Below are 100,186 nucleotides of genomic sequence, written 5' to 3'. Positions count from 1 at the left end.
GTCTTTGGCACGGTTTCCTTTTCATCCCAAAGCTCCTTTGAGATGCTCCGCTTGCAACTGAACTGTGCCACCGTCCCGTTGATTGTAACCCGTCCCATGATGGGGACAATTCCGTTCTTCTTCTTGCTGTTGTTCGCATAGAACAGCACGCGAAATGTGCTCCTTGTCATACTCGTTCTTTTTTGGCCGCAAAACCATAATTCAACGAGTTGAACCCTGACAAGCAAACCTGCGCAGAATGATGATTGTTAAATCTGCACTTTCATCGGGTAATGAACAGGAACCCCATCTTCTGCTTCAATCCGCTTGGGAACGGTTTTCAGCCTTCAGTCCAACTTCCGTGATTTCCTCCTAACTGCTTAATCTTCAATTTCAAATTCGCATTTCTGCCGAAATCCGGCGGATATTCCACAGATTTTCCGTAAGTTTGTGCTTGTCAATGAAAAACAGTATTAAGGACAAATTTAGATAAGAGATTATGGTTATAAAGACAATTTTAGATACAGATCTGTATAAGTTCACCACCTCGTATGCGTACATCAAGCTTTTCCCTTATGCTATGGGAACCTTTTCTTTTAAGGACAGGGATGAAACCGAATATACCCTCGGGTTTCTGGAGGCCTTGAAGAATGAAATACAGAACCTGAGTCTGGTCGTGCTTCAGGAAAATGAGCTGGAATACATGTGCAAGCATTGCCGTTTCCTGCCGAGAGTATACTGGGAGTGGCTTTCATCATTTCGATTCGATCCGCAAAAGATAGAAGTTTATCTGGATGAAGAAAAACATTTGCATATTGAGGTGACCGATTTTCTTTATAAGGTTACTTTGTATGAAGTGCCGTTGCTGGCTATCGTTTCCGAAATCAAGAATCAGTTCATGAACCGCATACCTGATGATGCGGACTGGATGGTAAGGCTTGCCGAGAAGGTGAAGCTTTCAAACGAAAACAAGATGCTCTTTTCTGAATTTGGAACGAGGAGGCGGTTCTCTTTTGATGTGCAGGACAAGGTTGTTGCCTATCTGAAAAAGAATGCCCGGTATTGCACGGGAACCTCCAATTGTTATCTGGCGATGAAATACAGTATGCTGCCGATGGGTACCCATCCGCACGAATGGTTCATGTTTCATGGGGCCCAGTTCGGGTACAAGCACGCCAATTATATGGCGCTTGAGAATTGGGTGAACGTGTATGACGGCGATCTGGGAACCGCTTTGTCTGATACTTATACGTCTGATTCGTTCTTGAGCAATTTCAGCCGGAAGCAGGCCAAGCTGTTTGACGGGGTGAGATGTGACTCCGGGAATGAATATGAGTTCATCGACAGGCTGATAGCCCGCTATAAGGAACTGGGAATTGATCCTGCAACCAAGACCATAATCTTTAGCAACGCCCTTGACTTTGAAAAGGCTTTGCATATATTCAACTATTGTTCGGGGAAAATCAGATGTTCTTTTGGCATCGGTACCAATCTGACGAATGACACGGGCTATCGTCCGTCGAATATTGTGATGAAGCTTTCGCGCTGCAAGATGAATGTCAATCAGGAGTGGAGGGAATGCGTGAAGCTTTCTGATGATATGGGAAAACACATGGGAAGCATGACAGAAGTGGAAGCCTGCCTGCACGAGCTGCGCATTTCATAGCAAAAAAACGAAGGCACTGCAAATGGTTTGCAGTACCTTCGTCATATAGGAAAAAATGAATGTTTATTGTGCCGTGATGGATATCACATGGCTCCGGGTCTGTGCAAATCCGAATACGTCCAGACCCACTTTCATCAGATAATCACCCGAAAGCACCTTTCCATTGGCTTTCAGAGTTGATGCGGTATGCGGCATCAGATTGATTTCTTCTATCTTGTACATGGCGTCAGGATTGAGCCCCTGCAGTTTTACGGCCATCAGTTTCTCCTGGAAGCGCGGATGAATGTCGTAGGCAAAAAGAATGGCCTGACTTTTGTCCTGGCTTACATAGTTTACAGCCATGTGGTTGCTTTCGTAAGGAGATACAAGGCGGTATTGCGTTCCGTCCATGATGGCGGGCTGGAAGCGTTTCCAGTTGGCCACAGCCTCCTGGCAGTATGTCAGCTCGTCTTTGCTCAAATCTTTCAGTCCCAGGTCGAATCCCAGTTTGCACATTGACGCGACATCTGTGCGGAACTTTATGGATGTATTTCTGTTCCAGCTTGTTACATGCGCGCACATAGCCTTTGCCGGGAAGAACTGCGAGAATCCCCATTGGATGAATATTCTTTCAACCGGATCCGTATTGTCGCTGCACCAGAATTCGGTGAAATATTTGAGAGCCTCATAGTCGCAGCGCGCGCCGCCTCCCGAGCAGAGCATCATCGGGATGTCCGGATGGTTTTCCTTTACGCGTTTCATCACATTATATACACCGCGCACGTGGTCGATATACAGTTGCCCTTGTTTGTCTTTCAGATACGGCGAGTAGATGTTTGTAATCGGGCTGTTGCAGTCCCATTTGAAATAGGCCACTTCGGGGTTTTCTTTCAGAATGTTGTCGACTACGCTGTAAACGTAATCCTGCACTTTGGGGTTGCTCAGGTCAAGCACCAATTGGTTGCGATAGAAATACATTTCACGGTTTGGGTAGTGGATGGCCCAGTCGGGATGCTTCTCGAACAGCTCGCTCTTCGGGTTGACCATCTCAGGCTCGATCCAGATGCCGAACTTCACTCCGGCTTCCTTAGCTGCGTCTGTCAATGCTTTGATGCCTCCGGGAAGTTTGTCATGAGTCACTTCCCAGTCACCCAAGCCTGCATGGTCATTTTTGCGCGGATATTTGTTTCCGAACCATCCGTCATCAAGCAGGAACATGTCCACGCCCAAATGCTTTGCTTCTTTCATCAGTCCTGCAAGAATTTCCTGATTGAAGTTGAAAGCCGTATTTTCCCAGTTGTTCAGCAGGGTCATCCGGCTTTTCTTGCCGTCCTTCAGCTGATAGTTTCTTGCCCAAGCCTGGAGGTTGCGGCTTCCCGTACCGGTACCTTCGTGGCTTAATGTGAAGATGAATTCCGGAGTGGTGAACACTTCGTCGGCTTTCAGTTCATATCTTGAAGCATACGGATTGATGGCAGGGATTATGCGGAGGTTGCCTGCATTGTCTACTTCAAAAGTGAAGCGGAAGTTGCCGGTCCATCCGAGGGTGCCCATCAGCACATCTCCTTTCTGCTCGTCGGCCGGCTGGTCGAGTCCAACCTCAAAGAAAGGCTGCATGTGCATGGCGGCACGGCTTCCCAGCTTTGTGTCGAGGATTTTCTTTCCCGGCTGCAACTGCTGGGTGCTCATCTGCATTTCCTTTGCCCAGTCGCCGCTGAACTCTGTCAGATAATATGCCGTGCGGTTGAAATAAAGCATGGTTGAAGCGTATCTTGAGAGGTATACCGGCTTCTTTTCCTGATGCTTGATTTCGCTCCATGTCTTGATGACATTTTCTTTGGGATAGGCCACGTAGTGCAGTGTCACGTCCACCGGATATTTGTCGTCGCGCAGGTTGATGGTGATTTGTGTTCCGCCCTCCACCTGCTGCGTCGACGAAGATACATAGTAAAGATAAGTAGACGGATTCCCGTCGCTGTGTGTGACGGCTATTGCCGGTTCGAAATAGTCTTCGTTGCCCGAACCGCTGTACACTTCCCATCCTCTTGGGGTGACGCTGCCGTCAGAACCTGCATGAATGTTCCACGGAAGGTTTTTCAGGTCGTTCTCATGCAGCAACTTCTCTCCGAAATAAGATTGGTAGAGACGTCCGTTGGGAGCCACTTGCAGGACCAGATCCGTGTTGTCTGTAGAGATACGGATGATTTTTTGTTCGGCTGCGTCTACCTGCGTGAGGCTCATGCAGGCCAATGCTGTTGCCAATAATACTTTTTTCATGGTTTTGTTTATTAGTTGTTGTTTAATGTGAGAGTTTATCTCTCTGTTTCAAAATTTGATGCTTGCACTGAATTCAATCGTGAACGGGCGGAGGTAAGTCCCGCTCATATACGTGTTGTTGAACTGAGCCGCTTCCTCTTTCGATATAAGTTCCGAGCCGCTGATTGTACCGCTTGCGCCTTTTTGGTTCAGGAAGTTGATTACACCTACTCCCAGCGAGAGGTGTTTGTTCACGTTCCAGTTCACACCGCCGAAAGTTTCCCAGCGTCCGTTGAAATAGAGCGCATCGGTAAGATTCGCGTATGTCTTCCCAAAGTAACGAAAACTTAGCCAAACACGCAAGTCATCCGTAATATTGTAGCTTGGGTCGAGTTCCAGCAGGATTTGCGGAATTTCCTTTACGATGTTTCCGTTGGCGTTCAGTGTTTGGGTAGAGCCGTCGTTGAAGGTGACGGTCGCTTCGTAGTTGTTGTAGACCGGCTTCTGGTAGGTGAACAGCGCATGCAGATGGAATCCCTTGAAAGGGTCAATTTCAGCGGATGTAGTCCATCCCAAAGTTTGGATGTCGTAAATCAGCAGCGTAGTCTTCGATTCGGTCGTTCCTGGTTTGGTGATGTTCTGCTGGTCTATGTTGTTTGACTTGGCGATGTATGTGACCATCGAAGTCAGGTCAATCCAGTTGTTTTTGTAGAAGAGTCCGCCGCGTACCAGCGGAATGGTCACCCGGTTGTACTGATCTTCCGTTGGTCCTGTTCCGGCATATTCGTTGATGCGCGGGAATCGGGTTGCGATGGTTCCGTCGGCTGTGATGCCGAACTCTTTTTGTATGTAATGCGTGCTGTGGCTGCATAATTCAGTTTGTCTTTCACTACCTTGTGTGGAGCGATGGTTTCCGTATAAGTCGATCCGTCTGCATTGCTATAGGTATGTACATCTCCGATGTGGAAGCCGGGATAGCGTGTATAGGGAATCTGGTCGGCTGACATGCGGTAGTATTCCAGACGCCCTCCATAATACAGGTTCAGATTCGGAGCTATCTGCCAGTTGTCTGTCAGATAGAGTGCCAGCTTGTTTTCATACCCGACCGTGTATTCCGGACTCAGTTCGTTGAAGCCGCGAAATTTCTTTCCGTCAGGTCCTGTAAGTATCTCAGGGTATTCCTGTACGGAACCTATCCATTGGAATGAAGACGAGTGGTAGTCCAGATGGTAATACCATTCGTTCAGTCCCAGACGGAGTCCGTGACGGCCGAATTGCTTTTGAAGTTCGGAAGTGGCAAGGAAGTTCTGTACCTTTCCAGCGTGTAGCCATGTGCGTCTGCCTTCCACCAACCCTTCAAATGGATTTCCATCTCCGTCAATATATCCGTCTGTTGCTGTGATTCTGGAAATTGTACTTCCGCCGAAGTCCACGTAGTTCGCTTCCGGAGCGTTCATATATTTCATGTTCAGCGTCCATCTCATGCCGTTGTCGCAAGCATAGTCCGTGAGTAGTGCAACCTCGTGCGAGCGGTTATGCGTAAGATCTTTCAGGTTTGCTTTTTTCATTTGTCCGTCCATGATATCCATATATTCGATATCTCCGTTCTTGGGTCCGTATGAAGTGGTCCCTAGAGGAAATCCCGGAAGCTCCTTTACCGATCCATCTCCTGTATAGATGAACGGGGCCTGGTTGAAGAAGTTCCCTGGATTCCGGCTGTTCGCATATTTGTACATCAAGGTAATCTTGCCTTTGTTATTATTGAAGAGCCGTGTAAGTCCGGCATGGTAAAGCTGTGTCCGGTCGGAATATTCATCGATTTTCAAGTCGAAACTTCCCGGGTCGAAATTTTGGTATGCGCTTGCAGTATACAGCCACTTGTCACCGATTCCGCCCGATACATTTAGGTCGAACTGCTGCATCCCGAAATGGTTGGCACGGTAATTCAGTATTCCTTTAAATTCCTTTTGTCCGAGTTTGCTGAAGGAGTTGACTGAGTAGGCAATGTTTCCTGTCATGATAGCCGATTCAGAAGGAGTGAGCAGTCCCACCTCTCCCAAGCTTGCATCGCTTCTCCAATGGGCAGCCAGTCTGTGTACCGCAGAAGAATATACGGCAGGTAGTCCGTTTTCATATACATTGACATCTTCGCTAGGCAGTCCTATCTGGATTTCACGAGGCTTGTTTGCGTCCGAAGCATTCAGCATTACGTTCCGTTCGCTTCCTTCCGGCTTCTGTGAGGTTTCTGTCTTGAGTGAGTCTTGTTGCAAGTGGATGTGTTTTGCCAGCTTCGCATCTGCCTGTTGTGTTAGGGCAGGAAGGAAGGACGCCATTGCAAGGTAAAAGAATTTAGGTTTCATATCAATAATGGTTTAATAGGTTGTGTACAAATATGCTGCTTGTGTTTCCGGCTTCTATCTGCCAGTTTTGGATGATGCAAAAATAGTCTGCATATCGCTTTGTGTGGTATTCGGGTAGTTATCAGGTAGATTGGTATTAGTATGTTTAATTCTTAAAATGTTGTAATACAGTATATTGCTTGTTTTATGTATATAGGTTTAAGTAGATGGGAGCGCAGATTTTCCAGTGCATGTTTCGGGCTTTGGAGTTTCTTTTTGTTTTGTTTGTTGCGGATGTCTTTTTCCGGATATTGCGCAAAGTTTATGTCCCAAATGGCAGGAATATACGTTCCAGTATTTGGAATATAAACTTTACGGTTATGGGCATGAATCTCTGACAGGTTGTTCTGAATGTATACTTTTTTATCTCGTTTTCTTTCTTTATATTTGCAGAAACACATTAAGTGAAGATTATGGCGAAGAAGGTTGTGATTGCGGTAATGCTGTGGTTGGTCGGATTCTCTTTGCGTGCGGGCAATTTGGACACATTGTACCGGCGTTTGGAATATGCGCTGGAACACCGGGCGGATTATATGAGAGAGAAGGAGGAGAAAATCGGACGCTTGAAGCGGCTGGTGCATGAAGCTCGCTCTTCGGATGAGTCTTTCCGCCTGTATGATTCCATCTATCATGAGTATTATATCTATAAGTTTGATTCGGCCATGGTCTGTGTTGACAAGGCGGAAAGGCTGGCCATGAAGCGTGGCAACGCCTACTATCAGAATCTTTTTCGTGTTTACCGGGCTTATCTCCTTTCCACAACCGGCTATTTCAGCGAAGCCGTCGCTGCTCTTTCTGCGGTCGACCGTTCGGTCTTCGACCCGAAGCTGCGCAAAGAATACTATCAGGCCTGCCAATGGGCATATAATGTGTGGGCGGAATATTCGGACGACAACATCTATGCACCCCGTTACAGGGAGAAGTTCTTGGCTTATTCGGATTCCTTGCTTGCCGTGATCGAGCCAGACAGCAGGGAGTACTTTTACCGGAAAGCCGAAAGGGAAGGCCTTGGCGGGGACTTTGACTGGAAGAAGGCGGAAGTGGATTATTTGAAAGCCCTAGAGGGGCTTCACGTAAGCACCCGGCTTTATGCCTGTGCCACGTGCGGTCTTGCGCTCGTCTATAAGAAGATGGGCAGATATGAAGACTATGAGAAGTATTTGATATTGTCTGCCATATCCGACCAGATCTGTCCACTGAAGGAAAACCTTTCGATGCAGGAGCTTGCTTTACACATATTCAAGACCCGTGAAGCGGACGTGGCTTTGGCAAACCGCTATCTTGGCTATTCGCTGGAGGATGCGATATTCTACAACAATCGTCTTCGCCTGCTCGAAATAGCCAAGAAGTTTCCTTCCATTGTCATGGCCTATCAGCAGCAGAACAAGGAGAAGAGCCGGCGTTTGGCGCTTACCGTTTCTTTTGTCAGCATCCTTTCCGTCGGGCTGCTTCTGTCGTTGCTGTACATATGCAAGCAGATGCGCCAGTTGCGTCTCCGCAGGGAAGAGCTTGCTGCGGTCAATCGGGAGTTGAAGCAGCTGAACAGGAAGCTTGTCAACACCAACCATATTCGCGAAGAATATGTCAGTTTGTTCCTTGATCTGTGCGCGGCCTATATTGACAAGTTGGGCAAATACCAGGATTTGGTGAAGCGCAAGGTGAAAGCTCGTCAGATTGACGACCTGCTGAAGATCGTCAATTCTTCCAAAATGTCCGAACCGGACGCAAAGGAATTTTTCGTCAATTTCGACACGGCGTTTCTGGCCATTTATCCCCAGTTCATTGAAGAGTTCAATGCGCTTCTGCGCGAGGATGAGCGGATTATTCCCAAGAAAGGAGAAATTCTGAATACCGAACTCCGCATTTTCGCTCTGGTCCGGATAGGCATCAAGGACAGTTCCAAGATTGCGACTCTGCTGTTCTATTCTCCGCAGACTATTTATAATTACCGGAGTGCGGTGAAGAGCAAGGCGATTGTGCGCGATGATTTTGAAAAGCAGGTAGAAGCGTTATGCGCCCTCATCTGATAGCATTCTGTCAGTGATATGGGGATTATTTGAATAGAAAGTCTGTTAAGAACTTTCGCTTGTGATAAATTATAATTTTTGCCGACTAAAAAATTACTGTTTTATTTTGCCGTTTCAAAAAAAGATATACCTTTGCATCCGAAAATAAAAATAGAAACATGAGTACATTGTTTATCCATATTCTGCTATGCGGTCTGATTATTATTCTATTGGAAAAGCCAATGGGAAGTGGGTCGCGTGCGTAATATGGCGGACAAAATGATACAAAGCCTTTCTCACTTCCATGTGCGAAAGGCTTTTTGCTTGATATGAGGAACCTAACAATATTAAAAACAACAGACTTATGAGCGAAAGATTGTTTATTTTTGACACGACATTGCGCGACGGAGAACAGGTGCCCGGCTGTCAGTTGAATACGGTTGAGAAAATTCAGGTGGCCAAACAGCTGGAGGCTTTGGGAGTCGATGTGATAGAGGCTGGCTTCCCGGTTTCAAGTCCCGGTGACTTCAATTCTGTCATTGAAATTTCGAAGGCGGTGACATGGCCCACCATTTGTGCGCTGACACGTGCGGTTGAAAAGGATATCGATGTGGCGGCCGAAGCCTTGAAGTATGCCAAACATAAGCGTATCCATACGGGTATCGGCACTTCAGACCCGCACATCAAATACAAGTTCAATTCTACGCGTGAGGAGATTATCGAGCGGGCTGTTGCCGCGGTGAAGTATGCCCGCCGCTATGTGGATGATGTGGAGTTTTATGCTGAGGATGCCGGACGTACCGACAATGAATACCTGGCCCGTGTGGTTGAGGCGGTCATTAAGGCCGGAGCTACCGTGGTCAATATTCCCGACACCACCGGATATTGCTTGCCGGATGAATACGGAGCAAAAATAAAGTACCTTGTTGACCATGTGGACGGCATTGACAAGGCAATCCTGTCGACTCATTGCCACAACGATCTTGGCATGGCCACAGCAAACACCGTCAGCGGTGTATTGAACGGTGCGCGGCAGGTGGAGGTAACGATAAACGGCATCGGAGAGCGTGCCGGAAACACGGCTCTTGAAGAAGTGGCCATGATTCTGCGCTGCCATAAGCATCTGAATATCGACACGAACATCAATACGCAGAAAATCTATCCTACAAGCCGCATGGTTTCGAGCCTGATGAACATGCCGGTGCAGCCCAACAAGGCGATTGTGGGCCGTAATGCCTTTGCCCATTCTTCGGGCATCCACCAGGACGGCGTGCTGAAGAATGTGCAGACATACGAAATCATCAATCCGAAAGATGTGGGCATCGACGACAATGCGATCGTGCTGACTGCCCGAAGCGGACGTGCGGCGTTGAAGCACCGTTTGCATGTATTGGGCGTGGAGATGAGCCAGGAGAAGCTGGACAAGGTTTACGAGGACTTCTTGAAGCTGGCCGACAAGAAGAAAGACATTACGGACGACGACATCCTTGTTCTGGCAGGTGCCGACCGCAATGTGAACCATCATATCAAGCTGGAATATCTGCAGGTGACGAGCGGTGTGGGCGTGCGTTCGGTGGCCAGCCTGGGGCTCAACATCAGCGGCGAGCATTTTGAAGCGGCTGCCACAGGAAACGGTCCCGTTGACGCTGCCATCAAGGCGGTCAAGCAGATTATCCGCCGCCAGATGACTTTGAAGGAATTCACCATCCAGGCCATCAGCAAGGGAAGCGACGATGTAGGAAAGGTTCACATGCAGGTGGAATACGACGGGCAGATGTATTATGGCTTCGGAGCGAACACCGACATCATTGCCGCTTCGGTAGAGGCTTATATCGATTGTATCAATAAATTCAGAAAATAACAGTTTTAGATTCATGAATACCTTATTCGACAAAATATGGGATGCACATGTGGTGCAGAAGGTAGATGACGGACCTACTCAGTTGTATATCGACCGTCTTTATTGCCACGAAGTAACCAGTCCGCAGGCTTTTGCAGGGATGCGGGCGAGAGGCCTGAAATGTTTCCGTCCCGAACGCATCTATTGCATGCCGGACCACAATACGCCGACCCACGATCAGGACAAGCCCATTGAAGACCCGGTTTCAAAGGCGCAGGTGGATGCGCTGGAAAAGAACGCGGCGGACTTCGGACTGGCTCATTTCGGGATGATGGACAAGCGGAACGGAATCATTCATGTGGTAGGTCCGGAGAGAGGGCTTACGTTGCCGGGAATGACAATCGTCTGCGGCGACTCGCATACTTCCACACACGGTGCAATGGGAGCGGTGGCTTTCGGAATCGGCACCAGTGAGGTCGAGATGGTGATGGCTTCGCAATGCATTCTCCAGTCCCGCCCGAAAACGATGCGCATCACGATCGACGGCAAGCTGGGCAAAGGGGTTACGGCCAAGGATGTTGCGCTGTACATGATGTCGAAAATGACAACGAGCGGTGCCACAGGCTATTTCGTGGAGTATGCCGGTGAAGCGATCCGCAGCCTGACGATGGAAGGCCGCCTTACGTTATGCAACCTGTCGATCGAGATGGGGGCGCGCGGAGGCATGATTGCGCCTGACGAGGTGACTTTTGAGTACATCAAGGGACGTGAGTATGCTCCCAAAGGTGAAGACTGGGAGAAGGCGCTGGCTTATTGGAAGACGCTGAAGAGCGATGAGGATGCCGTATTCGACAAGGAGGTGCGCTATGATGCGGCCGACATACAGCCGATGATTACCTACGGAACAAATCCGGGAATGGGCATGGCGATAACCGACTGCATCCCGACGACGGAAGGAATGGCCGACGTTGAAAAGGCTTCTTTTGAGAAGTCGTTGAGCTATATGGGATTCGCTCCGGGAGAATCCTTGCTCGGGAAAAAGGTGGACTATGTTTTTCTCGGTGCCTGCACGAACGGGCGCATCGAGGATTTCCGTGCCTTCGCTTCGATAGTCAAAGGGCGGAAAAAGGCCGGCAACATCACTGCATGGCTGGTTCCCGGCTCGTGGATGGTTGACGGACAGATTCGCGAGGAGGGACTCGATAAGGTGCTGGAGGAGGCGGGCTTTGAAATCCGCCAGCCGGGATGTTCGGCTTGCCTGGCAATGAACGACGACAAGATTCCTGCCGGGAAATATGCCGTGTCTACCAGCAACCGCAATTTTGAAGGACGTCAGGGACCGGGGTCGCGGACGTTGCTTGCCAGTCCGCTGACGGCCGCCGCCGCTGCCGTGACCGGTGTGATTACTGACCCGAGAACATTAATGTAACAGCATATTAACCATGAAACAGAAATTCAATATAATAGTCAGCACGTGTGTTCCGTTGCCTTTGGAGAATGTGGACACTGACCAGATTATTCCTGCCCGCTTCCTGAAAGCGACAACCCGTGAAGAAAAATTTTTCGGCGACAATCTTTTTCGCGACTGGAGATACAATCCGGACGGTTCGCTGAACAAGGATTTTGTGCTGAACAATCCGGCTTACGGCGGTCAGATCCTGGTGGCCGGAAAGAACTTCGGAAGCGGATCCAGCCGTGAACATGCGGCATGGGCCATTGCCGGATATGGCTTCCGTGTGGTGGTGTCCAGCTTTTTCGCAGATATCCACAAGAACAACGAGCTGAATAATTTTGTGCTTCCGGTGGTGGTGAGCGAAGGCTTCTTGAAAGAGCTTTTCGATTCCATTTATGCAGACCCGAAGACGGAGGTGGAAGTCAATCTTCCGGCGCAGACCATTACAAACAGAGCTACAGGCAAGTCGGAAACTTTCGAAATCAACGCATATAAGAAACATTGCCTGCTGAACGGGCTTGACGACATTGATTTCCTGGTTGGAAACAAGGATAAGATCGAGGCTTTCGAACATGCGCGCGGCTGAGCAGGTTTAAAAACAAAACGAACGAGATTATGGAGAATCATCCGAAAATAGAAATCATGGATACAACCTTGCGCGACGGAGAGCAGACTTCGGGCGTTTCGTTTGTGCCTCATGAAAAGCTGATGATAGCCCGGCTGCTTCTTGAGGATCTGAAAGTGGACCGGATTGAAGTGGCTTCGGCCCGTGTGTCGGATGGAGAGTTCAATGCGGTCAGGATGATTTGCGATTGGGCCGCGCGCAGAGGAATGTTGCACAAGGTGGAAGTGCTGGGGTTTGTTGACGGGCACGTTTCGGTCGATTGGGTTCGCCAGGCCGGAGGAAAGGTCATCAACCTGCTTACGAAGGGTTCGGAGAAGCATTGCCGTTTTCAGCTGAAGAAGACGCTTGCCGAACATCTTGATGATATCCGTCAGGTGGTGGACTATGCACATGAGCAGGACATGGATGTGAACGTGTATCTGGAAGACTGGAGCAACGGGATAAAAGATTCGCCCGACTATGTGTTCGGACTGATGGACGGACTGATAGGGAGCAACATCAAACGCTTCATGCTTCCCGATACGTTGGGCATATTGAACCCGCTTCAGGTAATCGAGTTCATGCGGAAGATGAGAAAACGTTATCCTGACGTTCATCTGGATTTTCATGCGCACAACGACTACGATCTGGCGGTGAGCAATGTGCTGGCGGCTGTCCTGAGCGGAGTGAAGGGACTTCATACCACAATCAACGGCTTGGGCGAGCGTGCCGGAAACGCTCCTCTTGCCAGCGTGCAGGCGATTCTGAAAGACCATTTCCATGCCGTCACCAATATTGACGAAAGCCGCCTGAATGAGGTGAGCCGGGTAGTGGAGTCTTATTCGGGGGTGGTTATTCCTCCCAACAAGCCTATTGTGGGGGATAGCGTGTTTACGCAGGTGGCGGGCGTGCATGCCGACGGTGACAACAAGAACAACCTGTATTGCAACGATCTGCTTCCCGAACGTTTCGGGCGTGTCAGGGAATATGCTCTGGGCAAAAATTCCGGCAAGGCGAATATCCGCAAGAACCTGGAAAGCCTCGGTCTGGAGCTTGACGAAGAGTCCATGAAAAAGGTGACCCGGCGGATCATAGAGCTGGGCGACCGGAAAGAGGTGGTCACTCAAGAAGACTTGCCTTATATCATCAGCGATGTGCTGAAGCACGACAGCGACAAGAATAAGGTGCGCTTGCTGAGCTATTTTGTAACGTTGGCTCAGGGGCTGAAGCCGATGGCCACGTTGAGCATCGAGATAGACGGCAAAACTTATCAGGAAAGTTCTTCCGGCGACGGACAGTATGACGCCTTTGTCCGGGCCCTGAGAAAAATCTATAAGGGAACGTTGGGACGTAAATTCCCCATGCTTACCAACTATGCGGTGTCCATTCCTCCGGGCGGGCGTACGGATGCTTTCGTGCAGACGGTCATCACGTGGAATAGCGAAGGACGCGAGTTCCGCACGCGCGGACTTGATGCCGACCAGACAGAGGCGGCAATCAAGGCCACTATCAAGATGCTGAACATGATTGAAAATGATTTTGAATAACTTTTAAACGAAACTTGAACATGAATTTTAGAATTGCAGTATTGGCTGGCGACGGTATCGGCCCGGAAATATCGGTGCAGGGAGTGAATGTAATGACGGCCGTTTGTGAGAAATTCGGCCATACGGTAGTGTATAAAGATGCACTGTGCGGAGCGCATGCCATCGATGAGGTGGGCGATCCTTTCCCGGAGGAAACATACAGGATCTGCAGGGAGGCGGACGCTGTGCTGTTTTCTGCGGTGGGCGATCCGAGATTTGACAATGACCCTACGGCAAAAGTCCGTCCGGAGCAAGGGCTTCTGGCCATGCGCAAGAAACTGGGACTGTTTGCCAATATCCGTCCCGTGCAGACTTTCAAATGCCTGCTTCACAAGTCGCCTCTCCGCGCAGAACTGGTGGAAGGCGCTGATTTCCTTTGCATCCGCGAGCTGACCGGCGGAATGTATTTCGGCGAAAAGTATCAGGACAACGACAAGGCATACGATACGAACATGTATACCCGTCCGGAAATAGAGCGTATCCTGAAAGTGGGTTTTGAATATGCCATGAAGCGCCGCAAGCATCTCACGGTGGTCGACAAGGCGAATGTGCTGGCTTCGTCCCGCCTGTGGAGGCAGATAGCACAGGAAATGGCTCCCGGTTATCCGGAAGTGACAACCGACTATATGTATGTGGACAACGCGGCTATGCGCATGATTCAGGAGCCTACTTTCTTTGACGTGATGGTGACAGAAAATACATTCGGTGATATCCTGACAGACGAAGGTTCCTGCATCAGCGGTTCGATGGGACTTCTGCCGTCTGCGTCTACAGGTGAAAGCACACCGGTTTTTGAGCCGATCCACGGTTCGTGGCCGCAGGCGAAAGGGCTGAATATCGCCAATCCGCTTGCCCAGATTCTTTCTGTCGCTATGCTGTTCGAGCATTTCGACTTGAAGGAAGAGGGAGCGTTGATACGGAAAGCTGTCGACGCTTCGCTTGACGCCAATGTCCGCACTCCCGAGATACAGGTAGAAGGGGGAGCGAAGTACGGCACGAAGGAAGTGGGCGAATGGATCGTTGACTATATCAGGAGGGCGTAATTCCTTACGTCTTTTCGCGTCGGATAAGATACAGAATGGCATCCCCGTTTTTATTCTGAAAAAGGATAAAAAGCGGGTGCCGTTTTTTTGTTTTGTAATATAAAAAGTTATCAGAAGGACTTTTGTGCCCGCTTCATTTGTGCATTTCATGAAAGTTTGCTTATTTCGTGGAAAATTTTTTGAATATGAATCGGATAATCAGTTATGTGCGCTTTTGTATAATTCTCTTTTCCCTTTTTCTCTTTGACGGCCGTTTGTTTGCCCAGTCTTATAACGAAGTGGTTGAAGAAGCGATGGCGTGTGTAAAAAAAGACAGCCTGGCGCAGGCTGAGGCTCTTTTTCAGAAGGCATTGAAAATGGATCCGTCAAACGCGCGTAACGCTCTGCTGTTCTCTAACCTGGGGACTGTTCAGAAGCGGTTGGGAAAGGCGGATGAAGCCATCCAGTCGTATACGATGGCGTTGAACATCATACCCTATTCCACTTCCATGCTTTTGAACCGGGCTGCTCTGTATCTGGAAGAGAATCTTACCGATAAGGCATACGTGGACTATTGCAATGTCATCGATCTCCTGCCCGAAAATATCGAAGCGCGCCTGTTCCGTGCATACATCTATATGCAGAAGCGGCAGTATCAGGAAGCGCGCATTGATTATAATGTGGTCTTGGACAAGGACGCGAAGAACCGGACCGCACTTCTGGGAATGGTTGTGCTCGATGAAAAGGAGGGAAGGTATATTTCGGCCATCAACCGGCTGAACCTGCTTATACAGAATACTCCCGATGACGTGGCGCTTTATAAGATGCGTGCCAATCTGGAATGGGAGCAGCAGCATTGGGATATGGCCATGCTCGATCTGGAAAAGGCGATGAAGCTTGCTCCCCGTGATGTGGAGATCCGGCTGATGCGTGGTGACATTTATCTGGAAATGAACAGAAAAGAAAAGGCTAAAGAGGCTTATGAAGAGGCGGTTGCACTGGGGGCTTCGCAGGCGGAAGTGCATTTGCGCCTGGAAAAATGCAGATGATACAAATTTTAAAAAAACTTCATCTTAATTTGTGCTTTTTAAATTTTTTGTTATCTTTGCTGCATAAAGAAGTGTAAAGTATGAAACTACGTTTACTCGTGAAGTTGGGTGTAGCACTTTCCGTCATTTTATTCTGCATCGGAATCGGCTTTTACGGATTTGCCAGACTGAGTGTGGCTGACAAGAATCAGGGGGCTGATTTGCTTGAGTATGTTCCGGCTGATTGTTATGGCCTTTTTGAAATAGACAATATAGACTTTTTCTTACACGGATTTTCTGATATGGCCTATGCCGCCCAGCTGGATACGCTGCATCGGACGGGGCTTGTGGCTGATGTGCTGAACGATCTGAACAATTACTCTTCTTCTGCCGCGCATGGGCTGAGCAATCGGATGAACCATCTGCTCGTGAGTTTCCATACTCCCGGCAAACCGGACGTAGTGGCGTATTTTCATGCCGGGAAAGAAGAGAAAAGGCAGCTGGTCGAAGCTGTCCGCCGGAAATACAATGTGAACTTTGTGTCGAAGGAGGAAACTTACAGAGGAGAAAAGATTGAAGTTTTTCCGATGGATCCTGCGCGCTACCTGTCTGTGTATGAGGAGGGCGGAGTGCTGGCTGTCAGTTACCAGAAGAATCTGATCGAGCGGGTGATTGACGCGAAAAAAGACGGTGCCTCGCTGCGGAACGATGCGGTGTTTTCTTCCATTCATCAGCCGAAGTCAGTCAATCATCTGACAATTTATGGGCGCACGGCCTCCCTTCCTTTCTTTGTTGACGGACATCCATGCTGGAGCGAGTTTGATGTAAACATGAACAGCGAGGTCTTTTATCTGAGCGGGGCAATGTACATGCCCGATTCCTGTATGCAGACGATAGAGGAGCGGCTGGATAAGGTGCAGCCTGTGGTGGAGAAAGACAGCCTGCTGATTGTTTCCGGGCCGGAGAAAGTTGATTCTTGCATCTCTTCGGTGATAGCCTCGCCTTTCCATTCGTTGTTTGATGAGTGTACGGCAAACCTTTCGCGCGACGCTTCATACATAATGGTTGCCGACATGGACAAGATCGCGAAGCATCCCGAACAGTATGCTTCCTTTCTGCCAGGCTTTCTTTTGCGTCATCCCGACCTTTTCCGGTCATTTATTCTTTCCGTTCAGATAAAAAAGGTAAAGAGTCATTTCTCCCATATTTTTGTCTTTACCTATAAGGATTAGTCCGCTCCCGCTTATCTCAGCCTGTTCTTTTGGAAGTGCGGTCCGGCCTTGAAATGGAAGTAGAAGAGAGAAACCACTGTAAGGGCGGCACCGAAGAGGTAGGCTACCCGGAACGTGGAGATTTCTGCAATGTATCCTCCGGCAAGCATGCCGATTCCCAGGCCTACGTCCCATGATGTCAGGTAAGTGCTTGTGGCTGTTCCGCGCTGGCTGTTTGGAGCAAGGTTCACAAACAAGGTGTTGTAAGCCGGGAACATGGTTCCGAAACCTACTCCAAGCAGAAGCGCGACAAGAAAGAACAGGGCGGTTGCGATGCTGATGTTCCAGTCGACGAGCCATCCGCAAGCGGTCAGGATGAAGTAGCAGAAGCTAACCAGATAAAGTCCGGCTGCTATCACCTGCGTGATCATTCCTTTGTCGACCAGTCTTCCGCTGAACAGGCGGCTGATTGCCATCCCGACAGCCATCAGTGTGAAGAAGAATCCCGTTTCTGCGGTGATTCCAATCTGGCGTGCATACATGGCTACGTAGTTGGTTGTCATTCCGTAGGGAATGGAGAGGAGCAGAAGGCTGAATCCGGCCGGAATACCCTTGAGAAGAATAAAGCGGTCGAGCGAAACCGGAGCGCGCTTTACAGGAGCCTTGTAGGGAGTCTTTACCGCACATGCCGAAAAGAATCCGAGCAGGCATGAGCCGAGCGCATAGCTGAATATGGTGGTATAGGATGCCCCTCCGCTGTGCAGGAAGAGTCCGAACATCGGTCCGATGGACATGGCTATGTTGTTTGCCAGCCCGTAATAGCCCAGTCCTTCGCCTCGTCTGGAAGAAGGCATGATGTCAATCACCACCGTGTTTCCGCCTACGGTGACCATTCCGAACGAGAAGCCGTGGATGACGCGGAATATGATGAATAATGTCAGCATGCCGGCAATCATGTATCCTGCGAAAATCAGCGTAAACGTGAAGTAGGCGAGCAGGTAGAGGGGCTTGCGCGCAAAAGTGTCGAGCAGGTATCCCGAGAATGGGCGGATGCAGAGCGAGGAGATGGTGTAGCACGACAGTACGATTCCGATAGTGGTGTTGGATGCCTGAAAGATCTCCGAAAGATAGAACGGAAGCACCGGAACCAGCAGCCAGAATCCGAAGTAGAGCAGAAAATTGGCTGCCAGGATAAAGCAGTAGCTGGGAGTTGCGAGCCTGTCTTTTTTCATGGCCTGGGAGTTTTTGTTGCGCTATAGAGGCCACAGACACAAGGAGGATAAACTTATCCCGCACCTGTTTCTGTGGCCTCTGTTGTGCTGTATGTGGAAACCTTAGTTTGCCGATTCGAATTCTTCGAGGAAGCGGGTGTCGTTTTCCGAGAACATGCGCAAGTCCTTCACTTTGTATTTCAGGTTGGTGATGCGTTCCACACCCATGCCGAACGCATAGCCGGAATATACCTTGCTGTCTATTCCGCAGGCGTCAAGCACGGCCGGGTCTACCATGCCGCATCCCAGGATTTCCACCCATCCGGTATATTTGCAGAACGGGCATCCTTCGCCGCCGCAGATGTGGCAGCTGATATCCATCTCCGCGCTCGGTTCGGTGAACGGGAAGTAGGACGGACGGAGGCGTATTCTTGTCTGCGGGCCGAACATTTCCTGGGCGAATTGCAGGAGCACTTGCTTCAGGTCGGTGAACGATACGCTCTTGTCGACGTACAGCCCTTCAATCTGGTGGAAGAAGCAGTGGGCGCGGTAGCTGATCGCCTCGTTGCGGTATACACGTCCCGGGCAGATCACGCGGATAGGGGGCTGGGTCTTTTCCATCACGCGGGCCTGCACGCTGCTTGTGTGCGTGCGGAGAATGATGTTTTTGGTCACGTCGTCTGCGTTCGACTCAACGAAAAACGTGTCCTGCATGTCGCGTGCTGGATGGTCGGCCGCAAAGTTCAGCATCGTGAATACGTGCATGTCGTCTTCCACTTCCGGGCCTTCGGCGATGGTGAATCCCATCCGTCCGAATATGTCGATGATTTCATTCCTTACGATGGAAAGCGGGTGGCGCGTTCCCAGTCCGACGGGGTAGGCGGTGCGGCTCAAATCGATGCCTTCGGTGTCATTGTCCTGGTTGTCGAACATTTCTTTCAGGGCCGCGATGCGTTCCTGCGTGCGGTTCTTCAGTTCGTTCAGTTTCATGCCCACTTCTTTCTTCTGTTCGGCGGGCACGTTGCGGAAATCCGCCATCAGCGCATTGATCGCCCCTTTCTTGCTTAAGTATTTGATGCGGAGAGCTTCGAGTTCTTCAGCGTTGCTGGCAGTCATGCCTTCTACTTCATGAAGCAGTTCTTCTATTTTTGCTAACATAGTTCTTGCTATTATTATTTTGCTGAGTGCAAAGGTAGTAATAAAAAAGAAAAGTCCTATTTTATTTTACACCGAAACGAAAAAAAAGGTATTTTTGCACCCAACATTTGAGTATAGTAAATGAAAACATTGATTTTCGGGTGTTGTTTGGTGATACTGATGGCATCCTGCCAAGGTGGCAAGAAGAAAGCCGGTCCTTTTGAAACTTTGACTGAGCAGATTGATTCTTTGACTATGGTGCCTGATTCGGTTCAGGACACGCTTGCGGTTGCGGAGGAAGAAGTTCCGGCGTCGGCTGATGAGAGTTTCGCCGATTTTTTCTATAACTTCGCTTCGGAGCCTAAGTTCCAGAAGTCGCGTGTGGTTTTTCCTTTTTCGTTTTACAAGGGAGAAGAAGTGGTGCGTATCCAGCGCAAAGAATGGAAATACGATCCGCTCTTCAGCAAAGAGCAGGCCTATACCGTGCTTTTCGATTCGGAAGAAGACATGGAGGTGGAGAAGGACACGGGCTTGCGGAGCGTGCAGGTCGACTGGATTTATCTGCATGAAGGAAAGATCAAGCGCTATTATTTTGAGCGCAAGCGGAGTTCGTGGTTTCTTGAGGCGATAAATATTGAGCGGCTGACGCAAGAAGAAGACGGGAAGGAAGATTTCTTTGCTTTCTACAAGAAGTTCTCGTGCGATTCGGTGTTCCAGAGCGAACGCCTGTCCAGTCCGCTGGCTTTCGTTACGGTCGATCCGGAAGACGAGTTCCAGATTCTGGAAACCACGCTCGATGAGGGGCAGTGGTTCGCTTTCCGTCCGCCGATGATGAAAGAACGGTTGACCAATGTGCATTACGGCCAGCCCGAGCAGAAAAATGCAGACCGCAAGATAATGGAATTCAAGGGTTTCGGAAACGGATTCAACAACACGCTGCATTTTTCGCGGAGAAACGGGCTGTGGCGTCTGGTAAAGTTTGAAGATTTAAGCGATTGATTGTATGACTGAATATACAGACTATTCCCTGCTTGCTCACAACACGTTCGGAATGGACGTGAAGGCGGCGCGTTTCATTGAGTATAAGTCGGAAGAAGAGTTGTGCGCCTTCCTTTCTTCGGGAGGGCTTCGGCTTCCCTTTTTGCATATCGGAAGCGGAAGCAACCTGCTGTTCCTCTCAGACTATCCCGGATTGATCCTGCATTCGGCCGTGAGGGGGATCGAAACGGTGGCTGAAACCGGGGAATGGATCGAACTTCGCGCAGGCTCGGGCGTTGTGTGGGACGATTTTGTTGCCTATACGGTGGAGCGCGGATGGTATGGAGCCGAGAACCTGTCGCTGATACCCGGTGAGGTGGGAGCTTCGGCGGTGCAGAACATCGGCGCATACGGAGCGGAGGCGAAAGACCTGATCGTATCGGTAGACACGGTTGAGGCCGGAACAGGAAAGAAGCGCCGTTTCTCCAATGCGGAATGCCGCTACGCTTATCGCGAGAGCATCTTCAAGAAAGAGCTGAAAGGGCAGTATTTTGTGACGGGGGTGACTTATCGCCTGAGCAAGCGCCCCGTGTTTCGTCTTGATTACGGCAACGTGCGCGCCGAACTGGAGAAAGAAGGTGCCGTGCCGACTCTTGCCAACGTGCGCCGGGTGATCATTTCAATCCGGAAGAACAAGCTCCCCGATCCGGAGGTCATGGGAAACGCCGGAAGCTTTTTCATGAATCCGGTCATTCCGCGGAGCCAGTTTGAACGCTTGCGCGGGGAATATCCCGACATGCCTTCCTATCCTCTGGAGGGAGAGCGTGTGAAGGTGCCGGCCGGATGGCTGATAGACCGGTGCGGGTGGAAAGGCAAGTCTTTGGGACCTGCCGCCGTACACGACCGCCAGGCCTTGGTGCTTGTCAACCGGGGAGGGGCTACGGGGCGCGATGTGCTCCGGCTGGCCGGTGAAGTGGTCCGTTCGGTACAGGAAAAGTTCGGCATAGCGATTTCGCCCGAGGTGAATGTGATAGAATAAGATTCAGATTAACAGAACAGGATGGACATGAAGATTACGATATTGGGAAGCGGAACTTCTACGGGAGTTCCTCAAGTGGGATGCACGTGTGAGGTGTGCAGAAGCACGGACGCGAGGGACAACCGCCTGCGCTGTTCCGGCCTGGTAGAGGCGGACGGCGTGCGCATTCTCATCGACTGCGGTCCGGATTTCCGCCAGCAGATGCTCCGGCTGAACGATTACCGTCCGATCGACGGGGTGCTGATAACGCACGAGCATTACGATCATGTGGGCGGACTTGACGATCTGCGCCCTTTCTGCCATTTCCGTGACATTCCGGTTTATGCCGAGAGCGATACCGCCGAACGTCTGAAAAGGCGCATTCCTTACTGCTTTACGGAGCATCTCTATCCGGGCGTGCCGCACATTCCGCTGGAAAAGATCGCGGAGGGCGTTCCCTTCACGGTCAGCAACATGCAGGGCAACTCGGTGGAGGTGGTGCCTTTCCGCGTGATGCACGGCCCTTTGCCTATCATGGGATACCGTATCGGTCCGATGGCGTGGATTACGGACATGCTTTCCATGCCCGACACTTCGTATGCCTGTTTGCAGCATTTGGACTGTCTGGTGATGAACGCCCTGCGCATCGAGCCGCACTGGACGCACCAGTCGCTTTCGGAAGCCCTTGCGCAGGCCGCACGAATCGGGGCGGGCCGCACGTGGCTTATCCACATGAGCCATCAGATAGGCCTTCATGCGGAGGTTGAAAAGTCGCTTCCTGCCAATGTGCATCTTGCTTACGACGGACTGGAACTGCATTGCAATATGTAAGCAGAAAGCCTCTTTTGCTTTCCGCACCGCGACGCGTTTTTCGCTTTCTGGAGATGCTTTCTTAAAGAAATATAATCGGAACCCCGTTCATACGCCTTGTGAAGGGGGCGGTTCCGGACTGGCCGGGAGGATTGGGGCGTATAAGCGTGTGAAAATAACGGCTTGTTTTGATAAAAGTTTCCCGTCATCTTTGTCCGGATGACCTTATATGTGGCGGAAAATGTCCCGTCATCTTTTCAGACCCTGCTTTTTATCCTTCTTTTTTGTCCGGAATGTTTCAGAATGGCGAAGTTTTCGGATTGTCATAGTGTTGTGAGTTATTGTTTGTTTCTTATATGTGAGAATGTTTTTTTCTTATTCCTATTTTTTTTGTTAGCTTGTTTGGCTTTTGAAGATCATACTGTCTTTGTCTGGCTTCATCTCCATTCGGTTTTTCTCTTTCTTCTCGTTCGGGTCTGGAAAAAGGTGATTTTTGGGCTTTTGAATTGACAAAATGACAAATTGTAAAATGATATTTGTTGCCAAATGTCGAATCAGTTTTGTTTTTTCTATTGAACTATTGTTTTATTAAATAGAAAATATTAGCTTTGCAATGTTGATTAATTTTAATATATTACTATTTTAAACACACGTGTTCATGGGGGCTTTGTTCAATATCATAGTATATTCTATTGAAAATCTCATTTTAGGTGTGCTGTTGACTGTTGTGGGTGTGGCATTTATGTTTTTCATTATACGTTCGTGGTACTCCAATCGTGCTTTTACTTTTGTCAGCTATGCGGTGGGAGTGGTTCTGTTTTTCTTTTTGTCGTTTCAGGCTATTTTGTTGGGTGGTGCGGTCACTATATGCTCATATGCAGATAATGTGGAGATGGCTGTCAATGGCTGGGTGCAGGGTATGCCTGAAAGCATGATGTTGGGCGCAGATGACAGCCAGCAGATTTTAGAATCGATACAAAATGAGTGGCCGTTGGTTGGCTATTTTATTGGGGAAGCTGATTTTACCGGTCATACGCCGTTGGATATTGCTTCGGCCATGGCCGAAGAACTGCGTTCTTATATGAACCGTTTTATTTGGCGTCGTGTGGGATGGAGCGCACTGTTCGTGCTGGTGGCGGCTTTTGTTGTCATCAAGACGATGGAAAAGACCGGCCGGTTTCGGCGGACTGCTGCAATGCAGGGGGGCAGGACAGGGAGCGGCCATAGAGGAAAAGCGCGTTCCAGATATTACGATGATTTCTGAAGTAATGAAATATATAATATAATATTGATGAAGTAATGAAATATATAATATAATATTGATATGGCAAACCATTTAGTTATTGGATTAGGGGGTACGGGCGGTTCTGTCTTGTGCGCCTTGCGCAAGCGCATTTATGAAGAATTCCGTTCGAACGAACCGGCCGGAGGTGCTCATATAGAGTATTTGTATGTTGACTCCAGTCTGGCTGATTTGAACAACGAGGAGAATTGGCAAATATTGGGAACTTCAGTGCAGTTGTCACCTGCCCAGCGCCTTTCTATCAACGGTATCGGTACGGGTGTATTGGACAATCTGGACCAATATCCAGGCATTAATTCGTTTATAAACCGTCGGGACGAGGCTATGCTGAAGGAAGGTGTCGGTGCCATCATTAGCGAAGGTATCGGCGGACAACGTCGCCGTTTCGGGCGTATGCTGATCGCTAACAATATGTGCGGTCTCCCTCAAAATACGTTCATCGGTCAGGTGCATGCACGTGTGCGGGCACTAAAGGAACAGGAGAATGTGGATGACGTGACTTTTCATATTTGTGCCGGATTGGGCGGAGGTACGGGATCGGGCTCAATTGTCGATGTCGTGACACAGATCCGTAATGAGTTCCAGCGTACAGGAGATGACCGCAGCAAATTTAAGATTCAGCTATATCTCTATGTTCCCGAGAAGATTATTCAGATTCCCGGCGGGGAGGACAGCAACCGTTTCTATCAGCCCAACGGTTATGCAGCTCTGCTGGAACTGAACGCCATGTCTGTAGGGCGTTACCTGCCTACCGACGTGAAAGGAAATACTGACGAATATGGCAACGTGCGCCGTCTGCTCAAGGGGCAGGACGCATTCGATATGGCCTATCTTTATACTAACGTCAATGAGGCAGGAAAGGAAGTAAACCTGCATAAAGTCTTGCCGAATATCGTGGGCGACTTTCTGTTTCAGAAAATTGTAGTTTCATCCATGAGCGACGGAAGGATGGCACGGTTAGAAACAAACGAAAACAACGGTCTTCTGCCTGAAGCCAATGAGTCGGGCGAACCTGTTCACAGCCGTAAGTTCATGACCTTCGGCGTGAAGCGTATCGAGTATCCCGAAACGGAAGTCGTTGAGTATGGAGCTTACCACCTGGCTCGTCAGGCATCCATGCAGATGCTTTACGGATTGTGGGATGATGCCCGCGGGTACATCGAGTGTGCGGAGGATATGGTGGGGAAAGACTATGTGGAGTTAGTGGAGAAAAGCAGCGAGTTAGAGAGCAATCTCCTGAGTGAGGAATACTTGACTTTGAGCAAGCCGCTTCCTTCCATTGAGAAGCACGTTACCAACTGGAAGCCCATCGTGCAGGCTTGGGAAATGTATGTGGACCGTTACAAGCAGGATGTGCAGGCCGAGTGCGGCAAGAAGGAATGGTATGAAGAATTCAATCAGTTGTGCAATAATTTCTTTGACAGTATGTATAGAGGCTGCGGCGTGAAGAAATTCTATGTCAACTACGAGTCACAGCTTATGGGATTCGCCGAAGAGATTTGCCGCCGTATCGAGAACAACTTGTTCAGCCGTTGGAAATTGGGAGAGATGTCTGTCATTGAGGTACACAAGTACATTAAGGTTCTCTCGAGCAAATGTGAGGAACGCATCGAGCAATATAAGCAGAAGATTAACAAGCGCACAGCTTATCTTAACGAAGATTTGGCCGCTCAGTTGGAAGACATTCGTCGCGATTGGAACAATATCGGATGGTTGCGCGATGCCGTCACTAACGCTTCGACCAAAACGTTCGGACGTTTCGCTGATGCCAAGCGCGAACAGCTTACGTTGATGACCACGATCACCGCTTACGGATATGCCGCCAAACTGCTGGCAGAGGTTGTAAATATGCTGACGCTGCTGAATGCTAACAGTGTGGAGCCTTTGATGCGAGTGTTTGAGGAGTTTGCTGACAATATGAAGAAGCAGGCTGAAGATAAATGCAAGCTGAGCGATGCTGAGGAAAACGATATGAGGGGTGAGGTCGTTAAGGAATATGACCCGCGCCAGGTGCGCGACACTGTACAGGGATTCCTCAAGAATCAGGAAAGCCAGCGGAAGCATGCTGCCAGTCTCCGCACTGACATTGTGGAAGCTGTGGGAGCTACTAATGCCGCTTTCAGTATATTGGCCAAGAAGATGAATCTTAGCGCTCTGCAGGAAGTTACATTGAAGTCGTGCATAGAGAAGTCGCGTGCAGAACTGAACGAGTATTCCAAAAAGAACGCGAACATGCGTCTTGTAAATGTCAATATACTTGACAAGTTGCGGAATACTGACTGCAGCACTCCTGAAAAGCGCAAACGCTTTGTCAAGGAAATTTACAACGCAGCGCAGAGCTTCCTCACTTTCAACGGCTCGGAAGAAGGGAAAGGAAGTCCTGAAACAGCGGCCAACCACCAGAAAATCATCCAACTTTCGTTGCCGCTTTATGAGGACGATGACACTTTCCGCAATGACTTTATTCGCGACTTTGGCGAGAGCGGAACCATTCTGTTCAGCAGAGACAGTGACGTGTCGGTCAATTTTAAGAGCAACCAGATCGTTGTAATTACCGCTCATAGCGGTTTCCCTCTCCGATATGTTGATAATGTGCGTGTGTTGAAAGAAAAGTATGACATACTTACACGCAGTGAAGTCAACCGCATGGTGGTGCATACTGAAACTTTCTCCAAGCCCCTTCCCGGTTTGTTCAACCGCAGCAAGGAGGAGTCGGAAAAAGACCTCATGCCGATTGTTCTCTTGGCATATACTCTGGATGGCATTATCATTCCTCGGGAAGATCTTGAAACTGGTGAGAAAACCATGTGTTTTGCAGGCGAAAAGAATCGTATGGGGCGTGTTAGCCGTTGGATTCCAGTTGGAGAAGACATGATTGTCACGCTTAAAGAACTGAGCAAGATGAGCCGGGCTATGGATGCCGCCTCACTGAAGAAAGCTGTTGTGGAGGAAATGGATGCAAACTACAAGCATATCGAAAAGCGGAAACAACTGATGCTGAAACTGGGTGAAACATTGGACAACGTATTGCTTCCCTTGGTCAATGGCAATGAGAATAATCCGGTTTTCGCGGCCTTCAATAAGGCGGCGGAGAAACTTTGTGACGATGACTTGCGCATCGCGTGATGTCGCGGTTTCGTTACTTTTGTGTGCGGCATCTTTGCATACAAAAGTAGAGAAGCTGACAATCATTCTGTATGAATTTTCAGCGAAAGAAAAGCCTCGTTTAGGGGCGGAGCATAAATAATCACTTATTAAAAATAGCAGTTATGGCAAAAAAAGTTGGAACTTGTGTAAATATTGATTGTGAGAACTATAAACAGGAAATCGAAATAGAACCGGGCGGAGAGTTTGAATGTCCTCTTTGTCATCAGCCCTTACGTGAGAAAAACGGCGGTGGCGGTGGAAAACATAATGACGACGGAAATGGAAATGGGAACGGCAAGAAAATAGCCCTTATCATAGCTGCTGTGGCAGTATTGGGCGGTTTAATCTATGGCATCTTTTTCACAGGGGGAGGTGAGGAGCCGAAAAAAGAAGGTCTTGGTCTTCCGGAAAATACGGTGGAAGTGAAACCTGATTCTTTGAAAAAAGGGGGTGACACCATAACTATAAATGTCGATTCATCGGAAGAAAAAAACGATACAGAAATTGAACGGAATTCTAATCCCTCGGTTGTGAATGGCCGTGGAACGGTAGACCTTGGTTATGGTACTTATACAGGCGACTTGAAGAACGGCAAGCCTCATGGTTATGGTGTCATTACCTACAAGCAGGCACACAAGATTGTCAACTCGAAAGACTTCGTGGCTCAGCCCGGAGATACGTTTGAAGGAGAATTCCGCAACGGACGTATAAGTGGTTTGGGCTATTGGAAACACGATGGCAATGAAACGGCTGTGAAACCATGATGTTGCGGCGTTGCTGTACGGCTCTGTTGTTGGCGGCATTCGTCTTGTGTGCGGATGCTGTCCCTTCGTTTCAAGTGTCTGGACTGGAAGTATTGGCCCGGCGCATCGGACTGGCACTGCCTGATACGTTAGGTGTCAGAGTTGACAACGATTCTACGTGGAGTTATTGCGGACAGGCATTGCGTATCCGTACCAATGATTTTGGCGATGTTTCACACATTGGATATAAACTGTTCGATACTTCTTGGGCAGCTGTTTCTGAATCCCGTTATCTGCTTGATTTTGTGGAACGCTATGCGCTTGAAGAAGATGTGTTGCCAGAAAGTGATAAAACCGAAGCTACCAGCCGTAAGGCTGTTTCTTTTAAAAGTGGCAATGCTTCCTTGCTCAAGACTCTGACGCCTTCCACGCCTTTCCGCATCAGCGAAGAAGAGCGGCGAGGCTATCTGATAGAATGGGAGGCTGGAGGTGGAAAGGTAAGTTTGCAGGTGCAGGCAGACTGCCAGACTTTGTTGGGGGCTGATTTGGTAGAGTTGGAAGAGATGTTTGAGCGTGATGTGTGCCGTACATCCTCTGAATTGCCAGGCGATTCGCTGCCCGAAGCGTGGCGTGACTGTACGTTCTCCACATCAGAGAGTGTGTCTGTGGCTGACGGAGGAACTTTTCTCAATGAACAGATTCGGTCCCGTCTTTATCTGCATCGGGACAGTACTGTTGATGGTGCTTATCGTCTTCTGACAGACGAAGCGCATCCTTGGCAGGCGTTAAACAATCTTTTGCTGACTGGCTGCGCTCACCGGATTGTTCCCTTGTATCTGACACTAGACAAGTATGGCAATATTAAGAAAGATTTGACGCTCACGTTGCAGCAGTTTGTGCGTTATTGTACTCTTGCAGGCTGCAAACTCTATCTGGGAGTCAAAGAGCGTACCGAAAGTGAAGTGTTCGCTACCCTCTTTGCCGTCCATACGAAGTTGGCTTATTGTCATACAGTTAGTTTGCGTGTGCCTTTTGGAACGCTGAGCGGTGACGGAGTAGTTCGTGGAACGATTTATGCGTTTACTCCGCTTCAGAATGTTACAGAGAAATTTTTTATAACCAATTCATAATAAATGAATTATGTATCATATTAAGATGTTGCTGACGATTGCTTTCTGTTGCTTTTCTGTAATAGCTTTGGCAGAATCGGTAGATGACGTGAAAAAGCAAATAAACAAGGTGAAAAAAAGTTCACAATATATTTATGCTGAGTCAACAGCTTCTACGGAGGAAGATGCTCGTGCTTATGCCGAAGAGCGGTTGTATGATAATGTGAACAAGTGGGTGGCTACCCGGAAGAAAATGAGAGGTAGTGCGAATTTGGTGGTAAACAACCGTAAGGAATTGTGGACAACGCTTTCAATGCCACGCGGTTCCAATATGTTCCGTTATTTTGTTTATGTGAAGAAGGATGATATTATTCCTGCAGAAAACGCCATAGTCATTGCCAATGAGAGTCAGCCAGCAGTGGAAGAAAAGTTGCAGTCGGTGTTGCCCGAAGCCGTTAGTCTGCTGGCTGGTATCACAGACTATTATGCTATGACTGAAAAGATAAAGCAACTGAAGAGCGAAGGAAAAATTGAGGAGTATGGACGTTATGCCTCACTGGACGACCCTAATGAGTATTATCTCATTATCTATAATCAGCAGGCTAAGGTGGTGGGTATTCTGACACCAGGCCTTAATCGCCGCAATGTGAAAACAAATCAGCCTGATGGAGTGGCAAATTACCGTGGCTGTGGAGCTATTGGCATAAAAATAGAGGGAAATGAAAAATAATAACACTTTAATAGCGAACATGGATATTATGAGAAATATACTGATGCGTGTAGTGCTCTTGTTTGCCGTCATTCTGGCATGGGGAGCGAATGATTGCCAGGCGGTGGAAGTTACTCTCACCATTGATGAGGGTGTGAATCGTCCGGCAGGTCTTGAGAATGCCCAGCGTAATTTGGGGCTTGTGTTAACCGAAATAAACCGTGCCCAGCAGACCAAAACTGTCCTCACAACAAAAGACTTGCCTATGGATAATTTCTCGTTGCGTTCGCTGGTGCGTTTGTGGGCGGTTACACCGTTTTATTGCGATGATGATGAGGTCGTAGAACGTTGTTGGGTGTTTAAGGATGGTTCGATGATGGTGAGCCACATTCCTCTGATTATAACGCCGGAAGGAGAGGATTTCGGCGTGGGTACTTATCAGGAAGCAATTGTGGAGTTTGATGCACAAGGCCGTTTGACCGATTTTCGTCTGGCATTGGACGCTCAATTGTCTGAAAGTTTGGAACATTGTGGAAATGTGGTGGAGAAAGAGAAGCAAATGATTATCATGCAGTATATCGAGCGCTTCCGTACAGCTTATAATCAGAAAGATATTGATTTTATTAATCAGATTTTCAGTGATGATGCGCTGATTATCACCGGAAAGGTTGTTTCCGTTCGCCCTAATGCCGATAATGCTTTTATGACACAAAAGGTGGAATATACCAAACAAAGCAAGGAAGAATATATTCGCAACTTGAAGAAAGCTTTTCTGCGCAATAAATGGATTAACGTCAAATTTAGTGAAATTGGCGAAAATGGCGAGGAGGGCGGTTGTGCCGGCATTACCCGTTCGCTGGTCAATCCTAATATGTACGGTGTGCGCCTGCATCAGGAATGGAGCTCAAGTACTTACAGTGATAAGGGGTATCTCTTTTTGCTTTGGGAATTTCCGGAAAATGGCGGCAGTCCTCTGATACACGTGCGTACTTGGCAGCCTGAGTGGGTGGGCGGTGTGCGTCAGAAGCCTGACGATGATATCTCAACTTTGGGAGCTTTTGACCTTTGATTGTAATGTTTACTTTGATGCAAACGGATATGAAACGAATTTTTTGGGTGTTGTGTTTTTGTTGCTTGGCCTTGCCGCTTTGGTCGCAGGCTGGCGTTAACGAACTTAGTCCTTCTCCCGATGACGATTGTTTTGAGATGCTTGATGGCAATCGGGGAGTGCTGCTGCTGTCGAAGCACAAAGATTTGGTCATTGATGTGGTCAATAAGGCTTATCCCATTTCCGTACGTTTCAAGGGGACGGGGAGCGATGGTTGGTTTCGCTATTATGTCATTATTGATGCGCGCGATACGAAGCAGCCCAAGCTGGAGGTGAGTCGTATGGGAAGCCCGTACCGCTCCTCTCAATTGGTTAATTTGAAGAATCCCAATTTTTTGGTTGCCTATCGTTTGGATGAAGTGGAAAACCCTATTCGTTATGAAGAACAGACACAAGCAAACGATGTGCATTTCAATGCTACTGAGGCCGCTCTTGAGTTTACTACCACTCTGAAGAGCCTGCAAGTGAAGTGTTCGCCCAAACTTGGAGCGAAAATTACCAGCCATATCAGCGAAACTGATAATTCTTTGCTGGTGGTTGATGTGGTAATTCCTTTGGCCAAACTGGATGAGGCGCGTAAGGAGGTGCAACGTCTTGCCAAACGTCAGGCTGAGCTTGACGTACTTGTTGATAGCGGTGACTTGGCTTCGGATGCTTCGGAATGGGATGAAATGGATAGTTTGGCCGTGAAATTAGATTCGGCTCAGGTGCGTCTTGCTTCCATTTCCAGTGTAATGCTTTACGGTGAAGGCACTAACTATCTGTCGGTGAGTATTGATGACCTCACTCCCCGTATGAAACGTTGTTATGTCGTTCTGCCTATTGTTGTGGAAAAAGAGGTTTTCACCAGCCAATGCAGTGCTCTGATGGATGAAGGTGGCCGTTTGTTCGGTATGCGTAAATACAAGCCGGCTCGCGAGGCTTACGATAAGGCATTGCAGACGGGTGAAAGAGTTGTTGCAGAGATGAAACCTGTCATACAGTCGGCCATTGCTCTATGCGACTCGTGCTTGCTTTATGATGGAATGACTTCTAGATGTTACCGTGCGATTGAGCGGATGAAAAAAGAGGGTAATGTTACTCAAGCCGATGTGGCCAAATATGCATCTTATGCCATTCAGTATATTGAGCAGGTCTATAAGTTTAACCCGGATGATTATTATTTAAGGCGCATAGAGTTGATGGAAAAGCTGCTGAAGGGTATGAATCTGCAGATCAAGTTCACCTTTGTTGAGTGGAAGACATTCTCTGAGGGTAATCCGATTCCGGGGGTGGAGGTCTGGATTTATCGTGGTTTTACACCGTTGGCATCCAGCATGTTCTCCTCTGACAAACGGTTCCGCCGTTTCTTGAAAAAAGAGGGAATGAATTTTTTGCAAGTTGGTCAGTCGGGTGCAGACGGCATTTCTGAAATAGAACTGGACCGTACCGAATTGCCTGTCGGCATTCTTTTCCGTCCCAAGGAGGATGCTCCGCAGAAGATTGTTTACATGACGTTTGAAAATTTGATGAAACAAGCGCAAGGTACGTATATGAAAAAACAGTTTCGTGTGAAGATGTATACAAAATAGCGTTGTTCTGTTTAATCTGGAATATTGATAACCAAATATATTAATAACTTTAATCTGTTTTTAAGTTTATGAAGAACATTATCTTGAAAAGTTTTTGCACATTGATGTTATTTACTTTTTGTGCGGCGAGTGTTTCGGCTCAAGGTTTTTTGAATAAACTGAAGAAAGCAGCCGAAACGGTGCAGTCTGCCACTGGGAACAGTCAAGGTAGCGATACTGCCGATAATGCGGCAGACAGCATTTCGGCAAAGGAGCTTATAGCAACGATGCCCATGTATAGCGTGGTGGAAGTCGTGGAAATAGGAGAGAATGGCGATACAATCCGCAACGAAGATCAGACCATCCGCAAGACTTATCGTCTAGTGGATCAGAACGGTAAGATATGTGACCCGAATACGGCCCGCAAACATCTTAAGGCTGCGCTTAAGTCGGGAGGTGCTATTGTTGCTAAAGTGGGTATAGGTGCAGGAGTGGGTTTGCTGGGCGGACTTGCTTCGGGAGGATCGAAGAAAGATAAACTGATAGGTGCGGGAGTTGGTGCAGCTGCTGGATTGCTCGCTTCGACCGATGATATTAAGGAACTGAAAAAACAGTTGAAACTTCGAAAGGAATGTCTGCGTGTGATAGCTCAGTACCAGAAAGATTTTACTGATGAAGGTGTACCTGTTGATGCCAGCGCTGACTTGTCTGCTTATCAGGATTGTGAAATGATGACCTTGCCTGCCGCACAAATAAAGGATGAGTTGTTGGCTTCGCAGGAAGAGGGCGGTTCGATGGAAGACTTCTCAGATGAGGAACTGGAAAAATTATTGAGCAAATAGGAGAGCCTTGGCTTTTGTGTGAAGAGGGATGCTGCTTTTATTTTGTACTTGGGGCGTATGACTGGTATGCGATAAACTTTCAAAGTGAGAGGTATAAAAGAATTGCATTGGAAATAGAATCGTTTAGCGAACAAAATCGGAAAATCTTCCAATAGAATCTTTATTTTAACCTAAAGATGTGTATCTTTGAGTAAAGGATATGTGTCTTTAGGTTAAATAGTTTGGAGATAAAGGATTTCTACAAGAAGAGAAAATTTTTGTCGTTCCTTTTGCTTATCTTTGTTAAACGGATAAATTGCTGAATTTAAAGAAACAAAGCTATGAAAACAAACGTTCGTTTAGGGCTGGTTCTGCTGGTGCCAGTCTTTGCAATGGGCATGGCGGCATGCAAGGATGACGAAGGGGCATCCGAACCGCAATTCATTGAAAATGCAAGGCTGATGGAGGAGGGACAGACGCTTTCTCCGGGCGAAACCGTGCATCTTTTGGGTGATGGCTATCTGGATACCGATGATGTGATGCTGGAGTTTTATTGGGACCTGAACGAGCCGGGCTTTCCGGAAGGTTACATCAAGGGTTACAGGGCCGAAATTATGGAGTCGGCTTCGGACGGCATCTCTATCCGTCTGCCTTACCGGAAGCCCGAATCGCGGGTGGAGGTGCTGGTGATGCGCAGCGGAGAAATGATGCGTGTGGGGAAATTGTACGTGGAAGACGGTGCTACTCCTGAAGAAGCCCGGCTGTATGGCATTACCCGTGGTGGAGGCACGGCGGAATGCATGTGGAACGCAAAGCCGGAAACGCGGTGGACGCTTGACGGATGTCCGGACTTTCATTCCGCCGTGTCCTGCTGGGAGTGCTATGGCCTGTGCGGACTGAGCGAAATCGGAGGGATGCAGTGTCCCGTCTTTTTCGACTTCTGCACCTCGGAATGGAAAAGGTTGGGCGGATATCCTACGCTTGCCTTGTTTGCCTCTCCGTCAGGAGTAGGTGCGCTTCATGCCGTTGACGGGGAGGATTATACGCTTGAGATCATCTCTGACCATCTGGAGCGGAATGATTATGTTTCAACCTCTTCGCGCGATATTATGCCGGCACCGCTATATAAATATCCGTTGCCGGAAGGTTTGGAAGCGGAAATGTTCGGCGATTATCCCGGTGCCTATACGGGAACGGAAAGTCTGCTGTTTTCCGCAAATAATGGGAACGGAAAATGGACTCCTGTGGTATATGGCATCTATAGCGGATTCCATGCGCTTGGCGATGTGGAGGCTGAAGGACTGATACCTTTCTCCTTTATGGATAAGGACAATGAATGGCAGTGCGGATATATCGTGGTCCGTGCCGGTGTGAGCGGAATGTATCTGCTGGAAGAGAACGGCGAGCCTGCTTTCGACGAGCCGTGTTCCACGTTTGCCGGCCGTGCCCTGTCGGTGTCTGCCAATTACGACCGTCCGAGAACCTTGACCGTTCTTTTTGAAACCGGCGGCACCGGGCGCAAGATCATGGAGTTTTCATTGGATGGAAAGGTCTGGAAATCCGTGGACGAGGAAGGATGCGCTTATGATGAGATCGTATGGACGAACTGATCTGTCCGCTTGGTAAAGTCTGTCGTTTTTCTTCTGTTTTATTGCCTGCCGGGTGTGTATCATCCGGCTCTCATGCTTTCTGATTGTTTGAGTGGAATGCAGATGTAGGACATTTTGTTTAGTTTAGTTAATAAAAACAGACAATATAATCCTTTTTTTTGTCTGCTTAGCATTCGTAAACATCTGTTTGGTATATAATGCATAATTATGCTTTTTTTAATTAAACGAATGACGCTACATTTGCCATGAAACTTAAAAACATTATGTATGAGAACGAAAAATCTTTTTGTATGGATACTGCTTGTGCTAACGGCGGTGTCTTGTAAGAATGATGATGAACCTGGACTTCCCGGTGGAGGGGATAATCTGGCAAAGCTCGGTCAAATAGCAATGGTAACGGAAGATATCGGTGACTGGGATAAGGCTTATCTGACTCCCGACGGGTATTTTTTGTATCGTGACGGAATCTCTGCTCCGGCAGCGCGCGAAGGCGAAACAGACGATAAATATGATTGTCTGAGTTATATGTCGTTGGATAAAAAGACAAAAGTGAATATTCTTTTGTCAAAAGACGACAAACTTCCTGCGCAGATTGTATTTGAAGATAAGACTTCTCTGTATTTCAGTTATTTGGATGATGAGCCGGAAGAAGAAACCGTTCTGGAATTGGTTTATGACGGAGGCGGAAAGATGGAAAAGATCGGCAACTACAGATACAGTTATGCTGAATGGGAAACCATTAAGACTCAGTATGCGGGTGAAGATATCCTGATGCAGGCTCTGTCTTATTTTAATTTCCTGGTTAAGGAAAGCGGATGTACTTCATCTTCTATCGTTGGATTGACCGAAACATTCGACGACGTGCTCAGTCTGGAAATCAGCTTGGATGTGGATATAGACGTTTTGGCTCTTGAAAAGGACGATGAAGGTTTTGTCTTCGTCAGTGACATAAATGTTGTGTTTGATGTCGTGGTTGAGAAGGTCTTTTCAGAACTGGCTTTATGGACAGGTGAGGCCAGCTTTAAGGTCGGCGGATCTTCATGTACGTTGAAAGGGTCTATCTGGTGTGCATCGCAGACATTTGGAGATTATGGAGTATATGGTATTGTGTGTGATACGGACAAGTCAAAACTGAAGATTGATGCAAATCCTGAATTCTCAGGTACAGGCATCCAGACGGATAAGGAATTTGAAGTTGATTTCAGAGGACTGCAGCCGCGCACCACTTATTATTATCGGGCTTATTATAAGTTCAACAGCTCCGATCACGGTAATTTGAAATTCGTGGACAATGTTGAGGTTTCTTCAGACGGACAGGTCGGATACGATACGGTCATCAAAGAATTTACTACAGGCGATAATATCTTGAATGTGGATGTAGTGATGTGTATGGATGTGACCGGCAGTATGAGCGGACTGATTAATACGGTAAAGAAAAATGCCCTGAATTTTTATGACATATTTGAGAAAGCTTGCGTTGAATCAAACATCATATTGTCTTCGTTGAATACCCAGGTTATTGCTTTCCGTGACAAGAATGAGGATAAAGACTGGCTGTTGAAATCGGATGTGTATGCCATGCCTGATGACAGGGAGCTGTTCAGCGGATTTGTCAATGGACTGAGAGCTACAGGTGGAGGTGATATCCCGGAAAGTGGTCTGGAAGCACTGGATACTGCTTTTTCAAGGGACGATTGGGGCAAAGACGACGGCTATCATCGTCAGGTGGTCATTTTGTGGACAGATGCGTCTTATTTGACTGGTTCCAGCTATACGGACTTGACCTTGGAAAATGTGCAGCTCAAATGGGACAGCATGCCTTCCGGACGCCGCTTGGTATTGTTCGCTCCAAACGGGACTCAGTCCAATGGAGGCAGCTGGAGTGATCTGGACAGTTGGATCAATGTGATGCATCTGACAGATACGTCTACCGGATTTGAAAATATCGATTACGTAATTGACAACATTATCGGTGAATTGACCGGTAAAGGTAAAACAGAACTGAGCCGGGTACAGCCTTCTTCGGTAACCACCGTATTCACTCCGAACTATTAAAAACAAATGCCTTGTTCCGGAACAGCCGACATGCTTGGCGTTTGATGGCAAAAGTATGGTGGGCTGTTCTGTGGCAATGGACATAAATTCAAAAAGCTCTATCATTCTCCGGAAAGGGGAAGGTAGAGCTTTTTGATATTAACGTGAGTCCGACGGATTCAGAGCGTTTAAATTTTGCTCTGCCTCGGTTTGAGAATTGTATTCGAGGATGTTTATCCATTTTTACGGGGATGACAGCAGGGAAACCGACCGGAAACAAACTCAAAAGGAGCGGATAAAAATACTTAGAAACTGTTTTGAATTTCTCCAAAAAGTTTTTCTTGGCTTGATGTGTTCGTTTTCGTGTGTGCTTTGGGCTATTTTTGGGTCTTTTCCGCTTCTGTTCTTCGTCAGATAGCCCGCTATCTTCCTCATCACACAAACGGAAATGCCTCAAAAACTCATCCCAAATCAGCACACGATAAATTCAAAACAGTTTCTTAACCGGAAAATTTAAACGACAGGCTCTTCATTTTGCGCACCTGCTTAAATGGAAATCCTATGGTGTCGCTGTCAGGCGCTCTGCTCTTTTTCCAATTCCAGTGCTTTGGGGAAAATGATGTTGTTTTCCAAATGGATGTGTTCGTGCAATGCCTCCTCAAATTGCTTCAATTGCTGCAATGCCAGCCGGAAGCTGGCACATGCGTCTTCAGGAGCGGTGAATCCGTTGGTTAGGGAAGAGATTCTTTCAAAACGTTCTCCTTCGTGGCTATGTTCATCCTCCATGACTTTGATGGGGTACAGGATGGTGCCGCAATGAAATTTGGCTACTTTCACGCCTTCTTCTTTGGCCTGGAACATCTCGTAAATGTAAGGGAACAGAACATTCTCTTCTTTTGACAAATGATTTTCCAAATCACGGAGCGAGTCGCGGAACAGTGTCTGGACTTGCAGCAACTCCGGATGATTCTTCGCATGCACTTCGGTTACTTTGGCCAATAAGGCTTCTGTTTGCGGGCCTTTGGCACGGATTCCCCGGTGGTGAATCTTCAATACGTAGTCTATTAATAAGTCGATGGGCCATCCGGGAAAGTCGGGAGCATTGCCGTTCGCATTCTCCTGCAATTCGTTTAGTTCACGCGCCACAGCTTCGGGATCAAGGTTGCGGTTCCGGCAGGCTTCCGCAAACGGAATATGGCCATGGCAGCAAAAATCAATGCGGTAGCGGGAAAACACTTTGGCAGCATCAAAGTTGCCGGCTACAATTTGTCCGACAGTGTATGAATTGTAATTTTTCTGTTTCATAATCTTTTGTTTATTCGTTTATTAATCCAAATTTTTTCATGTCACGTTCTGCAGTGCCGATGCCCCTTATTCCAAAGTTGTCGGCCAGTATCTTCGTTACATTGGGCGAGAGGAATGCAGGCAAGGTGGGACCGAGATGAATCTCTTTTATTCCCAAACTGAGCAACGCCAGCAATACGATCACCGCTTTCTGTTCATACCATGCGATATTGTAAACAATGGGCAGTTCATTGATGTCATGCAGCCCGAACACTTCTTTCAGCTTGAGGGCGATGACTGCCAATGAATAGCTGTCGTTGCACTGTCCTGCATCCAAAACGCGCGGAATGCCATTAATGTCACCTAACGCCAGTTTGTTATAACGGTATTTAGCGCATCCCGCAGTCAAAATGACCGTGTCTTTGGGGAGCATTTCGGCAAAAGCGGTGTAGTAGTCACGGCCGCGCATACGTCCGTCACAGCCTGCCATGACGATGAACTTACGGATGGCTCCGCTCTTTACGGCTTCTGCCACCTTGTCTGCCAGTTGCAGCACTTGATTGTGGGCAAAGCCGCCGATGATTTCTCCGTGTTCTATTTCCGTCGGTGCGGCGCATCGTTTGGCTGTTTCTATAATTTCAGTATAATCCTTATGTCCTTTCTCGTCTGCTGCAATATGCTTGCAGCCGGGATATCCGGTAGAATTGGTGGTAAACATGCGTTCTTTGTAAGTGGCGTTGGGCAGAGGAGGAACGATGCAGTTGGTTGTGAATAGGATGGGACCATTGAATGAGGTGAACTCTTCGCGTTGTTTCCACCATGCATTTCCGTAGTTTCCGGCAAAGTGTGTATATTTCTTGAATGCCGGATAGTAATGTGCAGGAAGCATTTCACCGTGAGTATATACGTCTACACCGCTGTTTTTGGTCTGTTCCAGCAGTTCCTCCAGGTCATGCAGGTCATGTCCGCTTATCAGAATGCCGGGCCGGGTACCTGCTCCGATGTTTACGCGGGTAATTTCCGGATTGCCGTAGCTGGAAGTATTTGCCTTGTCGAGCAAAGCCATTGTTTGCACGCCTGTTTCACCTGTTTTCAAAGCTAATGCAGTCAGCTCATCCGCCGATAAAGATTTTGTGGTGAGCTGTGCGATGGTATGCTGCATGAAACGATGGATGCTTTCGTCATTGTGTCCTAACCTCATGGCATGTTCCAGATAAGCAGCCATTCCTTTTAGGCCATACATAATCAGTTCCTTTAACGAGCGCAGGTCTTCGTTTGTCTCGCGCAACACTCCGACGGTTGCAGCTTTTGTATCGTATTCATCGCGGTCACCTTTCCAGTTCAATTCGTCAGCTTCCGGCAGAGGAATGTTTTTGGACGAAGCCCGATGTTTGAGTTCATCACGTATTGCCAGGCCTTTGCCGATGCGTTTCACGATGCTTTCGTCATCGAAATTGGCATTGGTAATGGTGCAGAACAAGGCATCTGCAATGAAATTGTCTACATTTTCTTCAACGGGAAGAGCATATTGGCGCAGTTGGTCCGCCACAACAGAAATTCCCCGCACAACAAAGAGTAATAAATCCATATTGCGTGCTGTAGTTGCATTCTTCCCGCAAACGCCTTTTAAGGTGCAACCGAAACCTTTGGCTGTTTCCTGGCACTGGAAACAAAACATGTTATTCTCCATATCTTTCTCTTTTTAATGATTTCTATTATTTTTGTGCAAAAGTAGACGGTTTCCGTCTTTTAAACTGTACCATATGTTACAGCGCGTACAAACAACAGTTAAAAGAAAGCAGGATGGAACTGACGGGATTATTGCAGGTTGCCCCTTTTCAGGGAATGAAAGAAGAAGAACTGATTGCTTTTCTATTCGGCGTTCCGAATAGCTTGAAGCACTTTGAGCCGGGTGATATCATCGCCCGGCAAGATAGCTTATGCAAAGGGCTGTACATTCTTGCCTCGGGAAGTGTGCGGGCGGGGATGATAAATGATGAAGGAAAAGAACTGACGGTAGAAGAAATTGACGCTCCCAACTTGCTGGCCTCAGGCTTTATTTTTGCTACAGAAAATCGCTTTCCTGTCAATGTAGAGGCTGTAGAGCCTTGTGAGGTTTTTATAATAGGAAAAGAACGTTTCCTGGAATTTATGCACTTGCATCCGTTGATGATGCAGAATTTTTTGAAGGATATTTCGGACCGGAGTGTTTTTCTAAGCAGGAAACTGAATGAGTTTGCATTGTTGAATCTAAAGGCTCGTCTGTTGAAATACCTGGAAACGCATCCTGCGATCCATAATCAGCAGGAAGTGGCTCAGAAGCTGGGAGTTACCCGTCCGTCGTTGGCCAGGGCATTGTCTGAACTGGCAAATGAGGGAAGGATAAAGAGATAATAGGGATTACGGATTGCCTTTGCTCGGCTTAATATAGATGGGACGCAAAGACATGAAGTTCATCTCCTTGCATCCCTATGCTTCTATTTCCCGCTTGCTCCTTTCAGCGATTCCCTGCAGATTCCGTTCAGTCCGCATTCGGCGCATTTGGGATTGCGTGCCGTGCAGACATAGCGTCCGTGGAGTATCAGCCAGTGGTGGGCGGTGGGTACAATCGCTTCGGGCAGGTATTTCATCAGGTATTTTTCGGTGGCGAGCGGTGTCGTGCAGCTTTTGGGCACCAGGCCGATGCGGTGGCTCACGCGGAACACATGGGTGTCTACCGCCATGGCTGCCTTGTGGAACACCACGCTCTGAATGACATTAGCCGTTTTCCGTCCCACTCCGGGCAGCTTCACCAGTTCTTCGAGCGTGTCGGGAACCTGGCTCCGGAAGTCTTTCACCAGCATCTGAGCCATGCCTACCAGATGCTTCGCCTTGTTGTTGGGGTAGCTTACGCTTTTGATGTATTCAAACACTACTTCCGGTGTTGTGGCAGCAAGCGCTTCCGGAGTAGGGAAGTCGCGGAAGAGCGGAGGGGTGATCATGTTCACCCGCTTGTCGGTGCATTGTGCGCTCAGAATAACGGCGATGAGCAGTTGGAACGGGTCTTCGTAATGCAGTTCCGTTTCTGCCACGGGCATCGCCGCGTTGAAGTATTCGATAACTTTCTGATACAGGTCTTTCTTTGTCATATCTCAATACCATTTTTTGCGTCGGAAATAAAAATAAAGTCCTGTGCCCAGCAGAAGCATCAGCAGCCAGGCAAACAGGTAGCCGAACTTCCAGTCGAGTTCGGGCATGAAGCTGAAGTTCATCCCCCATATTCCGGCGAGGAAAGTCAGCGGAATGAAGATGGTGGAAACGATGGTGAGCTGCTTCATGATATTGTTCATCTGCTGGTCGTTGTTCGACATGTAGAGGTCGAGCAGGGAAGAAATCATGTCGCGGCATCCTTCGAGTGTCTGTAACACGAATTGCAGATGATCGTTCACGTCGCTGTAGAACGGGCGGCTTGCCTTGTGGATCAGGTTGTTTTCTGTATGGAAAAGTTTGCTGAACTGCTCTTTCAGCGGGAGGATGCTTCGCTTGACGAGGCGGAAATTGCGCCGGTACTGCTGGATTTCGTCGATGCCGGGACTGGTGTCGGTCGGCGACAGCAGGCGTTCCTCCAGATCCTCCAGTTCGTCTTCCATTTTGGAGATGATCGACATGAAGCTTGCCATCACGCTGTTCAGCATTACGCTCATCAGGAAGTCCGATTGCCGGTTGCGGATTCTCAGCACATTGTTGTTGATGGCCGTATTGATTTCATTGAAAAAGTCCGTATCCTTTTCGAGAAATGTCAGCACAAAGTTTTCGCCTTGTATGATGCAGAACTGTTGCGGTGTGTATTCGTTTTCTTCGTTGGGCGAGAGCTGCTTCAGGAGCACCACATTGTAGGTGTCATGTTCTTCGATCTTTGTGAGGTGTCTTGAGTTCAGTATGTCCTGTACGGTGAGAAAATCCACATGGAAGTGGTTGCACACATCGCGGACGATACCGGTGTTTTCCAGACCGTGTATCTGAATCCAGTTGATGGCTTCGTCACGCATGTGGGGCAGGATGTCTGCCAGCTCTTTTCCTGTGACGGTCTGGATATCCTTCGCACTGTAGCTGCACAGGTGCAGATGTGTGGGAGTGCGGCTTTCGCCGATATAGTTCAGTTCTTCGCTCAGCAAATTGTTCTTTGCCATAATCTGTCCGTGTTTGGTATGCCTGCAAAGATAATATAAAAAAGCGAGATGCTGAGCAATTCGCCGAAATATGATTGAGGGCTAATGATTTAGAGGATTCTCTTTAAACTTGCTCCTAATCCGGTATCCGGTATTCATTGGGCGTACATCCGACCGCTTTCTTGAATGCCCGGCTGAATATGAACAAGGCTAGTTTATTTTTATCCGTTGCCGTGTCGTTGGCAGTCGTTTTCACCGTCTATGCTTATGCCAGTCGCACCTGTACGGCAGAATCCGTAACGAACGACAGAATTTCGGCTGAGGCGGCACAACCTGCAGCCGTACCGGTAAAAGGAAAAGTGCTCGTAGTGTATTTTACCTCGCCCGAAACGGATGGTGTGGACACTTCGTCGGGAGCAAGCCGGATTGTCGCCGACGGCAAGCTGTATGGCAACACCGAGTATGTGGCGGCTCTCATCAGCCAAAAGACCGGCGGCGACCTGTTTCAGATTAAGATGGCGAATGCTTATCCCGGCACGCACAAGGAACTGCTAGATGCCTCAAAGAGAGAAATTGACGCAAAAGCCCGTCCGAAGCTGACTTCGCATATTCAACGCTTGAAGGATTATGACGTGATATTCGTCGGCTTCCCTAATTGGTGGTACGACATGCCGATGCCGCTTTACTCCTTCTTTGACGCATACGATTTTACAGGCAAGACGCTGATACCGTTTTGCACACATGCCGGAAGCCGTTTTTCACAGGCAGAGAAGACCATAGCGGCATTGGAGAAAGGGGCGAAGATGCAGAAAGGACTTGCCATTTCGCGCAAGAACCTGGGTGAGGCGGAAACGGCAATACAGAATTGGCTGCAACGGATGGGGTTCGGCAAATAATCGGCCCGCATGTAAAATAGGTTCATCTATCTGTTATTTGTGTAGCAAAGGTATTATATGCATCGTCTAATTTTGCGGCAGATGAATCACATTAAAAATAGATCGGTATGAAAAAGCTTTATGTATTAGTGTTCGCGGCATTGGCCGCATTCCTTGCAACATCTTGTAAAGAGGACTTTGACCCGAATTATCCGGCAGACAATATCGAGTATGACGGAAGCCGCCGGATATTGGTCGCTTATTTTTCGCAGACAGGAAATACAGAACGCCTTGCCAACCAGATTGTAGCGGTGACAGGTGCAGACGTATACCGTATCCAGCCTTCCGAGCCGTATGCCAGCAATCCTTATGATGACAGTGGCCGTATCCAAAACGAATCGTATGATGACCTTCGTCCGGGAGTAGCCAATTTGCCCGACAATGTAGAAGATTATGATGTCATTCTGGTCGGTTCGCCCATCTGGTGGCATAATCCGGCCATGGTGGTCTGTACTTTCCTGGAAAGTTATGACCTGAGCGGGAAGATTATTGTCCCGTTCTTTACATACGGTTCGACAGAATATTTGCAGCAGTCTATCGACAAGATACATGAGGTAACGCCCTCGTCTGTTCATTTGCGCACTTACTCCGGTGGCAGTGTGGAAGAATGGCTGCGTGGGATACATATCATACAGTAGCATCCGAATGTGGCGTTAGCGCAGAAGACCGGATCCGTTCGTTGCAAACGGTTTGGATAAAGATGCGTGATTTTTTGTAATCCGGCAAATTCTTCGTACCTTTGCGCCCGATAGAAAAGCGAACATTCACTTGTGATGAGAGTGCGGAAAACAGATTGAAGCCTCTCCGTGTATTCTAGAACACCACGTAAAAAACAGGAGCGATGAAAAAAGAAAATACCGTGTCAGTGCCTTTTATGGTTTTGGGCATTGTCTTTTGTGTCTGCCTCGTGGCAGCGAATCTTTTGGAAACCAAAGTCGTGCAGCTGGGTCCGGTTGCCGTGACCGCCGGATTGCTGGTCTTTCCCATTTCCTATATTATCAATGACTGCATAGCCGAAGTGTGGGGCTTCCGCAAGGCACGTCTGATCATCTGGATGGGTTTTCTGATGAACTTTCTGGTGGTCGCATTGGGCCAGATTGCCGTGGCTCTTCCTGCCGCTCCGTTCTGGGAGGGCGAAGAAGGCTTCAACTTTGTGTTCGGCATGGCTCCCCGCATTGCCGCAGCCAGTCTGCTGGCTTTCCTTGTCGGCTCGTTCATGAACGCATACGTGATGAGCCGTATGAAAGTGGCTTCGCATGGCAAACATTTTTCTCTGCGTGCTGTCCTGTCTACTTTGGCTGGAGAAAGCGCCGACTCGCTGATCTTTTTTCCGCTGGCGTTCGGCGGACTGATGCCGCTCGAGGAGCTGGGCCGCATGATGCTGGTTCAGGTGGTGCTGAAAACGCTTTATGAAGTCATTATCCTGCCCGTGACTGTCCGTGTGGTCAACTATGTGAAGCGGGTGGACGGAAGCGATGTCTACGACGAACATATCTCTTACAACATATTGAAGATTAAAGAAATTTGACGCTTATGAATCATGATGCAGCATTGGTGGTGTTCAGCGGCGGGCAGGACTCCACTACCTGCCTGTTTTGGGCGAAAAAACACTTCAGAAAAGTATATGCCTTGAGCTTCATTTACGGCCAGAAACACGAAAAGGAGGTGGAACTGGCGCGTGCGATAGCGGAAAAGGCGGGTGTGGACTTTCATGCGATGGACGTTTCCTTTATCGGCCGTCTTGGGAAGAACTCGCTGACGGATACTTCCATCAGGATGGATGAGGAAAAGCCGCAGGACTCGTATCCGAACACTTTCGTGCCCGGACGCAACCTGTTTTTCCTGAGCATAGCGGCTGTATATGCCCGCGAACTGGGAGTCTGCCATCTGGTGACCGGTGTGTCCCAGACTGATTTCAGCGGTTATCCCGACTGCCGGGACTCATTCATCAAGTCGCTCAACGTCACGCTCAATCTTGCGATGGACGAGCAGTTCGTTATCCATACGCCGCTGATGTGGATTGACAAGGAGCAGACGTGGGCGCTGGCTGATGAACTGGGGGTGCTGGATATCGTGCGCAACGAAACGCTTACCTGCTACAACGGCATTCCAGGCGACGGCTGCGGGCATTGTCCGGCTTGCAGGCTGCGCCGGGAAGGGCTGGAGAAGTATTTGGCCTCTAAGAAATAGGGCGCGGGATGCGTATCTGAAACGTGTGTCCGTGCGGATAAAATCTCTGTCTTCAGACTGAAGAAAGGGATGGTACATATTTAAAAGTTTATGATTGTATGGAAAGAAAAGACGAACTGACCCTTTTGGGAAACAAAAATACGGTTTATAAGCAGGACTATGCGCCGGAGGTGCTTGAGGCGTTTGTCAACAAGCATCCCGGCAACGACTACTGGGTGCGTTTCAACTGTCCGGAATTTACGAGCCTCTGTCCGATCACGGGACAGCCGGATTTTGCGGAAATCCGCATCAGTTATCTGCCCGACGTGAAGATGGTGGAGAGCAAGAGCCTGAAGCTTTATCTGTTCAGCTTCCGCAACCATGGAGATTTTCATGAAGATTGCGTGAACATCATCATGAAGGATCTGATTAAGCTTATGGATCCGAAATACATTGAAGTGACGGGCATCTTTACCCCGCGTGGAGGCATCTCCATTTATCCGTATTGCAACTACGGACGTCCCGGCACGAAATACGAAGAGCTGGCCGAATACAGGATGAAGAACCACGACCTGTAACGGCTGCGGCCTTGCATCCGGCAGAGGGCTGCCGGCGGCGGTCAGGAAAGTTCCAGTCCGAACTCTTTCTGCAGTTTCAGCAGGCTTGGGTTTTTTTCGCTCATTATCTTGAACTTTTCCGGCTGGCTGTAGGCGCGGACGGTTTCGCCGGCTTCGCTGACACGTACCGTCATTTTGATTTTCCGGTTATGCAGCTGGCCTTGCAGGTAGTTCTCTATCTGCGGGGCAAGCCTCTGCATGTTTTTCTGCACCATTTCGTTGTCTACCACCACTTCAAACGTGCTTTGGTCTTTCAGCAGTTTGGGGTGCATGTTTTTCATGCGGCCGGCATTGGCAGCTTCTTCTTGCGGCAGCTTGTTCGTGAAATCCTTCCAGTAATAGTTCAAGTCTTTTTCATTGAAGATATAGTCTTCCCACGTATCCGCAACCGGTGCGCTGCTGGCGGTTTGCGCGGGGCGCGTTTCGCCGGATGCCTGCTGTGCCTGCGCTGTACGCTTGATTGAGGTGCTCAGGCTTTCCGCTTTCATCAGCGGTATCTTTTTCCCCGGCTGAGGCTTCGGAATGGGATTGGGGCGGGCGGCTGCTGTTGCCGGAGCTGCCTGCACCTCCTGCGCTTTCGGCTGGTATACGGGAGTCGGCTGTTGCAGGGTTGCGGCATATTCCGATTGTTGGGCGGCTGCCGGCTGGGGTTTTGCTGTTTCTGCCTGGCTGTTGTTGAATACGGGAGAAATCTTCTTGGGGACACTTTGTTCGGTTTCCGCAGAATTGCTCGCCGGTGCAGTGAGCTGGGCAAGCTGTATCAGTGCCAGTTCTACGAGCAGTCGCTTGTTCTTGCTCTGGCGGTAGTTCAGGTCGCAGTCGTTGCTGATTTTCATGGCCTTGTACAGAAACTGCGGAGAGCATTTCTGAGCCTGCGTCTGGTATCGCTCGCGTATGGATGCCCCCACCTCCAGCAACTTCAGCGTAGAGGCGTCCCGGCTCACCAGCAGGTCGCGGAAGTGCGAGCTTAATCCCGTGATGAAGTGGTTTCCGTCGAAGCCTTTTTGCAGGATGTCGTTGAATATCAGCAGACAGTCGGTCACCTTGTTTTCAAGCAGGCAGTCTGTCAGGCGGAAATAATATTCGTAGTCCAGCACATTCAGGTTTTCTATGACGCTGTTGTATGTGATATGCCCGTTTGTAAAGCTGACCACCTGGTCGAAGATAGACAGCGCGTCGCGCATGCCTCCGTCGGCTTTTTGCGCGATGACGTTCAGTGCTTCCGGCTCAGCGTCGATGTGCTCTTTTCTGGCCACATCCTCCAGGTGCTCGGCAATGTCTGCAACATTGATGCGGTTGAAGTCGTATATCTGGCATCGGCTCAAGATCGTGGGCAGAATCTTGTGCTTTTCCGTTGTGGCGAGGATGAATATCGCATGCTGCGGCGGCTCTTCCAGTGTTTTCAGGAAAGCGTTGAAGGCCGCTGTCGAAAGCATGTGCACCTCGTCGATGATGTACACTTTATACCTTCCGATCTGCGGCGGTATGCGCACCTGTTCAATCAGGCTTCTGATGTCCTCAACCGAGTTGTTTGAGGCAGCATCCAGCTCGTGGATGTTGTACGAGCGCTGTTCGTTGAATGCGAGGCACGATTCGCATTCGTTGCATGCCTCTCCGTCTTCAGTCGGATGGAGGCAGTTGATGGTTTTTGCAAAGATGCGTGCGCAGGTGGTTTTCCCCACTCCTCTCGGTCCGCAGAAAAGGTAGGCGTGTGCCAGCTTCTGTGTTGCTATGGCATTTTTCAGAGTGGTGGTCAATGCGCGCTGACCTACTACGGTGTCGAATGTTGCGGGGCGGTATTTTCGTGCTGATACGATATAGTTTTCCATCTGCTGCATTTTTGTTTGTTCATGCAAATGTACGCAAAATCTTTTTCTTTTGCATGGGGTTGCTTTGAAATAATGCGTATCTTTGTCTTTGTTAATTCAATTGAGTTTATGAACAAGCTTTCTGTGATATGGTCGTTTATCGGGCGGCATAAGTATTGGGTGGTTACCGTCATTTTCCTTTTGATTATCGGTGTGTTCGACGAGAACAGCCTGATCCGGCGTTTCGAGCACCGGCGGGAGATTCATGCGCTGAAGACAGAAATAGAACGCTACCGCCAGCGGTATGAGGAGGACAGCAAGATGCTGAAAGAGATTACGGGCAATAAAGACGCTTTGGAAAAAGTGGCCCGCGAGCGTTATCTGATGAAGCAGGAGAACGAAGACATATTTGTTTTTCAAAAAGATACAGAAAAGGAATGAGTGCGAAAGTAGCAGATATAGTGGCGTTTTGCGGAACGCTGGTTTTGTTTGCGGGACTGGCGTTGCAGTTCTTCAAGTTTGAGTGTGCTCCGTATGTCTATTTGCTGGGAGCCGTGCTGTTTGCCTATGTGCAGGTGGTGGTTTCGGGCTATTCGGGCACCAACGTAATGATAAAGCGTTTGCGCCGCCAGCAGATTCTGGGTGCGATGCTGCTGATATTGACAGGTGTGGTGATGCTGCTGTGGCATCGCAACGAGTGGATTGTGTGTCTGGCCGTTTCCGCTGTACTGGAGCTGTATACGGCTTTCCGCATACCCCAGGAAGAGGCAAAAGAAAAAAAGAACAGCCGATGAAAGAAAAATACTGGAAATACTCGCTGATCATCTTCATCATCGGACTGGGCTATATCCTTTTCCGGCAGGCTGAGCCTTTCATGAATGGAATTCTGGGAGGCTTCACTTTGTATCTGCTGCTCCGGAACTTTACGTTCTGGCTTCAGAAGAAGATGAACCATACGCTGGCTGTGTGGCTGGTGACCATCGGCGTGTCGCTTTTTATCCTGATTCCCCTGTCGTTGTTCATCTGGATACTTGTCGGTCAGATTTCCAAGATGCACTTTGACACGGAAGCCATAATCCGGCCGGCCATGAAGGTGATCGACTTCATCAAGATCAATACGGGCTTCGATCTGCTTTCAGAAAAGTCCCTTTCGTTCATCGTTTCCCAGGCATCCTCCATCGGACAGTCCGTCATGTCGGGCGTGAGCGATTTGTTTGTGAATCTGGGCGTTGCCATCATGCTTCTGTTCTTCATGCTTTTGGAGGGGAGGCAGATGGAGCATTATGTGTCGTCGCTGCTGCCTTTCGAAGAGCAGAACAAGCGTGAGGTGTTGGGAAAGGTGGAGCTGATGGTGCGTTCAAACGCCATAGGCATCCCTTTGCTGGCAGTCATTCAGGGCGTCATTTCATTCGGCGGCTATCTTCTCAGCGGTGCGCCCAATCCGGTTCTGAGCGCGATGCTGACGGCTTTCGCTTCAATCATTCCGATTGTGGGCACGGCTTTGGTCTGGATTCCCATCACGGTCTATTTCCTGGTGGTGAGCGACTGGGTCAGCGCAGTGGTTATGCTGGCGTATGGCGGCATCGTCATTTCTCAGTGCGACAACCTGATCCGCTTCATTCTGCAGAAAAAGATGGCAAACGTGCATCCGCTGATCACGATTTTCGGAGTGGTGGCAGGCTTGCCGCTGTTCGGTTTCATGGGAGTGATTTTCGGGCCTTTGCTCGTTTCCCTGTTCCTGCTGTTCCTCGACATGTTCCGCAAGGAGTATCTTATGGATGAGTAGAGGGGGAGGGGCGTGCCTTGTCCGGCTATCCGTTTGTCAGGCTCTCATCGAGGAACTGCAAGATTTGCGCATGGCTGTCGGGATGAAACCAGCGGATGTCGGGATCACGCTTGAACCATGTCATCTGCTTGCGTGAATAGATTCGCGAGTTCTGCTTTATCTTCTCCACCGCAAAGTCAAGGGTCCATTCCCCGTCGAGATACTTGAAGAGTTCTTTGTAGCCTACCGTGTTCAGCGAATTCAGGTGTCTGTAGGGGTAGACCCGTTTGGCTTCTTCCAGCAGGCCCTCCTCCATCATCAGGTCTACGCGGCGGTTGATCCGCTCGTAAAGTTCTTCACGCTCGCGCTTGAGCCCGATCTTTATGATGTTGAACGGGCGTTCCTTCTGCGTCTGCGTGCGGAATGAGGTATAGGTCTTTCCTGTCATGTAGCAGATTTCCAGCGCATGGATTACCCGCTTCGGGTTTTTCAGGTCTGCAATCCTGTAGTATTCCGGGTCCAGCAGCTTCAGTTCGCTGCACAGCCTTTCAAGCCCTTCCGTTTCATAGCGTCGGAGCATCAGTTCGCGTGTTTCCTTGTCTACGGTTGGGATGTCGTCTATGCCTTTGCAAACAGCGTCGACATACATCATTGACCCGCCCGTCATCAGTTGTACCGGGTTTTGCTTGAAAAGCGATTCCAGCTCTTTCATCACCTCGGCTTCATATCGGGCTGCGCTGTAGTAGTCTGTCAGTTGCAGGATTCCTACAAAATAATGCCTGGCCCTTTGCAGTTGTTCGGGCGTAGGAGCTGCCGTTCCGATTTTCAGGTCGGCATATAGCTGGCGTGAGTCGGAAGAGATGACTGATGTATGGTATCTTTCCGCAATCGATAGGCTCAGTTCTGTTTTTCCTACTCCGGTCGGACCGACCAGCACGATTAATGTAGATTGTTTGTCCATTGGCTCTAAACGACACAAGGGTGTGTCATTGATGTACATTACATCCTTTGACGCACCCTTGTGTTTCTGTGAATGATTTTGATTAATATTTGTCGTCGTATGGATTTTCGTTGTCCATTCCGTATCCTTCCTGATCAAAGTCTTCCATGTCGTATTCTTCATCTCCATAAAAGTTCTCGTCAAGGTCGAGTGCGCTGTTCGTGTTCATCTGTTCGTCAAAGTCGATAATCTGTTGGGGCGCTTCGCCGGACTTGCGCGAGCATACGGCTTTGTCCAGATCCTTTCCGGTGATTATTTCAGAGAGCTCGATGAAGAACACACGTTCCGACAGCGGGTCGAACACATAGAGCATTTTCTGCTTTTCGTCTTCGAGCAGTTCGCTCAGTCTGGTATCCTTCATGACGTAGGTGTCTTCTTCTGAAGAGCTTTGTCCCATGTCTTCCAGTGTGATTTCCGTTTCCTTTTCCCAGTCGTCGTCGCAGATAAAGAAAGAAGTCATCTGGTCATCTTTATAGCCCGTGCATTTCAATATCGCTTCGTGCAAGTCGTAAAATGTGGCTTCAGAGTCGATTTTGATTTCTCTCAGAAAATCATCGGCTTCATCGGATATGATTCTAAATTTATATACCATTGTCTTGTCCTTTCGTTTTTAGTCAATTGTGTAAGATAATATGCTGTTATCGGATGATTCCACGTTGCGAACCCTCGACAAAAGAAATGATGTATTCGATTTCCTTGCTCATCGGGACTTCTTTGCGTACCTGTTCCAGGGCTTCCGAAACGATTTTTCCGCTGTTGTAGATGATTCGGTAAGTGTTATGGATGTTTTCGATCAGCTCGTTCGAAAAGTTCCGCCGGCGCAGTCCCACAATGTTTATTCCGCAATAGGCGATGGGGTCGCGTCCTGCGATGATGAAAGGAGGTATGTCCTTGCTGAACCGGCATCCGCCCTGAATCATCACATATCCTCCCACACGGCAGAACTGGTGCATGAGCACACCTCCGCTCACGATAGCGTTGTCGTCGATGATGACTTCTCCCGCCATTTTTGTGGAGTTTCCCACGATGCATCCGCTTCCTACCCACACGTCGTGCGCCACGTGTACCCCTTCCATAAGCAGGTTGTTGTTGCCCACGATTGTCTTTCCTTTAGCGGCAGTTCCCCGGTTGATTGTTACATTTTCTCTGATTGTATTGTTGTCACCTATTTCGGCCGTGGTTTCTTCCCCATGAAACTTCAAGTCCTGAGGAATGGCGCCAATGACGGCTCCCGGGAAAATCCGGTTTCCGTTGCCAATGCGTGAACCGTAGAGTATGTTTGCATTAGGCATGATTACATTATTGTCGCCTATCACTACGTTCTTGTCAATAAACACGAATGGTCCGATTTCTACGTTTTCTCCGATTTGTGCATCCGGGTCTATATATGCAAGTGGACTTATCATATCTTTATTTGTTTTTTACGATTTGTGCCATAAACTCAGCTTCGCAGACGATTCTTTCGCCTACGAAAACATATCCTTTCATTGTGGAGATTCCGCGGCGGATAGGTGCCATCAGCTCCACGCGGAAAATCAGCGTATCGCCGGGAACTACTTTCTGCCGGAACTTCACGTTGTCTATTTTGAGGAAGTAAGTTGAATATTTTTCAGGCTCGTCTACGGAGTTGAGCACCAGCAGTCCTCCCACTTGCGCCATTGCTTCGATCTGCAAGACACCCGGCATGACCGGTTCCTGCGGGAAATGTCCCTGGAAGAACGGTTCGTTGGAAGTTACGTTCTTTACTCCGATGATGTAGTTGGCTCCTATTCCGATCACCTTGTCTACCAGCTGGAACGGGTAGCGGTGCGGAAGAAGTTCCCGGATGCGGTTCACATCCATCAGCGGGGCTTCGTTGCAGTTGTAGACCGGAGCCTGTATCTCGTGCTGGCGGATTTCCTTCCGCATCTGGCGGGCAAACTTGTTGTTGATGGTATGTCCCGGGCGGGTTGCGATGATGCGTCCTTTGATAGGCTTCCCGATCAGCGCCATGTCGCCGATGATGTCAAGCAGTTTGTGGCGCGCCGGTTCGTTGGGCCATACCAGAGGCACGTGGTTGATATATCCCAGATGGCTGGCATCCATGTGGGGCACTCCCATGACATCTGCCAGCTTGTCGAAGTTCTCCTGCGTCATCTGCTTTTCGTAGATTACGATGGCGTTGTCCAGATCCCCTCCCTTGATGAGTCCCGCGTTGAGCAGCGGCTCGATTTCGCGGACGAACACGAATGTGCGCGCCGAAGCGATTTCGGCGGGAAATTCTTCCATGTTCTCCAATGTGGCATACTGGTTTGTCAGAATCTTCGAATCATACGAGATGAGCGTGTCTACGCTGAACTTGTCGTCAGGCAGCACGATGATTGACGAACCGTTTTGTTCGTCCCTGAACTCTATCTTGGATTTGATGATATAATAGTCTTTGGGAGCTGTCTGCTCTTCGATTCCCACCCGTTTGATACATTCAACATAGGCTTTGGCACTTCCGTCCAGAATCGGTATTTCCGGGCCGTCCACCTGTATCAGACAGTTGTCAATGCCGGCTGCATAGAGTGCGGCCAGCGCGTGTTCTACCGTGCTGACTTTTATCCCATTCTTGGCCAAAACCGTTCCTCGGGTGGTGTCCACTACATTTTCGGCAACTGCGTCAATGATCGGTTGGTCATCAAGGTCGATGCGTTGAATCTTATACCCGTGGTGTTCGGGAGCAGGATTAAACGTAACGGTAAGTTTCACTCCCGTGTGAAGCCCTTTGCCGTTCAGTGAGAAGCTGCCTTTTAATGTTTGTTGTTTCAACATGGGTCTTATTTATTTAGTTGTTTTTTCAATTCTTCGATTTCTTTCTGAAGGCGTCCCAGCTCTACGTACATGTCAGGAAGTTTCTTGTAGATGGCGGCAGAGCGTGCGAAAAGTTTCGGGTCGATGGCAGGGTATCCCATCAGTGTCTGCCCCGGTTTTGTATTTCCCGGTATGCCGGACTGTGCCCCCACCGTTACATGGTCGCCCACTTTGATGTGTCCTGCGATTCCCACCTGGCCGGCAAACACACACCATTCTCCTATTTTTGCCGAGCCTGCGATGCCAGTCTGTGAAGCGATAGCCGTATGGCTTCCTATTTCCACGTTGTGTGCGATCTGTATAAGATTGTCCAGCTTTACGCCCGAGTGTACGATGGTGGCGCCCATGGTGGCACGGTCGACGCATGTGTTGGCTCCGATTTCCACATTGTCTTCAATGACAGTGATTCCGATCTGGGGGATCTTTTCATAGCCTTCCGGTGTGGGAGCGAATCCGAAGCCGTCTGCTCCTACGACCGCTCCGGCGTGCAGGATACAGTTGTTTCCGATGCGGCAGTCGTGATAGATTGTCACATTGGGATATAATATGGTGTTTGCTCCCACTTTTGCGTGACAGCCTACGGTTACATGCGGGTGGATATAGGAGTTGTCGCCGATTTCCGCGCCTTCTTCGATGCAGGCGAAAGGTCCGATATATACATTGCTGCCGATTTTTGTGTTTTCGGCGATGGAGGCCAGCGGGCTGATGCCGCTTTTCTTGGGCATGCTCTGTTCGTATAGAGTCATCAGCTTGGCCAGGCTGTCATAGGCGTTTGCTGTCTTTATGAGCGTGGCCTTGATTTCGTGCTCTGCGCAGAAATCGTTGTTCACCAGTACGATTGACGACTGTGTACTATATATATAATGTGTATATTTCGGATTGGAAAGGAACGACAAGGCCCCCGGCACACCCTCTTCTATCTTTGCGAAGGTATGCACTTTGGCATTTTCATCTCCTACGATTGTTCCTCCGATGTATTCCGCAATCTGTTTCGCTGAGAACTCCATAATTATCGTCTTTTGTTCCTTGGTTTTCTTATTTCGGTTGCCTGTAATGTTGCAGTACAAAGCATACTTACTACTTAATTATGCAAATTAAATATTTTTTTTTTACATAGCCGTCGAAAAAGTCAGTTATTTGCAGATGCCCCCCCTTAATTTCTTGCGACTGGCTGCCCGGAGATTCTGAGTGACAACGTGTACTGCTATCCTCACGTATCAAAAAGAAGGATTCCGGGCAGGCCCGTTTCAGCATATGTTTTTGAGCTGTTCTTCCATCTGCATCTGCACTTTGTGTGCCTCTTTGCCGGCGGTTTCCGCAAAGCTTTCCGTCTTGTCGGCATAGATGATGGCACGGCTGGAGTTCACGATCAGCCCGCATTCGGATGTCATGCCGTATTTGCATACTTCCTCAAGCGAGCCGCCTTGCGCGCCGATTCCCGGAACCAGCAGGAAGTGGCTGGGAACGATCTTGCGGATGTCTTCGAACATGCGTCCCTGTGTGGCTCCCACCACGTACATCATGTTCTCGTCGTTCGCCCATTCCTGCGATTTGCGGAGCACTTTCTCAAACAGGCGTTCGCCGTCCTTGTCTTCCGTGAGCTGGAAGTCGTGCGAGCCTTTGTTGGATGTCAGGGCCAGCAGGATAACCCATTTGCCTTTGTAGGTGAGGAACGGGGTTACGCTGTCTTCGCCCATGTAGGGGGCAACGGTTACGGAGTCGATGTCGAGTTCCTCGAAGAAGGTGCGTGCATACATGGCGGACGTATTTCCGATGTCACCCCGCTTTGCGTCGGCGATGATGAACTGGTCGGGATAGTTTGATTTGATGTACTGCACCGTTTTTTCGAATGCGATCCAGCCCTTTACGCCCATGCTTTCGTAGAAGGCGAGGTTCGGCTTGTAGGCGATGCAGTAGGGTGCGGTTGCATCTATGATGGCTTTGTTGAAGGCGAAGATGGGATCTTCCTCTTTCAGCAGGTGTTCCGGAATTTTCTTGATGTCGGTGTCCAGTCCCACACAGAGGAATGATTTCTTGCGCTTGATGTTTTCAAAGAGTTGTTGTTTGTTCATATCGGTTTGTTTTGATGGTTATTTCATGAATAGGTAGCCGCTCAGTCGGAGGGAAGGCCCGCTGCCCTGTTCCGGATTATAGCAGAAATAAGTTATATAGAACACATGGTTCCCCGACTTGCTGTTGATTCGGGCCGGAGGAATGTTTCCGGACTCTTCTTTCTTGTCCCATTCTTCCAGCGTCTTGATGTTTATGGATATGGAGTCTTCGGAGTTTTCGATCCATCTGTTTAGAGGGACGGCCAATGTTCCTGTCCGGCATTCCTCTGCGGAGAAGAAGAATGTATCCTGGCTGTCCCCGATGAACCGTGTATATCCTTCGGGTATTTCCATCGGTTTCGTTTCATCGAACGAACAGACGAGCAGGTGCGATCTTTCGGATGCGGTTTCTACCTTGTCGTAGAAGTACACATCCTCTGCCACAATGTCGCGGATACTTTCCCGTCCGAAGGTGTGCCGCATGTAGGCGAGCTTGTCGTTTACATCCGTTGCGGTTTCTCTGGGAAGCGTGTTCAGCCACTCCTCGTACTGGCGGTTTGAAAATGGCAGCTTGTCTTTGTCCACTTGTGCCGTCAGCTGTTCGATGTCGTGCCGCAAAGTCCGGCGAGTTATGCTGGCAAAGTTCACCGGCAAAGCGGAAGTCAGCAGAAAGGTGGCTGCGAAGGAAATCGGAATCCAGTTGATGCGTCTGGCCCGGGTGACGAACAGTCCGATGCACACCGCATAGCACCACGCGTTGAAGGTGGCGAGATACAGGCGGTTGACGGTAATTCCGTAGTCATTGAGCCGGCGTACGATGCCCACGCTCATGAGGACGAGCAGAGGCAGGACAAGCACCGGAAGCCAGCGGGCGATGCGTTCGTCCCATCTGCCGGACAATGCCATGCGGGTAGGGTAGATGCTGAATTCGATTGCGATGCATCCCGTCATGAGGGCCGTGACCAGCCACGACACCCACCCGTCGGGCAGTTCCCAGCTGATCAGTATCTTTGCGGCATATACATACAGCACCAGCAGGTAGGCTCCGGTGAGCGGCAGAAAAAGATAGTGCGCCGCCGTGTTCAGGAAACTCCGGACAAGCGGCTTGCGGTCGTGCTTGGCCTCTCCTTTCGGCAGGAGTCCCAAAAACAGCATCATGGCGAGCAGTACGTTGCAGAGAATGAGGATATAGCCGTATCCTTTGGGCTTAATATCCAGGTTGAAGAGCTGGTGCAGGGAGAACAGCAGCAGGCAGAGTCCTCCGCTCATGATGCTTCCCATGACGTTGGCCGTGACGAACGAGCCGAGGCTTGACAGGGCGAAGTTCCAGCTCGGCACGTCATTCTTCTCCCGGAAGAACGAAAGGAAGAACACCGAAAGCCCCAGAGCCAGTATGGCGGCAGCGTGGGCGATGATGATTTCCGTCCACGACTGTTCCGGCGACAGCGTGTAAAGAAAGAACGTGTCGGCCAGCAGAAGCAGGTGTCCGGTCAGGTGCGTGACGGCCTTGGCCGCTTTCCGCTTTATCTCCTCGCTCCACAGATGGAGAGTGAGCGAAAGCAGGGTTCCTACGGAGAAGTAGTAGCTGATGGTGTAGAACAGCTTGTCGTCCGGCACCTTTCCGTCGGATGCGCACAGATAAATCAGGTGTCCGGTCAGGGCAAACACGAAGCATACTGTGACCGGGAAGCGTTTCAGGCAATTCTGAAACGCTTCCGCTATGGTGTAAACCGCTTTTTCGATAAAGTTACTTGCCATGTCTTCAGGTAATTAAAGAGCCTCTCCAGCCCCTCCCGGAAGAGAGGCTTGTCCGGATCAGACACTTGGGGTTATAGTTCGCTTTCCTTCAGCCTTTCGGCATTTTCGGCCACAATCAGATGGTCGATGCAGTCCTGTATGTCACCGTCCATGAAAGCGGCCAGGTTGTAGATGGTGTAGTTGATGCGGTGGTCGGTGATGCGTCCCTGCGGATAGTTGTAGGTGCGTATCTTTGCCGACCGGTCGCCCGTGCTCACCATTGTCTTGCGTTTCGATGCGATGTCGTCGATATATTTCTGGTGTTCCTTGTCGTAGATGAAAGTGCGCAGACGCGCCAGCGCGCGCTCCTTGTTTTTCGGCTGGTCGCGTGTTTCGGTACACTCGATCAGAATTTCTTCCGTTGCGCCCGTGTTCGGGTTCTTCCAGTTGTATCGCAGGCGGACACCCGATTCCACTTTGTTCACGTTCTGTCCTCCGGCTCCGCTGCTTCGGAACGTATCCCACTTGATTTCCCCCTCGTTGATTTCCACATCGAAAGGTTCCGCTTCGGGCAATACCGCTACCGATGCGGCCGACGTATGCACGCGTCCCTGCGTTTCGGTGGCCGGCACGCGCTGCACGCGGTGTACGCCCGACTCGTATTTCAGCGTTCCGTAAACTTTTTCGCCCGTCACCGAGCAGATGATTTCCTTGAATCCTCCGGACGCTCCTTCGCTTGCGCTCGACACCTCCAGTTTCCAGCCCTTCGATTCGCAGTATTTCGAGTACATGCGGAACAGGTCGCCGGCAAAGATGGCGGCTTCGTCCCCTCCCGTTCCTCCGCGGATTTCCAGGATGGCGTTGCGGTCATCCTGCGGGTCGGCAGGGATAAGGAGGAGCTTGATTTCTTCTTCCAGTTCCGGAAGGCGCGCTTCGCACCGGGCCGCTTCCTCGCGTGCCATTTCCTTCATTTCCGGATCGCTCTCGTTCATCATGGCCTTGGCTTCTTCCAGCCCGTTGAGGCATTGCACGTATTCCTTGCGTGCCTTCATGATGTCGTTCAGGTCCTTGTATTCCTTGGTCAGCTTCACGTACCGTTTCTGGTCGGAAATGACGGAAGGGTCGGTTATCAGGGTCGAAACCTCTTCGAAGCGGGAAACCAGTCCCTCCAGTTTTTCCAGTAATGTATTGTTTCCTGTCATTTTCTTCAATAAATATCAATGAGCCAAAAAGCTATCGTCACCAGCAGTATGATTGCGGCATAGAAGAGCCGCCCTGCAGTTGTCCGGAAAGGCTTTATGTCGAACATGTAGACGCTGACGGCATATCCCGCCAGACCGCACGGAAGCACGAGAGCCAGCGACTTCAGGAAGGGACTTCCCAGCCAGTCGGCAACGATGCTCAGTCCTACCCCCACCACGAGGATGGCCAATGCGACATATACTCCTGCCGGACGTTTCTTTCCTTCCATTTTACTCATACCTGAACTCCCCGAACTCGCTGCGGATAATCAGTTCCTTGCGTTCGCTTTCTTCGATGCGGCCCACGATCTGCGCGTCGATGTTGAACGATTTCGAGATGGCGATGACCTCTTCGGCGTGTTCCGGCGAGAGATAGACTTCCAGCCGGTGTCCCATATTGAACACCTTGTACATTTCGTCCCAGTCTGTTCCGCTCTGCTCCTTGATGGTGCGGAAGAGAGGAGGAACCGGGAAAAGATTGTCCTTCACCACGCGGCAGTTCTCGCCCACAAAGTGGAGCACCTTGGTCTGCGCGCCTCCCGAGCAATGCACCATTCCGTGAATCTGCGGGCGGAGCGCATCGAGCAGCTTCTTCACCACCGGCGCATAGGTGCGTGTGGGAGAGAGCACCAGCTTGCCTGCGTCGACGGGCGATCCTTCCACGGCGTCGGTCAGTTTCAGGCCTCCGCTGTACACCAGTTCTTCGGGCACGGCATGGTCGTAGCTTTCCGGATATTTCGCGGCCAGGTATTTGGCGAACACGTCGTGCCGTGCGCTGGTCAGTCCGTTGCTTCCCATTCCTCCGTTGTATTCCTTTTCGTAAGTGGCCTGTCCGTAAGAAGCCAGTCCCACGATTACGTCGCCCGGGCGGATGTTGGCGTTGTCGATCACGTCGGCGCGCTTCATGCGGCAGGTCACGGTAGAGTCAACGATGATGGTGCGCACCAGGTCGCCCACATCGGCTGTTTCTCCTCCCGTGGCATAGACTCCCACACCCATTTCGCGGAGTTCGGCAAGCAGTTCGTCGGTTCCGTTGATGATGGCCGAGATGACCTCTCCCGGCACCAGCAGCTTGTTGCGTCCGATGGTGGACGAAACCAGGATGTTGTCGACGGCTCCCACGCAGAGCAGGTCATCGATGTTCATGATCAGCGCGTCTTGCGCGATGCCTTTCCACACCGACAGGTCGCCTGTTTCTTTCCAGTACAGGTAGGCCAGCGAAGATTTCGTGCCGGCTCCGTCGGCGTGCATGATGTTGCAGTATTCGGGATCTCCTCCCAGTATGTCAGGGATGATTTTGCAGAATGCTTTCGGAAAAATGCCTTTGTCAATGTTCTTGATGGCGTTGTGCACATCCTCTTTCGATGCGGATACGCCGCGTTGCATGTATCGTTGGTTGCTCATGAGTATATGATATTATATTTATAATCATTTGAATGTGCAAATTTAGCGATAATTCCGCTTTTTCCCATAAATTATCGGATATAAGTAGATGTCGGGAATCAGTTTATACAAAATTTTGCACACTTGCTTATTGTTGTCTGGCGTATACGCCGACAAGCGTGACCGTGCCGTCAGGAGCAAGCAGGCTGAAGCGGAAGAGCCCGGGCTTCAGTCTGGCCGGAATGTCTTTTGCCGGATCTGTGGTCCGGAAAAGCTCGATGCCGGTTGCATCGCTCACGATCAGCGTATATCCTTCGGGCACGTCCGGAATGTTTTCGCCGAATATTTCCGGCGTGTTTTCGTCCTTCCGGTTGAAGGCAGACGGCGCGCTTTCGTTCCCGAAGCGGTCGACGGCCGTCACCGCCCAGTAGATCTTTTGCTGCCAGGGGAGAGAAGGGGTATAGGCGAACCGGCAACTGTCCGTGCGTGCGGATATCAGGTTTTCCGGGTTGTCCGTATCTACCGGGCAGGAGTTCGATGCGTAGATCCGGTAATAGATGCCGGCTTGCGTGTTGTCGGACGAAGGGTTCCATTGCATGCGGATGCTCTTTCCGCTGAGGGCGATTTGCGTTCCTGCGGGACTGCTTGGGGCGACTGAGTCTGCCCACGTCATCGGAGGCACTACGGCCGGGCAGGCATAGAAGTGCTGTTTCAGCAGGTCGAGCAGGCCCTTCGTGTTGTCGAGCAGGTATTTGTTGCGGAAGTAAGCCTGTCCGTCCAGTCCGATTCCCCGCGTGAAGAAAATCTGGCGCGTGATTTCGCCGATGCTCCAGTCCTGTTCTCCCGGATGGAGGAAGTAGATGCCCAGTCCGGGCACGATCCACCGCCCGTGCCTGTTCTCCTTCCAGTCGAGCGCGAACGGGTAGAACTGGTTCTTCCGGAAGTACATCATGGGGAACAGCGCGTCGTGGATGCCTTCTTCCAGCCAGCCTTGCGCATCCTGATATACCGTGCTGTATGCGTTCCATCCGTGCGACGAATACCGGCTTGTGTCGTCGTATTTTCCTATGGGCGAGCTGCTTACCTTTACCCAAGGCTTCAGCTTCTTGACCTCGGTGTATATGCTCCGCACGATGCGTGTGATGTTGTCGCGCCTCCATTGCCTGAGTTCCTTTCCGCGTCCGTATTTGCGGTAAGTGTCTTTGTCCGGAAACTTTTCGCCCTGTTCCGGATAGCGGATGTAGTCCAGATGGATGCCGTCCACATCGTATCTGGTCACGATTTCTTTGGCTATCCGTGTCAGATAGTCGGCTGTTCCCGGATTTCCGGGGTCGAGATACCAGCTTCCGTTGAAGAACTTGCAGAGTCCGGGCTGCTTTTTCACCACGCTGTTCTTGTGCAGGCTTACCTGGCGTTTGTTTCCTATCGGGATGCAGACAATCCAGGCGTGAAGTTCCAGCCCTCTTTTGTGGCATTCTTCAACGGCAAACCGGAGCGGGTCGTATCCCGGATTCTGTTCCGTATGTCCGGTCAGGCATTCGGCAAAAGGCTCTATCTGCGAGGGATAAACCACGTCCCCTCTCAGCCGCGTCTGGAAGAGCACGGTGTTGAAGTTCGCTTCCTTCAGCGCGTCCAGCCGGGCAGAAAGTTCCGCTTTCTGCGCAGCGGTTGCGGATGCGGACACGGCCTTCTGGCGCGGCCAGTCCATCCCTCCCAGGGTGGCCAGCCATACGGCTCTGATTTCGTGTTTGGGCTGAGGGGCGAAGGCTGCCGCATGCAGGCACACGAGTGCCGCCAGCAGGGTGAGCAGGCTTCTTCCCAATGCCGGGATTCCGGCATTCCGTCTGTTGTTGCTGTTTTTTCTTTTCATGTCCGTATCGTTTATGCGTTGGATCAGCAAAGATACAAAGTATTCTGTATTTTTATTGTTTCTGATTCATTTTGTGATTTTTCAGATAATTCATACTTTTGCTTCCGTTTAGTTGAGGAACTTTAAAAATGAAAAAGAAACTTGTCTTATGGGTAGCTTTTGCCGCCGTTGCGTTCGGGGCGCAGGCCCAGAAAAAGAATTTCAGTTATAAGTTTTACGGCCAGGTACGCACTGACCTGTTTTATAACAGCCGTTCCAATTCGGAAACCGTAGACGGACTGTTCTATATGTATCCGAAGGATGTGGCTCCCGATGCGCGCGGGGAGGACCTGAACGCCAAGCCCGACGGTAATTTCTATACGCTGTATTCGCGCCTCGGGGTAGACGTGGCCGGCCCGATGCTGGGCAAGGCGAAGACTTCCGCCAAGCTGGAAGTGGATTTCCGCGGTTCCGGAACTACTTATTCGCTTGTCCGTATCCGCCATGCCTACTTCAATTTCGACTGGGGCAAGTCGGCCCTCCGCGTGGGACAGTACTGGCATCCGCTTTACGGCGACGTGGCTCCGGAGATACTGAACCTGAACATGGGCGCGCCCTACCAGCCTTTCAGCCGCGCTCCGCAGGTGCGCTACCGCTATACATCGAAGCACTTCGTGTTTACCGCGGCCGCGGTATGGCAGATGCAGTATCTGTCGGTCGGACCAGCATCAAACAAGGCGGGAGAAACTTCTACGGCAAAGAGCCAGAATTATATCAAGAACAGTTGCGTGCCGGAGTTTTATGCGGGCATGGACTACAAGAATCCGAACTTGCTGCTCGGGGCAGGCGTGCATGTGTCGTCCGTCACTCCCCGTGTCCAGTCGGAAACGTCGGGCGGTGTCTATAAAGTGAGCGAGCGTGTGACGGGCGTGTCGGGCGAAGCTCATCTGAAGTATACGCGCGACCGGCTGATGATTGCTGCCAAGAGCGTGCTGAGCACCAATCTGACACAAACCAGCACCGTGGGCGGATATGGCGTGAAATCCGTCGACCCGCAGACGGGCGAGCAGGAGTATGCTCCGTTGCGCGTGTCGCATACGTGGGTGAACGTGATGTACGGAAAGACATTCCGCGGCGGCGTGTTTGCCGGTTATCTGAAGAACCTCGGGGCGTCGGATAAGGTGGCGAACCTTATCGGCACCGGGACCGATCTTGACCAGCTGAATACGTTGGGGGCAGAACTGACTTATAACCGTCCGAACTGGAAGTTCGGCGTAGAATATACGTGGACGGGAGCCTGGTATGGCGACAACAATGCCAAGGGGCGGGTTGTCGACACGCATCTGGTGAAGAACAACCGTGTCGTGTTTACGGCGCTGTTCCAGTTCTGAGCCTGTCCGGCGCTTCTCTGCACGGGTGAAAAAAGATGACGGGACATTTTTTTTATCTTTCCCGTCATTCTGATTGAAATGAGCCGTCAGGTCACTTGGGCTGACGGCTCATTTTGTTACACATCGCTTGTGATGTTATTTAATTAAATACGTGGTTTATTTAACTTAAAAATGGGTAGGGAACCACGAAAGTCACACTTAACTTTTTGTGAATCAAATATTTGTGAAGATAAGGGAACCACGAACGGGACCACGAAGGTCAAATTACACCTTATATATAAATAAAAATAAAGAAAGAAACCCTTACCCTTTATTTTTTGATTTGTTGGCGAACTTGATTTGCGGGATATGTTAAAGGGGGCATGTCGTTTATAGGGAAATCAGGATGGTCTGTGGCTTGATGCAAGCGCTATAAAAATACAAGTCCCCGGCTCCTTGCGGAATCGGGGACCTGTATGTGGAAAGTCGGTTTGCCGGGAGATTTATTCAGCCGCAGCAACCGGACGTTTTTCCTTGATTCTGGCTTTCTTTCCGGTAAGTTTGCGCAGGTAGTACAGTTTAGCGCGGCGAACTTTACCGATCTTGTTTACTGTAATGCTGTCGATAGCCGGAGATTCCAGCGGGAAAATACGTTCAACGCCGATTGTTCCCGACATTTTGCGAACTGTAAAGCGTTTCTTTTCGCCATGTCCGCAGATTTTGATAACAACGCCGCGATACATCTGTATACGTTCCTTGTTACCTTCAACGATACGGTATGCTACTGTAACCGTGTCACCTGCTTTGAATGAAGGATGCTGTTTGCCAGTAGCAAATGCTTCTTCTGCAATTTTAATTAAATCCATTTTTTCTTTTTAATAAATTGTTAGATCGTTACAACGCAACATATCAAGTAACTCTTCATGACAGCGATTGCGCGAAAGCGGTGCAAAGTAAGCGATTTTTTGCGATACAGCCAAAACTTTCGCTCATATTTTGAGTCCGGTGGAATGTTTTTTGCGGGAAGAGGTGAAAATGCTTTGTCCCGTGTGTTTTTTTGGCTACATTTGACGTGAAAAATAGTTTCATAAACTGATATGATTGTGAAAAATAGCATAAAGATTGTTCTGCTGGGAGGGACGCTGCTGCTTGGCGGCTGCGCTTCCGGCTATTTGGTGAAAGATATTGAAGGAGGAAGGGTGGCCATGACCGCCGAGTACGACAAGAATCCCGACCGGGATGCGGAAGCCATCCTGCAGCCTTACCGCCGGGTGGTAGACAGCATCATGTCGCCTGTTGTCGGACATTCGGCGAGAGCGTTGGAGGCATACCGTCCGGAATCGCCGCTTTCCAATCTGCTGGCCGACATCATACGCCGGGGAGCGGCGGGCATTTCCGGAAAGCCGGCGGACGTAGGCGTGATGAATATGGGCGGAATACGCAATTCGCTTCCTGAAGGAGAGGTCACTTACGGCATGGTGTATGAAATAACTCCTTTTGAAAATGCCGTGTGTGTGCTGACTTTGGACGGAAAGACGCTGATGGAGCTGTTCCGGCAGATTGCTGGAAGGGGAGGCGAAGGACTCAGCGGAGCAAGACTGGTTATCTCTCCCGACGGAAAGCTCCTTTCTGCGGAGGTAGGAGGGCGTCCGGTTGATGAGGGAAAAGACTATACGGTGGCTACCATCGACTATCTTGCGGAAGGGAACGACAGGATGGCGGCTTTCCGCGAAGCGAAATCGAAAACATTTCCTCCCGAGCCGCTGCTTCTGCGTACCGTCTTTCTCGACTATGTGAAGGAGTGTGAGCGGAAGGGCCGCTTTGTCGATGCGCCGGCCGGCGGAAGGATAACGGTGGCGAAATCTGAAAACAAGTAACTTAAAAACAGTGTGCTGATATGAACCGAAGAATTACAGGTGTGTTGCTGATGTGCTTTGCCGCAGGTCTGCTGGCGGCACAGAACGTCAAAGAACTGCTTATTTATCATACCAATGATATGCACAGCCGCATCGAACCTTTTGCGGCTTACTATCCCGATACGGCGTTGGCCGGAAAGGCCGGTGTCATTCGCCGCGCTGCATTTATACGTGATGAAAGAAAGAAGCACAAGGATCTGCTGCTTTTTGATTCGGGCGACTTTTCGCAGGGAAGCCCTTACTACAACCTTTTCAAGGGTGAGGTAGAGGTGAAGATGATGAACGAAATGAAGTATGATGCCGGAACTATCGGAAACCATGAATTTGATTTCGGGCTGGACAATATGGCAAGGCTGTTCCGGATGGCAAAGTTCCCCATTGTGTGTGCCAACTATGCGGTTGAGGGAACCGTGCTTGAAGGACTGGTGAAGGAGTATACGGTGATTGAGCGCGGCGGCATACGGATCGGCGTGTTCGGACTGGGCGCTCCGCTCGACGGGCTGGTGGCTCATGCCAATTACGGAAATGTGAAGTTTGAAGATCCGGTTTCAGAAGGGCAGCGCATTGCCGACTTGCTGCGCAATGAAGAAGGGTGTGACCTGGTGGTCTGCCTGTCGCATCTGGGATGGAACGGAGAGCCTTATTCGGATGTGGAACTGATTGAAAATACCCGCAACATCGATATCGTGCTGGGAGGACATTCGCATTCTTATTTTGAAGGTCCCCGGTATTACAAAAACTTGGACGGGAAGGAAATCCCTGTCCAGCAGATGGGCAAACATGCGGCTTTTGTTGGCCGGATGGTTGTCAGAATGCAGGAAGAATAATTTAAAGGAACAATCATGAAAAGGCAGTTATTGTGTTTGGTGCTCGGCCTGCTGGCAACGTTTTCATTGCACGCGCGGCAGCCTTCGGTGCTGGAGGCGGTTGGCGATACGGCGGCGTGCAGACGGTGGGTTGACGCACAGATGGAGAAAATGACATTGAAGCAGAAGATAGGGCAGCTTTTCATTTATACTGCTCCGCCCGAATATACCCAGTATAACAAGAACCGTCTGCGGAAAATCATTGGCGAGTACGGTGTGGGCGGATTTCTTTTTTCCGGAGGCGAGGCGGAGAAGCAGGCCAGTCTGACCAACTATCTCCAGCAGGTGTCGGAGGTTCCTCTGCTCATCGCATTCGACGGGGAGTGGGGGCTGGCGATGCGCCTGAAAGATGCTCCCGGATTTCCTTACAACCGGGTGCTGGGGTGCATAGCAAGCGATTCCCTGCTGTATGAATACGGGCGTGAAGTGGCCCGGCAGTGCCGTTCCATAGGGGTGCATGTGAATTTTGCTCCGGTGGCTGATGTAGACAGCAACCCGGATAATCCGGTTATCGGCTGGCGTTCGTTCGGGAGCAGTCCGAAACGTGTGGCTGAAAAGGTGGTTGCTTATGCCCGCGGACTGGAAGACGGAGGAGTGCTGGCCGTGTGCAAGCATTTCCCCGGTCACGGCGATACGGACGTTGACTCGCACCAGGCGCTGCCCGAACTGGCGTTCGACCGCCTGCGTCTGGACAGCGTGGAGCTGTATCCGTTCAGAAAGGCGGTAGAGGCTGGCATAGGCGGAGTGATGAGCGGTCACCTGCATGTGCCGGCATTGGGGAAAAAGCCCGCGTCGATTTCTTCGGACATTCTGCGCGTGCTGAGAGATGAACTGCATTTCGAGGGACTTGCGTTTACGGATGCGCTGGAGATGAAGGGAATTTCCGGCAATGAAAATGTCTGCGCGCAGGCGCTGGCGGCAGGAAATGACATGCTTCTTGCTCCCCGCAATCTGAAGAGGGAGCTGAAAGGCGTGATGCAGGCCATCAGGCACGGCGAACTTTCGGAGGAACTGATTGAAGCGAAATGCCGGAAGGTGCTTGCCTTCAAGTACGCGCTCGGACTGGCGGACTGCAAGCCGGTTTCGCTGGAAAATATAGAAAAGGAATTGCAGGACGCTTCTGTCGGAAATTTGCAGCAGAAGCTGGCTTGTGCAGCAGTGACCGTTGCCCGCGATTCAGACGGACTGGTTCCTCTGGATCTGGCCGTTTCAGGCACTGTCTTGCTGAGTGTGTCGCCTGCGCTTTCCGAGGCTTATCCTTTTTATAAGCGTTTGAATGCTGCGTTTCCCTTAAACTGGATACATGCAGATGCGGATTCCATTCCGGAAATCAGACGCAGGCTGCGTCCGGTGCAGCGTGTGATTGTGGCCGTTCATTCGGACGACCTGCTTCCGTATGATTCGCTGCTGACTTCTTTGGCTGAAGACAAGCCGCTTGTGCTGGTTTCGTTTGCCGATATGAAGGGACTGGAGAAGACTCCGGATCTGTTGCGGAAGGCATCGGCCGTGATTCTTGCGCACGACGGGCAAGAAGCGGTGCAGCAGTATGTGGCCGACTTGCTTTTGGGCAAGGCGTATGCCGACGGGCGCCTGTCTGTGCCTTTGGGCGATGTCTTTGCGGAGGGGACGGGTGTGACCGTTGATCCGGAACATCCGCGTACCTGTTCTCCCGAAGAGCTGGGCATGGACTCCTCCGTACTGGCGCGCATCGATGACATCGCGGAAGAAGGCATTCGTGAAGGAGCCTTTCCCGGATGCCATGTGCTTATCCTGAAAGATGGCATGCCGGTTTATGACAAGTGTTTTGGAAAGCATACGTATGAAGGAAACCGGAAAACGTTGGAAAGCGACATCTATGACCTGGCTTCGCTGACCAAGGTGACAGCTACCCTGCTGGCTGTTATGAAACTGTATGACGAAGGACGGATCGGACTTACTGACCGTGTGTCTGATTATCTCCCTTACCTGAAGCAGACCGACAAGTCGCGTATCACAGTTCAGGACCTGCTTTTCCACCAGTCGGGCCTTCCTGCCTATCTGCCTTTTTATCAGGAAGCGATCGACTTGAAGTCGTGCAAGGGCGGGCTGTTCAGGAAGAAGCGTGATTCGAACCATCCGTTCCGGGTGGGGGAGAACTTATATGCCTGTACAAGCTTTTCGTATAAGCCCGAGTGGGTGTCGTCCGTACCTTCGGAAGCGTATCCGCTTCAGGTGTCCGACAGCATTTTTATCAAGGAATCGTTCCGCGGAGAGATCATCAGGCAGATTGTTGATGCCCGGGTGAAAGGCAGTTCCTACCGATACAGTTGCCTGAATTTCATGCTGCTCAAGGAACTTGTGGAAACCTTGGCCGGAAAGCCGATGGATGTTTATCTCGACAGCGTGTTCTATAAGCCGATGGGGCTGATCCATACGGCTTTCAATCCGCTTGCACGTTTCGGCAAAGACCGGATTGTGCCTACAGTGGAGGAGGATTTTATCCGGAGAGGACCCTTGCAGGGCTTTGTGCAGGATGAAGCGGCTGCGTTTATGGGAGGCGTATCGGGAAATGCGGGACTGTTTTCTTCAGCGCACGACGTGGCGCGCATCTGCCAGATGCTGCTAGATAAGGGAGTGTGCGGTGACCGCCGCTACCTGTCGCGCGCTACTTGCGAGCTGTTCACAACCCTGAAGGCGAAACATAGCCGCCGCGGACTGGGATTTGACAAGCCCGATACGGAGCATCCTGAGGACGGACCGTGTGCGGCTGAAGCGCCGGCTTCGGTGTTCGGCCATACGGGTTTCACCGGTACGGCGGCCTGGGTGGATCCGGACAACGGGCTTGTGTTTGTGTTTTTGAGCAACCGCACTTATCCGCGCGCTTCTGACCGCACGAAGCTTGCGGAACTGAATATACGTCCGCGCATGCAACAGGCAATGTATCAGTCTTTAATGAAATGAATCTATTTAGACAGGGTACAAATTGCGCAGATTTTGCAATGTCGGTGTTATAACTTATGATAAAAACGTTACCTTTGTAGCATCATTTTAGGACTAATAATAATTAAACTTTTTACTACAATGGCTTACGTAATTAGTGACGATTGTATCGCTTGCGGTACTTGTATCGATGAATGCCCGGTTGGCGCAATCTCTGAAGGTGACAAATATTCAATCAATCCGGATGCTTGTACTGATTGCGGTACTTGCGCATCTGTTTGTCCTTCTGAAGCTATTCACCAGGAATAATCGGATCGTCGTATGACAAAACTTATGCAGGAGCATCTCTTTGGGATGCTCCTTTTTATTTTCTTTCAGCCAGATAAACTCCTCCGACAATACAGGCCGCTCCGAGCAGCGATGTCAGCGTGATCTTTTCTCCCAAAATGAGATGGGCGGTGATGATGGTGGCAAGCGGATTGATGTAGAGATAGTTTGACGCTTTTGACGCACCGATCATGCGCACGGTGGCATTCCATGAGATGTAGCAGAGCATCGAGGCTATCAGTCCCAGAAAAAGCAGGTTGGAATAGACTTCCGGCCGCAAAAGAAGCCCGATATGAAGCTCTTCCGGACGGAAGGCGAAATAAACCGGCAGCGACAGGATGCCATAGAAAAACACTTTCCGGGTGATGAAGAGTGTGGGATAAGCGCTTCCCAATCGCCGGAGCACCATGCAGTATAAGGCCCACGAAACGGCGGCGGCAAGTGTCAGCAGGTCGCCGGACAGGTTGAATTCGAACGTTTCGTTTCCGTTGCATACGATAAGTGCCACACCGGTCAGAGCGATGACCGTGCCGGGCAGAAAGAATCTTCTGAATTTCTCCTTGTAGAACAGCCGGGAAAGCAGCTGGGTGAATACGGGTGTCGTGCACACCAGCAGCGACACGTTTGAGGCCTGGGTGATTTCCAGCGCCGTGTTTTCGGTGATGAAATAAAGCGATCCTCCGAAAAGACCAGCCAGAAGCAGAAACAGTTCGTCGCGCAGGCTGTTGGCCATGAATTTCTTGTGCGAAATGGCCAGCAGGCATATGTACGCTATCAGAAAGCGGTAGAGGAATATTTCTGCGGGAGGAAGTCCTGAACTGATCAGAATTTTGGAAGATACGAATGTGGTACCCCAGATGCACACCGTCACGATGGCAAGGAGGTGGAATAAGTTTTCAGATTTCATGTGAAATTTGACGAAGGTATACACAAAAAACACCACAGAAAGCATAAAACATGCGTTCCGGCTTTCTGTGGTGAAAATAAAGTTATGGCATGTTTATTTCAAGCGTGCCAATGTTTCCTTGATGCGGCGCATCGCTTCAACGATGTTCTCGTCGGATGTGGCATAGCTCATGCGGATGCACTCGGGAGCTCCGAATGAAGTTCCTCCCACGCAGGCCACGTGGCCCACTTCGAGCAGATACATGGCCAGGTCTTCCGCATTGCTGACAACACGGTCGCCGTCTTTCTTTCCGAAGAAGGAGTCGCATTTCGGGAACAGGTAGAAAGCTCCCTGCGGCACGTTCACTTCAAATCCCGGAATTTCTTTTGCCAGCTTGACAATCAGGTCGCGGCGGCGTTCGAATGCCTTGCGCATTTCTTCTACGGGCTCCTGTGTGCCGGTATAGGCAGCTTCAGCGGCTTTCTGAGATACGGAGCACGGGCCGGAGGTGTACTGTCCCTGCAGCTTGTTTACTCCTTTCACGATCCATTCCGGAGCGGCGATGAATCCGATACGCCAGCCGGTCATGGCATAAGCCTTAGAAACGCCGTTTACGATGACCACCCGGTCTTTGATGGCCGGGAACTGCGCAATGCTTTCGTGCTTGCCGATGTAGTTGATATGCTCGTAGATTTCGTCAGCGATGACGATGACACGTTCGTGTTTGGCCAGCACCTCTGCCAGTCCTGCCAGTTCTTCTTTGCTGTATACCGATCCGGTAGGGTTCGACGGAGAGCAGAGAATCAGCGCGCGCGTTTTCGGCGTGATGGCCGCTTCGAGCTGTGCCGGAGTTATTTTAAAGTCCTGCTCGATACCGGCGCGCACAATGACAGGCGTTCCTTCGGCCAGTTTTACCATTTCCGGATAGCTAACCCAGAAAGGAGCGGGGACGATCACTTCATCTCCCTTGTTGACCAGTGCGAGGATGGTGTTGCATACGGACTGTTTTGCTCCGTTGGCGCAACTGATTTGTGCGGCTGTATATTCCAGACCGTTTTCCTTTTTCAGTTTTTCAACGATTGCGTTCCGCAGAGCCGGATATCCGGCAACGGGAGAATAGCGTGAATAGTTTTCATCAATAGCCTTCTTTGCGGCTTCCTTGATATGGTCCGGCGTGTTGAAGTCCGGTTCTCCTACGCTCAGGTTAATCACATCAACGCCCTGAGCTTTCAGTTCACTACTTTTTTGTGACATAGCCAGTGTAGCCGACGGCGACAGGCTGTTCAGACGATCTGAAAGTTGGTTCATTTTTCCTTATGATGTTTAAAGTTGGATTTCTTTGCAAAATAAGCTAATTTCTTGGATATATGAAAGAAATTAGCTTATGAAAGACGTTATTTCCTGTCGCCGAGTATTCTGAGCAGGTAGATGAACAGGTTGATGAAGTCCAGATACAGGGTGAGCGACCCCATCAGCGCTATTTTCTGTGTGGTTTCGTTCACTTCCACGTCATCTCCCGACAAAAGCTGCTTGATCTTCTGCGAGTCGTAGGCGGTCAGTCCGACGAAGAGCAGCACGCCGATATACGAGATGACAAGATCCATCATGGAGTTTTGCAGGAAAAGGTTGACCAGCGAAGCGATGATCAGTCCGATAACTCCCATGATGCACAGGCTTCCGATGCGGGTCAGGTCTTTTTTGGTGACATAGCCGTAAAGGGCTGTAGCTCCGAACGTGCCGGCCGTCACGAAGAAGGTCGTGGCAATCGAGCTCATGGTATAGACCATGAACAGAACCGACATGGTGACACCGTTCAGCACAGAATAGAGGATGAACAGGATGGTTGCCGTTGTGAAGCTGATGCGGTGGATGCGTGCCGAAAGAAACATGACCAGTCCCACTTCTGCGATGAGGAGAATCCAGAACATCATGGAGTTCTGTGCCATTGCGTTGATCAGTGTGTAGGATTTGGCTACATAAAGCGCCACAAAGCCGGTGATGGCCAGAGCCAGTGTCATCCATACGTATACGCTGCGGAACAGGGCGGTCTGGGCTGTCCTGTTCGCTATGCTTTTCACTAAATTGTTTGTTTCCATATTGAAAGTTGTTGGTTAGATGTTTTTTTATTTGTTGAAATGGAGCGTATGTCCCATCCGGTCTTTTTTGGTATGGAGGTACCGCTCGTTGAAAGGATTCGGCGTCACTTCGATCGGAACGTTCTCTATGATCTCCAGTCCGTAGGCCTCCAGCCCGACACGCTTCACCGGATTGTTGGTGAGCAGCCGCATTTTGTGGATTCCGATTTCGCGGAGAATCTGAGCGCCCACCCCGTAGTCACGCTCGTCGGCCTGATGTCCGAGGCAAATGTTGGCATCCACCGTGTCCATTCCTTCTTCCTGCAGCTTGTACGCTTTCATCTTTTCCATCAGTCCGATGCCCCTTCCTTCCTGGTTCAGGTAGATGACAGCTCCCTTGCCTTCTTTTTCGATCTGCTGCATGGCTTTGTGAAGCTGTTCTCCGCAGTCGCAGCGCATGGAACCGAAGATGTCGCCTGTGGCGCAGGAAGAGTGCACGCGCACCAGCACCGGTTCGTCGGGGCCGAATGTTCCCTTGATGAGAGCCACATGTTCCAGGCCGTTGCTCTTCTGCTTGAAAGGAATCAGGCGGAAATGTCCGTAGGCGGTTGGCATGTCCACTTCCACTCCCTTTTCTACCAGCGACTCCTGCTTCAGCCGGTAGGCGATCAGGTCGGCTATGGATATCAGCTTGAATCCGTATTCGTCTGCCATCTGCTTGAGTTCCGGCAGGCGTGCCATTGTTCCGTCCTCGTTCATCACTTCCATCAGTGCGGCGGCCGGATACAGTCCTGCCAGGCGTGCCATGTCTACACAGGCTTCGGTATGTCCGGCGCGGCGGAGTACACCCTTGTCTTGCGCATAGAGCGGATTGATGTGTCCCGGTCGTCCGAATGTTTCCGGGGTGGAGTCCGGATCAGCCAAAGCCTTGATTGTGGCTGCCCGGTCGGCTGCCGAAACCCCAGTGGTGCATCCGTCCAGCTTGTCGATGGTGATGGTGAACGGAGTTCCCAGCACGGAAGTGTTGTTCGTCACCTGATGAGGCAGGTCGAGCTCTTTGCAGCGTGATATGGTAATCGGAGCGCACAGCACCCCTCTGGCATGTTTCAGCATGAAGTTGATTTTTTCGGGAGTTACCTTTTCGGCGGCAATTACCAGATCGCCTTCGTTTTCGCGGTCTTCGTCATCAACGATGATGATGAATTCGCCCTTCCGGAAATCTTCTATTGCCTCTTCAATTGTGTTGAGTTTCACTTTTTCCATAATTGAACTGATATATGTTTTTATAATAGTTTCTGTCTGATTCTTTCCTGGATATCCTTGTTTGTCTTGATGATGACCTTCAGGTCTTTGTCGAGGCGCACCCTGTATCGCCAGATGTTCAGCCAGAGCAGCAGTCCGGCCGGAACGACCACTCCGCACAGCATGTTGAGCCAGCGGTTGTCGAACAGGCTCTTGTGGGCTTTAACAGAGAGGAACGGATAATTGTTCATCATGTTCAGCAGCACCGTGTCCGTTGAGTTTGAGAGTTCTTCCACCAGCTCCTCGATCTGCCTGCTGATGCCTGCTATGGCATCGTCGGGCGTGTTGTTGGTGAAAATCCGGTAGTAGTTCGGTGGTCCGAGCAGCTTGTGGGTTGCGGCATAGTCTGCACATTCTGCACTGACTTTTTCCAGTTTGCTGATGTCTTCTGCATAGTCGGGCGTCTGGATGATGACTTCTTTCTTGAAGATGTGCCGCGACACCCGGATGCCGAACACCTTGCGGAAGAATGCCGCGTATACGTCGATATTGAACACCACGGAGTCTTTGTTTGATTTGTAGGTGAGGAATCCGCCCAGCGGAGCCAGGACGACTGTGCTCATCCATGTTCCCAGCACGATGTTCATTTCGCCGCTCTTCGCCACGCGCGTGGCTCCTGAGTCGATGATGTAGTAGAGCACGAATATCAGCACGGAAATGACGACCGGCATTCCCAGTCCCCCCTTCCGTATGATGGCGCCCAGCGGCGCTCCGATAAAGAAGAAGATGATGCATGCCAGCGACAGGGTTATCTTTTTGTGCCAGTCAGAGCGGTGTCCTCTGATCCGTCCGTCCACATCCTGCGTGGTGAAGCTCTTCAGCGACCATTCGGAGGCGAGCGACGCCACGCGGCTTCTGGTTGAGTTCAGTGTCTTGTATTTCTGCGCTGCGGTCAGGCTGTTGAATATGCTGTCGGTGTTGATGTGCGTAATCTTCTGTTCGGCCAGCCTGGTCGAATCCCTTGCAGTCAGCGGAGGCTCTTTGTATGTGCGGTCCATGGCCTCCTTGTAGAGCGAACGTCCCACGCTGTCGGCATACATGCTGAGCGAGTCGATGGCCAGCGATATTTCCCTCATGTTCTTGATGTCCGAGCGCTGGTTCAGGAAGTTTCCGTCCACCATTTCAAAGTTCGTGTCGAAAGCGATGAGCGTATGCTTTTCCTTGAAGGTTTCTCTTCTGTACGGCACGTTTCTGGAGATGACCGACTGCGAGCGGAGGTTTTCAAATTGTTCTCCGTTGTAGAGATGCAGGAAGAGGTGCTTCTTGTCGGCCGTCAGTTCCAGCTTTCCCTCTTCCGCCCAGATGATGTGCGCGTTTTCGAATCCGTCGGAAAAGTTGTAGATGAGCACGTCTTTCAGCATTCCGGTTTTGCGGTCTTTGTGCTTCACGTAAATGTTGTAGCCTTCGATGTCGCTGTAGAAAACCCCTTCAGGAATGTCCACTTCGGGCGACTTCTGTTTCATGGATACCAGGAGCGTCCACAGTTCTTTCTGGGCTTTCGGCCCCACCACATTCTGGAAAAAGAAAGAAAGCACGCCCAGGAAGAGGCAGAAGAGCACCACGGGACGCATGATGCGCAGCAGCGGGATGCCCGCCGCCTTCATGGAAAGCAGTTCGTATCGTTCGCCGAAGTTTCCGAATGTCATCAGCGCCGCCAGCAGAATGGCCAGCGGAAGCGACAGAGGTATCAGCGTCAGCGCCGACAGAAAAAAGAATTGCGCAAGCACGTTCATTTCCAGTCCTTTCCCCACCAGTTCGTCAACGTATCTCCAGAGGAACTGCATCATGAAGATGAACAGGCAGATGAAGAATGTTCCGGCGAAGAGCAGCAGAAAGCTCTTGAGAACAAATATGTCGAGTTTCTTTATGCGTAGCATCCTAAGTTTCGTGTATTATCAAGGTGCAAAAGTAGCATAAAAAACAGACACGGAAACAATGTTTTGTGAAATTTTAGGTTTATAGTCCGAAAACTCTCCGCAGCGTTTCGATCTGCGAGTCCCATAGCTCGCGCGTGTCGTCTTCCTCTTCGGGGTCTGCAAAGTCGGTCACTTCGAGCACGTGGTCGGTGGTCAGTTCGTTGTAGTGTATCTTGAATTCAAAGTACGTCTTGGCTTTTTCTTCATCGAGCCAGTGGAAGCGGATGAAATATTCCGATCTGTAGTTCACCACCTCTGCCTCTCTTGTTTCTGTCTTTCCCCACTGGAAGGTGAATTTCTTGTCTGTGCGCGTCACCTTGTCGGCAAACCAGCGTTCAAGTCCTGCCGGTGTGCTGATGGCATTCCATATGATTGTTCCCGATGAAGGGTTTAGCGGATACTCGATATGTATTTTTCGTTTCATGGTGTTTTTCTTTGGTTTTATGTAATGGCGGCAAATTAAAGTATTTTTTTCCGTACCGCATAGCGAATCGCTTTATTTTTTTCTCGTTGCTGGCGGATGGAGTAAAGGCCGGGTTAAAGCGGCTTGTTTTTTGACCCGTAAAGTCGGTTGAGATAACGGCTCATTTTAATCAAGATGATGGGAAACGTTGGACAGGATGACGGCTTATTTTTCGGAAGGAGTAAAATGCGCCCTGCTTTTCCGTTTTTCATTCCGGCGGAATGCTCCGCTTTTGGCGTGCAAATGTATGCTAAATGTTTTGTTTTGCGGTATATTCGTTTGATTTTGTCGGTAAAATGCATTAGTTTTACAATTGCTATGCTTGCATTTAGAAATGCATGAAAGCAGCCTTGTTGCTTTTTGAAAGTAAATGATAATTGAAATACATAACAAGATGAAGAAGACGGCGTTATTATTGGCAGGACTCGGCTTTTGTCTGTTGGGCCATGCAGAAGAACCTGCAAGGAATTTTTACTTTGCCGGATACAAGGTCGTGCTTATTCCGTCGGACACGTTTCGCGTAGAGGTGGAAAATCCGGATCTGGGGATTCAGGAGATGAAAGACGGAACCTTGTCGTTCACCCTCAAAGACGCAAGCGGGCCGATGCCGAAAGATGTGGTGCACATCTATACGAATGACGTTCGCCGCATCAGCATGATATATTCTGAGCTGATTGCAGACCAGCCGTTTGCAGTGGATTCGTTAAGCCTTTCTCTGGCTTCAGGATCAAAGGGCAGGGTGAACGTAAAGACAAAGTACTTGCAAGTATCGGCAGGAGCCGGCAGCCGGTTGCGTGTGGAGGGAGAAACTGATGTGTTTGATTGCACGCAACAAGGCAATAGCAAGGTCAGTACGGCCAATTTGAAAGTTGAAAAACATTTCTGATAAGGGCGCTTGCTCTTTGAATCCAGCCGGAGCTTCGCAAAAGCATGCTTCAGGCTGGATGATTGTCCGTACACCCTTTTTCAGGGCGTCGGAACATTATGGCTTAATTCAATTTTCCGAATATGATCTTCGCCGTTTCCACGCAATCGCTCTCTTGGGCTGACGGGTAGGTGTTGTGTTGCAAGGTCCACGCTTCTTCCAGTCCATAATAGTCGATGGATGCGGCAGGGTCTTCATCAGGAAGCTGGCTCAGGCGGTCGAGCCAGGTTTTCCAGCGCAGATAATAAAAGTCTTTCAGCAGGCCGTTCCATTCCCGGTGGGCATAGTCGCGCAGCCCTCCTTCGTTTGCGGCATGGCGGTTGCCCCAGGTGGTAATCTGCACGCGCGCGTTCCATTCCAGCCAATCTTTTTCTGCGCCGGTGTGTCCTAAACTGCGCGCCTGTTCTATCCAGCTGCCTACCTTGAATTCGGGGCGGGTGGCGAGCAGGCGGTCCTGCGCCAGAAGGAGTTCGAGAAAACGGTCGGAAGCCTGTTTGAGCAGCTTCGGATCTCTTGCCTCATACGCGGCTCTTACCACTTTGTAAATCAGTCTGCCTTTTTCGGCGACGGCCTGGCGCACAACATCAATCAAGTCATACTCAAAGTTGTTGTTGCCTTTAAACCGGTCTGCCTCTTCCACAAACATGCTTGCCGCACGGATTACTTCAAGCGGATTGTAGTAGTCGGACATTTCTGACCACGAAGAAACTTGATATACCTTCAGCGAGGGGCGGGCACAGAAAACGGATTCGTGTGTGCCTTGCTGGGTGGAGCGGGCAGGGCAGTTGTAGATGGAGTTTCCGAGCAGCACCCAGGCCTCCCAGAGGCGCGGCGAGAACTTTCCGTAGCGGGCCGAAACATAGCCTTTCAGCCATTCGTCTTTCGAGAATCTGGCCGGGCGCCAAGGCAGTTCGCACAGCAGCTCGTACATCACCGGATTGTTTTCCGTGCCTTCCATGGTAATGCCTACTCCTTTCAGCGAATTTCCAAAAGGACTTTCCGCGGCTTTGTAGTACTCGTCGATGACATGCTGCATCTTGCCGTGGAGTCCCACATTTCCGCCATAGTTCAGCAGCATGCAGTAGAGCCATTGGTGCCCGTCGAAACCGTTTTTCCGGTACCAGGTGGATTCGGGATCACCCCATTGCGGGCGGCTTTCGGAGTAGAGGTCGAGCACGATGAGGTCACCCTTCGGTATGTTCTTTATCATTTGCGGCCGTGGATTTGCTCCCCATGCCTGTATTACCCAGGTAGCGTTGGGGTTGTTCTTCTTCATAGCCTTCCAGATGGCTTGTCCGGCAGCGTCCAGATCTACTCCTGCCACCTTTCCGCCTTCGTGAAAAGGATCCATGCTGTAGTAGTCTGCCTTGCCGAACAGGCGGTTCATTTCCTTGTAGTAGAGTTCTGCTATCTCCTGAAAACGTTCGTCGGTGGGTTGCAGGAATGCGGGACGGTTGTAACCGTTCCAAGTGCCGGGATCAGTCACGTTTACGCCCAGCTTCTCCCTGGCGTTATGGGGAAGCATGCCCGAATAGCCCGGCAGAATCGGCTGGATACCATATTCGTGCATGCGTTTCAGTATCTTCTTTTGCAAGGCTATGCGGCTTTCATACCAGGAGTCGGTGTTCGGTCCTCCCCATCCTTCGAGGTTATTCATCAGCCACCATGCCTGGAAGCCCGGGCCGGCAATGAACTCGTTTGCCTCTTCTTTCGAGTAGCCCAGCTTGAACAATACGTTGCGCCACACGGCGTCTGCACCCACCAGCGCCAGCGAAAGGTTGATGCCGTGGAGTGCCATCCAGTCTATCTCTTTCTCCCAACGTTTCCAGTCCCAAAATGCCATTGTGTATGAAAAAGTGCAATAATTGAAGTCGTAGCGAAACGTGTTGGCGGTTTCATGACGCTCTTTGTGCGGCACGGCCGGCAATACAGCGGGGAGCTGGGCGCTCATATTGTTCCACGACAAATGCACCCCTGCATGATATTTCAGATACCAGTTTATTCCCGTGGCGATGCTGACCGGGTTGTTGCCGCGTATGACCACTTTCTCACCCTTCTGGTCCAGCTCGAAGAAGTCGCTGGCAGAAGCCACCTGTTCAATGATGAATTTGCCGGAAGAACCCGGTGACACTCGTTCCAGCAGGCCCTTAACCGGTGACGCGGCCGAAACGGCTGTAAACAAGCAAAGCAATATGAAGTTAAAAGCATAAACCCGTTTCATTGTCATTCTTAAATTTAAAGTTGTTGGTTGTTTTAGTTCGTTTAAATTTTCCGATTCAGTATTTTTATCCTCCCCTTTTGCGTTTGTTTCCGGTCTGTTTCCCCGCTTTCACTCGTCAGACAGCCCGCTGTCATCCTCATCACACAAACGGAAATGCCTCAAAAACTCATCCCAAATCAGCACACGATAAATTCAAAATGCATGTCTTGGAGAAACGCTTTGGCAAGTTATCAAGAAAATCTTGAACGTGCAAGCGAAAATGGTTGTTGTAGTGTATATTTTTGGAATCGGAAAGCACATTCTATGGATTCGGCTGAAAAAATATGGGCATAGACTTGCGTAATTGAAAAACTTAGCTTACCTTTGCACCCGCAATCAGGAAGATGGCGGGATAGCTCAGCTGGTTAGAGCGCATGATTCATAATCATGAGGTCCCCGGTTCAATCCCGGGTCCCGCTACTTTTAAAAGATAAGCCGTTGGGTGGCTTCCACGCCTGGCGGTTTTTTTATGATGGCGGGATAGCTCAGCTGGTTAGAGCGCATGATTCATAATCATGAGGTCCCCGGTTCAATCCCGGGTCCCGCTACAGAATATAGAAAATTGGATATGAGGCATTTAAGAAAGGTTGTTTCTTAAATGTCTTTTTTTGTTCATATAGCTCCTTGTGCAAAAGTTGACCCTTACAGTCTTGAAACTCAGTGGTCGGTAAATTCGGAGAATAAGTTGCCTCGAAAATCCCTTTCTTTGCTTTTACTCATGCAGCGTTTGAAGATTATGAATGGTCCTGTTCTAAAATCCAATAGAAAATTTTGTATTTAGGAATTTAATATATACTTTTGCGTAAATGGCGGGAGGCATGAGAATTATAGCGAGAAGCAAGATTATTGAATATTACACGGAGCACCCTGATGCGGAAACAGCTCTTGAAGACTGGTTTCAGAAAGTGAAGAAGGCCGAGTGGACTTGCTTTGCAGACATGAAACGAATGTTTAATAACGTGGATAGTGTCGGCAACCAGCATTATGTGTTCAATATCAGAGGGAACAATCATCGTCTGATAGTGGTCGTTAAGTTTACGATAAAAACGGTATTGATTCGATTTATCGGTACTCATGCCGAGTATGATTTGGTAGATGCAAAAAATATATAGTATGGCAAAGATTCAGAATGAAACGGCTTATGAGGCGGCAATGGAAAGAATTGAAGAACTTCTGCCATTGACTGATGACAATACACCAGTGACGGATAAGAATCTGATAGAGCTTGATTTGTTGTCCGAACTTGTGTCGGAGTATGAAGATGAGCATTATCCGATAAAGCTTCCCTCTTTGGTAGATATGATAAAGCTCCGTATGTATGAAATGGGTATCAATCAGGCTAAACTCTCGGAACTTCTTGGCGTAAGCCCTTCACGTGTCAGCGACTACTTGACAGGTCGTTGCGAGCCTACATTGAAAGTTGCCCGTGATATTAGCAGAAAACTCAATATTGATGCGAATATAGTGCTTGGAGTATAAATGAAACAGACTTAAGGCAGCCATTTGCATAAGAATTGCACAAATTGAGAGGAAATGGAATATCCCGGGTCCCGCTACAGATGGTTAAAGACATTCAGAGTCATTTGCTGAATGTCTTTTTTTCGTTTCACTCCTGTTGCAGAAACCGCAGGATGTCTTCGCATCTGTCAGCTATCAGGTCGGGGCTGTATGCTTCCAGCTCGGCGCGCGGTCTGAATCCCCAGCTCACTCCAATGGTTGTGACGCCGGCATTTTTGCCCGTCTGCATGTCTACGCATGAATCTCCCGCATACACCGTTTCTTCTTTCTTGACGTTGGCGAGTCTGATGATTTCATTGATGACCTGCGGGTCTGGCTTGGAGGGAACTCCTTCGCGCTGGCCGAATACAGCCGTAAACCGTACGGAGGGGAAATATTGCCGGATGAGTTTGGTTGTGGCTTCCTGATATTTGTTGGAAGCTACGGCAAGCTGCATCCCGTTTTGCTGGAGCGTGCCGAGCAGCGCTTCGATTCCCGGATACGGACGGCTCAGGTCTGCGTTGTGCATATTGTAATAAGGAATGAAGCTCCCGCGTATTTTCAGGACGTTCTGTTGGGATTTTTCCCCTTCCGGCAATGCCCTTTCAAAAAGTTTGTTTATACCGTTTCCCACAAAAAAGCGGTATTCGTCGGTTGTATGTGTGGGATATCCGAATTGCGATAGCGCATGGTTCGTGGCTGCTGCCAGATCAGCTATTGTATCCAGCAATGTGCCGTCGAGGTCAAATATGGCAAGTCTTTTCATAAGGTCAGTCTTTTGTGTATGTTGATTCAACTCCGATGTCTGTGCATTCCGCTCCCATCGGCGGGTTTTGCTTGTAGAGGCTGATTTTTACCTCCATAACCGTCGGGAAATCCTTCAGGATGCGTTCCGCTATCCGGCGGGCTGCATGTTCGAGAAGCTTTGACGGTATCTTCATCTCGTCTTTAACGGCCTGGAACACCTCCGCATAGCTTACGGTGCCCTCCAGCCTGTCTGTTTCGGCCGCATGGGCGAAGTCAGTCTTCAGCCTCAGGTTGATTGTGTATTCGGCTCCCACTTTGTTTTCCTGCGGCAGGACGCCGTGGTAGGCGAAAATTTTCAGTCCGTTCAGCCGTATGTACATCTCAGTTGCTTTCATGTATGCATAAAATGAAGGCACGAACCGCATGCCGTCTGTTTTCCTGCAGGCCTTATGCTGTTCGTGCCGTTATTCATTGTAGATCAGTATTTATCCGCAGCGTGATGAGCCGCAGGTTTTGCAGATGAGGCACCCTTCCTGGTAGACAAGCGTTTCGTGTCCGCAGTTCGGGCATTTGATGCCCTTGGCTTCCGTGCCGTCAATCACATATTTCTTGAGTGCGCGTTCAACGCCGCTCTTCCAGGTGTTGATGTTCTCGTTGTCAAACTGCAACGAGCTTACCAGCTTGATGACCTGCTCGATCGGCATTCTCCAGCGCAGGACTCCCGAGATCAGCTTGGCGTAGTTCCAGTATTCTTTGTTGAACTTCTCCGACAAGCCTTCTACGGTCATCTTGTAGCCGCGCTTGTTTTCGAACTGGAAGTCATAGTGTTTTATGCCCGCTTCATCATAGTTCTTGATGATCCGTCCGTGTGTGACAGATTTGGGGAGCAGGATTCCTTCCTCATCGTCCTGCAGGCCGGTGAAGATTTCGTAAGGATGCCCGTCGAGCAGTCCCACAAAAGCAACCCATTTCTCTTTGTTGTTCTGGAAGCGCACCACATCGGCTTCGAGCACTTTCGGGCGCACTTCTACAACCTGAGGCGGTTTGCACCAGCATTCTTCTTCCTTTTCCTTCTTTTTGTCCTTCTGTGCCGAGATCAGCACGCCTGCACGAGAGCCGTCGCGGTAAACGGTGCATCCTTTGCAGCCAGACTTCCATGCTTCCACATAAAGGCGGTTTACGAGATCCTCGTCTACATTGTTCGGCAGGTTGATGGTGACGCTGATGGAATGGTCTACCCATTTCTGGATGCGTCCCTGCATTTTCACCTTCATCAGCCAGTCTACATCGTTTGAGGTAGCCTTGTAATAGGGTGACTTGGTTACAAGCTCGTCGATTTCTTCTTGCGTGTACCGCTTGTCGGGGTCGTATCCGTTCGCTTTCATCCAGGTGAGGAACTTGTGGTGGAACACAATGTATTCTTCAAAAGCGTCGCCCGTTTCGTCAACGAAGTCGATGTGTACATTGGCATCGTTCGGGTTCACTTTGCGGCGCCGTTTGTATACAGGCATGAATACGGGTTCTATGCCCGATGTGGTTTGTGTCATCAGGCTGGTTGTTCCTGTCGGAGCGATGGTGAGGCACGCGATGTTGCGTCGTCCGTATTTCGCCATCTCTTCATACAGTTCCGGGTCGGCTTCCTTGATGCGGTTCACAAACGGGTTGTTCTTTTCGCGTTCGGTGTCGTAGATTTTGAACGCTCCGCGTTCTTTTGCCATGTTGACTGAAGAGCGGTAGGCTTCAATCGCAACGGTCTTGTGCACCTGTTCTGAAAATTCGGTAGCTTCTTCGGTGCCGTATCTCAGCCCCATGGCTGCCAGCATGTCGCCTTCGGCAGTGATTCCTACACCCGTGCGGCGTCCCAGCCCGGATTTATGGTATATTTTCTCCCACAAGTGGCGTTCGGTTCCCTTGATTTCTTCGCTTTCCGGATCGGCGTCGATCTTTTCGAGAATGCGCTCGATCTTTTCAAGTTCAAGGTCGATGATGTCGTCCATGATACGCTGGGCCAGCGCAACATGTTTCTTGAACAGCTCGAAGTCGAAATAAGCTTCCGGGGTGAACGGGTTTACGACATACGAGTAGAGGTTGATGGCCAGGAGCCGGCAGGAATCATACGGGCACAAGGGAATCTCTCCGCACGGATTGGTTGAGATGGTGCGGAATCCAAGGTCTGCATAGCAGTCGGGCACGGATTCGCGTATGATGGTGTCCCAGAACAATACGCCCGGTTCTGCCGACTTCCAGGCATTGTGTACAATCTTTTTCCACACTGCGCTGGCGTTGATTTCTTTTGAAACCATTGGCTTGTCCGAATCTATCGGGTATTGCTGCATGTAGGGACGCTCCTCGATGGCTGCCTTCATGAAATCGTCGTCGATTCTTACGGATACGTTTGCGCCGGTTACTTTCCCTTCCGTCATTTTGGCGTCGATGAATGATTCCGAATCCGGATGTTTGATGGATACGGTCAGCATCAACGCTCCCCGGCGTCCGTCCTGGGCGACTTCGCGCGTGGAATTGGAATACCTTTCCATGAATGGAACAAGTCCGGTGGACGTGAGTGCCGAATTCTTCACGGGCGAGCCTTTGGGACGGATGTGGGACAAGTCGTGTCCTACACCTCCGCGGCGTTTCATCAGTTGCACCTGTTCTTCGTCGATCCGTATGATTGCTCCATACGAATCGGCCGGTCCATCCAGTCCGATAACAAAGCAATTGGAGAGCGAAGCCACCTGGAAGTCATTTCCTATTCCGGTCATCGGGCTTCCTTGGGGAATGATGTACTTGAAATGATCCATCAGGTCAAAAAGCTCCTCCGAACTGAGCGCATTCGGATACTTCGCTTCAATTCTTGCCACTTCGTTAGCAATACGCCAATGCATGTCAGCAGGCGTCCTTTCATAGATGTTCCCGAACGAATCCTTTACCGCATATTTGTTTACCCAAACGCGTGCGGCAAGTTCGTCCCCTTTAAAATACTCCAATGTTGCGTTATACGCTTCATCGTAGCTATACGTTTTTTTTTCCACGGTTGTTTATGGTTGATATAATAAATATTTTTCTAAAGCATTTGTAGAAATTCTGCCTTACAGATAACAAAGGATAGTGGGTGCAAAGCTAAAGATGTTTTTTTGAATTGCAAAATAAATCCAGAAGAAGTTGTCAACAAAATATGAAGTTTTCAGAAACTGTTTTTTAATCCGTTTATATTCAGTCTGTTATGATTTTTGCCTGTTCGTAAAGTTGTCAAAAATGATAAATTGTTACTTTTGAATGGTTGTTCAATATAAAAATTAGGCCACGGGTGTTTTATTCCATTTTTTTTGTATCTTTGTGGTAGTGTATGATCAAAATGGAACTATTATGGATTCAATTAAAAACAGACGTACTATCCGAAAATATACGGAACAGGATATTCCCGCTGACTTGTTGGACAGCCTGCTGGAAGAATCGTTCAGGGCATCTACAATGGGAAACATGCAGCTCTACAGTGTAGTGGTTACCCGTGATCCGGAGATGAAGGCAAAGCTTGCTCCGGCTCATTTCAACCAGCCGATGGTTACTTCAGCTCCTGTTGTCCTGACTTTCTGCGCCGACTACAACCGTTTCAGCCTGTGGTGCCGCCAGCGTAAGGCAGAACCCGGATATGACAACTTCATGTCGTTTATCAATGCGGCGAGCGATACGTTGCTGGTAACTCAGAACTTCTGCACGCTGGCCGAAGCGTCGGGGCTGGGGATTTGTTATTTGGGCACAACGATTTACGATCCTGCCCGGATTATCCAGATTCTGAATCTGCCGAAACTGGTGATGCCTGTGGCTACCATTACGGTGGGGTATCCCGACGAACATCCCGACCAGCCGGACCGTCTGCCTTTGCGGGCCATTGTTCATGAAGAAACATATAAGGATTACACTCCGGCCATGATTGACGACATTTATGCATACAAGGAAGCGCTTCCGGAAAACAAGCATTTTGTGGAAATCAATCATACGGAAACCTTGGCCCAGATTTTTACCGATATCCGCTACACCAAGTCTGATAATGAGTCGATGTCTGCAAATCTGATAGAGGTCATTAAAAAACAGGGATTCTGAGCATAATAAAACCCGCAAAGCTGATCTTGCTGCAGGCTTTGCGGGTTTTGTTACGTTGAGTTGGTTGAGATATTCGCTTTATTTCGTATGCAGGCTCGACTCTATTTCTTCGACTTCAGCTTTGAATGCCTTGTCTACATCTACCTGTCCTTTTACAATCTTATAGGCATGCAACACCGTTGCATGGTCTTTGTTTCCGATGAGCTGGCCTATCTTTGATGAAGACGTTTCTGTATGTTTCTTGGCCAGATACATGGCTACCTGCCGTACCTGCACAACTTCGCGCTTGCGTGTCTTTGTGAAGATGGATGAGCGGTCAACTTTATAATGCTCGCATACCTTTTCGATGATATTGTCCACAGTCAACGGTTTGCTTTCGGCGCAGCGCACAGCCTTCCGTACTATGCGTTGAGCTAAATCCAAATCTATTTCCCGCTTCAGGTGGATAGAATAGGCGAGGAGCGAGTTGACGATTCCTTCGAGTTCGCGTACGCTTTCGTTTACATTCTCTGCAATGTAGCATATGACCGATTCCGGTATCTTCAAGCCGTCGTGCTTGATCTTGTTCCGGAGGATGTTTTTTCTCAACTCCACGTCCGGCTTCTCCAGTTCGGCCACCAGTCCCCATTTGAAGCGCGTAAGCAGGCGTTCTTCCATTCCTTGCAGCATGACCGGTGCGCGGTCGGAAGTCAGGATAAGCTGTTTTCCCGTCTGATGGAGATGGTTAAATATATGGAAGAATGTGTTTTGCGTTTTGGTAACTCCCGCAAATTCTTGGATGTCATCTATTATCAGAACATCTATGGTCTGATAAAACCCGATGAAATCGTTGAACCGATTGGTGCGTACGGAGTCTGTATACTGCACTTGAAACAAGTGTGCAGATACATAAAGCACCCGCTTCTCGGGATAAAGTTCCTTGATGCGTGTACCAATGGCGTTGATGAGATGTGTTTTACCCACTCCAGACGGTCCGTAAATGAACAGCGGATTGAAAGTGCGTGCCGGGTTCTGTGCAACAGTTTCTGCCACAGCTCTGGAGAATTCATTGCTGTTTCCTTTGATGAAATTCTCAAAGTTATAGTTCGGATTCAAATGCGGATCCAGATCCTGCGGTCTTGGCTCCTGCAGGATATTAGGGGTTTTGTTGCCGTCATGGATTGGCTTTTGCTTGGGGAGGGCAGGCGATCTGTCACCTCCTCTTAAATCGACCGTGATGTGGTTGGTCTTGTCTGTCAGAATTGAATACATCAGCTCGGTGCCCTCGCCTATTTCTTTATATATGGCGGCACGCAGCAACCCCACATAGTGCTCTTCCAGGAACTCATAGAAGAACGGGCTGGGGATGCCGATTGTCAGGGCCTTGTTCTCGTATTTCAGACCGACAGTTGGCTCAAACCATGTTTCAAAAGCCTTCGCGTTGTTGATGTTGTCCTTGATGAATCCAAGGCAACGGTTCCACAGCACTTCGGCTTGGTTCTGTTCAATCATACTTACTTTGTTATTGATAAAGCGAAATTTCTACGTTTGCAAATTTCGCAATCTAATTCTAGAAAAACAAATCTCTTTTTTCTTGCTTTTTTGGAGCCTATTTTAATGGGTTGAATAGTAGGATGTTACATTTATGTTAAGAAAAAAGATGCAACATGCTGATTTGTGAAATTCTAAGGGTTTGAAACTCAAATGTTTGTTTTGTTTCGGTTGCCACCTTGCGTGAAACTTTGTGTGTTTGTCTATCTGTTGGTTATCAATGGTTTATGTTATTGTACATCTATCACGGCGGATGTCTGTGCTATTTAGAATATTTCTATATAAAGAAAAATCCGGCGTTTTCTTTCGGGCGTTTTTCGGGTGATGCATTCGCGCGTAAATGGCTGTGGCATGCGAATGTCGGGAGCAGTACAGGAGTCTTCTCGGCACTAAACAGATACGTTTGAATATGGAAGTCTAACATCTGCAAAGGCAGAAGCATAGAATAGGGTACGGTTCTTATTCTGTTGTTTTCTGCCTTTGCGGGTGTTCTTTTTATCGGATCGTTGTCTGTCCTTGAGCTGGCCGGACAGCATTTCCGTTTTCTTTTGGGGAAGATTATTTGTCCTTTCTTCCGAACAATGAGAAATGCACATATCGTTTGGGGTGCTCTTGCAAGTCTTTGAGCAGGCTTGCAGCATTGGCTGTTGTCGCGTTCAGGTTGTTGTAAAGTGCTTCGTCGTTGAGAAGCAGCCCGAGCGAGTTGTCTTTGCGGTTCAGCTTGTCTGTCAGCAGGCGGACATTTTGCAGGGTTGAATCTATCTTTACGAACGTTGAGGCGTAGTCAACATCTTTCAGGTTTTCGCTGATTCCTTTCAGGTTTTCGGTGATGGCGTTCACATTGCTTGTCAGTTGGGGAATGTCTTTGCTCATCAGCAGATGGAGGTCGTTGCTGGTAGCATTGAGCGATGCCGTTAACTGTTCTGCATTGTGAAGTGTCTTTTTCAGTGCGGGATCTCCAAGGAGAGCATTGACAGAAGTCAAGATGGAGTCAAGTTTGGGAAGCATTTTCTCGATCTGCGGGAGCAGGTTTTCTTCAGCAGCTCCCAGAATGCCGGAATTTGCCACTCCTTTTATGGTATCTCCGGGAGTTACATATACTGTTGCCTCGTGGTTGAGCTTCATGTTCATTTTTACGGTTCCCAGCATTTCTGTTACCAGTTCAGCCTGGCTGCCTTGGGGAATGCGGAGATTTTCTTCCACTTCTATGCCTACAACGACATGTCCCGGGTTCTTGTAATTGTAGCTTATGTCACGCACGATACCGATCTGGTAGCCGTTTGCAAAGACAGGGCTTGACAATGACAGTCCGTTGATATTCTCGAATTCCACATTGTAGTAGCTTTCGGGTTTGAACATGCTGATTCCTTTCAGGTAGTTTATACCGAAGAACAATATCAGCAGTGCGCCGATACCGGCAAGTCCGATTTTAAATTCTTTTCTCATCTTTCTTCGTTTCTATTTGTTTTTCTTGAATTCCTTGATGGCTTGATTCACGTTTATTTTCTTTCCGTTTTTGAACGCTATGATGAAGGCGTCTTTAAATTTGCTGTCGACTTTGTTCCGTTTTAATTTGAGGATACTGTTATAGTTTGTGTCTGCACCGTAAGTGTATTTTATCAGACCATTTTCTTTGTAGTAGCTCACAGGCGACAGTCCCTTGAAGGCCCGGTTCTTGGCGGAAAGCACTTTTCCTGATGTGAGTATCTGTATTTTGAACACGGGCTTTTCTGAAACAGTGCTGTTATTGGCGGTCTTTGTCGTTTCCGGCTCAATAGCGGCAACCGTTTCCTCGATGTCATTCTGTACGGGCGTTTCTGCATTTTTTATGTCCGTGTTGTCCGGACGGTGCCCGTCTTTGTAGTTCCTGAATGCCCTGTAGATGCATTGGGCCAGGTTTGTGCTGCCGTTTTCTGACAACAGATACGATTCTTCATTGGGATTTGTGATGTATCCCAGTTCAACCAGTACGCTTGGCATTGAAGTGGCGCGCAATACAAGGAATCCAGCCTGGTGCACTCCCTTGTCGATTCGTTTTCCCTGCTTGAACTGGCGTTGTATCATTTTGGCAAAGTCAACGCTTTGCGACATGTTCTTGTCTTGCATGAATTCAAAAATGATATAGCTTTCCGACGATCCCGGGTTGAATCCGGCGTATTGCTGTTTGTAGTCGTCCTCGATCAGAATGACGGAGTTCTCCTTCTTGGCCACCTCCAGGTTTTCTTCGGTGCGGTGAAGCCCCAGCGTGTAGGTTTCTGCACCTGAAACCTGGCTGCTGCGCGAGGCGATCGAATTGGTGTGGATTGATATGAATAAGTCCGCCTTGGCGTTGTTGGCGATTTCTGCGCGGCGGTGCAGGGGGACAAACACATCTCTGTTTCTTGTGTAGATGACTTTCGTATCAGCGCAGTTGTTCTCTATCAGTTTGCCAAGCTTCATGGCAACTTTCAGATTGATGTTTTTTTCCTTCCCTCGTTTTCCGATCGCACCCGGATCATGGCCGCCATGGCCGGCATCTATGACCACCGTGAAGGTTTTGCCCGGCGCCGCATGTGTTTCCTGGTATCCGGAAAAAGGCATCAGGACGGATAACATGACAGATAGTATGTAGAATCTGATAGTCTGCATAAACATATATTCGTGGCAAAGTTAATATTTTTTTGTCTTTAATCGGGCTGTATTCCGAATAAATCTTCTTTATTGCTGATAAATGCTATAAAATCCGATAAATAGATGTCTTTTTACCTTTTAATTTGCTATTTTTGTAAAACTATGAGTTCAGTTTATCCTTAAAACAAATTATTGATATGGTATTGATTGACGGAAAAGCTGTTTCCGAACAAGTGAAACAGGAGATTGCAGCGGAGGTCGCTGATATCGTGGCCAAAGGTGGCAAGCGTCCCCACCTGGCGGCAGTGCTGGTCGGGCACGATGGAGGAAGCGAAACGTATGTGGCTGCGAAGGTGAAGGCCTGCGAAGTTTGCGGGTTCAAATCCTCTTTAATCCGGTATGAATCGGATGTGACAGAAGAAGAGTTGCTCGCAAAGGTGCATGAGTTGAATGAAGATCCGGATATTGACGGATTTATTGTGCAGCTTCCTTTGCCTGCACATATTTCAGAACAGAAAGTAATCGAGGCCATTGATTACCGGAAAGACGTCGACGGCTTTCATCCTATTAATGTAGGGCGGCTGTCCATCGGGCTTCCCTGTTATGTTTCTGCCACTCCGAATGGAATACTTGAATTGCTTCGCCGGTACGAGATAGAAACGCGGGGCAAGAAATGTGTGATTTTAGGGCGAAGCAACATCGTGGGAAAGCCTATGGCCATGCTGATGATGCAAAAGGCTTATCCCGGAGATGCCACGGTGACCGTGTGCCATAGCCGCAGCAAAGATCTGGTGGAAGAATGTCGGGAAGCCGATATTATTATTGCTGCAATGGGGCAGCCCAATTTTGTTAAAGCGGATATGGTGAAAGAAGGGGCGGTGGTGATTGATGTAGGTACAACCCGTGTGCCTGATGCGACTAAAAAGTCGGGCTTCAAGCTGACCGGAGATGTGAAGTTTGATGAGGTGGCTGCCAAGTGTTCGTTCATAACTCCTGTGCCGGGAGGTGTCGGACCGATGACTATCGTGTCGTTGATGAAGAATACGCTGCTTGCGGGAAAGAAGGCTATTTACGGGTGATTTTATGAAGCTGAAAAGAACTGTAGCGGGCAGGATGCTGGCACTTTTCTGTTGGGGAGTGTCAGCATCTTGTTTTGCCGGAGAGCAGGCAGATACGTTGTCTTTGCTGTTTGTCGGAGATTTGATGCAGCATCAGGCTCAGCTCGATGCGGCCCGCCGTGAAGACGGCAGCTTTGATTATTCCGGATGTTTTGCTGAGGTTTCCCCTGAAATCATGAAGGCTGATATCGCCGTTGGGAATCTGGAAGTTCCGTTGGGAGGTAAGCCGTACACCGGTTATCCGGCATTCAGTGCTCCTGACGAATGGCTGTTTGCCTTGCGCGACGCCGGGTTTGATGTCTTTCTTGCGGCAAACAATCATTGCCTGGACAGGGGGAAGAAAGGGCTGGAGCGTACTGTCGGGGTGTTTGATTCGCTGAAAGTGTGGAATGCGGGCATCTATCGGGATTCGCTTGATCGGGCGGACAGGTATCCGCTTTTGATTGAAAAGAAAGGTTTCCGTATCGCAATCCTTAATTATACGTATGGTACAAACGGGATTCCTGTTCCTTCTCCCGGAATGGTTAACCTGATAGACCGCAAGCAGATCCGTCAGGATGTAGTCAAGGCCCGTCGGATGAATCCGGATGCCATTATCGCTTGCATGCATTGGGGGATAGAGTATAAGCTGTTGCCGGAGAACGCAGACCGTGAGCTGGCACGCTGGCTGTTGAAGCTGGGAGTGGATCATGTGATCGGTTCGCATCCTCATGTGGTTCAGCCGGTAGAGGTTGTGGATACGCTGGCGGACAAGAAGCCTCATGTTGTGGTTTATTCTTTGGGCAACTTTATTTCGAACATGAGCCAGTTGCATACGGATGGGGGAATGGCTGTTAAACTGCTGTTGAGGAAGGCGAACGGAAAGACACGTTTGGCCGGAAGCGGCTATTCGTTTGTGTGGACGTCGCGCCCGGTCTTGAGCGGGAAGCGTAATTTTGCAGTCTACCCTTCGGATATAAATAAGGAAAAGGTAAATGCAGCGGAGAAAAACCACATGGAGCTGTTCCTGAACAATGTGCGCCGTCTGTTTCATGATCACTCAACAGGTATGGAAGAATACTTTTTTGAAAGAAAGTGAGAGAAATGTTTGCGGATTAAAAAAATATCTTTACCTTTGCACTCGCTTTTAGAAGGATAATCAACATGGTGACTATAGTTCAGTTGGTTAGAGCGTCAGATTGTGGTTCTGAATGTCGTGGGTTCGAGTCCCACTAGTCACCCTTCTTTTAGCAGAACATTATTATTGCCAACATGGTGACTATAGTTCAGTTGGTTAGAGCGTCAGATTGTGGTTCTGAATGTCGTGGGTTCGAGTCCCACTAGTCACCCCGAGGAGAGGAATTTCAGCGATGAGGTTCCTCTTTTTTGCTGTACGCTGCTTTCCATGCGCTTGGAGGCGGCAAAACAAAAAGGCATGTATTAAGCGAGAATTCAATCTCCGTTTAATACATGCCTTTGTCTTATTTGCGGCGAATTCCGAATGTTCCGTCTTGCCGCATGAACTGGACAGAATGGATTAACCGAACCGTTTTTCCAGTTTTTCCAGCATGTCGCGTGTCATTGCGTCAAGGTCGTATTTGGGCGCCCATCCCCATTCTTCGCGTGCGCAGGTGTCGTCCAGTGAGTTTGGCCATGAGTCGGCGATGGCTTGGCGTAACGGATCCACCTGGTATTCCATTTCAAAATCAGGACGGTATTCTTTAATTTTCCGGTAAATGGTTTCCGGTTCGAAGCTCATTGATGCAATGTTGAACGAGTTGCGGTGGATGAGTTTGTCCGGATTGGCCTCCATTATTTCGATGGCGGCACGCAGAGCGTCGGGCATATACATCATGTCCATGTAAGTGTTTTGCGCTATCGGGCAGACAAACTTCTCTTTTTTTGCAGCGGCATAATAAATGTCTACGGCATAATCGGTTGTGCCCCCTCCCGGAGGAGTGACATACGAAATCAGTCCCGGGAATCTGACCGAACGGGTGTCTACCCCGAAGCGTGTAAAGTAGTAGTCGCTCAGCAGTTCTCCTGCTACTTTGGTTACACCATACATGGTTTTGGGACGCTGGATGGTGTCCTGTGGAGTCTTGTCTTTGGGAGTTCCTCCGCCGAATGAACCGATGGAACTTGGCGTAAACACCGCGCAATGTTTTTCGCGCGCTATTTCCAGGGTGTTGTAGAGGCCTCCCAAGCCGATTTTCCATGCCAGTTGAGGCTTCTTTTCCGCTACGGCAGAAAGGATAGCAGCCAGATTGTAAATGGTATCTATGTTGAACCGTTCTACCGCGTCTGCTATTTGTTGGGGATCAGTGATGTCTACCAATGCCGAAGGACCGGACTCCTTAAGTTCTCCCTTCGGTTCCGCGCCGGTGATGTAACCGGCTACTACATTTCCCTGATAATTCTTTCTGAGCAACATGGTAAGCTCCGAACCTATTTGGCCGGTAGCTCCTATTATCAAAATGTTTTTCATTTTATTTATGGTTGAATTTATACGGTGGCAAAAGTAGCAATTTGGCGGGAAGAATAGCGTGAAAAAGTGTTATTTCTTTAGGCTTTGTTTCTTTTTTCAGAAAAAAGTCCCATCTTTGACTTGAAATAAGAACCTTAATTCACTGCTAATATGTATGGTAATTTTAAAGAATTTCTGACAAAAGAGCTGGCCGATATTCAGGCAGCCGGATTGTACAAGAACGAGCGTGTGATAACCACTCCTCAAAAAGCGGACATCAAAGTGAATGCTGGGGAAGATGTCCTTAATTTCTGCGCGAATAATTATCTGGGACTTTCAGACAATAAGCGGCTGATCGAAGCGGCGAAAGCTGCCATGGATACGCACGGTTACGGCATGTCGTCTGTGCGTTTTATCTGCGGAACGCAGGATCTGCACAAACAGCTGGAAGCTGCCATTTCTGATTATTTCCACACAGAAGATACAATTCTGTATGCAGCTTGTTTTGATGCGAACGGCGGTTTGTTCGAGCCGTTGCTTACCGATGAAGATGCCATTATTTCGGATTCTCTGAACCACGCGTCTATCATTGACGGCGTTCGCCTCTGCAAGGCTAAGCGTTATCGTTATGCGAACGCTGACATGGCCGATCTGGAGCGTTGCTTGCAGGAGGCTCAGGCGCAGCGTTTCCGCATCATTGCCACAGACGGCGTGTTCTCGATGGACGGCAATGTGGCTCCGATGGACAAGATCTGTGATCTGGCGGAGAAGTACGATGCGCTGGTAATGGTCGACGAGTCGCACTCTGCGGGTGTGGTAGGTCCTACAGGACACGGAGTGGCAGAACAGTTTGGCGTTTACGGACGGGTTGATATCTTTACCGGAACTTTGGGAAAGGCGTTCGGAGGAGCGATGGGCGGCTTTACTACTGGCCGTAAGGAAATCATTGACATGCTGCGCCAGCGTTCGCGTCCGTATCTGTTCTCAAATTCGGTTGCGCCCGCTATTGTGGGAGCCAGTCTGGAAATGTTCCGCATGCTGAAGGAAAGCAACGAACTGCATGACAGGCTGATGGAGAACGTTGCTTATTTCCGCGACAAGATGCTGGCTGCCGGTTTTGATATCAAGCCAACGCAGAGCGCCATTTGCGCGGTGATGCTTTATGATGCGAAATTGTCGCAGGATTTCGCGGCCCGGATGCAGGAAGAAGGCATTTATGTTACGGGCTTCTATTATCCGGTTGTTCCGAAAGGCCAGGCGCGCATTCGCGTACAGCTTTCTGCCGGCCACAAGCGCGAGCATTTGGATAAGGCGATTGCCGCATTTGTCAAGGTTGGTAAAGAATTGGGCGTTATCAAGGGCTGAGAATCTGTTGGATTTTAAAACAGAAGGGCATATCTTCGGTGAAACATGCGGATGTTTTTGCGAAGATATGCCCTTGTTTTATGCATATGCGGGCTGCTTGTGCCCTTCATCTTTTTCCGGAGGAAGCCTGCCGCAGGCTTTGCCAAGCATGGAGCATTCGGGCTGCGGCTTCTGATTCATGTGGGATGTATGAAAAAAAATGCGCTATCTTGACCTTCACAGGCTGATAGCGCAAGCTACAATACAAAATACAAATACAACTAAACGAGATTATTTTTTAAAAGTGCGTAAAGATAAGAATTATAATCTCCCTCGGCACATCTTTTTTCCTCTTTTTTCTCTTTTATGTTTTTAAACAATTCCTTGAGCCATCATGGCGTGAGCCACTTTCATGAATCCTGCGATATTGGCTCCTTTTACGTAGTTGATATACCCGTCAGGTTCCGTACCGTATTTTACGCACTGTTCGTGGATGTTGTGCATGATGTTGTGCAGTTTTTCGTCAACCTCCTGCGCCGACCAACTGATGTGCATGGCATTCTGGCTCATCTCAAGTCCTGAAGTAGCTACTCCTCCTGCATTGACCGCTTTTCCCGGGGCATACATCATCTTGTGTTCGATGAAGGCGTCGATGGCTTCCGGTGTGCAGCCCATGTTGGATATTTCACCTACGCAGATGACATTGTTCTTTATCAGGTTGGCTGCGTCTTCGCCGTTCAGTTCGTTTTGGGTGGCGCAGGGCAGAGCGATGTCTGCTTTCACTTCCCACGGGCGTTTCCCCGGCACGAATGTTGCGCTTGGGAATTTTTCGGCGAACGGAGCTACGATGTCGTTGCCCGAAGCCCGCAGTTCAAGCATATAGTCGATCTTTTCTCCGCTGATTCCTTCCGGGTCGTATACATAACCGTCGGGGCCGGAGATTGTGATGACCTTTGCGCCGAGCTGGGTTGCCTTTGTTGCCGCTCCCCACGCAACGTTTCCGAATCCTGATATGGCTACGGTCTTGCCTTTGATGTCGATCCCTTTCTTGTCAAGCATGTGCTTTACGAAGTACAGTCCTCCGAATCCCGTTGCTTCGGGACGTATCAGCGAACCTCCGAACTCGAGTCCCTTTCCGGTGAATGTGCCCGTAAATTCGCGGGTCAGTTTTTTGTACATGCCGAACATGTAGCCAACCTCACGTCCGCCCACGCCGATGTCGCCTGCCGGCACATCCATGTTCGGTCCCAGATGACGCCAAAGCTCCAGGATATATGCCTGGCAGAAGCGCATGATTTCCGCATCGCTCTTTCCGCGCGGAGAGAAGTCGGACCCGCCCTTTCCTCCGCCCATAGGAAGCGATGTCAGGGCGTTCTTGAAAGTCTGCTCGAATCCCAGGAATTTCAGGATAGACAGGTTGACCGACGCATGGAAGCGGATGCCGCCTTTGTACGGGCCGATGGCGTTGTTGAACTGTACACGGTATCCCAGGTTGGTCTGCACTTCGCCTTTGTCGTCCACCCATGTTACGCGGAATGTGAATATTCTGTCGGGTTCAACCAGCCGTTCGATGATTTTGGCTTTTTCAAATTCAGGATGTTGGTTGTAGATATCTTCAATAGAGAGCAGCACTTCTCTGACAGCCTGCAAATACTCGGATTCACCTGGATGCTTGGCCTCCAGCGATGACATAATTCTGTTGATGTCCATAATTAGATTTTTAAAGGTGTGACATTTTGAAACTTTCACTTTTACAAAGTTAGGAAACTTTCTGGTTCCTGCAAGTGGTTTCCTTGGAAAAATCGATTAAAATATGATAAAATGATACTTGCGGAGATGGCGTTGAAAATATTTGCAAATGTCGTCCGAAATCCCGAATTTTGCTTGTCTATTAACCGTTTAAATCAGAGATATCATGCTTAACGCTTTACGGATAAAGCTCAACCAGCTTTATTTCAAGGATACGCAGTTTGCCAATTTGATGACCAAGCGCATATTCAATGTGCTGCTGGTTGCCAATCCCTACGATGCTTTCATGCTGGAAGATGACGGACGCATCGATGAGAAGATATTCAACGAATACATGAATCTGAGCTTGCGCTATCCGCCTCGCTTCACCCAGGTGTCTGCTTTGGAGGAGGCTTGGGAGAAGCTCAACGAAACCACGTTCGATCTGGTGATCTGCATGCCGGGGTCGGACAACAGCGACTCGTTCGACATTGCGCATAAAATCCGTGAGAAGTATCCGCACATGCCGCTGGTGGTGCTTACTCCTTTTTCACACGGCATAAGGGAAAGGATGGAACACGAAGACCTGAGCATATTCCAGTACGTGTTCTGCTGGCTGGGAAACAATGACCTGCTCATGTCTATCATCAAGCTGATAGAAGACAAGATGAACCTGGAGCGCGACATAGAGGAAGTGGGCGTGCAGATGATTCTGCTGGTGGAGGATTCGATCCGTTTCTATTCGTCTGTTCTTCCCAATCTGTATAAGTTTGTGCTCCAGCAGAGCCAGCTTTTTGCTACGGAGGCTCTGAATGCCCATCAGCGTACCTTGCGCATGCGCGGACGTCCCAAAATTGTGCTTGCGCGCTCGTATGAAGAAGCCTGGTCACTGTACCAGAAATACCAGAACAATGTGCTGGGGGTGATTTCTGACGCCCGCTTTCCGCACCAGGGCGAACAGGATCCGCTTGCCGGCGTGCAGCTGTTGCGCGAAATCCGGAAGCGCGACCCGTTTGTTCCGCTTATCCTGGAGTCGTCGGAAGAAGACAACAGAAAGTATGTGAGCGAACTGGATGCCCACTTCATCGACAAGAACTCGAAAAAGATGGACGTCGACCTTCGGGAGGCCGTATCGCAGAATTTCGGTTTCGGTGACTTCATTTTCCGTGACCCGAAAACCATGAGAGAGGTTGCGCGTGTGCATAACTTGAAAGAGCTGCAGAATGTGCTGTTTTCCATTCCTGCCGAGTCTTTCTTCTACCATATCAGCCACAATCATATTTCCCGCTGGCTGTATTCGCGCGCCATTTTTCCGGTGGCCGAGTTCTTGAAGCAGATCACGTGGGAGTCTTTGCAGGACATCGATGCCCATCGCCAAATTATTTTTGAGGCGATCGTGAAATACCGCAAGATGAAGAATCAGGGTGTTGTGGCTGTGTTCCAGCGCGACCGCTTTGACCGTTATTCCAATTTTGCCCGCATCGGTGAAGGCTCGCTCGGAGGAAAAGGGAGAGGCCTTGCCTTTATCGACCATCTGCTGAAGCGCCACAGCGAGTTTGACGAGTTTGAAAACGCTTCGGTCATGATTCCAAAAACGGTGGTGCTGTGTACCGATGTGTTCGATGAGTTCATGGACACGAACCAGCTTTATCAGGTGGCGCTGAGCGATGCCGACGATGAAACCATATTGCGGGCGTTTCTCCGCGCGAAGCTGCCCGACCGGCTTGTGGAGGATTTCTTCACGTTTTTCGATGCGGTGAAGGCGCCGATAGCCATCCGTTCGTCCAGTCTGCTTGAAGATTCGCACTACCAGCCCTTTGCCGGCATCTACTCTACGTACATGATTCCGTATCTGGACGACAAGTATGAGATGCTCCGCATGTTGAGCGACGCCATCAAGGGAGTATATGCTTCGGTATATTATAAGGACAGCAAGGCCTACATGCAGGCAACCAGCAATGTCATCGATCAGGAGAAAATGGCAGTCATTCTGCAGGAGGTGGTAGGGACGCAGTACGGCGACCGTTATTATCCTGCTATTTCGGGGGTGGCGCGTTCCATCAATTATTATCCCATCAACGATGAACTGGCCGAAGAAGGAATCGTAAGCCTGGCTCTCGGTCTGGGAAAATACATCGTTGACGGCGGACTGACTCTGCGCGTTTGTCCGTATCATCCTACGCAGGTGTTGCAGACAAGCGAGATGGAGATAGCCCTGCGTGAAACGCAGACACGGTTCTATGCGCTTGACCTGAAGAATATGGGGCAGAATTTCTCGCTCGACGACGGATTCAACCTGCTCAAGCTGCATGTGAAGGATGCGGAGGCTGACGGATCGCTCAATTTCATCGCTTCCACTTATGATCCGTATGACATGGTGATACGCGACGGGCTTTATCCGGGCGGACGGAAGCTGATCACTTTCGCCAACATTCTCCAGCACGATGTGTTCCCGCTGGCGCGTATTCTGCAGCTTGTTCAAAAATACGGGCAGGGCGAGATGAGGAGGCCGGTTGAGATTGAATTTGCGGTGAACTTCGATGCCAAGACGAAGACGGGCACATTCTATATGCTGCAAATCCGTCCGATGGTGGACGTGAAAGCCGATCTGGAGGAAGACCTTACGCTTATTCCTGATTCAAGGCTGTTGCTGAAGAGCGAGAATTCGCTGGGACATGGAATAATGGAAGACATTCAGGATGTGATTTATGTGAAGACGGAGGGGTATTCGGCATCCAACAACCAGCTGATTGCATACGATATCGAGAAACTGAACCGCCGTTTCCTTGACGAAGGGAAGCATTATGTGCTTGTGGGTCCGGGGCGTTGGGGAAGCAGTGATACGTGGCTCGGCATTCCGGTGAAGTGGCCGAACATTTCGGCGGCCCGTGTCATTGTTGAAGCCGGACTGACCAACTATCGGGTCGATCCCAGCCAGGGCACACATTTCTTCCAGAACCTGACTTCTTTCGGTGTGGGATACTTTACGATCAATGCCTATATCAACGACGGAATCTATAACCAGCAGATACTCGACAGCATGCCTGCCGTAGAGGAAACGAAGTTTATCCGTTGGGTGCGTTTTGAAAAGCCTCTGGCCGTGAAGATGGACGGAAGGAAGAAACTGGGCGTGGTTGTACTTCCGGAATGATGCGGACTGCCGGATAATGCCGTTTCTGCCGGGCAAATTTTTATCTCTAGCCTGGAGATGTATGTCTTCAGGCTAGAGATTTATGTTTTCAGTCTGGAGATGCATGTCTTCAGTCTGGAGATGGAGTTTTTGCCGAAGCTCTTCCGGTCTTCTGTGAGTGCTTTTACTGGATATTGACCAGCTTGTGGGTCTGGAGGCTCAATCTCCATTCGGGGTGTTCCAGGATGTAGCCGATCACCTGTTGGGTATTGCTGCATGAACAAGGCTGAAGGAAATAGTGCTTTGCCGGAAGCTTCAGGTATTTCGTCACATCCTGTCCGGTGTAGACCACTTTCACTTCGTCGATGTGTCCGGCCTTTATTTCGGTGCCTTCCTTGGGCGAGCAAGTCACCCAGTCGATGCTTTCCGGCAGCTTGCAGGTTCCGTTTGTTTCGATGCAGATGTATTTTCCCGCCTGATGGAGCAGGTCCAGCAGCTTCTTGTCAATCCACAGTCCCGGTTCTCCTCCGGTGAGGATGACTGTGCGGCACGGGTATTTGTTTGTTTCTTCAACGATTTCTTCGTCTGTCATCAGGCTGCCGCTTTCGTGCGCCGTGTCGCAGAATCCGCATTTTAAGTTGCAGCCGGAAAAGCGGACGAACACGGAGGGAGTTCCCGTATGGAATCCCTCTCCCTGAAGGCTGTAGAAAATTTCGTTAATCTTTTTCATAGATGACGGTGTTTCCTTCCGACTCTCTCACTTCCACCTTCACGCAGTTGCGGATCTGGCCGCAGATCCATCTGGCAATGTTTTCTGCCGTAGGGTTGAATGGCAGAATGTCGTTCAGGTTTTTATGGTCCAGCCGCTCCTTGACTGCCTTTTTGATATGGGTGAAATCCACCACCATGCCGTTTTCATCGAGTTCTTCGGCTTGGCAATACACTGTAATTACCCAATTGTGACCATGCAAATTTTCGCATTTGCTTGGGTAAGATAGAGTCAGTTTGTGTGATGCGGAGATCTCCATCCGCTTGATAACTGTAAACATACGCTTTGTTCTGTCTTTTTTAGTTGCTTAAACAATGAAAATAAGTCGTGCGTCTAATGTCACCTCAACGCTCTGCAAAGTTAAAAAGAAAATTGTCAAACTCGGAATAAAAACTGCCCAAAAGGAGATAATGTCTTTTTTATATAGAATGACAGGATATTTCAGGGGGTGAAAGCCTCGGCGGGCAAGACAGGATCGTGCTTTGTACCGAAGGACAACCGGCTGGCGAATAGAATCGGGGAAGACATGCCGGAAGCAAGCGCAAAAGAACCTGACAGAATATCATTTTATTGGAAAATTTAAACGCTCTTGGTCCAAACGCATAGGCTAAAAAATTAATCAATGTAAAAAAAAGCATTTTCTGCATTTTTTTTATGAGAACAATCCTTTGTTAATCAGCAAAAGCGAGAAAAAGGTTACTATCTGATGAATATGTAAGTTCTTGTTTGTCAGAAATAAGCGTCGTAATTTTGTAATCGGAAAAAAGAAATCAAGAACTGATTGTATTACTTTTAAACACTA

The 100,186-nt window shown here is 49.5% G+C and carries 81 protein-coding genes, 4 tRNA genes and 2 pseudogenes; 48 read left to right on the top strand and 39 right to left on the bottom strand.

Annotated features, from left to right (window positions below; genetic code table 11):
• Positions 1-170 (bottom strand): annotated as a pseudogene (locus NW212_RS06340) (Arm DNA-binding domain-containing protein); the annotation flags it as partial.
• A 308-nt stretch (positions 171-478) separates the two neighbouring features.
• Here NW212_RS06340 and pncB point away from each other — a divergent pair.
• A complete protein-coding gene (gene pncB, locus NW212_RS06335; protein WP_258337803.1) occupies positions 479-1,645 on the top strand; it encodes a nicotinate phosphoribosyltransferase in 1,167 nt (388 codons plus the stop codon).
• A gap of 63 nt (positions 1,646-1,708) precedes the next feature.
• Here pncB and NW212_RS06330 read toward each other — a convergent pair whose 3' ends face one another.
• Positions 1,709-3,901, bottom strand: coding sequence for an alpha-galactosidase (locus tag NW212_RS06330; RefSeq protein ID WP_258337802.1), 2,193 nt, complete (start codon positions 3,899-3,901; stop codon positions 1,709-1,711).
• 48 nt (positions 3,902-3,949) lie between these two features.
• Positions 3,950-6,240: pseudogene (locus tag NW212_RS06325) on the bottom strand (TonB-dependent receptor).
• A 452-nt stretch (positions 6,241-6,692) separates the two neighbouring features.
• On the opposite strand from NW212_RS06325, the gene NW212_RS06320 reads away from it, so the two are divergent.
• The 8 genes from NW212_RS06320 (at position 6,693) to NW212_RS06285 (ending at position 17,050) form a co-directional block, all read left to right on the top strand.
• A complete protein-coding gene (locus NW212_RS06320) occupies positions 6,693-8,306 on the top strand; it encodes a DUF6377 domain-containing protein (RefSeq protein WP_258337801.1) in 1,614 nt (537 codons plus the stop codon).
• Between the two features lie 343 nt (positions 8,307-8,649).
• Positions 8,650-10,146 (top strand): 2-isopropylmalate synthase, encoded by a 1,497-nt coding sequence (locus tag NW212_RS06315; protein ID WP_258337800.1) that lies wholly within the window; start codon positions 8,650-8,652, stop codon positions 10,144-10,146.
• 13 nt (positions 10,147-10,159) lie between these two features.
• Entirely contained in the window at positions 10,160-11,554 is a 1,395-nt protein-coding gene (gene leuC, locus NW212_RS06310) for a 3-isopropylmalate dehydratase large subunit (RefSeq protein ID WP_258337799.1), read from the top strand.
• A 13-nt stretch (positions 11,555-11,567) separates the two neighbouring features.
• Entirely contained in the window at positions 11,568-12,164 is a 597-nt protein-coding gene (leuD, locus tag NW212_RS06305; protein WP_258337798.1) for a 3-isopropylmalate dehydratase small subunit, read from the top strand.
• Between the two features lie 29 nt (positions 12,165-12,193).
• A complete protein-coding gene (locus NW212_RS06300) occupies positions 12,194-13,729 on the top strand; it encodes an alpha-isopropylmalate synthase regulatory domain-containing protein (protein ID WP_258337797.1) in 1,536 nt (511 codons plus the stop codon).
• 20 nt (positions 13,730-13,749) lie between these two features.
• Positions 13,750-14,811, top strand: coding sequence for a 3-isopropylmalate dehydrogenase (gene leuB, locus NW212_RS06295; protein WP_258337796.1), 1,062 nt, complete (start codon positions 13,750-13,752; stop codon positions 14,809-14,811).
• Between the two features lie 185 nt (positions 14,812-14,996).
• A complete protein-coding gene (locus tag NW212_RS06290) occupies positions 14,997-15,839 on the top strand; it encodes a lipopolysaccharide assembly protein LapB (protein ID WP_258337795.1) in 843 nt (280 codons plus the stop codon).
• Between the two features lie 80 nt (positions 15,840-15,919).
• Positions 15,920-17,050, top strand: a complete 1,131-nt coding sequence (locus NW212_RS06285; RefSeq protein ID WP_258337794.1) for a hypothetical protein — start codon at positions 15,920-15,922, stop codon at positions 17,048-17,050.
• Positions 17,051-17,061: 11 nt separating this feature from the next.
• Here the strand turns inward: NW212_RS06285 and NW212_RS06280 are convergent, their stop codons facing one another.
• Both NW212_RS06280 and pheS read right to left on the bottom strand, forming a co-directional pair.
• On the bottom strand, positions 17,062-18,261 hold the full coding sequence (locus tag NW212_RS06280) for an MFS transporter (RefSeq protein ID WP_258337793.1): 1,200 nt from the start codon (positions 18,259-18,261) through the stop codon (positions 17,062-17,064).
• 102 nt (positions 18,262-18,363) lie between these two features.
• On the bottom strand, positions 18,364-19,398 hold the full coding sequence (gene pheS / locus NW212_RS06275) for a phenylalanine--tRNA ligase subunit alpha (protein ID WP_258337792.1): 1,035 nt from the start codon (positions 19,396-19,398) through the stop codon (positions 18,364-18,366).
• Positions 19,399-19,518: 120 nt separating this feature from the next.
• Here pheS and NW212_RS06270 point away from each other — a divergent pair, with 120 nt between their 5' ends.
• The 13 genes from NW212_RS06270 to NW212_RS06210 all read left to right on the top strand — a co-directional run bounded on the left by NW212_RS06270 (position 19,519) and on the right by NW212_RS06210 (position 36,338).
• On the top strand, positions 19,519-20,376 hold the full coding sequence (locus NW212_RS06270; RefSeq protein WP_258337791.1) for a DUF4348 domain-containing protein: 858 nt from the start codon (positions 19,519-19,521) through the stop codon (positions 20,374-20,376).
• A gap of 4 nt (positions 20,377-20,380) precedes the next feature.
• The gene (gene murB / locus NW212_RS06265; protein WP_258337790.1) at positions 20,381-21,394 is read left to right on the top strand and encodes a UDP-N-acetylmuramate dehydrogenase; all 1,014 of its coding nucleotides are present in this window, start codon (positions 20,381-20,383) and stop codon (positions 21,392-21,394) included.
• A 27-nt stretch (positions 21,395-21,421) separates the two neighbouring features.
• Positions 21,422-22,204, top strand: a complete 783-nt coding sequence (locus NW212_RS06260) for an MBL fold metallo-hydrolase (protein WP_258337805.1) — start codon at positions 21,422-21,424, stop codon at positions 22,202-22,204.
• Between the two features lie 637 nt (positions 22,205-22,841).
• Entirely contained in the window at positions 22,842-23,447 is a 606-nt protein-coding gene (locus NW212_RS06255; RefSeq protein ID WP_258337789.1) for a hypothetical protein, read from the top strand.
• 60 nt (positions 23,448-23,507) lie between these two features.
• Positions 23,508-26,612, top strand: coding sequence for a tubulin-like doman-containing protein (locus tag NW212_RS06250; protein WP_258337788.1), 3,105 nt, complete (start codon positions 23,508-23,510; stop codon positions 26,610-26,612).
• A 143-nt stretch (positions 26,613-26,755) separates the two neighbouring features.
• Positions 26,756-27,397 carry a hypothetical protein gene (locus NW212_RS06245; RefSeq protein WP_258337787.1) on the top strand — a complete coding sequence of 214 codons (642 nt, stop codon included), beginning with the start codon at positions 26,756-26,758 and terminating at the stop codon, positions 27,395-27,397.
• Complete coding sequence (locus tag NW212_RS06240; RefSeq protein WP_258337786.1) at positions 27,394-28,506, top strand: hypothetical protein; 1,113 nt, start codon at positions 27,394-27,396, stop codon at positions 28,504-28,506. The genes NW212_RS06245 and NW212_RS06240 overlap by 4 nt, the downstream gene beginning before the upstream one ends.
• A gap of 10 nt (positions 28,507-28,516) precedes the next feature.
• Positions 28,517-29,215, top strand: a complete 699-nt coding sequence (locus NW212_RS06235) for a hypothetical protein (protein WP_258337785.1) — start codon at positions 28,517-28,519, stop codon at positions 29,213-29,215.
• 28 nt (positions 29,216-29,243) lie between these two features.
• Entirely contained in the window at positions 29,244-30,263 is a 1,020-nt protein-coding gene (locus NW212_RS06230) for a hypothetical protein (RefSeq protein WP_258337784.1), read from the top strand.
• A gap of 29 nt (positions 30,264-30,292) precedes the next feature.
• Positions 30,293-31,873: a hypothetical protein gene (locus NW212_RS06225; RefSeq protein ID WP_258337783.1), complete on the top strand. Its 1,581-nt coding sequence runs from the start codon at positions 30,293-30,295 to the stop codon at positions 31,871-31,873.
• Between the two features lie 149 nt (positions 31,874-32,022).
• The gene (locus NW212_RS06220) at positions 32,023-32,694 is read left to right on the top strand and encodes a hypothetical protein (RefSeq protein WP_258337782.1); all 672 of its coding nucleotides are present in this window, start codon (positions 32,023-32,025) and stop codon (positions 32,692-32,694) included.
• 320 nt (positions 32,695-33,014) lie between these two features.
• Complete coding sequence (locus tag NW212_RS06215; protein ID WP_258337781.1) at positions 33,015-34,283, top strand: DUF4784 domain-containing protein; 1,269 nt, start codon at positions 33,015-33,017, stop codon at positions 34,281-34,283.
• Positions 34,284-34,550: 267 nt separating this feature from the next.
• Positions 34,551-36,338 (top strand): hypothetical protein, encoded by a 1,788-nt coding sequence (locus NW212_RS06210; RefSeq protein ID WP_258337780.1) that lies wholly within the window; start codon positions 34,551-34,553, stop codon positions 36,336-36,338.
• A 552-nt stretch (positions 36,339-36,890) separates the two neighbouring features.
• Here the strand turns inward: NW212_RS06210 and ric are convergent.
• Complete coding sequence (gene ric, locus NW212_RS06205; protein ID WP_258337779.1) at positions 36,891-37,622, bottom strand: iron-sulfur cluster repair di-iron protein; 732 nt, start codon at positions 37,620-37,622, stop codon at positions 36,891-36,893.
• A 10-nt stretch (positions 37,623-37,632) separates the two neighbouring features.
• A complete protein-coding gene (gene hcp, locus NW212_RS06200; protein ID WP_258337778.1) occupies positions 37,633-39,291 on the bottom strand; it encodes a hydroxylamine reductase in 1,659 nt (552 codons plus the stop codon).
• A gap of 113 nt (positions 39,292-39,404) precedes the next feature.
• Between hcp and NW212_RS06195 the strand changes: the two genes are divergently transcribed.
• A complete protein-coding gene (locus tag NW212_RS06195) occupies positions 39,405-39,995 on the top strand; it encodes a Crp/Fnr family transcriptional regulator (RefSeq protein WP_258337777.1) in 591 nt (196 codons plus the stop codon).
• Positions 39,996-40,078: 83 nt separating this feature from the next.
• Here the strand turns inward: NW212_RS06195 and nth are convergent, their stop codons facing one another.
• Positions 40,079-40,729, bottom strand: coding sequence for an endonuclease III (gene nth / locus NW212_RS06190; RefSeq protein ID WP_258337776.1), 651 nt, complete (start codon positions 40,727-40,729; stop codon positions 40,079-40,081).
• Positions 40,730-40,732: 3 nt separating this feature from the next.
• Positions 40,733-41,770 carry a magnesium/cobalt transporter CorA gene (corA, locus tag NW212_RS06185; protein ID WP_258337775.1) on the bottom strand — a complete coding sequence of 346 codons (1,038 nt, stop codon included), beginning with the start codon at positions 41,768-41,770 and terminating at the stop codon, positions 40,733-40,735.
• Between the two features lie 179 nt (positions 41,771-41,949).
• On the opposite strand from corA, the gene NW212_RS06180 reads away from it, so the two are divergent.
• From NW212_RS06180 to queF, 5 genes are all read left to right on the top strand, one after another.
• Positions 41,950-42,645 carry a flavodoxin gene (locus NW212_RS06180; RefSeq protein ID WP_258337774.1) on the top strand — a complete coding sequence of 232 codons (696 nt, stop codon included), beginning with the start codon at positions 41,950-41,952 and terminating at the stop codon, positions 42,643-42,645.
• A 107-nt stretch (positions 42,646-42,752) separates the two neighbouring features.
• Positions 42,753-43,322 (top strand): flavodoxin, encoded by a 570-nt coding sequence (locus NW212_RS06175; protein ID WP_258337773.1) that lies wholly within the window; start codon positions 42,753-42,755, stop codon positions 43,320-43,322.
• A 203-nt stretch (positions 43,323-43,525) separates the two neighbouring features.
• A complete protein-coding gene (locus tag NW212_RS06170) occupies positions 43,526-44,212 on the top strand; it encodes a queuosine precursor transporter (RefSeq protein ID WP_258337772.1) in 687 nt (228 codons plus the stop codon).
• A gap of 5 nt (positions 44,213-44,217) precedes the next feature.
• On the top strand, positions 44,218-44,874 hold the full coding sequence (queC, locus tag NW212_RS06165) for a 7-cyano-7-deazaguanine synthase QueC (protein WP_258337771.1): 657 nt from the start codon (positions 44,218-44,220) through the stop codon (positions 44,872-44,874).
• A gap of 98 nt (positions 44,875-44,972) precedes the next feature.
• Positions 44,973-45,431, top strand: coding sequence for a preQ(1) synthase (gene queF, locus NW212_RS06160; protein ID WP_258337770.1), 459 nt, complete (start codon positions 44,973-44,975; stop codon positions 45,429-45,431).
• A 41-nt stretch (positions 45,432-45,472) separates the two neighbouring features.
• Here queF and NW212_RS06155 read toward each other — a convergent pair whose 3' ends face one another.
• Positions 45,473-47,299 (bottom strand): DNA polymerase III subunit gamma/tau, encoded by a 1,827-nt coding sequence (locus tag NW212_RS06155; protein WP_258337769.1) that lies wholly within the window; start codon positions 47,297-47,299, stop codon positions 45,473-45,475.
• Between the two features lie 108 nt (positions 47,300-47,407).
• Here NW212_RS06155 and NW212_RS06150 point away from each other — a divergent pair, with 108 nt between their 5' ends.
• From NW212_RS06150 to NW212_RS06140, 3 genes are read left to right on the top strand one after another with little or no spacing between them, the layout of a single operon-like run.
• The gene (locus NW212_RS06150) at positions 47,408-47,719 is read left to right on the top strand and encodes a septum formation initiator family protein (protein ID WP_258337768.1); all 312 of its coding nucleotides are present in this window, start codon (positions 47,408-47,410) and stop codon (positions 47,717-47,719) included.
• Positions 47,716-48,072 carry a hypothetical protein gene (locus NW212_RS06145; RefSeq protein WP_258337767.1) on the top strand — a complete coding sequence of 119 codons (357 nt, stop codon included), beginning with the start codon at positions 47,716-47,718 and terminating at the stop codon, positions 48,070-48,072. The genes NW212_RS06150 and NW212_RS06145 overlap by 4 nt, the downstream gene beginning before the upstream one ends.
• A complete protein-coding gene (locus NW212_RS06140; protein ID WP_258337766.1) occupies positions 48,069-49,064 on the top strand; it encodes an AI-2E family transporter in 996 nt (331 codons plus the stop codon). Before NW212_RS06145 ends, NW212_RS06140 begins: the two co-directional genes overlap by 4 nt.
• A gap of 25 nt (positions 49,065-49,089) precedes the next feature.
• Here NW212_RS06140 and miaA read toward each other — a convergent pair whose 3' ends face one another.
• The 11 genes from miaA to NW212_RS06085 all read right to left on the bottom strand — a co-directional run bounded on the left by miaA (position 49,090) and on the right by NW212_RS06085 (position 61,112).
• Complete coding sequence (gene miaA / locus NW212_RS06135) at positions 49,090-50,004, bottom strand: tRNA (adenosine(37)-N6)-dimethylallyltransferase MiaA (protein WP_258337765.1); 915 nt, start codon at positions 50,002-50,004, stop codon at positions 49,090-49,092.
• Between the two features lie 82 nt (positions 50,005-50,086).
• Entirely contained in the window at positions 50,087-50,635 is a 549-nt protein-coding gene (locus NW212_RS06130; RefSeq protein WP_258337764.1) for a plasmid pRiA4b ORF-3 family protein, read from the bottom strand.
• Positions 50,636-50,681: 46 nt separating this feature from the next.
• Positions 50,682-51,449, bottom strand: a complete 768-nt coding sequence (gene lpxA, locus NW212_RS06125; protein ID WP_258337763.1) for an acyl-ACP--UDP-N-acetylglucosamine O-acyltransferase — start codon at positions 51,447-51,449, stop codon at positions 50,682-50,684.
• A 4-nt stretch (positions 51,450-51,453) separates the two neighbouring features.
• Positions 51,454-52,839, bottom strand: a complete 1,386-nt coding sequence (locus NW212_RS06120; RefSeq protein ID WP_258337762.1) for a bifunctional UDP-3-O-[3-hydroxymyristoyl] N-acetylglucosamine deacetylase/3-hydroxyacyl-ACP dehydratase — start codon at positions 52,837-52,839, stop codon at positions 51,454-51,456.
• Between the two features lie 5 nt (positions 52,840-52,844).
• A complete protein-coding gene (lpxD, locus tag NW212_RS06115) occupies positions 52,845-53,885 on the bottom strand; it encodes a UDP-3-O-(3-hydroxymyristoyl)glucosamine N-acyltransferase (protein WP_258337761.1) in 1,041 nt (346 codons plus the stop codon).
• 240 nt (positions 53,886-54,125) lie between these two features.
• Positions 54,126-54,950, bottom strand: coding sequence for an orotidine-5'-phosphate decarboxylase (pyrF, locus tag NW212_RS06110; protein ID WP_258337760.1), 825 nt, complete (start codon positions 54,948-54,950; stop codon positions 54,126-54,128).
• 18 nt (positions 54,951-54,968) lie between these two features.
• The gene (locus NW212_RS06105; RefSeq protein ID WP_258337759.1) at positions 54,969-56,687 is read right to left on the bottom strand and encodes a DUF4153 domain-containing protein; all 1,719 of its coding nucleotides are present in this window, start codon (positions 56,685-56,687) and stop codon (positions 54,969-54,971) included.
• Between the two features lie 71 nt (positions 56,688-56,758).
• On the bottom strand, positions 56,759-57,868 hold the full coding sequence (prfA, locus tag NW212_RS06100; protein WP_258337758.1) for a peptide chain release factor 1: 1,110 nt from the start codon (positions 57,866-57,868) through the stop codon (positions 56,759-56,761).
• Between the two features lie 5 nt (positions 57,869-57,873).
• The gene (locus tag NW212_RS06095; protein WP_258337757.1) at positions 57,874-58,146 is read right to left on the bottom strand and encodes a hypothetical protein; all 273 of its coding nucleotides are present in this window, start codon (positions 58,144-58,146) and stop codon (positions 57,874-57,876) included.
• Complete coding sequence (locus NW212_RS06090; RefSeq protein ID WP_258337756.1) at positions 58,139-59,311, bottom strand: AIR synthase-related protein; 1,173 nt, start codon at positions 59,309-59,311, stop codon at positions 58,139-58,141. The genes NW212_RS06095 and NW212_RS06090 overlap by 8 nt, the downstream gene beginning before the upstream one ends.
• A 127-nt stretch (positions 59,312-59,438) precedes the next feature.
• Positions 59,439-61,112, bottom strand: a complete 1,674-nt coding sequence (locus tag NW212_RS06085; protein WP_375337953.1) for a family 10 glycosylhydrolase — start codon at positions 61,110-61,112, stop codon at positions 59,439-59,441.
• 176 nt (positions 61,113-61,288) lie between these two features.
• On the opposite strand from NW212_RS06085, the gene NW212_RS06080 reads away from it, so the two are divergent.
• Positions 61,289-62,530: a hypothetical protein gene (locus tag NW212_RS06080; RefSeq protein WP_258337754.1), complete on the top strand. Its 1,242-nt coding sequence runs from the start codon at positions 61,289-61,291 to the stop codon at positions 62,528-62,530.
• A 482-nt stretch (positions 62,531-63,012) separates the two neighbouring features.
• Here the strand turns inward: NW212_RS06080 and rplS are convergent, their stop codons facing one another.
• Positions 63,013-63,375 carry a 50S ribosomal protein L19 gene (gene rplS, locus NW212_RS06075; RefSeq protein ID WP_258337753.1) on the bottom strand — a complete coding sequence of 121 codons (363 nt, stop codon included), beginning with the start codon at positions 63,373-63,375 and terminating at the stop codon, positions 63,013-63,015.
• A gap of 231 nt (positions 63,376-63,606) precedes the next feature.
• Here rplS and NW212_RS06070 point away from each other — a divergent pair, with 231 nt between their 5' ends.
• The 4 genes from NW212_RS06070 (at position 63,607) to NW212_RS06055 (ending at position 68,519) form a co-directional block, all read left to right on the top strand.
• Positions 63,607-64,386 (top strand): 5'-nucleotidase C-terminal domain-containing protein, encoded by a 780-nt coding sequence (locus NW212_RS06070; RefSeq protein ID WP_258337752.1) that lies wholly within the window; start codon positions 63,607-63,609, stop codon positions 64,384-64,386.
• A 20-nt stretch (positions 64,387-64,406) separates the two neighbouring features.
• Positions 64,407-65,252 carry a bifunctional UDP-sugar hydrolase/5'-nucleotidase gene (locus tag NW212_RS06065; protein ID WP_258337751.1) on the top strand — a complete coding sequence of 282 codons (846 nt, stop codon included), beginning with the start codon at positions 64,407-64,409 and terminating at the stop codon, positions 65,250-65,252.
• Between the two features lie 15 nt (positions 65,253-65,267).
• Positions 65,268-68,231, top strand: coding sequence for a glycoside hydrolase family 3 N-terminal domain-containing protein (locus NW212_RS06060; RefSeq protein WP_258337750.1), 2,964 nt, complete (start codon positions 65,268-65,270; stop codon positions 68,229-68,231).
• A gap of 120 nt (positions 68,232-68,351) precedes the next feature.
• On the top strand, positions 68,352-68,519 hold the full coding sequence (locus NW212_RS06055; protein ID WP_258337749.1) for a 4Fe-4S binding protein: 168 nt from the start codon (positions 68,352-68,354) through the stop codon (positions 68,517-68,519).
• 55 nt (positions 68,520-68,574) lie between these two features.
• On the opposite strand, the gene NW212_RS06050 is transcribed toward NW212_RS06055, so the two are convergent.
• From NW212_RS06050 to NW212_RS06025, 6 genes are all read right to left on the bottom strand, one after another.
• Positions 68,575-69,444: a DMT family transporter gene (locus tag NW212_RS06050; RefSeq protein ID WP_258337748.1), complete on the bottom strand. Its 870-nt coding sequence runs from the start codon at positions 69,442-69,444 to the stop codon at positions 68,575-68,577.
• A gap of 93 nt (positions 69,445-69,537) precedes the next feature.
• Entirely contained in the window at positions 69,538-70,731 is a 1,194-nt protein-coding gene (locus tag NW212_RS06045) for a pyridoxal phosphate-dependent aminotransferase (protein ID WP_258337747.1), read from the bottom strand.
• 86 nt (positions 70,732-70,817) lie between these two features.
• Complete coding sequence (locus NW212_RS06040) at positions 70,818-71,519, bottom strand: Bax inhibitor-1/YccA family protein (protein ID WP_258337746.1); 702 nt, start codon at positions 71,517-71,519, stop codon at positions 70,818-70,820.
• A 27-nt stretch (positions 71,520-71,546) separates the two neighbouring features.
• Positions 71,547-72,761 (bottom strand): bifunctional 3,4-dihydroxy-2-butanone-4-phosphate synthase/GTP cyclohydrolase II, encoded by a 1,215-nt coding sequence (locus NW212_RS06035; protein ID WP_258337745.1) that lies wholly within the window; start codon positions 72,759-72,761, stop codon positions 71,547-71,549.
• Positions 72,762-72,781: 20 nt separating this feature from the next.
• Positions 72,782-74,677: an LptF/LptG family permease gene (locus tag NW212_RS06030; protein WP_258337744.1), complete on the bottom strand. Its 1,896-nt coding sequence runs from the start codon at positions 74,675-74,677 to the stop codon at positions 72,782-72,784.
• A 79-nt stretch (positions 74,678-74,756) separates the two neighbouring features.
• A complete protein-coding gene (locus NW212_RS06025) occupies positions 74,757-75,140 on the bottom strand; it encodes an START-like domain-containing protein (RefSeq protein WP_258337743.1) in 384 nt (127 codons plus the stop codon).
• A gap of 433 nt (positions 75,141-75,573) precedes the next feature.
• Between NW212_RS06025 and NW212_RS06020 the strand changes: the two genes are divergently transcribed.
• A complete protein-coding gene (locus NW212_RS06020; protein ID WP_258337742.1) occupies positions 75,574-76,065 on the top strand; it encodes a DUF2807 domain-containing protein in 492 nt (163 codons plus the stop codon).
• 103 nt (positions 76,066-76,168) lie between these two features.
• Here the strand turns inward: NW212_RS06020 and NW212_RS06015 are convergent, their stop codons facing one another.
• Positions 76,169-78,325, bottom strand: a complete 2,157-nt coding sequence (locus NW212_RS06015; protein ID WP_258337741.1) for an alpha-N-acetylglucosaminidase — start codon at positions 78,323-78,325, stop codon at positions 76,169-76,171.
• 385 nt (positions 78,326-78,710) lie between these two features.
• Here NW212_RS06015 and NW212_RS06010 point away from each other — a divergent pair.
• The 4 genes from NW212_RS06010 to NW212_RS05995 all read left to right on the top strand — a co-directional run bounded on the left by NW212_RS06010 (position 78,711) and on the right by NW212_RS05995 (position 79,843).
• Positions 78,711-78,784, top strand: a tRNA-Met gene (locus tag NW212_RS06010).
• A 54-nt stretch (positions 78,785-78,838) separates the two neighbouring features.
• Positions 78,839-78,912 (top strand) — tRNA-Met (locus NW212_RS06005).
• Between the two features lie 270 nt (positions 78,913-79,182).
• Positions 79,183-79,476 carry a type II toxin-antitoxin system HigB family toxin gene (locus tag NW212_RS06000; protein ID WP_258337740.1) on the top strand — a complete coding sequence of 98 codons (294 nt, stop codon included), beginning with the start codon at positions 79,183-79,185 and terminating at the stop codon, positions 79,474-79,476.
• A gap of 1 nt (position 79,477) precedes the next feature.
• Positions 79,478-79,843 carry a type II toxin-antitoxin system HigA family antitoxin gene (locus tag NW212_RS05995; protein ID WP_258337739.1) on the top strand — a complete coding sequence of 122 codons (366 nt, stop codon included), beginning with the start codon at positions 79,478-79,480 and terminating at the stop codon, positions 79,841-79,843.
• A gap of 127 nt (positions 79,844-79,970) precedes the next feature.
• On the opposite strand, the gene NW212_RS05990 is transcribed toward NW212_RS05995, so the two are convergent.
• The 3 genes from NW212_RS05990 to NW212_RS05980 form a co-directional block, all read right to left on the bottom strand.
• Positions 79,971-80,627, bottom strand: coding sequence for an HAD family hydrolase (locus NW212_RS05990; protein ID WP_258337738.1), 657 nt, complete (start codon positions 80,625-80,627; stop codon positions 79,971-79,973).
• A 4-nt stretch (positions 80,628-80,631) separates the two neighbouring features.
• Positions 80,632-81,003, bottom strand: a complete 372-nt coding sequence (gene folB, locus NW212_RS05985; RefSeq protein ID WP_258337804.1) for a dihydroneopterin aldolase — start codon at positions 81,001-81,003, stop codon at positions 80,632-80,634.
• A gap of 90 nt (positions 81,004-81,093) precedes the next feature.
• Complete coding sequence (locus NW212_RS05980) at positions 81,094-83,640, bottom strand: adenosylcobalamin-dependent ribonucleoside-diphosphate reductase (protein ID WP_258337737.1); 2,547 nt, start codon at positions 83,638-83,640, stop codon at positions 81,094-81,096.
• 334 nt (positions 83,641-83,974) lie between these two features.
• Between NW212_RS05980 and NW212_RS05975 the strand changes: the two genes are divergently transcribed.
• Positions 83,975-84,709, top strand: coding sequence for an NADPH-dependent oxidoreductase (locus NW212_RS05975; protein ID WP_258337736.1), 735 nt, complete (start codon positions 83,975-83,977; stop codon positions 84,707-84,709).
• A gap of 78 nt (positions 84,710-84,787) precedes the next feature.
• Here the strand turns inward: NW212_RS05975 and dnaA are convergent, their stop codons facing one another.
• The 3 genes from dnaA to NW212_RS05960 all read right to left on the bottom strand — a co-directional run bounded on the left by dnaA (position 84,788) and on the right by NW212_RS05960 (position 88,867).
• Positions 84,788-86,200 (bottom strand): chromosomal replication initiator protein DnaA, encoded by a 1,413-nt coding sequence (dnaA, locus tag NW212_RS05970; protein WP_258337735.1) that lies wholly within the window; start codon positions 86,198-86,200, stop codon positions 84,788-84,790.
• A gap of 597 nt (positions 86,201-86,797) precedes the next feature.
• The gene (locus NW212_RS05965; RefSeq protein ID WP_258337734.1) at positions 86,798-87,685 is read right to left on the bottom strand and encodes an MlaD family protein; all 888 of its coding nucleotides are present in this window, start codon (positions 87,683-87,685) and stop codon (positions 86,798-86,800) included.
• Positions 87,686-87,697: 12 nt separating this feature from the next.
• A complete protein-coding gene (locus NW212_RS05960) occupies positions 87,698-88,867 on the bottom strand; it encodes an N-acetylmuramoyl-L-alanine amidase (protein WP_258337733.1) in 1,170 nt (389 codons plus the stop codon).
• Between the two features lie 179 nt (positions 88,868-89,046).
• On the opposite strand from NW212_RS05960, the gene folD reads away from it, so the two are divergent.
• The 4 genes from folD to NW212_RS05940 all read left to right on the top strand — a co-directional run bounded on the left by folD (position 89,047) and on the right by NW212_RS05940 (position 91,295).
• Positions 89,047-89,928, top strand: coding sequence for a bifunctional methylenetetrahydrofolate dehydrogenase/methenyltetrahydrofolate cyclohydrolase FolD (gene folD, locus NW212_RS05955; protein ID WP_258337732.1), 882 nt, complete (start codon positions 89,047-89,049; stop codon positions 89,926-89,928).
• Between the two features lie 34 nt (positions 89,929-89,962).
• Positions 89,963-91,045 carry a CapA family protein gene (locus tag NW212_RS05950; protein ID WP_309148241.1) on the top strand — a complete coding sequence of 361 codons (1,083 nt, stop codon included), beginning with the start codon at positions 89,963-89,965 and terminating at the stop codon, positions 91,043-91,045.
• 68 nt (positions 91,046-91,113) lie between these two features.
• Positions 91,114-91,187, top strand: a tRNA-His gene (locus tag NW212_RS05945).
• A gap of 34 nt (positions 91,188-91,221) precedes the next feature.
• A tRNA-His gene (locus NW212_RS05940) sits at positions 91,222-91,295 on the top strand.
• A 188-nt stretch (positions 91,296-91,483) separates the two neighbouring features.
• On the opposite strand, the gene NW212_RS05935 is transcribed toward NW212_RS05940, so the two are convergent.
• Complete coding sequence (locus tag NW212_RS05935) at positions 91,484-92,434, bottom strand: NAD-dependent epimerase/dehydratase family protein (protein WP_258337730.1); 951 nt, start codon at positions 92,432-92,434, stop codon at positions 91,484-91,486.
• A 150-nt stretch (positions 92,435-92,584) separates the two neighbouring features.
• Here NW212_RS05935 and kbl point away from each other — a divergent pair, with 150 nt between their 5' ends.
• Positions 92,585-93,778 carry a glycine C-acetyltransferase gene (gene kbl, locus NW212_RS05930; RefSeq protein ID WP_258337729.1) on the top strand — a complete coding sequence of 398 codons (1,194 nt, stop codon included), beginning with the start codon at positions 92,585-92,587 and terminating at the stop codon, positions 93,776-93,778.
• Positions 93,779-94,129: 351 nt separating this feature from the next.
• Here kbl and gdhA read toward each other — a convergent pair whose 3' ends face one another.
• On the bottom strand, positions 94,130-95,467 hold the full coding sequence (gene gdhA / locus NW212_RS05925; protein WP_258337728.1) for an NADP-specific glutamate dehydrogenase: 1,338 nt from the start codon (positions 95,465-95,467) through the stop codon (positions 94,130-94,132).
• A gap of 205 nt (positions 95,468-95,672) precedes the next feature.
• On the opposite strand from gdhA, the gene NW212_RS05920 reads away from it, so the two are divergent.
• Positions 95,673-98,636 carry a PEP/pyruvate-binding domain-containing protein gene (locus NW212_RS05920; protein WP_258337727.1) on the top strand — a complete coding sequence of 988 codons (2,964 nt, stop codon included), beginning with the start codon at positions 95,673-95,675 and terminating at the stop codon, positions 98,634-98,636.
• 163 nt (positions 98,637-98,799) lie between these two features.
• Here NW212_RS05920 and NW212_RS05915 read toward each other — a convergent pair whose 3' ends face one another.
• Positions 98,800-99,345: a 7-carboxy-7-deazaguanine synthase QueE gene (locus NW212_RS05915; protein ID WP_258337726.1), complete on the bottom strand. Its 546-nt coding sequence runs from the start codon at positions 99,343-99,345 to the stop codon at positions 98,800-98,802.
• Complete coding sequence (gene queD / locus NW212_RS05910) at positions 99,332-99,664, bottom strand: 6-carboxytetrahydropterin synthase QueD (RefSeq protein WP_258337725.1); 333 nt, start codon at positions 99,662-99,664, stop codon at positions 99,332-99,334. The genes NW212_RS05915 and queD overlap by 14 nt, the downstream gene beginning before the upstream one ends.
• Positions 99,665-100,186 lie beyond the last annotated feature (522 nt).

This window comes from Bacteroides sp. ET225 (assembly GCF_024733745.1).
In the GTDB taxonomy this organism is placed as follows: Bacteria; Bacteroidota; Bacteroidia; order Bacteroidales; family Bacteroidaceae; genus Phocaeicola; species Phocaeicola excrementipullorum.
The sequence above is the reverse complement of the archived record's forward strand: the minus strand, read 5'-3'. Positions and strand labels throughout refer to the sequence as shown.

Bases quoted from the DNA above. Each gene is read 5' to 3' on its own strand.
- NW212_RS06225 (WP_258337783.1), top strand. From the start codon at position 30,293: ATGAAACGAATTTTTTGGGTGTTGTGTTTTTGTTGCTTGGCCTTGCCG.
- NW212_RS06215 (WP_258337781.1), top strand. From the start codon at position 33,015: ATGAAAACAAACGTTCGTTTAGGGCTGGTTCTGCTGGTGCCAGTCTTT.
- NW212_RS06330 (WP_258337802.1), bottom strand. From the start codon at position 3,901: ATGAAAAAAGTATTATTGGCAACAGCATTGGCCTGCATGAGCCTCACG.
- NW212_RS06070 (WP_258337752.1), top strand. From the start codon at position 63,607: ATGATTGTGAAAAATAGCATAAAGATTGTTCTGCTGGGAGGGACGCTG.
- NW212_RS06020 (WP_258337742.1), top strand. From the start codon at position 75,574: ATGAAGAAGACGGCGTTATTATTGGCAGGACTCGGCTTTTGTCTGTTG.
- lpxA (WP_258337763.1), bottom strand. From the start codon at position 51,449: ATGATAAGTCCACTTGCATATATAGACCCGGATGCACAAATCGGAGAA.
- NW212_RS06015 (WP_258337741.1), bottom strand. From the start codon at position 78,325: ATGAAACGGGTTTATGCTTTTAACTTCATATTGCTTTGCTTGTTTACA.
- NW212_RS06230 (WP_258337784.1), top strand. From the start codon at position 29,244: ATGAGAAATATACTGATGCGTGTAGTGCTCTTGTTTGCCGTCATTCTG.
- NW212_RS06270 (WP_258337791.1), top strand. From the start codon at position 19,519: ATGAAAACATTGATTTTCGGGTGTTGTTTGGTGATACTGATGGCATCC.
- lpxD (WP_258337761.1), bottom strand. From the start codon at position 53,885: ATGGAGTTCTCAGCGAAACAGATTGCGGAATACATCGGAGGAACAATC.
- nth (WP_258337776.1), bottom strand. From the start codon at position 40,729: ATGACAAAGAAAGACCTGTATCAGAAAGTTATCGAATACTTCAACGCG.
- NW212_RS05975 (WP_258337736.1), top strand. From the start codon at position 83,975: ATGGATTCAATTAAAAACAGACGTACTATCCGAAAATATACGGAACAG.
- NW212_RS06150 (WP_258337768.1), top strand. From the start codon at position 47,408: ATGAACAAGCTTTCTGTGATATGGTCGTTTATCGGGCGGCATAAGTAT.
- prfA (WP_258337758.1), bottom strand. From the start codon at position 57,868: ATGACAGGAAACAATACATTACTGGAAAAACTGGAGGGACTGGTTTCC.
- NW212_RS06155 (WP_258337769.1), bottom strand. From the start codon at position 47,299: ATGGAAAACTATATCGTATCAGCACGAAAATACCGCCCCGCAACATTC.
- NW212_RS06245 (WP_258337787.1), top strand. From the start codon at position 26,756: ATGGCAAAAAAAGTTGGAACTTGTGTAAATATTGATTGTGAGAACTAT.
- NW212_RS06290 (WP_258337795.1), top strand. From the start codon at position 14,997: ATGAATCGGATAATCAGTTATGTGCGCTTTTGTATAATTCTCTTTTCC.
- pyrF (WP_258337760.1), bottom strand. From the start codon at position 54,950: ATGAACAAACAACAACTCTTTGAAAACATCAAGCGCAAGAAATCATTC.
- NW212_RS06240 (WP_258337786.1), top strand. From the start codon at position 27,394: ATGATGTTGCGGCGTTGCTGTACGGCTCTGTTGTTGGCGGCATTCGTC.
- pheS (WP_258337792.1), bottom strand. From the start codon at position 19,398: ATGTTAGCAAAAATAGAAGAACTGCTTCATGAAGTAGAAGGCATGACT.
- NW212_RS06300 (WP_258337797.1), top strand. From the start codon at position 12,194: ATGGAGAATCATCCGAAAATAGAAATCATGGATACAACCTTGCGCGAC.
- NW212_RS06095 (WP_258337757.1), bottom strand. From the start codon at position 58,146: ATGAGTAAAATGGAAGGAAAGAAACGTCCGGCAGGAGTATATGTCGCA.
- leuC (WP_258337799.1), top strand. From the start codon at position 10,160: ATGAATACCTTATTCGACAAAATATGGGATGCACATGTGGTGCAGAAG.
- NW212_RS06175 (WP_258337773.1), top strand. From the start codon at position 42,753: ATGAAAAAGCTTTATGTATTAGTGTTCGCGGCATTGGCCGCATTCCTT.
- NW212_RS06320 (WP_258337801.1), top strand. From the start codon at position 6,693: ATGGCGAAGAAGGTTGTGATTGCGGTAATGCTGTGGTTGGTCGGATTC.
- NW212_RS06055 (WP_258337749.1), top strand. From the start codon at position 68,352: ATGGCTTACGTAATTAGTGACGATTGTATCGCTTGCGGTACTTGTATC.
- kbl (WP_258337729.1), top strand. From the start codon at position 92,585: ATGTATGGTAATTTTAAAGAATTTCTGACAAAAGAGCTGGCCGATATT.
- NW212_RS06025 (WP_258337743.1), bottom strand. From the start codon at position 75,140: ATGAAACGAAAAATACATATCGAGTATCCGCTAAACCCTTCATCGGGA.
- NW212_RS06255 (WP_258337789.1), top strand. From the start codon at position 22,842: ATGGGGGCTTTGTTCAATATCATAGTATATTCTATTGAAAATCTCATT.
- NW212_RS06260 (WP_258337805.1), top strand. From the start codon at position 21,422: ATGAAGATTACGATATTGGGAAGCGGAACTTCTACGGGAGTTCCTCAA.
- queD (WP_258337725.1), bottom strand. From the start codon at position 99,664: ATGTTTACAGTTATCAAGCGGATGGAGATCTCCGCATCACACAAACTG.
- hcp (WP_258337778.1), bottom strand. From the start codon at position 39,291: ATGGAGAATAACATGTTTTGTTTCCAGTGCCAGGAAACAGCCAAAGGT.
- NW212_RS06315 (WP_258337800.1), top strand. From the start codon at position 8,650: ATGAGCGAAAGATTGTTTATTTTTGACACGACATTGCGCGACGGAGAA.
- NW212_RS06120 (WP_258337762.1), bottom strand. From the start codon at position 52,839: ATGTTGAAACAACAAACATTAAAAGGCAGCTTCTCACTGAACGGCAAA.
- NW212_RS06180 (WP_258337774.1), top strand. From the start codon at position 41,950: ATGAACAAGGCTAGTTTATTTTTATCCGTTGCCGTGTCGTTGGCAGTC.
- NW212_RS06045 (WP_258337747.1), bottom strand. From the start codon at position 70,731: ATGAACCAACTTTCAGATCGTCTGAACAGCCTGTCGCCGTCGGCTACA.
- NW212_RS06210 (WP_258337780.1), top strand. From the start codon at position 34,551: ATGAGAACGAAAAATCTTTTTGTATGGATACTGCTTGTGCTAACGGCG.
- NW212_RS05995 (WP_258337739.1), top strand. From the start codon at position 79,478: ATGGCAAAGATTCAGAATGAAACGGCTTATGAGGCGGCAATGGAAAGA.
- NW212_RS06280 (WP_258337793.1), bottom strand. From the start codon at position 18,261: ATGAAAAAAGACAGGCTCGCAACTCCCAGCTACTGCTTTATCCTGGCA.
- NW212_RS06130 (WP_258337764.1), bottom strand. From the start codon at position 50,635: ATGGTATATAAATTTAGAATCATATCCGATGAAGCCGATGATTTTCTG.
- dnaA (WP_258337735.1), bottom strand. From the start codon at position 86,200: ATGATTGAACAGAACCAAGCCGAAGTGCTGTGGAACCGTTGCCTTGGA.
- corA (WP_258337775.1), bottom strand. From the start codon at position 41,770: ATGGCAAAGAACAATTTGCTGAGCGAAGAACTGAACTATATCGGCGAA.
- pncB (WP_258337803.1), top strand. From the start codon at position 479: ATGGTTATAAAGACAATTTTAGATACAGATCTGTATAAGTTCACCACC.
- NW212_RS05950 (WP_309148241.1), top strand. From the start codon at position 89,963: ATGCTGGCACTTTTCTGTTGGGGAGTGTCAGCATCTTGTTTTGCCGGA.
- NW212_RS05915 (WP_258337726.1), bottom strand. From the start codon at position 99,345: ATGAAAAAGATTAACGAAATTTTCTACAGCCTTCAGGGAGAGGGATTC.
- NW212_RS05920 (WP_258337727.1), top strand. From the start codon at position 95,673: ATGCTTAACGCTTTACGGATAAAGCTCAACCAGCTTTATTTCAAGGAT.
- NW212_RS05935 (WP_258337730.1), bottom strand. From the start codon at position 92,434: ATGAAAAACATTTTGATAATAGGAGCTACCGGCCAAATAGGTTCGGAG.
- NW212_RS06140 (WP_258337766.1), top strand. From the start codon at position 48,069: ATGAAAGAAAAATACTGGAAATACTCGCTGATCATCTTCATCATCGGA.
- NW212_RS06235 (WP_258337785.1), top strand. From the start codon at position 28,517: ATGTATCATATTAAGATGTTGCTGACGATTGCTTTCTGTTGCTTTTCT.
- NW212_RS06250 (WP_258337788.1), top strand. From the start codon at position 23,508: ATGGCAAACCATTTAGTTATTGGATTAGGGGGTACGGGCGGTTCTGTC.
- NW212_RS06050 (WP_258337748.1), bottom strand. From the start codon at position 69,444: ATGAAATCTGAAAACTTATTCCACCTCCTTGCCATCGTGACGGTGTGC.
- murB (WP_258337790.1), top strand. From the start codon at position 20,381: ATGACTGAATATACAGACTATTCCCTGCTTGCTCACAACACGTTCGGA.
- leuB (WP_258337796.1), top strand. From the start codon at position 13,750: ATGAATTTTAGAATTGCAGTATTGGCTGGCGACGGTATCGGCCCGGAA.
- NW212_RS06145 (WP_258337767.1), top strand. From the start codon at position 47,716: ATGAGTGCGAAAGTAGCAGATATAGTGGCGTTTTGCGGAACGCTGGTT.
- folB (WP_258337804.1), bottom strand. From the start codon at position 81,003: ATGAAAGCAACTGAGATGTACATACGGCTGAACGGACTGAAAATTTTC.
- NW212_RS06080 (WP_258337754.1), top strand. From the start codon at position 61,289: ATGAAAAAGAAACTTGTCTTATGGGTAGCTTTTGCCGCCGTTGCGTTC.
- rplS (WP_258337753.1), bottom strand. From the start codon at position 63,375: ATGGATTTAATTAAAATTGCAGAAGAAGCATTTGCTACTGGCAAACAG.
- queC (WP_258337771.1), top strand. From the start codon at position 44,218: ATGAATCATGATGCAGCATTGGTGGTGTTCAGCGGCGGGCAGGACTCC.
- miaA (WP_258337765.1), bottom strand. From the start codon at position 50,004: ATGGACAAACAATCTACATTAATCGTGCTGGTCGGTCCGACCGGAGTA.
- leuD (WP_258337798.1), top strand. From the start codon at position 11,568: ATGAAACAGAAATTCAATATAATAGTCAGCACGTGTGTTCCGTTGCCT.
- NW212_RS06285 (WP_258337794.1), top strand. From the start codon at position 15,920: ATGAAACTACGTTTACTCGTGAAGTTGGGTGTAGCACTTTCCGTCATT.
- gdhA (WP_258337728.1), bottom strand. From the start codon at position 95,467: ATGGACATCAACAGAATTATGTCATCGCTGGAGGCCAAGCATCCAGGT.
- NW212_RS05965 (WP_258337734.1), bottom strand. From the start codon at position 87,685: ATGAGAAAAGAATTTAAAATCGGACTTGCCGGTATCGGCGCACTGCTG.
- NW212_RS06030 (WP_258337744.1), bottom strand. From the start codon at position 74,677: ATGCTACGCATAAAGAAACTCGACATATTTGTTCTCAAGAGCTTTCTG.
- NW212_RS06035 (WP_258337745.1), bottom strand. From the start codon at position 72,761: ATGGAAAAAGTGAAACTCAACACAATTGAAGAGGCAATAGAAGATTTC.
- NW212_RS06040 (WP_258337746.1), bottom strand. From the start codon at position 71,519: ATGGAAACAAACAATTTAGTGAAAAGCATAGCGAACAGGACAGCCCAG.
- NW212_RS06060 (WP_258337750.1), top strand. From the start codon at position 65,268: ATGAAAAGGCAGTTATTGTGTTTGGTGCTCGGCCTGCTGGCAACGTTT.
- NW212_RS06170 (WP_258337772.1), top strand. From the start codon at position 43,526: ATGAAAAAAGAAAATACCGTGTCAGTGCCTTTTATGGTTTTGGGCATT.
- queF (WP_258337770.1), top strand. From the start codon at position 44,973: ATGGAAAGAAAAGACGAACTGACCCTTTTGGGAAACAAAAATACGGTT.
- NW212_RS06105 (WP_258337759.1), bottom strand. From the start codon at position 56,687: ATGGCAAGTAACTTTATCGAAAAAGCGGTTTACACCATAGCGGAAGCG.
- folD (WP_258337732.1), top strand. From the start codon at position 89,047: ATGGTATTGATTGACGGAAAAGCTGTTTCCGAACAAGTGAAACAGGAG.
- NW212_RS06090 (WP_258337756.1), bottom strand. From the start codon at position 59,311: ATGAGCAACCAACGATACATGCAACGCGGCGTATCCGCATCGAAAGAG.
- NW212_RS05960 (WP_258337733.1), bottom strand. From the start codon at position 88,867: ATGCAGACTATCAGATTCTACATACTATCTGTCATGTTATCCGTCCTG.
- NW212_RS05990 (WP_258337738.1), bottom strand. From the start codon at position 80,627: ATGAAAAGACTTGCCATATTTGACCTCGACGGCACATTGCTGGATACA.
- NW212_RS06000 (WP_258337740.1), top strand. From the start codon at position 79,183: ATGAGAATTATAGCGAGAAGCAAGATTATTGAATATTACACGGAGCAC.
- NW212_RS06065 (WP_258337751.1), top strand. From the start codon at position 64,407: ATGAACCGAAGAATTACAGGTGTGTTGCTGATGTGCTTTGCCGCAGGT.
- ric (WP_258337779.1), bottom strand. From the start codon at position 37,622: ATGAAACAGAAAAATTACAATTCATACACTGTCGGACAAATTGTAGCC.
- NW212_RS06195 (WP_258337777.1), top strand. From the start codon at position 39,405: ATGGAACTGACGGGATTATTGCAGGTTGCCCCTTTTCAGGGAATGAAA.